Here is a 115343-nt window from a genome sequence, read left to right on the forward strand (position 1 = left end):
CCTCTACTGCGAAGTAAATGAAAACATAAAGGCATATGGCGTGGCAACACACCGGCATACCCCTGAGATAGAAGAACAGCTGGGATATGCCGCAGGAGAAAAAGTCCTTGTGAATTTTACCCCCCATCTGGTCCCAATGAACAGAGGAATCCTCGCAACAGAATATGCAAAACTAAAAAAAGAAGTCACCTACGAAGAAGTAAAGGCCATATACGATAAATACTATGCCTACGAAAAATTTATCCGGGTACTCGACAAAGATATCTGCCCCGAGACAAAATGGGTCGAAGGCAGCAATTACGTAGACATAAACTTCAAAATAGACGAAAGAACCGGACGCATCATCATGATGGGGGCTATCGACAACCTCGTAAAAGGCGCGGCAGGTCAGGCAGTGCAGAACATGAACCTAATGTTTGGCTTTAAAGAAACAGAAGGGCTGGAACTAGTACCAATGTTCCCTTAATTGGGGACGTAATCTTTTTAAGGTTTACTACGTCCCCAATTGAGTTAAGTGGTGTACCTAAATGAATGAAGTGGTGTACCGGAATGAAAATTGTGGTGTACCCGATTGGAATTGAGAGGATAAATATGATTCGTGTAATGACAATAGAAGACTATGACGGTGTATATGCCCTGTGGATGACAATCAAGGGTTTTGGCATTCGCAGTATTGATGATTCCAGAGAGGGAGTGAGACGCTTTCTTAAGAGAAATCCGGCAACGAGTGTGGTTGCGGAGGAGGACGGGAAGATTGTCGGCAGCATTTTATGCGGACATGATGGCAGAAGGGGTTGTATGTATCATGTGTGTGTGGATCGGGAATATCGAAGACGCGGTATTGGCAAAGGCATGGTTGTCATGGCTATGGAGGCATTAAAAAAGGAAGAAATCAGCAAGGTTTCTCTGATTGCATTTACAAAAAATGATGTGGGAAATGCATTCTGGAATACGATAGGATGGACAGAGCGGCTGGATTTGAATTATTATGATTTTGTTTTGAATACGGAAAATATTACAGCTTTTAATCAAAGCGAATAATTTTTGAAAGTTTTTATTTTAACTATTGAATACGTACGAATTGAATGGGTAAAGAAAGGAATGGAAAGTATGAAAATTATTAAAGGCGGAGTAACCGCAGCAAAAGGATTTGAGGCAGCATCGGTGGCAGCAGGGATTAAGTATAAAGACCGTACGGATATGGCACTTATATATAGTAAGAAACCGTGCAAGACAGCAGGAACATTTACGACAAATGTTGTAAAAGCAGCACCTGTTAAGTGGGACAAAAATGTAGTGGAAAACGGTATTAAATCACAGGCAATCGTTGTAAATTCGGGTATTGCCAATGCCTGTACAGGCGAAGAGGGTTATGGCTATTGCGAAGAAACTGCAAAAGCCGCAGCAAAAGAACTTGGCATAGAGGCAGAAGGTGTCCTGATCGGCTCAACAGGTGTGATCGGCATGCAGCTTCCAATTGATAAATTAAAAAATGGTATAGCAAAACTTGCTGTTAACAAAAATAAAGATATTGAAAGCGGAACGCAGGCTGCGAAAGCGATTATGACTACAGATACAGCAGAAAAAGAAATTGCTGTAACAATTGAAGTGGGCGGTAAAACAGTAACAATCGGCGGGATGGCAAAGGGCTCTGGGATGATTCATCCAAATATGTGTACGATGCTTTCCTTTATTACTACCGATGCGGTTATTTCAAAGAAAGCACTGCAGAGTGCATTAAGTGAAGACGTCAGTGAGACTTATAATATGATTTCTGTAGATGGTGATACATCCACAAATGATACAGTTCTGCTGCTCGCAAATGGGCTTGCTAAGAACGAAAAAATCAAATACGGAACAAAAGATTATGAAAAATTTGCGGAAGCCCTTCACATAGTAAACGAATATCTTGCAAAAAAAATAGCAGGTGACGGTGAAGGTGCGACAGCATTGTTTGAAGTGAAAGTAGTGGGTTCATCAGACAAGACTCAGGCAAAAACTCTCGCGAAATCAATTGTTTGTTCCAATCTCACGAAAACCGCGATCGCAGGACATGATGCAAACTGGGGGCGAATCTTGTGTGCAATGGGATATTCTGGTGCACAGTTCGAACCAGAAAAAGTAGACTTGTTCTTTGAAAGCAAAGCAGGGAAAATACAGATCATAGAAAATGGTACTGCAATTGATTACAGCGAAGAAAAAGCAACAGAAATACTCTCTCAGTCCGAAGTAACAGCAATTGCCGATATCAAAGAAGGTGCAGAAACAGCAACTGCATGGGGATGCGACTTAACCCACGGATACATCGACATCAATGCAGATTACCGTAGTTAAGTCATTTTGGTACACCACTTTTGACGTTTTGGTACACCACAAAAGTTAATTTGGGACGTAGTAAACATGAGAAATATTACGTCCGCAAGGAGGGTTTTATGAACGAGAATATGCAGCAATACCTCGACAAGGCGCAGGTTTTGATTGAAGCGCTTCCGTACATCCAGCGTTTTAATCGTAAGATTATCGTTGTGAAATATGGCGGAAGTGCTATGGTTGATGAGGACTTGAAAAAGCAGGTTATTGAAGATGTGACTTTGCTGAAGCTGGTTGGCTTTAAGCCTATTATTGTGCATGGCGGCGGCAAGGAGATCAGCAAATGGGTAGGCAAGGTAGGCATGGAGCCGCAGTTTATTAACGGGCTGCGTGTGACGGATGCAGATACGATGGAAGTCGCAGAGATGGTGCTGGGCAAGGTAAATAAGAGTCTGGTGCAGCACGTGGAGGAGCTGGGTGTCCGTGCCATTGGTATCAGTGGCAAGGACGGCGGGCTTCTCAGGGTGGATAAGAAGCTTTCAGGCGGAGAGGACATTGGTTTTGTCGGTGAGGTAAAGAAAGTCAATGCAGACATTTTATATGATCTTCTGGAAAAGGATTTCCTCCCGATCGTATGCCCTGTAGGAATGGATGATGAATTTAATACATACAATATCAATGCAGATGACGCGGCTTGTGCGATCGCGCGTGCCGTGAAAGCGGAGAAGCTTGCTTTTCTGACGGATATTGAGGGTGTTTATAAGGACCCGGAGGATCCGAAGACGTTAATCTCTGAACTAAGGGTTGATGAAGCCCAGAAACTGATGGCTGACGGATACATTGGAGGCGGCATGCTGCCGAAACTGCAGAATTGTATAGATGCCATAGAGAACGGGGTTTCCAGGGTACATATACTGGATGGGCGGATTCCGCACTGCCTGCTTCTGGAAATCTTCACAAACAGAGGGATCGGCACTGCAATTTTAAATGGAGAAGAAAGCAGGTATTATCATGGTGAATAAAAAGATTCAGGCCTCAGAAGAGAATCTGATCCATGTGTACAATCGTTTTCCGGTTGCACTGGAGCGCGGAGACGGCATGTATGTATATGATACAGACGGCAGGGAATATCTGGACTTTGCCGCCGGGTTTGCAGTGACCGGGCTCGGATATAATCACAAAGAGCTGAATGATACCCTGAAGGAACAGATTGACAAGATCTACCATATCTCCAATCTTTACTATCATGAGAACTGCGGAGAGGCGGCCAAAGAGCTGAACCGGATTTCAGGAATGGACAGAGTGTTCTTTACGAACAGTGGAAGTGAGGCAAATGAAGGCGCGCTGAAGGCGGCGAGAAGATACGCATATACAAAGCAGACGGGAAGATATGAGTTTATCGCGATGGAAAATTCATTTCACGGAAGGAGCTTCGGCGCCGTGTCGGTTACAGGACACGACTCATACCGGGAACCATTCGAGCCGGTTGTGCCGGGCGTACGTTTTGCAAAGTTTAATGATCTGGACAGTGTAAAGGAACTTATAAATGATAAGACGTGTGCCATTATTCTGGAGGCTCTTCAGGGGGAAGGCGGCATCAATCTGGCTTCTTGGGAATTTATGAACGGCATCCGGGAACTGTGTGATGAAAACGGTATTTTAATGATCTGCGATGAGATTCAGTGCGGGATGGGACGTACCGGTGATTATTTCACCTATCAGGGATTCGGCGTAAAACCGGATATTGTTACGATGGCAAAGGCGATCGGGAACGGCATCCCGGTAGGAGCTTTTGCAATGACAAACGAAGTTGCAGAATATTCTTTAAGACCGGGAGACCACGGGGCGACCTACGGAGGAAATCCTCTGGCCTGCACAGCCGTGAAAAAGGTCATTGAAATCTTCGAGAGGGACCACATTGTAGAGCATGTAAGGCAGGTGGCGCCATATCTGGAGAAGCGGCTGGATGAGCTTGTTGATGAACTGGACTGTGTTGTCAGAAGAAAAGGAAAAGGACTGATGCAGGGGCTGGAATTCAATATACCTGTTGCTGAAATCAATCAAAAAACAATCGCGGAGGGACTGCTTGTGATACAGGCGCAGGGCAATGTAATCCGTTTCCTCCCTCCGTTAATCATGGAAGAAAAACATGTTGATGAGATGATTGAACGCCTAAAACGCGCTCTTACAAGATAAATACTTCAAGATAAAAATACTTATAAAAACCATTCATTGGGACATACTACTTATGACACGCAGAATAAAAACTGCAGGAGGTATGAGAAAATGATTGGTTTTTTTATTGCCCTGCTCTCAGGAGCATTGATGAGTGTGCAGGGTGTATTTAACACACAGGTGACAAAAACAACCGGCATGTGGGTCGGCAACGCATGGGTGCAGCTGTCTGCATTTGCGGTCTGTCTGGTGGCCTGGTTTATCACAGGGCGGGACAGCATAACGGCAATTGCAAAAGTAGAGCCGAAATATATGCTTCTGGGCGGGGTGATCGGCGCGGGGATCACTTGGACAGTCATCAAAAGTATGTCTGCACTCGGACCGGCGAAGGCCGCGCTTCTGATCGTGATCGCACAGTTAATTGTGGCATATGTCATTGAACTGCTCGGTATTTTCGGAGTGGATAAGGCACCTCTGGACTGGAGAAAAATCGGGGGACTTGCACTGGCACTGATCGGAATCGCCATATTCCAGTGGGAATGACGGGGCAGGCTGTAATAAAGATGTAACAAAAACGTAAAAATATGTATTGTAATTTAATCTATAATTCGTTACAATATTAATGTCCGGCATTGGGGGATTTCTAAACGTCTGGTTCAGACGGGAGGATAAGATGAAGGGCAAGAGATTAAAACGAATCTGTACATTTCTGTGTATATTCACTGCCGCAGCAGTCCTGACGGCGGGGTGTGCGAAGGAAAAGGCAGATGATCTGACGGAGCTTGAGTTAGAACAGACCGGGCAGGCAGAGACGAAGGGAAAAGAAACAGAAGGGGCTGTGAACGGCGGTACAGAGGAACAGAAGGATGAAGACACAGTTTTTGTTTATGTCTGCGGCGCGGTGAACACTCCGGGAGTATATGAATTATCCGGCAAAGCCAGGGTGTATGAGGCGATTGCACGGGCAGGCGGCACAAGAGCTGACGCCGCATCTGAATCACTAAATCAGGCAAGGGCAGTAACGGATGGGGAGCGCATTTATATACCAACGCTGGAAGAACTGGAAAAAGGGATTGTAGACGGCGAAGTGCCGGAAGTAACGGAATCGGATCAGAAAGATGAGGGAAAGATAAATATTAATACGGCTGGAAAAGAGGACTTAAAGACTCTGCCCGGTATAGGTGATGCCAAGGCAGACAGCATCATTTCTTACCGGGAAATGAACGGAGGGTTTCAGGCCATTGAGGACCTGATGAATGTTGAGGGAATCAAAGACGGCGTGTTTAATAAAATAAAAGACAAAATTACAGTTACAGGCTAGAATGTGTTTGAGTATTCAGTGTATAATCAGGAAACAGCAGTACATATGATTGATCAAACACGCTCAATGTAAGAGTTAAGGGAAAGAGGAGTATGGGCAAGAAGAAAATCTTAGTAGTAGATGACGAAAAATTAATTGTAAAAGGGATTCGTTTCAGCCTTGAGCAGGACGGCATGGAAGTAGATTGTGCCTATGACGGCGAAGAGGCGCTAGAGTATGCGAAGAACTGTGAGTACGATCTGGTACTTCTTGACGTAATGCTTCCAAAGCTGGACGGATTTCAGGTCTGCCAGCAGATCAGGGAATTTTCAGATATGCCGGTTGTAATGCTGACGGCAAAAAGTGAGGATATGGATAAGATTCTGGGACTGGAATACGGTGCAGACGACTATATTACAAAGCCATTCAACATTCTGGAGGTAAAAGCCCGCATCAAGGCAATCATGAGAAGAACTGCAAAGAGAGAAGAACCGGCCAACAGTACAGTAATCGTGAAGGGCACCATGAGGATCGACTGCGAAAGCCGCAGGGTATTTATCGGGGAGCGGGAGATCAATCTGACAGCGAAAGAATTCGATGTACTGGAGCTGCTGGCAATGAATCCGAATAAAGTATACAGCAGGGAGAACCTGCTGAATCTGATCTGGGGCTATGATTATCCCGGAGATGCAAGAACAGTGGATGTACACATCAGGAGGCTGCGTGAGAAGATCGAGCTGAATCCGAGCGAGCCGAAATATGTACATACAAAGTGGGGAGTTGGTTATTATTTCCAGGGGTAGTTTTCATTTCAGGTTTAACAGTAAATTCTTAAAAAGTCTGCGGTTCTGTATCATCGTGCTGCTGCTCGTAGTATCCATAGTACCGTGTTTCGCCGCGTACAACGGGATCATTAAATCCTATGAATCGAGAGCCGTATCATTAAGGACCGCAGAGATACAGAATCAATGTACAATTCTAAGCAATCAGCTGAACAGCTATAATTATCTGGCGGATACGTCTTCCGAAGTTATCAATGCAAGTTTAACGCAGTTAACGAATATTTATAATGGGCGTGTGATGATCGTAGATAATGATCTGCAGGTCGTAAAAGACACGTATTCGCTGGATGAAGGGAAGACGATCGTGTCTGAGGACGTCATCCGCTGTATGAAAGGGCACAGTACCAATTTTTACGACAAGGAAAACCGGTACATAGCAGTGACCTCCCCTGTCATGGAGGGAGACTCAGAGCGGATATCGGGAGTCATACTTGCCAGCGTATCGACAGATACGATCGAGGACAGTCTGGAAATTCTCCGGACGAAGGGCAGCGCCATTATCGGGATTGTAATTATACTGATGCTGGGCATCAGTCTCTTTATTGCAGGACGGATTGTCAGACCCCTGCGCAGAATTACAGAATCCATTGCAGATGTGTCAGAAGGGTATGACGATGAAGTACTGCATGTTAATACATTTACGGAGACGAAACAGCTTTCAGAGGCATTTAATAAGATGCTGGGACGTCTGAAGCAGCTGGACCAGTCCAGAGAAGAGTTTGTATCCAACGTCTCACACGAGTTGAAGACACCGCTGACATCCATGAAAGTACTTGCAGATTCCCTGCTTGCACAGGAAGATGTACCAATCGAGCTTTATCAGGAATTCATGGGGGATATTGCAAAAGAAATCGACAGGGAAAATGATATCATAACGGACCTTTTATCTCTTGTTAAGATGGACAAGACTGCAAAGGACCTTCATATCAAATCAGTAAATATCAATGAATTGCTGGAACTGATTCTGAAGAGGCTGAAGCCGATCGCAGAGACGAAGAATGTGGAAGTGGTGCTGGAAAGTTTCCGGCCGGTAACGGCTGAGATTGACGAGGTGAAGCTGACGCTCGCCTTCTCTAATCTTGTAGAGAATGCAATCAAGTACAACCATGAGGGCGGATGGGTCCACGTCTCGCTGAACGCAGACCATAAGTATTTTTATGTAAAAGTAGCAGATTCCGGAATCGGGATACCGGAAGAGGACCAGGTTCATATTTTCGAACGTTTTTACCGGGTGGACAAGTCTCATTCAAGGGAAATGGGCGGGACTGGCCTGGGACTGGCCATTGCAAGAAACGCGGTTATCATACACAGGGGTTCTGTCAAAATCTACAGCAATGAGGGAGAGGGGACGACATTTACTGTACGGATACCTCTGACCTATGTAGCTTAAGGAGGGCGCGAAAGATGGGAAAAAGAAAAAGCGGCGCCTATATGGTGATCTGTATATTGTTTCTTAGTATGTTCATATCTGCATGTTCAAAAAAAACTGAAGTGAAAGCCGGTGATCCGTACATTTACTGTCTCAATTCAGACAGGACAGGGCTTGTCAAGGCAGCCTATGAGAATACGGAGAAAGATCCGCTTAAGGCGGCACGGGCCATGCTGAAGGAATTGAAGAGGCCGACAGAAGATATAGAAATTACAACCCCCATCCCGAAAGATGTCAAGGTACAGGAAAGCGAACTGGAGGGTCAGGTCCTGTATCTGGACTTTAACGGGAAATATCTGGAAATGCCGCCGCTGGAGGAAAAACTGGTGCGTGCGGCGATTGTGCAGTCGATCGTGAGGATAGACGGGATCAGTGCCCTTTGGTTTACAATTGACGGAGAAGACCTGCATAACGGGGATGGGACACTTGCCGGTTTCTTAAATGAAGATGATTTTGTCCAGAATACGGATTCTTCCCTGAGCTCTTACCAGACAGGGACACTGACTTTGTATTTTGCAAACGAGGCAGGGGACAGGCTGGTCGAACAGGAGCTGGATGTAAGATACAGCAGCAATATGTCCAAAGAAAAGCTGATCGTTGAGAAGTTGATGAAGGGGCCTAAGAAAAACACTGGAAAGCCTACATTGAATCCAAATGTGAGTGTGTTAGGAGTGACAATTAAGGATGGGATCTGTTATGTGAATTTCGACGATGAATTCCTGACAGGCGGTGTAGACGTAAAACCGGAACTTACCATTTATTCGATTGTCAATTCCATTGTGGAGGGGACAACGGCAAGTAAAGTACAGATAACGATTAATGGAGAGAAAAATGTATCCTACATGGATACCGTAGATTTAACCCAGCCGCTCCAGCGGGATATGGAGTGGGTGGAGAAAACGGAGGAAGAATGATAAAACGGCCGCTTTGCGCTGCGGCTGTCCTCTTTCTTTGTATTCAGGCAGTTATCACCGGCGGGCTTTTTCATGCACCAGATCAGAAGCCCGCCGCTTTTGAAAAAAATCTGGAATACAAAAGCGGGGTTGTCCTTACGGGCACCGTCTGCCGGAGAGAGGAAAAGCCGGATTATACAATATTATATCTAAAGGACAATCGTGTCCTTATGAAAAAACGAATCTTTCAGGAATCTAAAATTCTTGTTTATATCGAAACAACAAATCATATTTCAATCGGAAACAAAATCAAAGTAACGGGTCAGGCAGAAGCTTTTGAGGCCGCCAGAAATCCCGGGAATTTTAATCAGAAGTTTTATTACCAGAAACAGGGAATCCATGCATTTGTATGGGCAGACACCGTGGAAGTACAAAATCAGCAAATTTTTTTACTGAGAGAAAAGCTGGCAGTATTAAGGGCGGAATGGAAGAAAAAGCTGACAGAACATCTGGGAGACTATTACGGAAACAGTATGAGTGCAATTCTTCTGGGTGACAAAAGTGAACTGGACAGCGAATTAAAGGACTTGTATCAAAAAAGTGGAATCGGGCATATTTTGGCCATATCGGGACTTCATATGTCATTCCTTGGAATCGGGTTATATAAAATACTAAGGAAAATCGGACTTAACTTCGCGGTATCAGGCGGAATCGGAATTTGTTTTCTATTGGCATACACACTCATGATTGGATGCGGGGTTTCCAGTATCAGGGCGTTGGTCATGTTTATCGTCAGAATGGGGGCGGACATTACGGGGAGGGATTACGATATGCCTACCAGCCTTGCACTCGCAGCCGCGGTAATCGTTATATGGCAGCCCCTTTACCTTAAGGATGCGGGGTTTTTGCTATCCTTTGGTGCATTACTCGGGATCACGTCCGTGAATCCATGTCTTGAATCTTGTTTTCTTCAAAAAACAAAACAGAATGCTCTTACGAAAAGTATCTGCGCAAGCCTGTCTATTAACTTAGTACTGCTTCCGGTCATGCTCTATTTTTATTTTGAATTTCCCCTATACTCCATTCTGTTAAATCTCCTTGTGATACCGCTGATGTCCCTTGTGCTTGGTGCAGGGGCAGCCGGCTCACTCATTTTAACTGTTCTTCCACAGGCAGGAGGGGGAATTCTTACGCTCTGTAAATGGATACTCATGCTGTACGAAAAAGCATGCCGGACAAGTCTGTCTCTGCCCATGAGCCGGATTGTGACGGGAAAGCCGGGAAAGGGCGGCATGGCCATCTATTACCTCATTCTGCTGATGTTTTGCATAGCTGTGTATCTTATAAGAAACCGCGGCAGAAAGCACGGGATAAAGCGAAAGGGCAGAAGCAAAGCCGTGATTGGATGCATTACTATATTTGGTCTGTGTCTGGTATTATATGTGAATTGTACGATGAACTACGGCAGAAAGGGGGAACTACGTGTTACGATGGTTGACGTGGGACAGGGGGATGGCCTGTACATGAAGGGGCCGGACGGGAGGAACTATTTTATAGACGGGGGCAGCAGTGATGTATCCTCGGTCGGGAAATACCGGATAGAGCCGTTCCTGAAATCGCAGGGGGTGCAGTCTTTGGACTATGTCTTTATCTCCCACGGGGATGCAGACCACATGAATGGAATCGGGGAAATGTTAGAACATCAGAATTTGGGAATCTCCATCCGCTGCCTCGTCCTGCCGCCCGCCGACGTGCAGGATGAGACACTCATGAAACTGGCGCAGAAGGCAGAACAGAACGGTACCCGTGTCGTTGTCATGGAAAGTGGAGAAACACTTGGGGAATCGGGGCTTAAGCTGGTCTGTAAGGGACCGCTGAAGGATTATCAGGGGGAACCGGGAAATGCCGCGTCCATGATACTGGAGGTTTCCTATGGTGCGTTCCATATGCTGTTTACTGGAGATGTGGAAGGCGAAGGGGAAAAACTACTCGAACAAAGCGGCACGCTGGAACAGTATACTGTACTGAAGGTGGCACACCACGGTTCAAAGAATTCTACTTCAGAAGAATTTCTAAGCCTCACAGCCCCCAAAATTGCATGGATATCGTCCGGGCTGCATAACCGTTACAGGCATCCCCATGAAGAAACGATAAAGAAACTTCAGGGGATAGGCGGCCGGATATACGGGACACAGGAACAGGGTGCCGTGACACTGGTAACAGATGGGGACAGACTGGAAATTACGACTTATCTGAAACAGACAAAGTGACCTTGTATCCGAGTCCCCGCACCGTAACAATCTGAAATTCCTTCCAGCTGTCGAATTTATTCCGGAGGCGGCTGATATGTGTCTTGATTGTATTTTCATCACTGTCAGTCTCGTAGCCCCAGATATCCTCCAGCAGCTGGTTTTTCGTAAATATCACATCAGGATAAGAAAGGAGTTTGAACAGGAGGTCAAACTCCTTTTTTGGCAGTTCTATGGAATCGGCAGTGTCAGAGCGCGACACTGTGTAATTCGAGGAATCCACAGTCACGGCCCCGATTAGGATTCTCTTGTCCGCATGAATCTTTGCACGCCGAAGAAGCGCCTCGATACGCCAGAGCAGTTCTTCATGGTTCACAGGCTTTGTCATATAATCGTCCGTGCCGGTGGAAAAGCCCAGCCGTTTGTCTTCGAAGGCATCTTTGGCCGTGAGCATGATTACCGGGACATCCTGGTGATAACTGCGCAGTGTCCGTACAAGCTCATAGCCGTCCATGTTAGGCATCATTATATCTGCCACAATAAGATCCACATGCTGTTTATAAAAAAGATCCAGAGCCTCCTCCCCGTCGCAGGCAGTGAGGACGGTATAATAGGGCTTAAGCCGGGCAGCAGTGAGAAGCCGTGTATTTTTATCATCTTCAACAATTAAAACAGTAGCCATAGTAAGCTCCTTTCCGTTAAAGCCATGTTTATCGTGACACACCAGTGGGGAGGATTACAGTAAATGTACTCCCTTCCCCCGGCGTACTGGCAACCTGAATCTCCCCGCCGCACAATTCCACAATCCGGTGCGCGATGGAGAGTCCCAGACCCAGCCCCTTCGTGGCGTGCGAAGCATCGGCCTGATAATATTTATTAAAAATACGGGATGTCTCCTCTTTTGTCATGCCTTTCCCATTATCTGCGACAGAGACATATATCTTTCCGCCGGATTCCTTCAAGTTGACTGCAATCCTGCCGTGTCCGGGTGTGAATTTGATGGCATTGCTGATCAGGTTCAGCCAGATATGTGACATGAGGGCGGGATTTCCCAGATAAGAGACAGGGTTTAAATCGGTATCTATCTCGATTAATTTTGCGCCCCAGTCTTTGGAAAGCAGGATTAAGTTCTGCCGGATCTGCTCATCAAGGGCATACCATTCCTGATCGATGATATTCTGCTGGCTGTCCAGCCGGGACATCATCAGCGTTTCCTCGGCAAGTTTTGAAAGACGTGAAGATTCTTCAGCGATGATGGTCAGATACTGTCTGCGCTCCTCTTCTGTAACCTCTGTCTCCAGAAGCAGATTGGCGAATCCATTGATCGAGGTAATCGGGGTCTTGAATTCATGCGAAAAATCATTGATAAAATCATTGCGCAGTGTATGGACACTTTTCAATTCGGCCGTCATTTTGTTGAAGTTCTCAGCCACATCCGGCATAGGCGCCGCTTTTTTTACATCAAGTGTAACATCATAATTTCCCCCTGCAACCTGATTGATCGCATTTGCAAGAGTGTTAACCTTGCGGTTCAGATGGCGTGAAAGGAAAAACGTGTACAGTTCCATAAGGAGGGCCATAGGGATAATCATGCCAAGCCCAACCACGGGACGATAGTCAGGGTTGTTGTAGTTCACAAAATATTCGACCAGCTCGTATGCCATAACAGACAGAAAGGCGGGGGCGATAGCGATAATTGCAAAATAATTAGGCAGTTTACTGGCATCATCCAGCCTTTTATTTCTTTTCAAATTCTTTACCTCCTGTGTTTGGCATTGTCTTAACGTGTATTATAACGAATCGGAAGACAGGGTGCAACTGCTATTTTATATGGAAAGAATACGCAGAGTCATCACCTCGTAAATGCATTAACACCGGATGCAACAAGTCCGCCGTCGCAGATAATGTCCAGTCCTGTCAGGTAACTGTTTCTTTCATCCACGATGGAAGAGAAAAGAAAGGCAATCTCTTCCGGTTTTCCAAAGCGCTTGATTGCGGCATGATTTGTGAACTTGTCGGCCTCTTCCTGCTCCAGCTTTCCCATCGGGGTTTCAAAGTTACCGGGAGAAACACATACGACACGGATTCCTTTTTCCCCATATTTTAAGGCACATTGTTTTGAATACCAGATAACAAAATGTTTCGAGATACCATAGGCAACGCCAGCCCTTGCAGCCGCAGGAAAGATACGGATACGCCTCATCATTTTGTGAAGGAAGACTGACGGGTCCTCCATGCTGTATTTGTATAGCTTACGGGGCATGATAAAAGAAGGCGTTAAGTATGCTGACATAGAAGAGACATCAAGAATACAGGAGCCTTCCCCCATTATTTTATAAAATGCAGTATTCATATGGATAGTTCCGACAGCATTGGTGCTAAGGATCGCCTCCACATCACCCATATGCGGGCTCATGCCTGCAGCGTGAATCAATGCCTGAACCCGTCCGGCTTCTTTTGCATGCTGTGCCAGACGTTCCACGGAGTTACGGTCAGCCACGTCGCAGGGAAATGCTTCACAGGCAATGCCTTCTTCTCTTAATACTTTTACAGCAGATTCTAATTTCTGCACGGTCCTTCCACAGATAATAATATAGTGGGTAGAGGCCATAATCCGGGCGGTTTCCAGACCCATCCCGCTTCCTCCCCCAGTGATAACACATATGTTTTTCATGATAATCCTCCTGTTTTGTTGTATTGTGGGTTCTACTTTAATGGCGCAAGGTAAACTGAATGTAAACAGAAAATATTTCTTCCGGTTTACGTTCAGTTTACATTCTCTTATTATGATGGCATCGTTGAAAGAACGGCAGGCGGGAAAGACTTTTTCCGTTATGCTGTTTCCTTAAGAATAGTAAAAAATCAAAATAAAAGGAGAACAATGAAATGAAAAACAGAATGTATTTAGTAACCGGGGCAGCAGGATTATTAGGAAGCAATATTACTAAACAGCTGATCGAAGCAGGTGAAGAGGTAAGAGCACTGGTACTGGAAGGCGACCCTGCGGTGAAACACGTGCCGAATCAGGCGGAGGTCATGTTTGGTGATATCACGGATAATGTATCATTGGAAAGATTTTTTACGACTGAAAACAGGGAAGTCATTGTCATCCATTGTGCCAGTATCGTGACGGTAGTGGATGAATACAGTAAGAAAGTATATGATGTGAATGTAAATGGGACAAGGAACGTCATAGAGATGTGCAGAAAACACCAGGTAAAAAAGCTGGTCTATATCAGTTCGACAAGTGCAATCCCGGAACTGCCGGGGAACCAGACCATCCGGGAGACAGACCATTTCTCACCAGAAGGAATCATCGGATTTTACGGACAGACAAAGGCAGAAGCGACGCAGATTGTTCTGGATGCTGTCAGACAATATCAGTTGGACGCGTCCATTGTATTTCCAACCGGAATCTGCGGGCCGAATGATTTTGCAAACGGTCCGGTGAGTTCCTTTATTAAAGACTATGTGGATGGAAAAATGCCTGCGGGTATTGAAGGATATTTTAATGCCGTAGATGTGCGTGACCTTGCAAGGGGCTGTATTTCCTGCGCAGAAAATGGTTGCATGGGAGAAGGATATATCATGGGGAACCAGCTCGTGACGATGCGGGAGATGTTTGACCTGCTTTCCGACATCAGCGGGTGTAAAAATGTGAAATTGATTCTGCCAATCGGTATCGGCAGGATGATGGGAAAATTGTGCGACCTGATGGGAAAAATCACCGGGAAACCGGGGCGCATGACTTCATTCGCTGTGTATAATCTCGCCAGAAACAATAACTTCTCCTATGAAAAAGCGGCAAAGGAGCTGGGGTACAGGGTACGCCCTTTTGCGGACACCATCCGGGATGAGATGGTGTGGATGAGGGATGAAAAAATGATTTCGTGGGAGGGGGAGTTGATACGGGCATAATTTGAACAGCCTGTTAAAGAGGGTTAATTTTTCAGGTTCTGGTTCCGATAGTCAATAGGAGACATTCCCACGACTTTATGGAAGGTGTCTGTAAAATAACTCCGGGAGCAGAAGTTTAACTGCTCGCTGATTTCCTGTATATTCATATGAGTGGCAGAAAGCAGTGTTTTCGCCAGACTGATTTTTTTCCTGCGAATGTATTCATTTATACTGAAGCCAGTTTCCTTCTTAAATTTTCTGCTTAGGTAGTAATCCGTGTATCCGACGCTTTCTGCCAGATTTTGTATAGAGATTTTTTCGGAGGCATGCATCTCGATATATTCACAGCAGCTCCTTACCTGTGGGGAAATATATGAAATCTCTTTTAACTTGTGAACGCGGTGTATAAAATCCTCATACATTTGATGATTGATGGCGGCAGTATCTGCAAGACTCTGCGCTGCTTCTACATTCTGGGTATATATATTCTGGAGGGTATATGCAGACTGGGCAGACATTCCGCCGTCAATGGCCGCGCGGGCACAGAGTGCTATAAAAACAATGGAAGAATCAATTGCCTTGCGCAGCGGATCGCCAATATCAATTTTCACACCGGAACTGACAGTTGAAGCATTGGATAGTGCGGCCTGGTAGTTCAGGTTTCCTTCCCGGATGTTGTTCAGCAATGCCTGTTCACTCATCCAGGGAAGGTTTTTTTTACCCTCCGAAGTATCCTGTGAAATATGAGGCTCTGCGGTAGGCTTTGCATCTGACTGGTAAGAAAAGTCACTGACTGTTATGGTTTCTTTGGTAACTGTATAATGCAGCATTATTGTATATTGAACCAGAGTGGTCCAAGGAACTGTCGGAAAGCGTTTTACCAATTGAATAAAACGGTTTTTCCAAAAAAGTGGGATGTCAAATTGGTTTACGCGTTTTTGAATATGATTGGGAGACAGTGCATCAGTAAAAACAGGACCAAGGACATGGCAGGCTTTTACTATATTTTCTGTTTTCTCGAATACAGCGATCCACAAATTTCCAAGTGCAGAGCTTAAAATAAGGGGCATAGAATGCTCCCTCCCATATTTCACCATCTGTTCCTTGATTCCTCCGGCAGAGAAGATAATATCTAAAATCCGTTCATCTTCACAGTTGCTTTCAAGGAGATGCCCGTCTGCTGCATACTTCCAGTGGGAAAGGGATGTCATGCAGCCGACCAGTTCGTAAAAAAAGCTTAGTTCTTGATTCATAAGAAACCTCCTGATTTGATCTTTATTATATCATAGAAGACTGTAAATTTGTTTATCTGTTTATAATTTTGTTATTTAATAACAATGAACTAAAAAACTGTTATAAAAGCAAAATTTTGAATTTATGTATCTGTACAATTAAGTATAATAAGAATCAGAGAAAAAGTCGACAAATCTCGGAGTATATATACGATAACGTAATCTAAAGGAGAAGAAAGATGGATAAGAATAAAAAAGCATCTAACCCGAACAAATTGCCTGTTGGCAAATTCTTTTTGTGGAAGAGCAGAGATGTATCTCTTGCGGCAGTGACTGTCATTGTTTCCGGTTATCTGATGATGTTCTGCACAGATACACTTGGGATGTCCGCGGGTGTTGTGGGAACATTGCTGATGGTGTCAAAACTGTTTGACGGGGTGACGGATTTGTTTGCCGGCTATATTGTTGATAACACGAATACAAAGTGGGGAAAGGGACGGCCTTATGAAATCTGTATTATATTAGAATGGATTTGTACAATTCTTTTGTTCTTTGCAGGTGAAAAATGGGCGATGCCTTTGAAATGCGTATGGGTATTTATTATGTATACTTTCGTATATTCTATTTTCAACACGATGTTAAACGGGAACCAGACCCCTTATATGGTACGTGCATTTAGCGGGAACCGCGCAGTCATTACAAAAGTGTCTTCCTTTGGAGGAATTGTCAGTATGGGAGGTTCCATCGTTGTTTCCCTGCTGTTTCCACGTATGATGGCAAAGCTTGTAACCAGTACAAATGGAGGAAGCGCCGGCTGGAGAGAATTGATTTTGATATTCGCAATTCCTTTGGCAGCAATCGGAATACTCCGGTTTTTGTTTGTTAAGGAAGATCCTTCCATCGATGCGGGACAGACTGCACAGAAAATTAATATGAAAGAAATCATTACCATGCTGAAAACAAATAAATACGCATGGAGCTTTGCGGGAATTACAGGACTTTATAATCTGGTAGTGGGACTCGGTGCAGGTACATATTACTTTCAATATATTGTGGGGGATATCTCAGCATTTGGAATTGTAAGTATACTCGGAATGGTACTTTTGCCGGTTATGTTCATTTTCCCGGCCTTGATTAAGAAAATGGGAGTTGCAAGGCTTTTTATTACAGGTGCGGCATTGGCCGTTGCGGGATATCTGATGGTATTTTTTGCAAAAGATAACCTGCCGCTAGTTTTTGCAGGTGCAATTCTCAGTACAGTTGTTTCACTGCCAATTTCTTATCTTGGTGCACTTTGCATTATGGATTTGTCCACATTTAATGAATATAACGGCCTGCACCGTATGGAAGGGACGACCGGAATTGTATCAGGATTTGCCTCTAAGGCATTGGGCGGTGTGGGAACTGGTTTAACCGGTATTCTGTTAGGGGCATCCGGGTTTATTTCCACGACCGGTTCAGAAACAGCAGTTCAGCCAGGGAGCGCCATGCTGATGATACGAAGCCTGTACAGTTTGATACCGATGGCCTGCATGATTTTGATTATTATTTGTGCATTACATTTTAACAGACTGGAAAAGAAAATGCCGGTAATTGAGGCTGAAGTGAAGACGCGCAAAGAAACTGCAGCTCAATAATGAGGGGAGAAAGGAATTAGAAAAGAAAATGATTGTAAAAGCAGGTATTGATAAAAACCCATCCGGACTGGAACTCAGCAATAGGGCGCTTGCACGCAGGGCAGCTTGTGAAAGCTTTGTTTTGCTGGAAAATGACGGGATTCTGCCATTAAAAGAAGAAAAGATTGCATTGTATGGTTCAGGGGCGCGCATGACTGTCAAGGGCGGAACCGGATCCGGTGCAGTGCGGGAACGCTATAGTGTAAGTATTGCTCAGGGACTTGAGAATGCAGGGATTAAAATCGCAACCAATCAATGGCTGGACAGATTTGACAAATATTATCAGGATACATATGAGGCATATTGCCAGAATGTTGAAAAAAGGGTAGAAGGAGTCAGGGAATTCTTTAAAATTCTGCAACTGGCAGGGCAGTTTGAGCATCCAGCGGGGATTCCTGTTACAGATGAAGATATCAGGCAGTCCCGAACGGATACTGCAATTTATGTTCTTGCACGTCAGGCGGGGGAGGGCAGTGACCGAGAAGACAGGAAAGGGGACTACCGTCTTGAAGATATAGAGTTTGAGAATCTTAAAAAAGTTTCCAATGGCTATAAGAATCTGATCGTGGTTGTCAACGCAGGCGGTGTTTTAGACTTATCTTTTTTGGAAACATTACATGTCAGTGCCCTTGTATATTTCGTACAGGGTGGAGAAGAGGGCGGGAATGCCTTGGCAGATGTTCTGACAGGAAAAGAGAATTTTTCAGGGAAGCTGGCAACAAGCTGGGCCTATGAATTTTCAGATATTCCTTCGAACACAACATACTCCTATCTGGGAAAGGATAAATATAATCAGGAATATAACGAAGGCATCTATGTAGGCTACCGATATTTTGACAGTTTTAGGGTGAAACCAAGATATGCTTTCGGCTATGGACTCTCTTATACTGATTTTGAGATGGAAATGGACCGTATCGTGCAGAAGAAAGACAGGCTGGAAGTTGATATACTTGTAAAAAATACGGGCGGATGTTCCGGAAAGGAAGTTGTGCAGCTTTACGCCAGTGTCCCATTTGGAAAGGATGGTGCAGAATATCAGCGGCTGACTGCATTTGCCAAGACTTCGCTTCTTGAACCGGGAAAAACAGAAATGATACATATGACGGCAGATATTCGCGGACTCACAAGATATGATGAACATAATGCTGCATATGTACTTCTGGCAGGAACCTATATCCTTCGTTTGGGGAATGCCTCAAACAATACAAAGGCTGCCGCGGTTTTGAGAGTAGAAGATGATATTGTAACTGAGCAGTGTGCTCACATATGCCCGGTACAGCATACTGTAGAGGAGATTGCGCCTCCGCTCAGAAAGAAAGAGGATTTGCCGCAGGATCTCGAGGGAATTGATCTGGATGTATCCTGTCTGAAGACGATTGTCCATGAATATGTGACGCCGAAATATGAAGGCACAGCCTGTGAACTGGCAGATCAGATGAGTATTAGACAGCTGGCAGAGTTAGTATGTGGCGGCGGAACATCTGCAAGGAACCTGGTTGTATCTGCGATGGGGGCAAGCGGTACGACAACTGCTGAATTATATGAGGAGTTTGGAATTCCGAATATTATATTGGCGGATGGACCGGCAGGACTCAATCTGACCAGCCAGATCGTAGAAATGCCGGATGGGACGTTTAAATCAGCGAATGTACCGGAAATTCGCGAGGCGTACAAGCGTTATTTGTTCGGTTTCAGTAAGATTGCACTTATGGGCCAGATGGCGAAACCCGAAGAGGGGACACTGCATTACCAGTATGCTACAGCATGGCCCTGCAGCCAGCTTCTGGCACAGTCCTTTAACACCTCGTTATTAGAAGAAATTGGGGATGCCGTGGGGAAAGAAATGGAAACTTATGGTGTGACTGTGTGGCTTGCCCCGGGAATGAATATTCATAGGAATCCACTCTGCGGACGTACTTTTGAGTATTATTCGGAGGATCCGTTCGTATCCGGGAAAATGGCGGCTGCCCTTGTGCGTGGTGTGCAGTCACACCCGGGAAAAGGAATGAGTATTAAACATTTTGTGGCGAACAACTGTGAATTAGAGCGTAATGCCTCATCTTCGAATATGAATGAACGTGCACTGAGAGAACTGTATCTGAAGGGGTTTGAGATTGCTGTAAAAGAATCAGAACCGATGACGGTTATGGCATCCTATAACATGATAAACGGGGTGTATGTGGTGAATAACTATGACCTTCTGGTAAAGGTACTGCGGAATGAATGGGGATTTCAAGGTCTGGTTATGAGTGACTGGGATTCCATGAAATGTGAGAAAGATGACTGCATGAATGCAGCCACGGGAGATGTTCTTAAGGCTTTTAAGGCGCAGTGTGATTTGATTATGCCGGGCAGGCCGGACCAGATTGAGGCTCTGGTCAAAGGAGCAGAGGAGGGCCTCGTGTCCACAGATGATATGAAGCGCAGTGCCGCCCGCGTCATAGCAATGATACAGCAGAATACAGTCTGCAAAATCAGGAAGAAACAGTCCCATACTGAACAGACTGCGATATACCCTGGAAAAGTGTGGCTGGATACGAAGGGAGAACGGATTCAGGCGCATGGCGGTGCAATGTTCTATGAAGATGGTATGTATTATTGGTATGGTGAAAATAAGGAAAAGACGGATGGTAAAAATGGCATCTGGACGTGGGGAATCCGGGCCTATTCTTCGAAAGACCTGTATAACTGGGAAGACAAAGGGGTGATTATTCCGCCGGATACCCAGAATTCTGAGTCCAGCCTTTACCCGGAGAAACATGTGGACCGCCCCCATATCTTAAAATGTAAGCACACGGGGAAATATGTCTGCTGGATAAAACTGTCCGGGCCAGATGCATGTTTTACCCTGCTGACCGCGGACCATTTTCTTGGTCCTTACCACATGGAAAAGAATACCTTTTACCCTCTGGGACAGAAAGTCGGAGATTTTGATCTGGTGGAGGATGAAGACAGCCAAAAGGCATATTTGTTTATGGACAGTAATCATGCAGGGATTGTATGCATGGAACTTGCGGCAGATTATCTGGATGTGACGAGGGAAGTATCCAGACAGTATGAAGGACTTCATGCGCCGTTCTGCCGTGAAGGGATAGCTGTTTTTGAAAGACAGGGGAAAAAATATATGCTGACCAGCGGGATGAGCGGATATATTCCAAACCAGAGTGATTCTGCAGTTTCAGACAGTTGGACGGAAAGTTTTGTAAGCATAGGTGACCCGCATGTGGATGATGAAAGCAAGGCATCTTTTAACAGCCAGATTTCCAAAGTATTTCAGGTTTACGGAAAAAAGGATCTATATATTGCAATGGCAGACCGATGGGTTCCTGGATATAAAATAGATGCAAAACGTGCAGATATTATCACGCGTGCGATTGCGGCTCATTTTGAACCGGATGTATACAGACTTGAAGAAGGGGAAAAGGCTGAACTAATGAACAGTCCGATGCTGGGAACGGCCAATACATCCGCTGCGGATTATGTCTGGCTGCCGCTTCGTTTCGAAGGGGAGAAGGTGTTCATAGAATGGAAAGATGAATGGAAAGTAGAGGATTATGAGTCATGAGGCATATCATGAATTTGAATGATGCACTGTAGCAAATAAAAAAATAAAAGGAAGGTGACGTGCCGGTATTTTGATATACCGGCATTAGGTGTATTATGGAAATTTTATCTTGCAGAATCAACCATATGCAGCAGCCGCTGGGGTTTGCAATGGAGCACGTGACTGCCTCATGGATAGCAGACAGCGATATATCTAAACATCAGGAAGCAGCCAGAATCAAAGTTGCACTGGACAGGCAGATGTCCTGTATCATATATGACTCAGGGAAAAAACGTGAACTGGAAAGTACAGGTGTCGAACTACCCCTGAAGTTGGAGCCCAGAAGGCGGTATTATTGGAATGTACAGGTATGGGGGGATGCCGGAGATGAAGCGGTTTCAGATGTAAACTGGTTCGAGACCGGAAAAAGAAAAGAAGCATGGCAGGGGGAGTGGATTACCACACCGTGGGAGGACAAGGGACAGCACCCCTGTTTCCGAAAAGTGTTTCAGGTTCCTAAAGACTTCGGTGAAAAAATAGAAAGGGAAGATGCATTCGGTGCAAGACTGTATGTGGCAGGTGCCGGTCTGTTTCATTTGGAGATCAATGGGAGAAAGGTGGGGGAGGAATACTTATCCCCGGGCTGTAACGCTTTGGATGGATGGGTTCAGATTTATACTTATGATATAGGAAATTACCTGCGTCCGGGGAAAAATGTAATAGGGGTTATGCTGGGAAATGGCTGGACGAAAGGGCGTTTTGGGACATTCCGGGAAATAAACAGACCATATGTGCCAGAGTTTTTGCTGCGCGCAGAATTGCGGTTTGAAGTTCGGGATGGTAATGAAACCGTGATCGCTACAGGTGCTGACTGGAAATGTGTTCCTTCCCCCGTTTTGGAGGACGGAATTTATGATGGAGAGGTTTACGATGCAGGAAGGGAAATCTCAGGATGGTCGTTACCAGAAATTGATGACAGTGACTGGGAAATAGCTGTGACAGCCATACCAGATAATCTGGGGCCGCTGGAGGACCGGCTGTCACTTCCTGTGGTAATCAAAGAGAAGAGAAATCCGGTACAGGTTATTCATACCCCGGCAGGTGAGCAGGTTCTGGATATGGGACAGAACATGACAGGGTGGATCAGATTTCAGGTACAGGAACCCAAAGGGGCGAGAATTCGTTTGAGCTATGGAGAAGTACTTCAGGATGGAAATTTTTATAATGGAAACCTGAGGTCCGCCAAAGCGGAATATATGTATATATCTGACGGAAAAAAACGGGTGGCAGAACCACATTTTACATTTTACGGATTCCGTTACGTGCGGGTGGAAGGTCTCAGCCATCCTGTGAATCTGGATGATTATGTGGGCTGCGTCGTATATTCTGATATGGAAGAAACGGGTACTGTAGTAACAACAGATTCACGGCTGAACCGCCTATATGAAAATGCAAAGTGGAGCCAGAAAGGAAACTTTCTCGATGTTCCGACGGACTGTCCGCAGCGTGATGAGCGGATGGGATGGAGCGGCGATGCTCAGGTATTTTGTAAAACGGCGTCGTACAATATGGAAACTTATGCGTTTTATAAGAAGTATCTGCACGACTTGTGGAAAGAACAAAAGATGTGCGGTGGTATGGTCGGAAATGTCATCCCTTCCTTCCTGCCCGGCAAGAGTGAAATACCCTCTCCTGTACAGGGAGGCTCGGCCGCATGGGGGGATGCAGCGGTTATCATACCGTGGACACTTTACCGGCACTATGGTGATAAGGAGATTTTGAAATGTCAGTATCCAAGCATGAAGGCCTGGGTTGACTGGGTGAAGGAGCAGGATGAGGCGGACGGTGGCAAAAGGCTGTGGAGCACCGGTTTTCAGTTCGGAGACTGGCTGGCACTGGACGGGCCTGCAAAAGGCGGGACACAGGGTGGTACGGATACAGTGCTGATTGCTTCTGCATACTATAAATATTCGGCAGAACTACTGGGAAAATCAGCGGAAATTCTGGGTTATAAAACTGATGCAGAATATTACAGTTTACTGTCAAAGGAAGTTCGGGAGGCAATTCAAGATGAGTTCTATACAAAAAATGGCCGTAGTGCCGTGCCGACCCAGACTGCCCATGTGCTTGCACTTGCTTTTGACCTAGTGTCAGATTCAGTAAAGGCAAAAACAGCGGAAGGACTAATGTCTCTCTTAAAAGAAACCCGGATGCATTTAAAAACCGGATTTGTCGGAACCCCTCTTTTGTGTAAAGTTTTATCGGAAAATGGATACTCAGAAGCCGCATATCAACTTCTCTTTCAGGAAGATTACCCGGGATGGCTGTATGAAGTTAAGATGGGGGCGACAACGATATGGGAACGCTGGAATTCTGTGATGCCTGATGGAACGATATCCGGCACAGGTATGAATTCTCTGAATCATTATGCCTATGGTTCTGTGATACAGTGGATGTATGAAAATATGTGTGGTATTGAGCTTTTAGAACCGGGATATAAGCGTTTTCAGATTGCGCCTGAGACTTATGGAAAATTGTCCGGTGTCAAAGCCAGATACCGTTCACCAAAAGGATGGATTGAAATCGAATGGAAGGTGGAAGGTAACAGAGAAATGAAAGTAAGGGTAAGAGTTCCGTTTGACACAGTAGCTATTGTGAAACTTCCGCTTTCGGAAGAGGAGAAGGAACTGAGCGCAGGAGAATATGAATTTGCATACCAGTTGGAAAATGACTACTATATAGGCTATTCTTTCGCCGATATACTGGAGGAACTGTTAAGGAATCCTGAAACTGAAAAGATAGTACGGCCGCTGGCTATGCTGCTACAGAAGATTCCGGCAGATATGGCGCCTCCGTCAGGGCTGAGTATTCAGGAAACACTGGAGAGTTTAAGTCCTACAGTGAAAAAAATGCTGTGTGCCCAGATAGATACAGTGGAGATGGAACGAAAACTGAAAGCGGTCAGGATGGAGCATTCATAACAAGCATGTAATAAAGAACCTTGAAAAGGCTATAAGGACAAATTTTATTACAGGTGATGAAATATTTTGCAAAATAGAGAACTTTCCTATATAATAGATACGTTATGAAGAGTTTAAATGAAGATTTAAAAACGGGACAATTTAAGCAGGTATATCTTCTCTACGGGGAAGAGAATTATCTGAAGAAGCAGTACAAAGACCGGTTTACAAAGGCGATGCTTCCGGACGGGGATACGATGAATTACGCTTATTATGAAGGGAAGGGCGTAGATGTCCGGGAGGTCATTGATCTGGCGGAGACTCTGCCCTTTTTTGCCGAGCGCCGTTTGATTGTATTCGAGAACACTGGTTTCTTTAAGAATGCGGGGGCGGACCTGGCAGATTATATCAAGGAGATGCCGGATACAACGTATTTCATTTTTATCGAAAATGAAGTGGACAAGCGGAGTAAGCTTTTTAAGGCTGTGAAGGCGAAAGGGCATATTGTGGAACTGCCGTTTCAGGATGAGGTGACGCTGAAAAAGTGGATACTCGGCCAGGTACGCAAGGAAAACAAGCAGATATCCGAATCTACAGTCACGTACCTTCTGAATAAGATCGGCACGGATATGGAGAACATACAGAAGGAACTGGAGAAACTGTTCTGTTATACACTGGAGAAAGACAGTATTGCGGCGGAGGATGTGGATGCAGTATGTGTCACACAGATATCCAACCACATCTTTGACATGGTCAATGCAGTTGCGGAGAAGAGGCAGGAACATGCGCTGGAGCTGTACTATGAACTTCTGGCCCTGAAGGAGCCGCCGATGCGGATTCTTTATCTGATGACAAGGCAGTACCGGATTCTCCATCAGGTCAGGGACCTTCTGAAAAAGGGGTACGGAAGGAAAGAAATTGCTTCCAAAGCAGGACTGCACCCGTTTGCCGCCGGAAAGTACATGGATCAGGCGAAGCACTTTGGCTCCAGTGAACTAAGGGCGATCATGGAGGACAGTGCGGACATCGAGGAACGGGTGAAGACAGGAAGACTGACGGATGTCATGGCGGTTGAATTATTCATTGTAAAGTATTCATCCGTATCTAAGTAATAGGATTGGAGGAAATGTAAAAGTGTCAGGAATAGATCAAAGTAAAATACGGAATTTTTGTATTATTGCCCATATAGACCACGGAAAATCAACTCTCGCAGACAGGATCATCGAGAAGACCGGGCTTTTGACGAGCAGGGAGATGCAGTCACAGGTGCTGGATAATATGGATCTGGAGAGAGAACGCGGAATTACAATCAAGGCACAGGCCGTAAGGACCGTGTATAAGGCAAAGGACGGGGAGGAGTATATCTTCAACCTGATTGACACCCCCGGGCATGTGGATTTTAACTATGAGGTGTCCCGAAGCCTTGCCGCATGTGACGGCGCGATCCTTGTTGTGGACGCGGCACAGGGAGTGGAGGCGCAGACATTAGCGAATGTATACCTTGCGCTCGACCATGATCTGGACGTGATGCCGGTTATCAATAAAATCGACCTGCCGAGCGCGGATGCGGACAGGGTAAAGGAAGAGATCGAGGATGTGATCGGCATTGAGGCCGATGATGCCCCCTTAATTTCTGCAAAAACGGGATTGAATGTGGATGACGTGCTGGAACAGATTGTAGAAAAGATTCCCGCCCCGGGAGGGGACCCTTCTGCACCTCTGCAGGCGCTGATTTTTGATTCTCTGTATGATTCCTATAAAGGTGTCATTGTCTTTTGCAGAATCAAGGAGGGGAGCGTTAAGAAGGGCACACCGCTTCTCATGATGGCGACAGGGGCTACGGCGGATGTCGTGGAAGTCGGATATTTCGGCGCCGGCCAGTTTATCCCATGCGAGGAGCTGAGTGCCGGAATGGTTGGTTATATTACGGCCAGCCTGAAAAACGTGAAAGATACCCGTGTGGGTGATACAGTGACAAACGCACAGCGCCCGTGTGCGGAACCGCTGCCCGGATATAAGAAGGTAAATCCGATGGTATACTGCGGCATGTACCCTGCTGACGGGGCAAAATATCCGGACCTGCGTGATGCTCTGGAAAAACTCCAGCTCAATGATGCGGCGCTTCAGTTCGAAGCAGAGACATCTGTGGCACTCGGATTCGGTTTCCGCTGCGGATTCTTAGGACTGCTCCACCTCGAGATCATTCAGGAGCGTTTGGAGCGGGAGTACAATCTGGACCTTGTCACGACGGCGCCGAGTGTTATCTATAAGGTGCACAAGACAAACGGGGATATCATTGAACTGACGAACCCGACGAATCTTCCGGACCCGGCAGAGATCGAGTTTATGGAGGAGCCGATCGTGAAGGCGGAGATCATGGTGACATCCGAATTTATCGGGGCTATCATGGACCTGTGCCAGGAGCGCCGCGGGGAGTATCAGGGTATGGAATATATCGAGGAGAACCGTGCCGTACTGAATTACCACCTGCCGCTCAACGAGATCATTTACGATTTCTTCGATGCACTGAAATCAAGGTCACGGGGATATGCATCCTTTGATTATGAGATGCTTGGATATGTACAGTCAGAACTTGTGAAGCTGGATATCCTTATTAATAAAGAAGAAGTGGATGCACTTTCCTTCATCGTACACAGCGGTACCGCATATGAGCGGGGAAGGAAGATGTGTGAGAAACTGAAAGAGGAGATCCCGCGCCAGCTATTTGAGATTCCGATTCAGGCAGCCGTCGGCAGTAAGATCATTGCACGCGAAACGGTGAAAGCAATGCGTAAGGATGTACTTGCGAAGTGCTACGGCGGTGATATTTCGCGTAAGAAAAAGCTTCTGGAAAAGCAGAAGGAAGGAAAGAAGCGTATGCGTCAGGTAGGTAACGTGGAGATTCCGCAGAAAGCCTTCATGAGCGTACTGAAGCTGGACGATAAATAATGATGGAAAAAGAACTGGAGCTTTATCTTCATATTCCGTTCTGTGTACAGAAATGTGCATACTGCGATTTCCTTTCCGCACCGTCGGATGAAGCGCAGCGCATAAGGTACATGGATGCACTGGTAAAGGAAATCGGCGGATATAGAAAAAAATATCATGATGATTACCGGATAACGACGATCTTCATCGGCGGGGGGACCCCTTCCTTACTGGAGGAAAACCAGATCGCGGACCTCTTTCATGCCCTGCAGCAGACATTTCAGATTGAGCAGGATGCAGAGATTACAATCGAGGCGAATCCGGGAACTGTAACGGAAGAAAAGCTTGCGGCCTGGAAGTCTGTGGGGATTAACCGTCTCAGTATCGGACTCCAGTCCGTAAATGATGCGGAGTTGAAACTGCTGGGAAGAATCCACACATATGAGGAATTTCTGGAGACATACAGGACCGCAAGGGCTCAGGGATTCGAGAATATTAATATCGACCTGATCTCGGCGGTTCCGGGACAGACAGTGGGAAGCTGGAGCCATACACTGACCAGCATCGCCGGGCTGGGGCCGGAGCATATATCCGCTTACAGCCTGATTATAGAAGAAGGCACCCCTTTCTATGATTATTACGGCGAATGCCGTAAAGACGGTTCCGGGACGGCCCGGGATTGTGCATCCGCGGATATGCCGGGCCTCCCGGATGAGGATACAGAAAGAAAGATATATGAAATGACAGCAGATCTGTTAGCCGGATATGGATACAAGAGATATGAAATCTCTAATTATGCAAAAGAAGGTTTTGCATGCCGCCATAATCTGGGGTACTGGGAAAGAAAGCAGTATCTCGGAATCGGTCTGGGGGCTTCCTCCCTGATCGGGCATCAGAGGTATCACAATACAGCGGATCTGGAAACATATATATATAAGGTACAGAAAAAAGAAGAGATAAGAGAAGATATAGAGGAGTTATCTCTTTCAGATGAGATTGAAGAACATATGTTTCTCGGCCTGCGTAAGACGGAAGGTATTTCCGTACAGGGGTTTATGGAAACGTTCGGAAAAAGTATATTCGACATATATGGGAAAGAACTGGAAAAACTGAAAAGCGAGGGATTACTGGAAGTTACAGCCGATGCAGTAAGGCTGACAGAACGGGGGATTGACGTTAGCAACACTGTCTTTGTAGAATTTCTTGATCCAGTCACAGATTAGAGAGTGTTCTGCCGGCAGAAGTGCCGGCCGGATGCTCTTTTGCTTATCATTTTATATAAAATATAAAAAGTATGAAAAATATATAAAGAGTGTTGACAAAAAGAAATCAGGGTGCTATCTTAATATACGTAAGGTGTTAGCACTCAAAACTAAAGAGTGCTAATAAGCAGAGAAAACAGTACTCTGCGGTGGAAAGGAGGGCCTATGGCAGGAATCACAGAACTGAGTGAGAGAAAGATGGTTATTTTAAAAGCGATCATTCAGAACTATCTGGAGACAGGAGAGCCGGTTGGTTCAAGAACTCTTTCCAAATACACGGACTTGAATTTAAGTTCAGCTACGATCCGTAATGAGATGGCAGACCTGGAGGATCTGGGATATATTTTCCAGCCCCACACGTCCGCAGGACGTATTCCTTCTGATAAAGGATACCGCTTTTATGTGGATATGCTGATGGAAGAGAAGGAGCAGGAGATTCTGGAGCTTCGCAATGTGATGCTAGAGAAGACGGATAAGGTAGATAAAGTTCTGAAGCAGGCGGCGAAGGTTCTGGCGGCGAATACGAACTATGCAACGATGGTATCCGCACCGGTTAACAGCCGGAATAAGCTGAAGTTCATCCAGCTTTCACAGGTGGATGAGGAACAGATTGTAGCTGTGATCGTGATGAACGGGAATGTCATCAAGAATAAGATCATCGAAGTCGGTGAAACCTTAAGTAATGAACATTTGTTTAAGCTGAATATGCTGCTGAACACGACATTGAATGGAATGTCTATAGAAGAGATCAACCTGGGGCTGATCGCAAAGCTGAAAGAGCAGGCAGGTATTCACAGCCAGGTCATCAGCGATGTTCTGGATGCGGTAGCGGAAGTCATACATGTGGACGAAGATATGGAGATCTACACGAGCGGGGCTACCAACATTTTTAAGTATCCGGAACTGAGTGATAAAGAGAGTGCACAGGAGATTATCAGTGCATTTGAAGAAAAGCAGCAGCTGGCGGAACTTGTTACAGAGACCCTTGCCAGTGAAGACAGTCATGGAATTCAGGTATACATCGGAGATGAAGCACCGGTGAAGACCATGAAGGACTGCAGTGTTGTGACAGCGACCTACGAATTGGGCGAGGGCATGAAGGGTACGATCGGTATCATCGGTCCAAAACGTATGGATTATGAACATGTCATGAAGACGCTGAAGACTCTGCAGAACGAGTTGGATGCAATTTATTACAAAGATCCAAAAGAATAGGAAGGTGAATAGCTGGTGGAAGAAAATATGAGCAAAGAAGATATGATAAAAGAAGCGGTGGAAGAGGCGAAAGCAAAGGCCGCGAAAGAGGCTGAGGAACAGGCAGCCCGGACGGACGAACAGTCTGAGGCCGAAGAACAGACAGAAGAGGCCGAAGAAATGGAAGACGCTTCAGAGGATGACGAAGCAGATGCATCAGAGGACGCAGAAGAACCTGCGGCTGAGGAAGAAGCAGCGGATGATGATAAAGAAAAATCCGGCAAAGAAAAGAAACTGTTTGGCAGAAAGAATAAGAAAGATAAAAAAGACGAGAAGATTGAAGAGCTGACTGACCGGCTCACTCGTCAGATGGCTGAGTTTGATAACTTCCGCAAACGTACAGAAAAGGAGAAATCCCAGATGTATGAGATAGGTGCGAAAGATATCATAGAAAAGATTCTTCCGGTCGTTGATAATTTTGAACGCGGCCTGGCAGCTGTGCCAGAGGAAGACAAGGCCAATCCTTTTGCGGAAGGAATGGAGAAGATTTATAAACAGCTGATGACTACACTGGAAGAGATTGGTGTAAAGCCGATCGAGGCGGTCGGAAATGAGTTCAACCCGGATTACCACAACGCTGTGATGCATGTTGAGGATGAAGAATTCGGAGAGAACACGGTGGCCGAAGAATTCCAGAAGGGCTACACATACCGTGAAAGTGTAGTGAGACATAGTATGGTAAAAGTTGCAAATTAATTTAATGAATAATTCAGGAGGATTTGATTATGGGCAAAATAATTGGTATTGACTTAGGTACAACAAACAGCTGTGTAGCTGTTATGGAAGGTGGACAGCCAACCGTTATCGCTAATACAGAAGGAGCAAGGACAACACCGTCAGTAGTAGCATTTACAAAGACGGGAGAACGTCTGGTAGGTGAGCCTGCAAAACGTCAGGCAGTTACAAATGCAGACAAGACAATCTCTTCTATTAAAAGAGAGATGGGTACAGATTATAAAGTAACGATTGATGACAAGAAGTATTCTCCGCAGGAGATTTCCGCTATGATCCTTCAGAAATTAAAAGCAGATGCAGAAGGATATCTGGGAGAGAAAGTAACAGAGGCAGTAATCACTGTTCCTGCATATTTCAACGATGCACAGCGTCAGGCTACAAAAGATGCAGGTAAGATTGCAGGTCTGGATGTAAAACGAATCATCAACGAGCCTACAGCAGCAGCTCTGGCATATGGTCTGGACAACGAAAAAGAGCAGAAGATCATGGTATATGACCTCGGAGGCGGTACATTCGACGTATCTATTATCGAGATCGGTGACGGAGTCATCGAAGTATTATCCACAGCCGGAAACAACAGACTTGGTGGAGATGACTTTGACCAGAAGATTACAGACTACATGCTTGCAGATTTCAAGGCAAAAGAGGGTGTTGACCTGTCAGGTGACAAGATGGCTCTCCAGAGACTGAAAGAAGCAGCTGAGAAAGCAAAGAAAGAGCTTTCATCCGCAACAACAACAAACATCAACCTTCCGTTCATCACAGCAACAGCTGAGGGACCGAAGCATTTCGATATGAACCTGACAAGAGCAAAATTTGATGAGTTAACTCATGATCTTGTTGAGAAGACAGCAGAACCTGTAAGACGTGCGCTTTCTGATGCAGGAATCGCAGCATCCGAACTCGGCCAGGTATTGTTGGTAGGTGGATCCACACGTATTCCTGCAGTTCAGGAAGAAGTAAAACGCCTGACAGGAAAAGAACCTAGTAAATCCCTTAACCCGGACGAATGTGTTGCACTCGGTGCTTCCGTTCAGGGCGGTAAGTTAGCAGGAGATGCTGGCGCAGGCGATATCCTTCTTCTGGACGTTACTCCACTGTCACTGTCTATTGAGACAATGGGCGGAGTTGCTACAAGACTGATTGAGAGAAATACAACAATCCCGACAAAGAAGAGCCAGATCTTCTCTACAGCAGCAGACAACCAGACAGCTGTAGACATCAATGTTGTACAGGGTGAGAGACAGTTTGCAAGGGACAACAAATCACTCGGCCAGTTCAGACTGGATGGAATTCCTCCGGCTCCACGCGGAATCCCGCAGATCGAAGTTACATTCGATATTGATGCAAACGGTATTGTTAATGTTTCTGCAAAAGACCTTGGAACAGGCAAAGAGCAGCACATCACGATTACAGCAGGTTCCAACATGTCTGACAGCGATATCGACAAGGCTGTAAAAGAAGCGGCTGAATTCGAAGCTCAGGATAAGAAGCGTAAAGAAGCAATTGATACAAGAAACGAAGCAGATGCTATGGTATTCCAGACAGAGAAGGCAATCAAAGAGGTTGGTGACAAGCTGGATGCAACAGATAAAGCTGCAGTGGAGGCAGACTGCCAGGCATTGAAAGATATCCTTGCAAAATCCAGTCCGGAAGATGCTACAGAGGCTCAGGTTGCAGAGATTAAGGCAGCGAAAGAGAAACTGATGGAAAGCGCCCAGAAGCTGTTCACAAAGATGTATGAGCAGGCTGGTGCGGCAGGAGCAGGCCCACAGCCGGGACCGGCACCGGAAGCAGGTCCGGCACCGGAAGGTTTCACAGGAGATGACGTAGTAGACGGAGATTACAAAGAAGTCTAAATGTCCGCTGGAATAGGCCTGTAACAGACAGGTTTATTCTTGAAAAAGGGTTCTACGAAGCTGCAAGAAGCGGCTTCGTAGAATTTCTTTGTACAAAATCATAATCAGACAGATGAAAGGGTAGAGTGTTATGGCAGAGTCAAAAAGAGATTATTACGAGGTGCTTGGCATAGGCAGGGATGCTGATGATGCAGCAATCAAAAAAGCATACCGTGTTTTAGCAAAAAAGTACCATCCGGACATGAATCCGGGAGATGCCGAAGCCGAGAAGAAGTTCAAAGAGGCATCTGAAGCGTATGCAGTGCTCAGCGACCCTGAAAAACGCCGCCAGTATGACCAGTTTGGACACGCAGCATTTGAAGGCGGGGCCGGCGGAGCTGGAGGCTTCGGTGGTTTTGACTTCAGCGGTGCTGATTTCAGCGATATATTTGGAGATATCTTCGGGGATTTATTCGGCGGAGGCGGAAGAAGAGGCGGCCGTGGAAATAATGGCCCGATGAAGGGTGCGAATATACGCAAAAGTATAAGAATCACATTTGAGGAAGCAGTTTTCGGATGTGAAAAAGAATTAGAGGTCATTTTAAAAGACCCATGTACAGCATGTAACGGAACAGGCGCAAAGCCGGGCACATCCCCGGAGACCTGTCCGAAGTGCGGAGGTAAGGGACAGGTAGTTTATACATCACAGTCCTTCTTCGGAACTGTACAGAATGTTCAGACTTGTCCGAACTGCGGTGGTTCAGGAAAAGTGATTAAAGAGAAATGTTCTTCCTGTTCAGGTACCGGATATACATCCAGCAAGAAAAGAATCCAGGTTTCCATTCCGGCAGGCATCGACAACGGACAGAGTGTCAGAATCCGTGAAAAAGGCGAGCCGGGAACAAACGGCGGCCCGAGGGGCGACCTGCTCGTGGAAGTAAACGTATCGAGACACCCGATCTTCCAGAGACAGGATATGCATATCTTCTCAACCGTGCCGATCAGCTTTGCACAGGCGGCACTGGGCGGGGATGTAAAGATCCCGACTGTGGACGGAGATGTGATCTATACCGTAAAGGCAGGAACAAAAACAGATACAAAAGTGCGCCTGAAAGGAAAAGGTGTGCCTTCCCTGAGAAACGCTCAGGTACGTGGAGACCATTATGTAACACTGGTCATCCAGACACCGGAGAAGTTAAGCCCGGAAGCAAAAGAGGCGCTGCGTGAATTCGACAGGCTGTCAGGAAATTCACTGAATCTTGACACAGGCGAGAGCAGCGGGAAATCCGGAAAAGGGAAGAAAAAAGGGTTTATGGATAAAATGAAAGAAGCATTCGATGAGTAGGAAGTGAAACTTCGATTGGCTGAATGGGGACGCTGGGACGGGGGAAAGTATGCAGCCTATTCACGGCTAGGTCGTTTCAGAATCCAGTCCACTCAACGAAGAAGTTCTAATAGAAAAAGAGATGCTCAGAAGGGCACAGCAGGCATGCAGCGGAAAAATAGATATTTTTCCGCCTTAGGCCGGCTTGAAAATTGATTTTGGAGAATCAATTTTCATCCCTTCTGAGCATCTCTTTTTCAATAAGAACTTCTATTCGCTCGTTAAAAGGATTCTGAAACGACCTAGCCGTGAGCAGGCTGCATACTTTCCCCCGCCCCAGCTGTTTAGCTCAATCGGAAGTTGCACACCAGTTACTGGAGAATATTTTACCCCCTCTTCTTTTACTGTACCGTAAAGATGATGACGGAGCGGCCGCCGAGCAGTACGGTGTTTTTTATTTCGGGCATGTTTTCGTCCGGAAAGGTTAAGTGGGCAGAGTCGCCGGTGTTTACTGCGATGTGCCAGGATTTTCCGGCCGGGAGGCTGGGGAGTGTGAGTTCGAGTGTCCTCCAGTAAGGATTGACGGCAAGGTAAACGATGTCTTCTGTTTGTTTTTCCGGATCATATCCGGCATACATGATGCAGATGGTCCGTGACTCTGGTGTGTAGTCGGGGAGCCACGGGGTCAGGCCGTGAATGCTGGTGCATGGGAACCCGCCCGGGGCCGGCTTAAGGTCTTTGCGGATTACGGTGTGTTTTTGACGGAAGGCAATCATGTACCGGAAGAAATCAAAGAGGTCCCGGTTTGTTTCTAACAGGGTCCAGTCCAGCCAGGAGATTTCGTTGTCCTGACAGTAAGGATTGTTATTGCCGAAGCGTGTATCCCCGAATTCATCGCCAGAGAGGAACATGGGGGTTCCACGGCTTGTCATGAGGACGGCACAGGCGTTCATCATCATACGCTTTCTTAGTTTCAGGACCTCGGGGTTGTCGGTTTCTCCTTCTACACCACAGTTCCAGCTGTTGTTGTCATTGGAGCCGTCCGTGTTGTTCCAGCCATTGGCTTCATTATGTTTTTCATTATAAGAATACAAATCATTGAGAGTAAAACCGTCGTGGCATGTCAGGAAATTGACGGAGGCGCTTAACCCCCTTGATGCCGGATCATACAGGTCAGGGGAACCTAAGATACGCTGGGCTGCGGTTTCGGCTAGGCCGGCGTCACCTTTTAAGAACCTTCTCATGTCGTCCCGGTATTTTCCGTTCCATTCTGCCCAGCGGCGCCAGGAGGGGAAAGAACCGACCTGATAGAGGCCCCCCGCATCCCATGCTTCCGCAATCAGTTTTACCGTGCCGAGGATCGGGTCAAACGCCAGACTTCTTAAAAGCGGCGGCTGGTTCATCGGGGAACCGTCCTCGTTTCTTCCGAGTATGGAGGCGAGGTCAAAACGAAACCCGTCCACGCGGTAATCGGTAACCCAGTAGCGCAGGCAGTCCAGAATGAGCTGCTGGACAACCGGGTGGTTGCAGTTCAGTGTGTTGCCGCAGCCACTGAAATTGTAATAATATCCGTCGGGGGTGAGCATATAGTAAATATTATTGTCAAATCCTTTGAAGCAAAAACTGGGGCCGTATTCATTTCCCTCGGCAGTGTGATTGAATACAACGTCCAGTATGACGTCAATGCCGTTGTCATGGAGGGCCTTGATCAGCTGCTTTAACTCACGGCCTTCCTGATTGTACTCAATAGAAGAGGCATAACTGGTATTGGGGGCAAAGAAACAGACGGAGTTATACCCCCAGTAGTCCAGAAGCTGGTTGTTGTCGATCAGACGGGCATCTCTCATTTCATCGAATTCGAAGACGGGCATCAGTTCGACCGCATTGATCCCCAGATCCTTCAGATACGGAATCTTATCGCGTAGTCCCTGAAAGGTTCCCGGACAGCAGACATCGGAGGAGGAATCCCGTGTAAAACCACGCACATGGGCTTCATAGATGACGAGGTCCTCCATCGGAATCTGAGGCTGTTTTTCCAGCCCCCAGTCAAAATTATTTCTCACGACGCGGGCACGGTAGCCATGCTCACAGCAGTTCGTGACACCCCAGCGGCTCTGCCCTGTGACGGCCCTTGCATAAGGGTCAAGAAGAATCTTTGTCTTGTCAAAACGCAGTCCTTTTTTTTCGTCATATGGGCCGTCCAGACGGAAGGCGTACTCAAATTCTTCGATATCCAGACCAAACACGATCATAGAATAAACGAATCCGATCCTGTAGTTATCAGGAAACCTGAGGGCCGCAAAAGGTTCCTCTGCCATGCGGTGGAAGAGGAGCAGTTCGCAGGAAGAAGCGCCGTGGGACTGGATAGTGAAACTGACTCCGCCGGGGATGATAGTGGCCCCGAAGGAGTGGAAGAAGCCGGGGCGGACCTGAAAGCCGTCTATCGTATCCAGAGGCTTGAGCTGGTCATTAGGGACGAGGGTGATATCGGATGTATGTACAGCCATAATAGATTCTCTCCTTTTCGTTTGAGCGGTGTTGACGGGTTATGCTTTGTGCTGGTAATAGAATACGGCAACCTGGGTTCTGTCACGCAGTTCCAGTTTATCAAGTATGGAACTCAAATAGTTTCTGACTGTTCCTTCACTTAAATACAGGCGGGAAGCGATTTCTTTGTTACTCAGTCCTTCTGCGATCAGCTCAATGATCTCCAGTTCCCTGTCATGGATGTCAAAATCTTCGTAGTGAAAGGATGGCGTCTGCTGGAGCAGGGATGGGATTTTGGAGACAATTTCATTGCCGAATACCGTCTGGCCTGAGAAAACAGCGCGGATTGCAGGGACGATATTCTGATAATCCTGTTTCAGAAGGTAGCCCTTTGCTCCCAGTTTTAATGACTTGATAATATATTCGTCATCAGAAAAGGTGGTAAGCAGGAGAATACGCGCATCCGGGAATTCTTTCAGTATCTCTGCCGAGGCATCCAGCCCGCTCATTTCTTTCATACGGATATCCATAAGCAGGACATCCGGCCTGTGCTCCCGGTACAGGGACACGGCGTCTGTCCCGTCATGCCCGCATGCAGGGACATGAAAATCCTTTTCTGCTTCCAGAATCGTCTTTAAGGCGCCTGCAACAAGGCAGTCATCATCTATTATTAATATATTCATTATGAAATCTCCTTTGGTATAGTAATAAATATTTTAAACCCTTTGTCATTTCTAATCTGTATATTGCCTTTCAGGGTATGAATCCGTTCTTTCATATTGATCAGGCCGATCCCCTCATCCGAAATGGGTCCGGCTGTCCCGTTATCTTCTATACAGAGCTGGTAGAGGGCCGGATGCTCCCGCATGGTTACATGGACCTGCGTGGCACTGCTGTGCTTCATGACATTGGAGAGGGCTTCTTTTGTTATGCTGATAAAACTAAACTTAATCTCTCTTGGAATATCTCTGCCCATATCAAATTCAAAGCTGACGGGACAAAACGTAAAATCATTTATGAGACTTTGCGTGGCCTCTTCTAAGTTTATGGCCTCATCATGGAGGTCATGCACACTGCTGCGGATACTGTCCATTGCAGAATTCAAAGTAGAATCCAGTGTATTTAGAGGCTCTGACAGTCCCGGGGACGTATTCACTGCCTTCATAGCACCGACCATCAGAATGGAGCGGGAGAGCAGATGACCGACATTGTCGTGGATTTCCCGGGCAATCCGGTTGCGCTCCTTCAAGGTTGCCGTGTAAATCTCATAATCCTGTTTTTCCAGCAGTGTATGGTTTTTCTCCGTCAGGAGCAGGTTTAATTCACGGCTGTCATCACGAGTATGTTTGTATAAGTCTTCCAGCTGATTGTAACCTGTAGTCTGCCGCTCCAACAGAAAAGCAAGGAGGATGCCGAATGCACCGAGAAGGAATAGGAAATAATCCGTTGTATGAATGAGGAAAGTCCATACATAAAACACCGCCCCTGCGATAAGAGGTATATAGCACCTGCGGCGGAAAAGAACATAGGCCACGGCCGGGAAAAAATAGAGAAAGGCAGGGCAGAACCATGTTATCAAAAGAAATACAAGGGAAATGGGGATGATGTATAAATTTAAATCCATAAAACAGTCCATGCAGCATATGATCAGGGCTGCTAATAAAGCCAGGACATAGTAAAAGTCCGGGCGGGTGTGAAATAGTGTAAAAAAGCAGTAAAGCAGGATTAGCACGGAATCTTTCATGTATTTCATCGCAGGCTCCCTTTTAGGTGATTTAAAGTTTCAGAAAAAAATAATCTACATCTATTTTACCATAAATACTAAACTCGTGAAATACCTCGTTAAGTATTTAGGTGTATGTCTTACTAAGCGTGAAAAAACCACGCTAAGTGCGAGCAATATACCATAAATACTAAACTCGTGAAATACCTCGTTGAGTATTTAGGTGTTTCCATATATTTTATGACATTTGTCATGTATATGCAGTGACGGATGACACTACCATATCTCACCCAAAACCATTATAGTATAGACATAGAATGAAAGGAAGGTATACGGTAATGTCTTAAACAGGCATGTATGAAGGAGGAAATGTTATGATAAAGATAGAAAATCTCGTAAAACGATATGGAAATCTGGTGGCGCTGGATCATTTGAATCTGGAAATAGAGGAAGGGGAAATTTTCGGGCTGCTTGGTCCGAACGGTTCGGGAAAAACGACGGCGATCAGCTGTATGCTGGCACTGCTGAAATATGACAAAGGAAAAGTCACGATTTTTGGTGAAGAGATGAAGCCTGACAGCTACAAGATCAAGCAGCAGATCGGAATCGTTCTTCAGAATGTGGCGGTTTTCGATGAGCTGACAGTCTATGAAAACATTGATTATTTTTGTGGGCTGTATGTGAAGGAGAAGGCGAAACGGAAAAAACTTGTAGAGGAAGCCGTCCAGTTTGTGGGACTGGAAGAATATATAAAGATGCGTCCGAAAAAGCTTTCAGGAGGCCTTTTAAGACGGCTGAACATTGCATGCGGAATCGCACACAGGCCGAGGCTGATTATTATGGATGAGCCGACAGTCGCGGTGGACCCGCAGAGCAGGAACCGGATTCTGGAAGGGATTAAGGAACTGAACAGGCAGGGCTCGACGATCATATACACATCCCATTATATGGAAGAGGTGGAACAAATTTGCACAAGGATTGCGATCATGGACCACGGCAGGAGCATAGCATCGGGAACTAAGGAAGAGCTCAAGAGTATGATCAAAACAGGTGAGACTGTAACAATAGAAGCCGTTGCAATAGAAGAGGCACAGATCAGGGAAATCAGACAGCTGCCTCATGTGTTTGATGTCCGGTACGATGAACAGGTATTGACTGTGAGATGTACGGGCGCAAAACATAACCTGATCCGCATTCTGAATTATCTGCAGGAAAACGCAGTCTCTTTCGGGAGAGTTTTTTCAGAACTGCCGACTTTAAACGATGTTTTTCTGGAAATCACAGGAACAGAACTGAGAGATTAGGAGGGAAGATATGCTGCATTTAATGAAATATGATGTGAAAGTAAAACTGCATAATTTTAATATGCTTTTCTGGCCGCTGGTTTTTCCTCTTGTTCTGGCAACGTTTTTTTACTTTGCCTTTGGGCGCATGGAAGAAGCAGATTTTGAAACAGTGCCAGCGGTTATTGTGGAAGAGGCAGACAGCGCAGAGGCGGATGCATTTACAGAGTTTCTGAAGAGCATCGAGGCGGACGATACAAAACTGATTACAGTAAAGAAAATGGATGAAAAAGAAGCACAAAAAGCATTGGAAGAAAAGAAAGCAGCCGGTATTTTTTACGCCGGTGAAGAGCCGTCACTTACTGTCAGGGGAGTCGGTCTGGAGGAGAGTATTCTTCAGTCCCTGCTGGAAAGCTATGAGAATGGAAGGCAGACAATGGAAAATATTGCGGCAAGTCATCCAGAAGGCATCCAGAACGCTGTAAAACAGATGGAGAATTACGAGGAATTAGTTTCTCAGGTATCTCTGGGCGGCAGGACGACAAATGGCAATGCACAGTTTTTCTATGCATTGATAGCGATGGCATGTATGTATGGCTGTTTTATCGGTTTTGGATCTGCACTGACCCTGCAGGCAAACCTGACCGCTCTGGCGGCAAGAAGATGTGTAACACCGACCCATAAGCTGAAACTGATTCTCTCAGAGATGCTGACTTCTTTTGGGATTCACTTCATTAATGTAATAATACTACTATTGTACCTGAAGTTTGTACTGAAACTGGAATTTGACGGGCAGATGCCGCAGATGCTGCTTGTGTCTTTTGTCGGCTGCATGATCGGGGTATCAATGGGAATCTTTATCAGCAGTTCCAGTAAACGGGGAGAAGGAATCAAGATTGCCATATTGCTGGGGATTTCTATGGTATGCAGTTTCCTGGCAGGGCTGATGAATTCAGGGATGAAGGATGTAGTAGAAAGAAACTGCCCGATCATAAACCGGATCAACCCGGCCGCACTGATATCAGATGCCTTTTACTGCATTAATGTCTATGATGATCCACTTCGGTTCAGACGCAGCCTGATGACACTGGTCATAATGTCTGCGGTACTGACAATTGGCTCATTCTTAGTGATCAGGAGGGAACGTTATGACAATATTTAAAGGATATATGAAAATCACAAAACAAAATGCAGCCATCATCATTCTCTATCTGGTGGTTTTCTTCGGAATCACTCTAATGATACAAAGTTCTGTCAAATCAACCATGAATGACAGCTATACAGCACATAGCGTAAAGCTAGCATTTGTGGATGAAGATGGCGGAGAAATGGCAAAAGGGCTTATGCAGTATCTTGAAAAGTACCATCAGGTAACATTGACAGAGAACAATAAAGAAGAATTACAGGAAAACATGTTCTATTCGAACATCGAATATATTGTAAAGATTCCTGCCGGATTCGAGGAAAAATGTCTGGACGGCGATGAAAAACTGTCTGTGACCAAAATTCCGGGTTCATACACAAGCTTCTATGTAGACCAGCAGATCAACAGCTTTCTGAATAACATGAAAACATACAACGCAGCAGGGTATACAGTTGGAGAGGCAGTCAAAGCAGTCAATGCGGTAAAGGAACCATCAGTAACAATGCTGGACAGTAACGGAAACGCAGGAGAGGCACCGGTATACAGTTACTATTTTCAATACATCCCTTATCTCCTGTTGAGCATACTCTGTTATGTCCTTGGAAACATCCTGTCCGCTTTTCATAAGCCAGACATCCAGAAAAGAATGCAGGCAAGTGCGGTTTCCGCACGCAGACAAAATATGGAGGCACTATTGGCGGCATCTGTATTCGGCCTGGTATTGTGGGGAATCAGCATGGCCGGGAATCTAATCCTGTATGGAAAAGAATTCCTGCAAAGCAAAAACGTTCCATACTACATCATAAACTCCCTAATCATGCTGGTGGTGGCATTATCACTCGCATACATGGTCGGAATGATTACAAATAACACGAATGCACTGAACGGAATCGTTAATATACTCTCCCTTGGGATGGGCTTCCTCTGCGGCGTCTTCGTCCCACTGGAATTACTGGGGAAAGGCGTAAAAACAGTCGCACAGTTCCTGCCAGTCTATTGGTACGTAAAAAGCAACGACCTGCTGGCCGAATACGGAAGCATCACCGGAAACGTCAGGACAGAAATACTGCAGGCATTCGGAATACAACTCGTATTCGCAGCGGCAATCTTATGCATCGCAATGGTAATATCAAAAAGAAAGAGATTAGGGACGTAATATAGTTCAGGTTTACTACGTCCCAAATTAAGGTTTGTGGTGTACCAATTTGAAGTTTGCCCTGTACCTTTTTGGAATTTTATGCTAATATTTTTATACTAAGATGTTCTTTGCGTCAGCGGAGGGCATCTTTTCTAAGGTTAGGCCGGTGTGTGGATAGATGTTTTCCAGACAGGTGAAAAATATAAAGTATAAGAGAGGGCGGCGAAGAAGATGAGTGTGGAGAAAGGCAGGATACATATAGAGAATCAGCTGGGGATTGACTGGGGTAAGTTTTATAAAAGTGTGTTTGCCCTTGTGATTCCGATGGCGCTGCAGAATCTGATAAATGTGGGGGTTACTGCGGCGGATGTTATTATGCTGGGCAAGGTGGGGGAAAAGGCCCTTTCAGGGGCGTCTCTGGCCGGGCAGGTGCAGTACATCATGGTTCTTTTTCTGTTTGGCCTGACGTCCGGGGCAACGGTGCTGACGGCACAGTACTGGGGGAAGGGCGATAAGAAGACGATTGAGAAGATACTGGCTCTTGGAATGAAGGCGGCGGTGGTGGTTACTGCGGTGTTTATGATTGCGGCCCTTGTGATTCCGGGGATGCTGATGAAGATATTTACGAATGATCCGGAGGTGACAGCACAGGGGATACAATACCTGAGGATTGTAGCATTTTCATATGTGATAATGGGGATTACCCAGGTTTACCTTTATGTGATGCGCAGTGTGGAGCGGGTGGTTGTGGCAACTGTCGTCTACCTCATTTCGCTTATCGTGAATGTGGTCCTGAATGCCATTTTTATTTTTGGCCTTCTGGGCTGTCCGGCGATGGGAATTCAGGGTGCGGCGCTTGGAACGCTGATTGCAAGGATTACGGAGCTGGTACTCGTATTTGGATATGCCAGGTTCTTTAATAAGGACATAAAATTCCGGATAAACTATTTTTTAAGGACAGATAAAATACTTGTGCAGGATTTCCTGCGTTATGCACTGCCTGTTGTTATGAATGAGGTGATGTGGGGGCTTGGCACGGCTGCGAACACGGCTATTTTAGGACATATGGGAAGCGCGGCCGTGGCTGCAAATTCTGTCGCGCAGGTGGCCAGACAGCTGGCAACTGTTGTGGCATTTGGCCTGTCGAGCGCCACCGCGATTTATTTAGGTAAAACAATAGGGGAGAAAAAATTTGAACATGCAAAGGCATATGCCAACAGGTTTCTTTGGCTGAGCGTCATTATGGGGGCTTTAGGCGGGGTGCTGATTCTGGCGGCATCACCGGTCGCAGCGGCGGCGCTGTCACTGTCTGTGGAGGCTAAGGGCTATCTGAAATTCATGTTCTTTATTATGTCTTATTTCGTAGTTGCCCAATCATTCAACACAACGATGGTAGTAGGAACATTCCGTTCAGGCGGGGACACGAGGTTCGGCCTGATTATGGATGTTTCTACCATGTGGGGAGGCTCTATCCTGTTTGGATGGCTGGCCGCATTTGTGTTTAAATGCAGCGTCCCGGTTGTATACATGATATTGATGTGCGACGAGTTGATTAAAGTACCGATCACATGGATACGCTACAAAAGCTTCAAGTGGCTGAAAGACGTCACCCGGGATGAATTGTAGAAACGAAGGACGGATGGGAAAGTTTACTTTAAAGCATCTCTATGTTATGATAAATATTGTATCAAATTAAAAAGAGGTGAGCGTTTGTGAAGCTTTGCATTGCATTAGCTGGAATGGTTGAAATAAGTGGTTAACAATTAAGAGGAGGACTTAAAATGACTATTCCAGAGGAACAAATATATCCCAGAACGGGAGATAATCAGACAGTTTATTTAAAGAACGTAATCAGCGATCCAAACATAATGGTCGGCGATTATACGATGTATAATGATTTTGTCAATGACCCGGTATTGTTTGAAAAAAGTAATGTGCTGTATCATTATCCGGTCAACCATGACCACCTTGTGATCGGCAGGTTCTGTTCTATTGCCTGCGGAGCAAAGTTCCTGTTTAACAGTGCAAATCACAGGATGTCATCCCTGTCTACGTATCCGTTTCCACTTTTCTTCGAGGAGTGGGGGCTTGACATGAAAAATGTTGCAGATTCCTGGGACAACAAGGGTGATATCGTCATAGGAAATGATGTGTGGATCGGCTATGAGGCAGTTATTCTGGCCGGGGTTACCATCGGTGATGGCGCAGTCATAGGCAGTCGTGCGCTTGTGACAAAAGACGTTGCACCATATACCATCGTCGGCGGAATACCGGCAAAGCCTATCAGAAAACGGTTTTCAGAAGGTACCATTAAGACCCTTCTGGAGCTGAAATGGTGGGACTGGCCGAAAGAGCGCATTGCACAAAACATTACAGCGATACAGTCCGGCGCCATAGAAAAACTGGTATAGGGGTATGCAATCATTCCGGGGGTTTTAAGTAAATTGCATTTATGGTATAATGCTCGCACTTAGCGTGGTTTTATCACGCTTAGTAAGACATATACCTAAATACTTAACGAGGTATTTCACGAGTTTAGTATTTATGGTATAATACAAAAAGCGGGCCTTGCCGTTACAGGCAGGCTTGCTTTTTGAAGCAGTACGATACTATTATAGAAAGAGAAGGTAGAGCAATATGGCAGATGAACACAGCAATGGCTGCAGCGAAGAGTCCTGTGCAGGCTGCGCACATGCAGGATCATGTGAGAGCAAAAAGGAGGATTTCAGAGTTCCGGCAAATAAATATTCACAGATTAAAAAGGTAATCGGCGTTATCAGTGGAAAGGGAGGCGTAGGCAAATCACTCGTGACCGCATCTCTGGCCAGAATGATGCGTGAGAAAGGATACACCGTCGGCATTCTGGATGCAGACATTACAGGACCGTCCATTCCAAAGATGTATGGTGTGCATGAGACGGCGAAGGGCAGTGATGAGGGGATGTTCCCTTGTATCGCAAAGGATGAGACCAGAATCATGTCCGTCAACCTTCTGCTGGAGGATGAGGATACCCCGGTTATCTGGAGGGGGCCTGTTATTGCAGGAGTTGTAACACAGTTCTGGACGGACGTTATGTGGGGAGACATTGATTATCTGTTCGTGGACATGCCTCCGGGAACCGGAGATGTGCCGTTAACCGTATTCCAGTCACTGCCGGTAGACGGGGTTGTCATTGTAACATCTCCTCAGGACCTTGTACAGATGATCGTGAAGAAAGCATACAACATGGCAAAACAGATGAATATCCCTGTGCTTGGCGTGGTGGAAAACTACAGTTATGTAAAATGTCCTGACTGCGGGAAAGAGATCAAAGTATTCGGCGAGAGCCACATAGACGAGATTGCGGCGGAACTGAACATGCCTGTACTCGGTAAGATGCCGATCGATATGAAGATTGCAGAAGCGGTTGATGCAGAAAAATTCTATGAGGCCGAGAATCCATATCTGCAGGATATTAAACTATAAAAATGGCAGGATAGCCGAACAAAGCATATAATGAAACCCTTCAGTCCGGGCAGGAAAAATATATCCTGCTCCAGTCTGAAGGGTTTGTTCATTTCATAGCTTTTTCCGGAAACTTTCAAAAAGGAAATCCTAAAGCTTAATGTTCTTAAAGAGGTCACCAAGGTTTGTTCCGATGTTCTCGCTCTTAGGAATCTCTACTTTTTCAACAACTTCTTCTGCAGATTCCTCGAGTGCTTTCATACTCAGGCTGATCTTGCCGTCCTTAATCCCGATCACTTTTACCTTTACAGTGTCGCCGGTTTTCAGAACTTCACCCGGAGTCTTGATGCGCTTCTGGGAGATCTGGGAGATATGCACGAGGCCGGACAGTCCGTTCTCGAGTTTAATAAATGCCCCATAATTCTGCAGAGTCTCAACAGTTCCTTCCATAACAGTACCGATCTTAATGCTTGCGATCTGGTCTTCACGTGCTTTTTTCTCTTTTTCCCTTAAAATCTCGCGGGCGGATAAAACGAGACGGTTATTTGCCTGATCAACATCAATGACGCGTACTTCGATGTCCTTCAATAAATAGGTTTCCAAATCCTCAATATATGAAAGAGAAAGCTTGGATGCAGGGATGAATCCGCGTAAGCCCTCGACCATTGCGATAGCGCCGCCATTTACGATCCCTTCTACTTTAACAGGCAGGACTGTCTTGTTCTCCATGTAGTCAAGAACTCTGTTCCAGGGATTTGCATCATCAAAATGTCCCTCGTAATCAGCCATTGTCTCAACAGGTTCTTCATTTGTCTGTACTTCTTCTGTTCTCAATTCTTCGCTCATCATTGCACCTCAACTTATCTTTAAAATTCGTGTAAATCACACTTGCACCGCGACCCATTACTGAAAACCCGTGTGTCTGTGTGAAAAATAGTACAGACTTAGTATAGCATATGTTTTACCAAAAAAACAACCAATCTTGAAAATTGGGTTGACGAATTCCTGAAAAAATGGCAAGCTACTATTAATGAATTAAAAAACCAAAGACCCTGCGGCGGGCTGCAGGGCATTAAATTTGCAGTGCGGCAGGTCTCAGGCAGGAGTTTTCTCCCGCGGTGACAAAAAAGGGATGGGATACCTGATCCCGTCCTGCCGCCTGCGGGAATAGAGGGTGAAATAATATGGATAATGGAGTAAATAAGCGAAAAGTATATGTAGTAGGCCACAAGAACCCGGATACGGATTCGATCTGTTCTGCGATTGCCTATGCAAGGCTTAAGACGAGGCTGACAGGGGAGGAGTATACCCCGCGCAGGGCAGGGCAGCTCAATGAAGAGACACAGTATGTTCTGGAGCGGTTTGGCATAAAAGTTCCCGGACTTCTTTCTGACCTGCGTGTCCAGGTGAAGGACGTAGAGTTAAGGAAGGTAGAAGGGCTCAATGGCAGCGTGTCCATTAAGACGGCATGGGCCAGAATGAAGGAACTCAACATCAAGACACTGCCGGTCACAAGAGGCGGCAAGCTCGAGGGTCTGATCACCATTGGTGACATTGCTACATCTTATATGGATGTGTATGACAGTACGATCCTTTCCACAGCCCGTACACAATACCGCAATATCGCAACGACGATCGGCGGCCGGGTAGTAATCGGAAATGACCACAGTTTTCTTCTGAAAGGAAAAGTGGGGATTGCGGCGTCCAGCCGTGACCTGATGTCTGATTTCATTGAGGAGGATGACCTCGTAATCCTTGGAAACAGAAGAGAAGCACAGCAGTGTGCGATCGACCTGAATGTAGGCGCAATGGTCGTTTGTCATGGTGCGGAGATACCGGCTGACATCATAGAACAAGCGAGACAAAAAGAAATCGTGATTATCAGCACGCCCCACGATACATTTACGGTGGCAAGACAGATCAACCAGAGTATCCCTGTCAGACATTTTATGACAAAGGAAGGGCTCATTACGTTTAAATTGCGTGATTACGTCGATGATGTAAAGGATGTCATGGCACATAAGCGTTTCCGTGATTTCCCGATCGTAGATAATAAAGGCAATTTCCTCGGCTTCATTTCCAGGAGGCGGCTGCTTAACAGCAGAAAGAAACAGGTCATTCTTGTAGATCATAATGAGAAGAATCAGGCTGTAGACGGGATTGAGGAGGCCGATGTGCTGGAAATCATAGACCATCACAGGCTGAGCAGCATAGAGACAATGGGACCTGTATTTTTCAGAAACCAGCCCGTTGGATGTACGGCAACCATCATCTACCAGATGTATCAGGAAGAGTGCATTGAGGTGGAAAAGGAAATTGCGGCGCTTCTTTGTTCCGCGATCATTTCCGATACACTGATGTTCCGTTCACCAACCTGTACGCCGCTGGATGAGGCATCTGCCAGAAAACTGGCGCAGATAGCAGATATCAACATAGAAGAGCTGGCACTGGAAATGTTTAATGCCGGAAGCAACCTGAAGGGAAAGAGTGCAGAAGAAATCATTTTCCTGGACTTCAAGCAGTTTACAGTCAACGAAACCGTCATCGGGGTAGGTCAGGTCAACTCCATGAGCGGGGACGAACTCAAAGAAATCAAGGCAACGGTCCTGCCTCATTTGGAGAAGGCAAGAAAATCACACCGTCTGGATATGATTTTCTTCATGCTGACGAACATCGTTACAGAATCCTCGGAACTGATTTGCTGTGGTCTGGATGCACGTTCCAAGGTGATCGCTGCCTACGACCTGCGTGAAGATACGGACGATTTGCTCTTAAAGGGTGTAGTATCCAGAAAGAAACAGCTCGTGCCGACACTCGTAGGTGCCCTCCAGCAATAAGCGTGCCGCAAAGGGGTCAGACCCTTTTGCACTCAATATTCAGAATATTCTGAATTTAAGGGAAAGGAAGATAGTAAGAAGATGAGCAAACAAGTATGGAAACCCGGGAATATGCTGTACCCGCTCCCTGCTGTCATGGTAAGCACCGCGGATCGATCAGGAAAAACGAATATTCTGACGGTTGCGTGGACAGGAACGATATGCACAAATCCGCCGATGGTCTATATTTCCGTCAGGCCGGAGCGTTATTCCTACCAGATGATAAAGGAGTCAGGGGAATTTGTAATAAATCTGACAACAGAAAGCCTGATCAGGGCAACAGATTACTGTGGGGTCCGCTCAGGAAGAGACGTTGACAAATGGAAAGAAACTGGTTTGACGCCGTTAAAGGCGGAAACGCTGTCTTATGCACCGGCTATAGAAGAGAGTCCTGTCAGTATCGAATGCAGGGTGGCTGAGGTCAAAGAACTGGGGAGCCACCATATGTTCCTTGCCGAAGTGACGGCAGTTCAGGTGGATGAATCCTATATGAACGAGAAGAATAAGTTTGAACTCAACAAAACAGGCCTGCTTGCTTATTCCCACGGGGAATACCTTGGACTCGGGAAAAAGCTGGGCACATTCGGATACAGTGTACGCAAGAAAAAAAGAAAGAAAAAATAGAGAGAAACAAAAACGGGTGTGGGGTCAAATGATCAGAGTAACTGACAATTTGGCCGCACACCCGTCTGGCTTATTGAAACTTTCTTACAGGGCAGCAATAAATCTGCCGAATGCGTTCATTCCTTCTTCTGTGCATTTATAAACACCTGCATCTTCGAGCACCTGGCAGAAGACTTTCCCGACCTCCTGTTTCAGAATCCCGTCGATATTATCCGGGTTCAGGTCCGGATAATCAGGAAGGAACCCTTCTACCCAGTCGGCATGCTTTTGAAGCGTCTCATTGCTCCTGATATCTTTCTTTTCCAGAATATATTCTGTCAGCAGTTCCAGCTCATCTTTCAGACGTGACGGCAGGACTGCGAGTCCCATGACTTCAATCAGGCCGATATTTTCTTTCTTGATATGGTGCAGTTCTGCGTGCGGGTGATAGACGCCGAGAGGATGTTCTCCGGTCGTGATATTATTGCGCAGTGTCAGGTCAAGTTCATACAGGTCACCGTGCATTCTGGCGATCGGCGTGATCGTGTTGTGAGGCTGTCCGTCTGTCTCTGCATAAATGAATGCATCTTCATCGGTATATCCCCTCCATGTCTTTAGGATATGGTCTGCCAGCTCGATAATCCGGTTCTCATCACTGCCCTGGAGGCGGATGACGGAGAGCGGCCATTTTACAATCCCTGCAGCCACATCTTCAAAGCCTTCGACCACAAAGTTCCTGACAACAGGGGCCTTGGCCATAGCGAACGTATAGTGGCCGCCCTGAAAGTGATCATGGCTTAAGATAGAGCCTCCTACGATCGGCAGGTCCGCATTAGAGCCGAGGAAGTAGTGGGGGAACAACTTTACAAAATCAAATAGTTTACGGAAGGTATTCTTCTCAATCTTCATGGGCACATGCTCACCGTTGAGTACGATACAGTGCTCATTATAATAAACATAAGGAGAGTATTGGAACCCCCAGCTGCTGTCATTGACCGTGATCGGGATAATCCTGTGGTTTTCACGCGCCGGGTGGTTTGTACGGCCGGCATAGCCTTCGTTCTCCATGCAGAGCAGACACTTCGGATAAGAAGATGCCTTCGCATTTCTTGCGGCTGCGATGGCCTTGGGGTCCTTCTCCGGTTTGGAAAGATTGATTGTAATGTCCAGTGTGCCGTAATCCGTGTCAACGGTCCACTTCATATCCTTACAGACACGGTAGCGGCGTATATAATCGCTGTCCTGGCTTAACTTGTAATAATATTCGGTAGCGGCCTTTGGTGACTCCTTGTACCTTTTCCAGAATTCAGACTGCACCTGGGAGGGACGCGGCATGAGACAGTTCATCAGCTTCGTATCAAACAAATCCCTGTATACGATGCTGTCCTCAATGATTCCGCGGCTGCATGCCTCATCCAGCAGTTCTTTCAAAACATCCTCCAGAACAATCAGGGAGAGATCACAATCTGTGTCTTGATATTCATCCTCATGGAACAGATCGAGCAGCAGGTTGGTCGTATAAATACGTTCACATTCCGGTGTAAGCCCTGTCTGGATTCCATACTGTACCAGCTTCTTGATTGCTTCATTCAACATAACGTTATGCCTCCTGTTTTCTGAATCCGTGCGGATGGGTGCTGTGCCATTTCCAAGCAGAAGCGATGATCTCTTCCAGATCGGCATGATGCGGATTCCAGCCGAGGACCTCTCTTGCCTTATCACTGGATGCAATCAGCCTTGCAGGGTCTCCTGCACGCCTTGGTGCTATCTTTGCATTAATTTCAAGGCCGGTTACTTTTTTGGCAGTCTCAATTACTTCTTTGACGGTGAAGCCGATCCCGTTTCCGAGATTGAAGATATTGCTGTCACCGCCGTCCAGAAGATATTTCAGGGCAAGGATATGAGCCTGTGCAAGGTCCGTTACATGAATGTAATCACGGATGCATGTGCCATCTTTCGTGTCATAATCATCCCCGAAAATACTGATGTATTCACGCTGGTTCAGCGGAACCTGGAGGATCAGTGGAATCAGGTGCGTCTCAGGACTGTGTGCTTCACCGATGCTGCCGCTTTCATGGGCACCACAGGCGTTGAAGTAGCGCAGAGCGACATATTTCAGGCCGTGTGCGGCATCAGTCCATTTCATCATCTTTTCCATCGCAAGCTTTGTTTCCCCGTATGTATTGGTTGGACAGGTCCTGTCATCCTCCATGATCGGGATATTCTCAGGCTCCCCGTAGGTCGCGGCGGTGGAAGAGAAGACGATTTTCTTTACATCATGGGCAATCATAGATTCCAGAAGGACTTTCGTGCCGCAGACATTGTTGTCGTAATATTTCAGCGGGTCGACCATACTCTCACCTACAAGGGAGTTTGCGGCAAAATGAATGACAGCATGGATTTCTTCGCTTTCGAAAATGTTATCCACGAAACCACGGCTGCGGATATCCCCTTTGTAAAAACGGGCTTTCGGATGAACCGCCTCTATATGCCCTGTCTCCAGATTATCCGCGATGACAACATCGGCTCCTTTGTCAATAAGTTCATAAACTGTGTGTGAGCCGATGTATCCGGCTCCTCCTAATACTAAAATAGACATTTGAACTCCACCTTTCTGAATCTTTTATTCCCGGTTTCTTAATTTAACTTACATGCCCCGCCGCCGATATCAACGGTATAGAATTCTGCCTCGTGGCCGACTTTCTCCTTATAGCTGCTGCCGACGGTACTGATGAAGGCATCCACGGCGTCATTTTTTACAATGCTGACCGTACAGCCGCCGAAGCCGCCTCCTGTGATTCTGGAGCCGATCACGCCGGGAACTTCCCATGCCAGGTCAACTAAGACATCAATCTCATCACAGGAAACCTCGTAATCATCCCTTAAGGAAATATGGGACTGGTTCATCAGTTCGCCGAACCGTTCAATATTGCCGGCTTTCAGTGCCGCTACAGCCTCGATCGTGCGCTGGTTCTCGGCAACCGCATGCTTTGCACGTCTTACCTGAACCGGATTCGGGATGACTTCTTTAAACTTCTCAAACGTATCCATATCCAGATCACCGAGTGCGTTGATGTCCAGTTCTTTTTGAAGTGCGGCAAGAGCCTCAGAACACTCCTGACGTCTTTCGTTGTATTTTGAATCAACGAGGCTGTGCTTTACCTTGCTGTTCGTAATAATGATCTTGGCGTCTTTAAGGACGACAGGGGCATATTCATAATGCAGTGTCGCGGTATCAAGGAAAATGGCATGGTCTTTTTTGCCCATTGCAACGGCAAACTGGTCCATAATCCCGCAGTTACAGCCATTGAAGTTGTTCTCAGAATACTGTCCAATTAAAGCTAAGTCAATCATGCTGAACTTGTCAATGCCAAACAGGTCACTTATGATCACTCCTGTCAGAACCTCCAGAGAGGCAGAAGAGGAGAGGCCGGATCCATTTGGGATATTGCCCCAGATTACCATGTCAAAACCACTGTCCAGCTTCACACCCTTTTCGGCAAAAGCCCAGACAACACCTAACGGGTAGTTCGCCCAGCCATAGGCTTCTTTGTTCGTCAGGTCGTCCAGAGAGGCTTCCACGACACCGAAGCTGTTCAGGTTCATGGAATAAAAGTGCATTGCCCTGTCGGAACGTTTCCTTGCCATCCCGTATGTACCAAGAGTCAGGGCACATGGGAAAACATGCCCTCCGTTGTAATCGGTATGTTCACCGATCAGGTTCACGCGTCCCGGTGAAAAATAAAATCCCGCGCCGTCAGCGCTTCCAAACAGTTCTTCAAATTTTGCAGATAATTTTTCTTTCATTTTAAATCCTCACTTCCATATGGTGTCAGAGTCGTTCTTTCCTATGTTTTTATTATAACGGAACAGAGGGAGGATGTATATAAAAAATCCGTGCAAAGATATGTAATTATGTTGCACGAGGAGAAAGCAGCCGATATAATAATGAAAGAGATGTAAGGAAGAAGGGAGAGCAGAATATGGAAGGAACTTATAAATACTCATACAAGGTTGGAGAGAGCCTGCTGACCTCACTGTCTGTTTATAATGTGGGACATCAGAAATGTGGGCCCGGCTACCAGTGGGGGCCCGGTATCCGGAACCATTACTGCATCCACCATATCATTTCCGGGACGGGGTATTATAGTGTACATGGAGACACCTATAAGCTGTCGGCGGGGGATACTTTTATTCTTTATCCGGATACGGAAGTGAAATATTATGCAGATACGGAAAAACCGTGGGAGTATGCATGGGTAGGATTCATGGGGACCGACGCGTCGTCCATCATACGATCCACAGACTTTACGAGGGAAAAACCATATATTGAGAATGGGAAAACACCGAAAAGAGTCCTGAAGAATCATCTGGATAAGATATACGAAGTAAAGGGAAACAGTCATGAGGCTTCCGTGGCAATGACCGGGGCACTCTATACACTGCTGGCTGTATTCATGCACTATGCAGGCCATAGGGAGCCGTCCAGCGATATCCAGCTTGCTTACGTCGAGAAGGCAAAAAACTATATATCCACGAGCTACTCTTATCCGATCACGGTGGAAGATGTTGCGGCCTATGCGGGCATCAGCCGGAGCCATCTGTACCGTTCGTTTCAGGCATATGAACAGCAGTCCCCGAAGGAATACCTGAGCAATTTCCGCATAAAACAGGCCTGCCGCCTTTTAAAGGAAACAAGCCTGTCTATCGCGTCAATTGCTTATTCGGTTGGGTTCGAGAACAACCTATATTTTTCGAAGGCATTTAAGAAAGTGATGCATGTCAGCCCGTCAGAATACAGACAGAACTGAGAGGAAGGGATAAAGCTATGGCTCCTCCACCTTTTTGATAAAGCCCTTTTCCAGAAAATGTATTCCGGCACAATAGACCACAACATATACTGCCAGTAAAACGGCAAGCAGAATCAGGTACCTGGCAGTTTCCGCCCCGGTAAACAGTCTCTTCACAGGCATTCCGATGAAGAAGATGGCGGAGACGGCCACACCAGCCAGAAAGGCGAACCGGGAGTGCACAGACATATCGCTGCGCAGGAGATGGACCCGTTCTCTGCGGTTCATTCCAACGGCCTCGAGAAGCTGGTTCCTGCGCCTGAGTTCCCCGATCTCCAAACTGTACTTCAGATAGAAGACGAACAGGCTGCTAATCAGCAGGATAAGTGCCGTGACAGAGAATGCAATTGCCTTAAAGAAGTGCCCGCCTTCGGCAAAAGACTGTGAAGCCTGTTTTCCGTAGCATGGCAGGATGGTCGGGTCCACATAAGTGTCCGCTGCATGCTTCTCTGTGAAAACCTTCAGATGCTCTGAAACATTCTGATATTCCCCGTCAGCCGTTTTCAGCGTTATAAGCTGTGTCGGGGAAGGTTCTTCTTCAATCCTGTCCAGTACGGACTGGCGCAGTTCTTCAAAATACGAATCAGAGAAGACTACGATATTTTCCTGGTCCCCCTCATGGAACATTCCTGTCAGAATTGTCTTTTCCTGACTTTTAATCCGGTATGGGGGATACAGCTCATCGCGGTTGTTCAGGGTATAATTGCAGATCACCCCCGCCCTTAAGTGCGGATCATATCCAAGGTCCTCCATCGGAGAATAGTACCAGTCCAGAAGACGGGCACGCTGTGAGGTATCCTGCTGGAACACGACATGAATCTCCCGGCCGTTCAGGTTCAGACTGTTTTTTTCATCCGGCCGTATAATCTTTTTCAACGTCCGGTATGTACTTTCCGAAATTCCAATATGCTGTCCGAGTGGGAAAAACATACCGTTATTTGTGGAACCCTTCAGTGTATTAAATGAAAACGGTTCTGCAAGCAGCGTGTCAATCCGGACCATCGGATAAGTCTCCATCTGTACATCATAGTCTGCACTCAGATCTTGAAAGAATTCCTCATCCCCTTCATGTGCCATACATACAAAATCATATGGATAGAGATTCTTCTCCGCAGAGGCAGTCAGAACCGAACTTAACCGCGGCAGGTAGACGGAGAGTGCAAATATATGGATCATAAACAGAAGAAAGAGGTACTTTGCATTTGTACGAAACCGGTATTTCCAGGGCAGTGTCAGGAAGATATGGTTCAGGCGGCGGTCCCTTTTCTTAATAAACCAGCGGTACAGCCTGCTGCCCCCACAGTAGATCAGGAGCAGGAAACCAAACAGCATGACTGCCAGCCTCGAAAGACCTTCCATCCAGTATCCATACAGATAGCCGCTGATTCCTGTTATGATACAGTAAATTCCGTAAATGAGTCCGACAAGCAGAAGTCGTTTTGGCAGCTTTTCCTTTTTGGTTTCGCTGACTGCCGAGGACGTAATATCCGTATATTCAAATAAATGATAATTGATCAGGGTTGCGAGTCCTGCCATAAGTAAAAATGCAATGGCGGTAATGAGAATGAGCAGCCCATAGTCAGTAGGAACGGATGTATGTACCCCGATAGCGCGCAGAAAAAGAATTTTTGTGAGCGGAAGAAACAGGTTCCCGGCAAGCAGTCCCGCAGCCAGTGAAGCAAGGATACATACGATATATTCAAGCGCAATGACCAGCCCCAGAGTCTTTCTGCGGATCCCCAGGCTTATAAAAATCCCGTAGTTTTTCATGCGTGTCTTTATATAGTTCGAAATAATCAGAACGAACAGCAGGACTGACAGGACAACAACGATCACGGCGGCCTCAATAAAAATGGAGGTAATCTGGGCGCCTGAAGCCGAAGGCACATCCTGTCCCGGACTAAGCGTATGGTAAGCAGCCAGTGCCCCGAACATGACGTAAATAAGCGCAACAGAGGCCGAAGCAGCCAGAATAAATAAAAGATAGCTCTTCAGGTTGCTGCGGAAATTCGCAAAGATCACCTCAAAAAAATCTTTGGAGTACCGTCCAGGAAAACGCATCCGGCGGAGTTTGTCCAGACGGGCAGCCTCCTCTTTACGCTTCAGTTCCCGCGCTTTACGGTTCATCGCGTCGTGTTCCATAATCAGCCTTGCGCCGATATAATCCGCGACCATAAGGATCATAGAAACAGCTACGGCGGGCCGTACGGTATAAACGCCCAGAAATACGGTCAGAAGGTATACGAAACCGGTCCAGTAGCTGATGCTGCTGAGTACATTCGCATTTTTCCCAGCCAGGAAAAGAACGGACCGCAGGAGTAAAATCGCTGTAAGCAGGAGGGGCAGGAAAAGAAACAGGTAGGCAGGAACAATACTGACACCCGTTGCGGCCACCACCGCGGGATCCTCCAGAGCATTAGAAAAAGCCGAAATCCCGCCATAGCGCCGGACCTCAGCGTAAAATTCCAGAATCGTATAAGAGACCCCCTGAAAAGAGAGCCATTTAGCAAAAAAAATCAGGCAGGAAATCACAATTCCCACCACGGCGCAAAACCGGTTTGCAATACGCTTCATAAAAGCCTCCGTTCCCGGACGGCCCGCGGTGCACATCCCTTCCCGGCGGGCCTCCTGTCAATTCTTAAGAAACACTCGTTTCCACTCCCAGCGGTTTCACCTTCTGGCGTATGATGCGCTTAAACAGCAGAGATGACAGTACCACAGAAACAATCTCCGCGATTGGAATCGCCCACCATACCATGTGAAGCCCAAACAGCTCAGCAAAAAGATAAGCTACCGGAAGGATCACAAATAACTGTCTTGCAACAGACACGATCAGGCTGTATACCCCGTTCCCGAGTGCCTGAAAAGCAGAACCTACGATAATACAGTAGCCTGCAAATATAAAACTCAGGCTGATGATGCGCAGCGCCGGCACCCCGATCTCCAGCATATGTTCAGAAGCATCGAACAGTCTCAGCAGCTGTGCCGGGAAGATCTGGAATATGGCAAGCCCAAGTATCATAATGCCGACAGCAATCATAACACTCAGATTAATGGTCTTCATGATTCTTTTCTTATCACGTGCACCGTAATTGTAGGCGACAATCGGAATCATACCATTGTTGAGGCCGAACACCGGCATAAAAATAAAGCTCTGCAGTTTAAAATACACACCGAACACGGCTGCGGCGGTAGATGAGAAGATCAGAAGGATCTTATTCATTCCAAATACCATGACAGATCCGATGGACTGCATAATAATAGAAGGCACGCCGACTTTATAAATGTTGGCGATAATCGTCCGGTCAGGGCGGAATCCTTTCATATTAATATTCAGTTCTGGATTTTTCCGGCAGTTAAAGTATAAAGACATACATACGGCTACAAGCTGGCCGATAACGGTTGCAAGTGCTGCCCCTGCGACTTCCATTCTCGGCAGGCCAAACAGGCCGAAGATCAGGATCGGGTCAAGGACAATGTTGATGACGGCCCCGGTTCCCTGTGTGATCATATTATAAATTGTTCTTCCGGTGGACTGCATCAGACGTTCAAAGGTAATCTGCATGAAGATGCCGACGGATACAATCGTGATGATCAGCATGTATTGTGTACCATAACGGATGATGACGGGATCATTTGTCTGGACGGTAAAGAAAAGATGCGAACCAAACAGACCAATCAGTGCCATCACAATATAGCTGGCCATGCCGAGAAAAATCCCGTTTCTGGCAACGTTATTCGCCTCCTCGAACTTCTTCTCCCCGAGATGTCTGGAAAGGAGCGCATTGATGCCGACACCGGTGCCCGCGGAAATGGCAATCATCAGGTTCTGTACGGGAAAGGCAAGCGAAACTGCAGTCAGGGCGGCTTCATTAATCTTTGCGACAAAGACACTGTCCACGACATTATAAAGCGCCTGTACGAGCATCGAAATGACCATAGGCAGAGACATTGTAATTAAAAGTTTCGGAACGGGCATAACGCCCATTTTGTTTTCTTGTTGTAATGGTTTTTCCATATTTTTATAATTCCTCCTCATTTGTGGCACAATGCTTATTATAACATCAATAAAATATAGTTACAATGCATATATTTAAAGGAAGCGTTAAAAAAGGGTCGTGACGGTTTGCGTTTTAAAAGGATGATGCAGGGCATGGGCCTGGTCTATGTTCTGCTTCTGATGGGAGTGGTCTATCCGTCTTTCTTCAGGGAAAATACGGTGGAAAATGAGAAGCGGGAAGTGTCGAGTCCCAATGCGATTGCATATGTGGCAGAGTCAATGACGGAGAAACCAAGAATTGCAATTACTTTCGACGACGGGCCGAATGCCACCTACACCCCGAAACTGCTGGATGGCCTGAAAGAACGAGGCGTGAAGGCTACATTTTTCCTGATCGGGCAAAATATAGAAAAAAATGGAAACAGAGAAATTGTGAAACGGATGTATGAGGAAGGCCACCTGATTGGAAATCATACATACCATCATGTGGAGATTACGAAGGTGAGTAATGAGGAGGCTTATCAGGAAATTGTTATGACGAATGAACTAATCAGCAGCATTACAGGGGAAGAGGTACAGTTCATGAGGCCCCCGTTCGGACTGTGGCAGAAAGAGCTTGAACAGAAGATCCATGTACTCCCCGTGATGTGGAGTATCGACCCTCTCGACTGGGCCACAGAAAATGTAGACGAAATTGTAAATAAGGTAGTGACGGAAGCGGAAGAAAATGATATTATTCTGTTGCATGACTGTTATGACAGCTCTGTAAAAGCGGCTCTGAAAATCATTGACCGGCTGACCGCTGAAGGATATGAGTTTGTAACAGTCGATGAATTGATGATGGATTAAATGACAGGACATAAAACAGGAGAAAAAGATGAATACACTAAATGAATATTCAAGAACAGAATTACTGATAGGTGCAGAAGGGATAAACCGGCTTAAGAATGCGTCAGTGATGGTATTCGGTGTCGGCGGCGTAGGTTCGCACTGTATCGAGGCACTTGCCAGAAGCGGGGTGGGAAATCTGGTACTGGTAGATAATGATACGGTATCACTCACAAATATTAACCGCCAGTCCATTGCGTATCACAGCACGATAGGAAAGTACAAGACGAAAGTAATGGAAGAACGTATCCATGATATCAATCCGGCAATCCGGGTGAAGACATATGAAACATTCGTACTCCCGGATAATCTCCAGTCTCTGTTCGAAGAGAAGCCGGATTATATCATAGATGCAATAGACACGGTTACTGCCAAACTTGCGCTTGCCAAGCTGGCCCGGGAATTGGATATCCCTCTCATCAGCAGCATGGGAACAGGAAACAAGCTTCATCCGGAACTGTTTGAAATAGAGGATATATCAAAGACAAGCGTATGCCCCTTATGCAAGGTCATGCGCAGGGAATTGAAAAACAGGGGGATATACCACTTAAAAGTGCTGTATTCAAAAGAAAAACCGATTGACACATCAAATAGGGATACAGGAGAGGAAAAGGGTGCGAGGCGCAGTCTCCCGGGAAGTATTTCATTCGTCCCTCCCGTAGCAGGCCTCCTGATTGCCGGGGAAGTCATCAGAGAGATCGTTTTCCAATAAATGAAGTGCAAATTGGACAGACTTATAGTATACTATAGGCAATATGCGGTTGTTAGGATTAAAAAACATAGTGGGAATAGGAGAAATTAATAATGAACTCAAAGAAAAATTCGGTCCGTGAGTTTTTAATCATTACATTCGGAATGATGCTCGTGGCGGCGGCAGTCTATTTTTTCATGGTTCCGAGTAATATCGTGGTAGGAAGTATTTCCGGTCTGGCCCTTGTCCTGTCACAGCTTATCGGAATCCAGCTCTCTGTTATTACATTTATATTGAACGCAGTACTCTTAGTAGTGGGATTTATTTTTATCGGGAAAGAATTTGGTGCAAAGACAATTTATACATCCATGCTTCTTCCAGTTTTTCTATGGCTTTATGAGCGGATATTCCCAGTAACTAAGTCGGTGACAGGGAATCCGGTATTCGACCTTGTAACTTACATCCTGATCGTAGCGTTGGGACAGGCAATGCTGTTTCATGTCAATGCTTCTTCCGGCGGAATTGATATTGTGGCAAAAATCATCAGCAAGTTTACCCATATGGAGATCGGAAAAGCAGTGACCGCGGCGGGGATGGTAACGGCGATGACCTCTATTTTTGTCTACGACTTTTCAACACTGGTTGTCAGCATCCTTGGGACATATGCGAATGGCATCGCGGTAGATTACTTCATAGACGGATTTAACAAGAGGAAGAGGGTCTGCATTCTTTCTGACAACTATCAGGAGATTCAGGATTATATTATGAAGGAATTAAACAGGGGAGTGACACTATATGAGGCACAGGGTGCCTATGACAAAAAGAAGCGGACAGAACTGGTGACAATCCTGACCCAGCAGGAATATAAGCTGCTCCTGAACTACCTGCACACGACCCAGACCAATATATTCGTAACAGTGTCCACAGTGAATGAAGTAGTGGGACAATGGAATAAAAAACAATAAGAAGAAATGGCAGACTGTTAAAAGGCGTAAATCCGGATATTGGGTTGCGCCTTTTTGTAATACATGTTAGTGGAGTGATAGGCTGGGGATTGATCTAATCCATATCTTTTTAAAATAAATTAATTAGGTACCTTGACAAATAAGAGAGCGAGTGATATTATTTATACAAGGTACCTAACTAATTGCAGATTTCAACCGATTTTTAAGAAAGAGAGGAAATTATTTATGAATAATCAAGAAGTTAATAACCAAAAACAGAATCAGGAATTTTGTAACCAGTGTAACCGGCAGTGCCCAAAGGACGATCTTTTGTGCGGAAGGGGCAGGGCTTATTTCGGCATCGGAGACAACGGGGACGAAAGAGGCTCAGAGTCAGGAGACAGCCGGTCCGGGGATCACAGAGATTTTAACGGGGACCCTGAAAGAAAGCGTGGATACAGAGCTGCCCGTGAAAGACTGCGCAAAGAGCGCATGGCGGAGCTCCACAGGGACAGCGAAGGCAGGCATCACGGTCATGGAGGATGGCACGGACAGTCCGAAGAGGAGATGCCGCTTTCCCAGCTGTTAAGCAGCTGCGGTCATATTGCGGGGCACGCCGACAGACGTTTCAGGGGACAGGGACGCATCCTGCACATCCTCTCCCAACAACAGGAAATGAGCCAGAAAGAACTTCAGGAAGCCATGCAGGTCGAGGCAGGTTCGCTGAGCGAAATCATGGGTAAAATGGAAGCGAAGGGTATACTTGAGCGAAAGAAAGACGACAATGACCGCAGAAGAATGCTTGTCCAGCTTACAGAGGCCGGACGGAAAGCTGCATTGGAATCTATGAAGGATACAAATACCGGGGAGGATATGTTTCAGGTACTGAGTGAGGAAGAACAGCAGCAGTTAAAGGAAATACTCGTGAAATTACTGAAGCAGTGGAAAGAAGACTTTGCAAAAGAAGGGCACGGCAGACAAAATGGGCACAGGCATGGAGGAGATCATCAGCATTCCCGGTCCGGGAAGGAATAAGGGCAGTGCTGCCAGAGATGAAAGCTTATAAAAATAGCTGCATAAAGGCATATGAAAACAATAGAAGTCTGGTTTTCATATGCCTTTTATAAAATTCCCTGAGATTATTTACAGTAATAATCGTAGATAAAGAAATTCATTTTTGCAGTCTGCCCGTTTATCATAAAGGTATGTTCTTTCTCGCAGCGCCGCGTCATTCCCTGGTGTTCATAAAATCCATAATTGCAGCTTGTATCGGTAAACAAGTAAAAGGCATCCAGTTTCTGCTCCTTCATATAATCAAGGGCAGATTGAAACAGTACCTTCCCGATCCCTTTTCCACGGCAGGAGGAATCAACTGCAAATAATGCAATCTCCGCAGGATAAGTTCTGCCGCAGTCCTGTAAAAGCTGCTGATCTATTCCATTTACATTCCCGAAGATTTTCGATACGTTTCTACCTTCTTTGGAAAGAAACAGGGAAATTACTGCGGTTAACTGTCTGATTTTCCGGCTAAACGGACATCTATGTATTGCCCTGTTTTTGGCTAAAATGATGCCGACAGGTACTCCATTATCAAGGGCAGCACGGGAAAAGGTGTAGTTCGTCAGGCAGCTGCTTAAATACACCCGTGCTAATTTGGATGCGGTCTTTGAGCTGCATAATTCATCATAATGCCATGTCTCTCTGATTATGTTTTCCAATGCCTTAAAATCCTGATTCTGAAATTCTCTTAATGTAATCTGCATACTAATTTCTCCTTGTCTGTAATCTTTACAGCATTTATAATAAAGTATACAGTTACTGTAAAGTCAATAATGGAATGAAAAGAGGTTAAAAATGAAAAGAAATCTGGCAAAACTGACTACGGCACAATTTGCCAAACTGCACAAGGTAAATAAACGGACACTGCATTACTATGATATGATCGGTCTTTTTTCACCAGATATGAAAGGAGATAACGGCTATAGATACTATGACATTTCACAAAGTATAGATTTTGAATATATCCGGATGCTGAAAGATTTGAACATGAGCATTGAAGAAATACAAACTTATCTGCAGCATCCTGATTCAGAGAGCTTTATTAAAATGGCTGAAATAAAAGAAAAAGAAATCGAAACACAAATACAGAACTTAAAGAAGGTAAAACAGGTATTACATACGAAAAGGGGGCAGGCAGTTTTTTGCAGGACATTAGATGAACAAGAAATCAGAATTACAGAATGCGATGCTGAAGAATATTTTATCCTTCCTTATGATTTCTTAAATGATGATTTAACAGATTTATTTTCATATGTAAAAGAATCCTGGAGCATCGAGCAGATCCGAATGGGAATTGGGGGATTTATATCCGCAGACAAAATCATGAGAGGGGAATTTGATATGTATGACGGTATTTATTCCCCTGCGGCAAAGGGCCCGTCGTCCGCGAAAAAGCTAGTAAGGCCGAAAGGAAAATATTTATGCGGTTATCAAAAAGGAACATGGGACAAATTACCTCAGATTTATCATAAGATGATTTCATTTGCAAAAGATCATGATTTTAAGCTGGCTGGGTATGCTTATGAATCAGGTCTCAATGAATTTATGATTGATAGTGAAAATGAGTATATTACACAGATCATGATAAGAATTGAGTAAGCACTTTTTCAATTGTATTGCAGCGGAAAGAAAGAGGTATTGAATTTTCCGCCCTTTTGGAATAATATAAGTATCAGGCTCTATTTTTAAAGTAGACTATATGAAAAGCAATGTATAATTCTATGGAAAGGAAGTTGTCATCATGGATTTATTTGACTATATGAGAGAAACAAAGCAGGAGAAGGAGTCGCCTCTTGCGTCAAGGATGCGTCCAACGACTCTGGATGAGGTGGTGGGACAGCAGCACATTATCGGAAAGGACAAGCTGCTGTACCGGGCAATTAAGGCTGACAAGCTTGGCTCCCTGATTTTTTACGGCCCGCCGGGGACGGGTAAGACGACACTGGCGAAGGTGATTGCCAATACGACGAGTTCTGAATTCAAGCAGATCAATGCGACGATTGCAGGGAAGAAGGACATGGAGGAAGTGGTGAAAGGAGCGAAGGAGCTTCTGGGGATGTACCAGAAGAAGACGATTCTGTTTGTCGATGAGATTCACCGTTTCAATAAGGGACAGCAGGATTACCTTCTGCCTTACGTGGAGGACGGCACGATCACGCTGATTGGCGCCACCACGGAGAATCCTTATTTTGAAGTGAACGGGGCCCTGATATCACGTTCCAGTGTGTTTGAACTGCGGTCACTGAGCAAAGACGAGGTGAAGACTCTGATAAAACGGGCAGTCTATGATGAGAAGAAGGGGATGGGGAGCTTTTCGGCTGAGATCGATGACGATGCGCTGGATTTTCTCGCTGATGTTTCCGGCGGGGATGCGAGAAATGCTTTGAATGCTGTTGAGCTCGGAATCCTCACGACGGAGCGAAGTGCGGATGGGAAAATACATATTACGCTGGATGTGGCTTCCGAGTGTATCCAGAAGAGGGTAGTGCGGTATGATAAGACAGGAGATAACCATTACGATACCATTTCTGCGTTCATTAAGAGTATGCGCGGGTCAGACCCGGATGCGGCCGTTTATTATCTGGCGAAGATGCTCTATGCGGGCGAAGATATTAAGTTCATTGCCAGAAGGATCATGATCTGTGCCTCCGAGGATGTGGGCAATGCCGATCCGATGGCATTGACGGTTGCAGTGTCCGCGGCTCAGGCGGCGGAGCGGATCGGTATGCCGGAATCCCAGATCATTCTGTCCCAGGCAGTCACTTATGTGGCATCCGCTCCGAAGAGCAACTCAGCCACGAATGCTATTTTTTCCGCAATGGAGAGTGTAAAGAACCAGAAGACGACTGTCCCGTCACATCTTCAGGACGCGCATTATAAGGGATCACAGAAGCTGGGGCATGGCATCGGCTATAAATATGCCCATGATTATCCGAACCACTATGTTGACCAGCAGTATCTCCCGGATGAAATAAAAGACGCCAGATTCTACGAACCGGGCGTCATGGGTTATGAAAAAACAATCAAAGAACATTTAGAGAAGCTTAGACAGGAGTAATGCATAGATATCCTGGCATTGTCCGGTCCAGTTATTTGCGATGGTTTCGGCCTCGACCTCTGTAGGAACGGTAAGTTTCAGGTCGATGAGGCTGAAACCATTTTCTACGATCTGGCACTGCACATCGTATTCATGCCTTGTATTCAGATAGTAATCAGACTTTATGGCAACTTCTTCTTTCAGGTCATACTGCTTTTCCTTAAGAAATTCATCAATATCTTTCTGGATTGCAGGGGAGATTTTGTTTTTGAAAAACTGAATGGTTTCTTCCCCGTTCTCGGTCAGGTGATATAATGTCCTGTTGTGGGTCGTCTCAACCCTGAGTAATCCTGACTCCATCATTTCTGACAAGGTCTCCTGAAGCTTAAAGTACGTTGTGTAGCCTTTGTCCAATATAAATTCTGAGATTTGTGAGGTCGTCAGCGGAAAGTCTACTTTCTCGAGCATGTACAATACAATTAGTTTATAGAGTGTGAATGATTCAGCCATAATACTCCTTTCCCTGCCAGATATCCTGCTCCTTTAAATAGCGGTGCAGTGTATTCAGCACAGTTCTTTTATTGCTTGTCCACAGAGGGGCGGTCAGAAGGCTGCCCGGTCCGTCGCCTGTCAGTCGGTGGATCGTGATCTGCGGATTCAGGTGTGAGATACAGGTCCCCAGGAAACGGATATATTCGTCCATATCCGGAACCGGGAAGGGATGCGCCTCATATATTTCTGCAAGGTCTGTATCTTTTAAAATATGCAGAAGCTGGAGCTTTATTCCCTGAATATCCATATGATTCAGATAATCAAGTGTTTCCATCATCATTTCTTTCGTCTCTCCGGGAAGGAAGAGGATTGTATGGACTATGACGGTAATTCCAAGTGCCCTCAGATCCTTCACTGCTTTTTCAAAAACAGGCAGTTCATATCCCCTGCGGATGAACTTAGCGGTATCTGCGTGTATTGTCTGCAGGCCAAGCTCGATCCAGACAGGCTTTATCCGGTTTAACCGTCCCAATAGTTCCAATACGTCATCACCGAGACAGTCGGGCCTTGTTGCAATGGAAAGAATCTTTACATCGTCGTCCTGAACAGCTTCTGTAAAGATTTGTTCCAGACGGCTTAACGGAGCATAGGTATTAGTAAATGCCTGAAAATAAGCAATATAAGAGTGGACCGGCCTTTTTCCGTTCAGTTCCTGCTTGCCGCGTGCAATCTGTTCCGAGATGGACAGCGTTTTAGGACCGGCAAAATCACCGGAACCACTGGCACTACAGAAGATGCAGCCGCCCGTTCCGACGGTCCCGTCACGGTTCGGGCATGTCATGCCCCCGTTCAGTGTAATCTTATAAACTTTTTCGTGGTAAATCTGCTTTAAATCATAATCCAGAGAGTGGTAGCGCTTTTCCCCCCAGCGGTTCATCTATATCAATTCCTTTACTGCTTTGCTTACTGCATCAGCCACACGCGGATCGAATGCTTCCGGAAGAATATTATTTTCATTCAATTCTTCGTCAGGTACAAGACCTGCAATCGCCTTTGCGGTCGCCAGCTTCATTTCTTCTGTGATCTGTGCTGCACGTCCTTCCAGAGCCCCTTTGAAGATCCCCGGGAATGCAACGACATTATTGACCTGGTTCGGGAAATCAGAACGCCCTGTTCCGACTACTTTTGCTCCCGCTTCTTTCGCAAGGTCAGGCATGATCTCCGGAACAGGATTCGCCATAGCAAAGAGGATGGCATCCTGGTTCATGGAAGCGACCATCTCTTTTGTGACGATGTTAGGAGCCGAGACACCTACAAAAATATCAGCACCTTTCAGGGCATCTGCCAGTGTGCCTGTATTTCCTTCAAGGTTTGTGACTTCAGTCATCTTTTTCTGCATCCAGTTCAGATTAGGGGAAGCCTTGCTGATGATGCCATTGATGTCACACATTGTAACATTCTGAAAACCGTATGTGAGAAGCAGCTTCGTGATGGCCACCCCTGCAGAACCCGCGCCGTTAACCACGACTTTACAGCTTTCTTTTGCCTTTCCCGTCACTTTCAGGGCATTGATTACACCAGCCAGTACAACAATGGCCGTACCATGCTGGTCATCGTGGAAAACAGGAATATCCAGAAGTTCCTTCAGGCGCTCCTCAATCTCGAAACAGCGCGGTGCCGAAATATCTTCCAGATTGATCCCGCCGAAGGCAGGGGCTATATTTACAATTGTTTTAATGATCTCTTCTGTATCCTGGGTGTCCAGACAGATCGGCACGGCATTGACACCGCCAAATTCTTTGAACAGGACGGCCTTCCCTTCCATAACGGGCATCGCCGCACGTGCACCGATGTTACCGAGCCCAAGGACCGCGCTCCCGTCAGATACGACCGCGATCGTATTCGCTTTGATTGTATATTTATACGCCGCATCCGGATCTTTAGCAATGACCTTACACGGTTCTGCAACACCCGGGGTATAAGCGATAGCAAGGTCTTCCCTTGAATTCACATGGGCTTTTGCTGTGGTCTCGATTTTTCCGTTCCATTGTTCATGCATCTGCAATGCTTTTTCACTGTTTGTCATTTTGTTACCTCGCTGTTTTATAATGTTCTTCTTATTGTTATATCTGTTCATTATCATATCACTCTTGGAAATGCAACGCAAGCAGGAAACAAAATGGTTTGTGATAGTTTTGCAAAAAAAACTTTCCTTTTTGCGAAAGATGATGTATAATAGGTACAGATTTAATACATCTATGGAGACAGGTATGGCATACATCCCTGAATTCGGACAAGTCACTTCAGACTAAGGTTCCCGCGACATTTTTTATAAAATGAATACATGAACTTAATAACATTAATTTTAAAGAAAGGAATAGTTGAATTTATGACGAGAGAAAAGTATGAATCTCTGCCTCTTGCTACACTTAAGGAGCTTGCAAAGGCCAGAAAAATGAAAGGCGTTTCCACGATGAAAAAAAGTGATCTGATAGAGGCTATGCTTTCACAGGACAAGAAAGAAGAAATGGAGGAGGCAAAGGCAGAAGCGAAGGAAGAAATTAAAGAAGAATTAAAAGATAAGAAGGAGACTACTGATATCGAGCAGCTGGACAGCGGGGAAACAGCGAATGGTATTCTGGAGGTACTGCCTGACGGATATGGGTTTATCCGCTGTGAGAATTATCTGCCGGGGGAGAAGGACGTATATGTTTCACCTTCCCAGATCCGCAGATTTAATTTGAAAACAGGAGATATTATTACGGGAAACAAAAGAATCAAGACACAGTCTGAAAAGTTCAGTGCTCTTTTGTATGTTTCAACAATTAACGGACTGAGGCCGGCAGAAGCGATGAAGCGCACCAATTTCGAAGACCTGACTCCGATTTTCCCGAACCAGCGCCTGCGTCTGGAGACACCGGGATGCTCTACTGCAATGAGAATCGTAGACCTGCTTTCACCAATCGGAAAGGGACAGCGTGGTATGATTGTGTCTCCTCCGAAGGCAGGTAAGACAACCTTGTTAAAAGAGGCGGCACTATCTGTACAGAAGAGAGAGCCGAACATGCATCTTCTGATCCTCCTGATCGATGAGCGTCCGGAGGAAGTTACCGATATTAAAGAAGCAATCGGGGGACCGAATGTAGAGGTTATTTATTCTACGTTTGATGAACTTCCGGAGCATCACAAAAGAGTGTCTGAGATGGTGATCGAGCGTGCAAAACGCCTTGTTGAGCACGGCAAGGATGTCATGATCCTTCTGGACAGTATCACGAGGCTTGCACGTGCATACAACCTGACCGTTCCACCGTCAGGAAGAACACTTTCCGGCGGTCTCGACCCGGCGGCGCTGCATATGCCGAAGCGTTTCTTTGGTGCGGCGAGAAATATGAGAGAGGGCGGAAGCCTGACCATTCTTGCAACCGCACTTGTTGAGACGGGAAGTAAGATGGATGATGTCGTATACGAGGAGTTCAAAGGTACCGGCAACATGGAACTTGTTCTGGACAGGAAACTGCAGGAGAAGAGAGTATTCCCTGCAATTGATATTCCGAAGTCAGGAACAAGAAGAGAAGACCTTCTGCTGACAAGAGAAGAGCAGGATGCTGTTTACATTATCCGCAGGGCAATGAATGGTATGAAAGCAGATGAGGCTGTGGACAATCTTCTCAATATGTTCGCCCAGACAAAGAACAACGCAGATCTTGTACAGACGGTAATTAAGAAGAAATTTATATAAATCTGATGTACCTTAATATACATTCAGTACTTTTAAAAGCAGAAGGAAAAGGACGAGCAGGATACTCGGTTTTACAATCTTTGCCCCGTTCTTCATAACCATCCCGGCTCCCAGATAACCGCCGGCCATGTTGCATAAAGCGGCGGCGATTCCGACAGGGATCAGAACCTGCCCGTTTATAAGGAATATGACTAAGGATGTAATATTTGTCGTTAAATTAATGACCTTTGCCTGCCCGTTGGATGTCTTAATGCTCAGCTTTGCAAATACGGTGAATGCGATGATCAGAAAGGTTCCGGTTCCCGGACCGTAAAAGCCGTCGTACATACCGATGATCAGGGCGGCGATCGTGGCGGTGAGGTAGGTTCTTTTATCGAGGGTAACCGTATCACTTCCCTTGTCATGGAACAGTTTTTTGTTCAGTACAAGGAATGCAGATACAGGCAGAATCCCGACCAGAACATACAGCATGATTTTTTCCGGCACGATCATGGAGATATGGGCGCCGATGGAAGAACCGATGATCGCGGCAATGACAGACGGGACAGCGAGCTTAAAATTTACCAGTCCGTTTTTGATAAAGCGGTAAGTTGCAAGTGCGGTTCCGCAAGTGGAAGACATCTTGTTCGTGGCAACTGCCGTGTGAGGGGGCAGCCCTGCAATCAGATAGGCAGGAAGTGAGATAAGTCCGCCGCCTCCGCCGATGGCATCTACCATTCCGGCAAGGAACAGAAAGGGACAGACAATAAAAAATGTGGATGCTGTAATTTCCATTAGAAGTACTCCTTTGTAATTAAACTTAGTAAGAGCAGTATAACATGACAAAATAACATTACACAACTACTGTATTACTTCTATTTTATGTTGCCCGGCAGGTCTGGTTCAAAAAAATAAGCCGTTTCACAGATTATTCAGAGAAATCACTTGCAAAACAAAAAATCTTATGATACAATAACAAAGCTGTTTAGAGATTATAATAACTATATTTTGAAATAGAGAGGTGAAAATCATGAGAGAAGGAATCCATCCAGAGTACCATCAGGCAACAGTAACTTGCAACTGTGGGAACACATTCGTAACAGGTTCTACAAACAAAGATATCCACGTAGAAATCTGCTCCAAATGCCATCCATTCTACACAGGCCAGCAGAAAGCTAACCAGGCTCGCGGACGTGTAGACAAGTTCAATAAGAAATATGGTATGAAATAGGAATGATTTATTGCAGGCTGAGGTGAAAATCTCAGCCTGTTGTTAAATTATAGCATTGTAGAAGATCATCAAAAGGTCAGCAACTTCAAAGAGAAGGAACTGACCCTTTTTACGGTCCTACAGACAGGAGGATAGATGAAGTCATCTAATATAGGCGGTCAGGCGGTGCTGGAAGGCATCATGATGAAGAACCGGGATAAGTATGCTGTAGCAGTCAGGAAGCCTGACAAAGAGATTGAAGTAAGTGTAGACGAATATAAGAGTGTCATTCCCTGGAAATCGGTGACAAAGGTTCCTTTTATCAGGGGGATTTTCAATTTTATTGATTCGATGGTGCTGGGGATGAAGACACTGATGTTTTCTGCCAGCTTTTTTGAAGATGAAGAGGGGACTCCGGAAGTTCTTACGGAAGAGGCCTTAGCAAAGCGGGAGAAAAGGGATAAGATGATCATGAACCTGACCGTTGCCTTTTCTGTCGTTCTGGCGGTGGGGATTTTTATGGTACTCCCTTACTTCCTCAGCAACATTCTGAGAAAACATATAGAATCAAGGGCGGTAATTACGATTCTGGAAGGTGTGATCCGTGTGGGAATATTCTTGGCATACATTCTGCTTGTGTCGAGAATGGAGGATATCCAGAGAACCTTTATGTATCACGGGGCGGAACACAAGTGTATTAACTGCATCGAACACGGACTGACTCTGAATGTAGAGAATGTCCGGGCAAGTTCCAAGCAGCATAAACGCTGTGGGACAAGTTTCTTGTTCTTTGTCATGATTGTAAGTATCATATTCTGTTTCTTTATTACCGCGGAATCCCAGATTATGAGGGTGCTTCTGCGTATCGCCCTTTTCCCGCTGATTGCAGGGGTATCTTATGAGATTATCAAGCTGGCGGGAAACAGTGATAATGTGATCGTCAACCTGCTGAGCAGGCCGGGACTCTGGGTACAGAATCTGACGACAAAAGAACCTGACGACAGCATGATTGAAGTGGCAATCTGTGCGGTGGAAGCAGTGTTCGACTGGAAGGCATATGAGGCCGAGAACTTCGGTAGAGAGTTATGACGATGCAGGAAGCATATCAGCAGGGGGAAAAACTGCTGGTGCAGGCACAAATACCGGATGCCCGTCTGGATGCATGGTATCTGCTGGAACATGTGACCGGGGTGAGCCGGGCCATGTATTATGCCATGCCGGACAAGGAACTTTCGGAAGAACAGGCGGATCAGTATTCAAATTTTATCAGCAGGAGGGCGGCACATATCCCGTTGCAGCACCTGACGGGGGAACAGGAATTCATGGGGCTTACCTTCCGGGTAAACGAGCATGTTTTAATCCCGAGACAGGATACAGAACTTGTAGTGGAAGAAGCACTGAAAATCATGGAAAGCCGTTCTGAGGCAGAATATCCGGCAGGTAAAGCGGACGACAGTAAGAAACAGGATTTCAGGGTGCTGGATATGTGCACGGGTTCCGGATGCATTCTTCTTAGCGTGCTGTATCATGCCGGAAAGGATAAAAAGTGCGGGAATCTAAAGATGGCCGGAACCGGCGCGGATATTTCGGAAGAGGCACTGGAAACTGCACGGATAAATGAAGAATTACTTAATATAGAAGCAGAGTTCATACACAGCGATTTATTCGATGAGGTAGAAGGAAGGTTTGAGCTGATTGTATCGAACCCGCCTTATATCCGTACAGATGAGATCAGTAAGCTTCAGGATGAAGTCCAGGGCCATGACCCGTGGATTGCATTGGATGGAAAAGAGGACGGCCTTTACTTTTACAGGAAGATTATCTCAGGGGCGGGTGGTTACCTGAGTGATGGAGGACACCTTGTATTTGAAATCGGTTTTGACCAGGCTGATGCGGTCAGTACCCTGATGAGGGATGCCGGATTCAGAGATATCATGGTAAAAAAGGACCTTGCAGGTCTTGACCGTGCAGTGATTGGCGTGTATGATAGGTAAAGTAGTGTTAAGTGAGAAAGGATAGAGAAAAATGTTTGACAGATTAGAAGATTTGCTGATCCGTTACGAGGAAGTGATGGGGGAATTACAGGAGCCGGACGTGGCGAATGACCCGGAACGTTTTCGCAGACTGATGAAGGAACAGAGTGATCTGGGTCCGATCGTGGAAGCATATAGAGAATACAAGCAGTGTAAACAAAACATAGAGGACAGCCTCATCATGCTGGACGAGGAGTCCGATGACGAGATGCGTGAGATGGCGAAGGAAGAATTAAATGAGTCAAAAGCACGTGTAGAAGAATTGGAACAGGAACTGAAGATCCTGCTTCTTCCAAAAGACCCGAACGATGACAAGAACGTTATGGTGGAGATCCGTGCGGGCGCCGGCGGAGACGAGGCGGCTTTATTCGCGGCAGAGATTTACCGTATGTATGTCCATTATGCGGAAGGACGCCGCTGGAAGATAGAGATGATCTCTCTGAACGAGAATGGGATCGGCGGATTCAAGGAATGTGTATTTATGATCACAGGACAGGGAGCGTATTCCCGTTTAAAATATGAGAGCGGTGTACACCGTGTACAGCGTGTGCCGGAAACGGAAAGCGGTGGAAGAATCCATACATCAACGATCACGGTTGCGATTATGCCTGAGGCGGAGGATGTCGATGTTGTGATTGAGGACAAAGATATCCGTATTGATGTTATGCGTGCATCCGGAAACGGCGGACAGTGCGTCAATACGACAGACTCTGCCGTACGTCTGACGCATTATCCGACCGGAATTGTTATCTACAGCCAGACAGAGAAGTCACAGCTCCAGAACAAGGAAAAAGCGTTCAGACTGCTCCGTTCCAAGCTGTATGACCTGGAGATGGAGAAGCAGCAGGCATCAGAGGCGGAGGCAAGAAGAAGCCAGATTGGTACCGGCGACAGATCTGAAAAGATCAGGACTTACAACTTCCCGCAGGGAAGGGTCACTGACCATAGAATTAAGCTGACACTCCATAAGCTGGATACAGTATTAAACGGAGATCTGGATGAGATTATTGACAGCCTGATTGCGGCAGACCAGAGTGCAAAACTTGCAAATATGAATAATGAGTAATGAATAGAAAAAAGAAGCATACAGGGATAACGATTGATTCTGTAGAATCAGCCGCCACCCTGTGTGCTTTTTTGCATAAAACCCGGAAACAATAGCACAGATGTGCATCTATTCTGCGGGTTAAAAGTATGTTCTTACTTTTGTGGTCACATGAAGAACGTCCGCACCATCCAACGCCAGTTAAAGAGGAAAAATTCACCGGCCATGCTGAGTACGAGATAGACTGCAGCCTCTTTGCCGGAGAGTGAAATTTCTCTTTTCCCGCCTTTAGGGTGGAACATACATACGAAGATAATCCAGATGACATACCCGGCGACGGCTCCGAGCGTATTCATGATAAGATCATCTATATCTGTTACACGGTTGTTGAACAGCTGGCAGAATTCGATACCGAAGGAATACCCTGCTCCTGCCAGAAGTACTTTGAGCGGGGAGCGGAATTCTTTCCAGATGAACGGAAGCAGGAATCCAAGCGGCATGAACATGATGATATTCAGGGACTGGGAAAAGCCCGTTATATCAGTGAACGGAATCAGGTTGATTTTGTCAACGGAGATGATGCCGTCATATTTCCCAATATCCCAGATAGTGCCGATGCCGGTTGCCTCCAGAACCATATACAGGTACAGTAAGAAAATCAGAACCCAGATAAAATGGGGCCCGCTCAGGCAGACGCCGGGTTTTCTTTTTTGCAGGAATATATAAAAAATACACGGCAGCATCATACATAAAAGCGGGTAAAGTGTTGAAATCAGAATTGTCATAGTATCTCCTCCCTCTGTTTCATCTTTTATTGGTTATCCTTATTTTTACAGGTCCATTTTAAAATTCACGTATTATTTTATTAAGAATTATTTAATTTGGGGAGGAGTTTATGAAGTATAGAAAAATCAAGGGCGATAACTGTTAACCCTTGATTTTACGATGTTTCTTATATATTTTACAGTAGATCAGGACTGGCTTTACTACATCTGAATATTTCTTCCTGAACAATTAGATTTTGTCAAGCACGTTCTGTCACTTATCCGATTCTTTTTCCAATGCATCTGTCCTGCGAATAAGTATTTCGTGTACGCGTTCAACCTCATCAAATATGATTTCGTCCATAGCTTTTAATTCTGCTGTATCTTTCATCTGTTGATGTTTCAGATCTTTCATTCCTTTTTCAAGATCTCCAACTTTTTCAAGTAATAAATCTAATTTTTCGCTGTCTGTCATATGAATACCTCCAATGTTATCAACTTGCCAGTCTTTAAATTTGTTATTGCCTTTTTAGGGAGTAAATTCCCGTGCCGGATTTGGGTTTGATTAAACCTATTCTTTTTGAGGATGTCAAACATATCTATTTTATATTTAATCACAGTATCCCTTTCCTTATATGATATCATGCTACAAAGTATTGTCAATAAAAAGACTCTAATTACAGGATAAAAGCTATTGGTAAATTAGACCAATTGCGCCATTTTGATAACGAGGTCATCATAAATGCAGACGCTGATATCTTCATCAAAAGTATATAGGTTGGATTCTTTCTCTTTCTCGAAATCATATACCATTACCGTATGCTTCTGAGGATCTACAATCCAGTATTCACGTACCCCGGCAGTGCGGTACTTAAACAGCTTTACACCATAATCCATCTGCGGATTGGAAGGGGAGGTTATTTCAATCACCCAGTCCGGAGCGCCGCTGCATCCACTGTCTGTGAGCTTGCTTTTGTCACATATAACGGAGATGTCAGGCTCCACGTAATTTTTATCGTCTTTATTGAGAAAGACTGCAAATGGGACGGGATATACCTCACAGCAGCCTTCCCTGCGTTTGATATAGTCGCGAATTTGATAATTTAATTCAGAAACAAGTTTCTGATGCTGTCTGTTGGGCGGTGACATCATATATAGTTTGCCATCAATTAACTCTGCCCGCTGCCCGTCTGGCAGGGAGTAGATATCATCAATAGTATAAGCCCGCTGCTGTGCCAGTGCCATAATACATACCTCATTATTCGATAAAGTATTGCCTTTTTTCGTCTTCTTTAAAGAAAGGATAACGTGACAAGTTAAAAAAGTCAATAAAAAGAAAGAGAGGTTTACAAACGTCCTTCAACTGGAGTAATATGGTATTCATAAATTGTGAACAGTCAGAGAGGGAATGAAGATGAAAGAGAAACTAAAAAAATTATTTGCTTATTATAAGCCCTATATGGGGTTATTTTACAGTGACATGTTTTTCGCTGTCCTGGGGGCGGCTGTGACGCTTGTGATACCCCTGCTTGTCAGGTATATTACGAATGAAGTTATATATTTTGATGCGGATGAGGCAAAACATGCGATTTTTGTACTCGGCGCAGTGATGATCGGCCTCGTCCTGCTGGAAGTCTTCTGTAACTTCTATATCGCCTATTTCGGACATATTATGGGTGCGAAGATGGAAGCCAATATGCGGAGCGATATTTTCGGACATTATCAAAAGCTGACATTTGCTTTCTACGACAATCAGAAGGTGGGGCACCTGCTGTCCAGAATTACAAGTGATCTGTTTGATATTAGCGAACTTCTGCATCACGGACCGGAAGATCTCGTTATTTCTATCATTAAAATTGTCGGTTCATTTATCATTTTACTGACCGTAAACGTAAAACTGGCCCTGATCGCATTCGCATTTATCCCGGTTATGGCCGTATATGCTTTCTATTATAACGGTAAGATGAAGAAGGCGTTCAAACGTAATCGTGAGAAAATTGCAGATATTAACAGCCAGATCGAAGACAGCCTTTCCGGAATCCGGGTTGTAAAATCTTTCGCGAATGAAAATGTAGAGATGAAAAAGTTCAAAGTAGGGAATGATAACTTTGTAGCGGCAAAAAAGACGAGTTATAAATATATGGGGATCTATAACTCCGGCCTTGGTGCAATGAGCACCCTGATTACGGTAATCGTACTGCTCTCGGGAGTCGGGATGATGCTCACGGAGAGCATCGCCGTGACCGATTTGATCACGTTTCTTCTCTATATCAATAACTTCACTGAACCTGTGAAGAAACTGGTAACATTTACAGAGCAGTTCCAGAACGGGTATTCAGGATTTGAAAGATTTCTGGAAGTACTTTCTATTGCACCGGATATCGCAGACGAGCCGGACGCAGTGTCACTCGATGAGGTGAAAGGGGAGATCGAGTTCAAAGGAGTTTCATTTTATTATGAAAATGAAGCGGATAGGGTTCTCGATAACCTGAACCTGAAAGTGGCAGCAGGGGACTATATTGCGCTGGTCGGCCCCTCTGGTGTTGGAAAGACGACGCTCTGCAGCCTGATACCAAGGTTCTATGAGGTGAAGGAAGGTGGAATCTATCTGGATGGGACGGATATCAGGCATATCAAACTGGAGGAACTGAGGAATCATATCGGAATTGTACAGCAGGATGTGTATCTGTTTGCGGGAAGTATTATGGATAATATCCGCTATGGCAGGCCGGATGCGACAGATGAAGAGGTAGTCCGGGCCGCTAAGAATGCCAATGCACATGAATTTATCATAAGTTTCCCGGAGGGGTATGATACAGATATCGGACAGCGTGGCGTGAAGCTTTCGGGCGGACAGAAACAGCGGCTGTCGATCGCGCGCGTATTCCTGAAGAACCCGGAAGTATTGATTTTTGACGAGGCAACTTCTGCACTGGATAACGAGAGTGAGAAGGTGGTCCAGCAGTCAATGGAAAATCTGGCGGAAAACAGGACTACGTTCGTAATTGCCCACAGGCTTTCAACAATCCGCAATGCACAGCGGATCCTCGTGATGACGGAAACCGGGATTGCGGAAGAAGGAACACATGAAGAACTGATTGAAAAGAAAGGGATCTATGCGGGTCTGTATCAGATGATGCCGGGAGCGTCAGCGTAAAATAGCACTTTTTACGGGAGAATAATTACTTCAGACCGGCAGGGATATTGTCAGATAAAGAGAAAATGTGTTATACTATCAAAGTATGTAATTTTTATCTTGAAAAAAGATAAGATAATAATCGATATGCAGAGACGTATCTGATTCAGAAAAACTAACATTCAGAAAGAGAAGGACAGGAATGGAAGATATAATATTTAAGAGGCCGGAGCTGGAAGATAAGGAGATCATAGATTCTTATTTTGCAAAAGCGCCAAGCAGGAGCTGCGAGAGAACATTTGATAATGTATATCTCTGGTCCCGGCATTACCATGTGAAGTACGCAGTTGTAGAGGATGCATTGATTTTTCAGGATGACGAGGCTGGACTCGCTTTTGCTTATCCGGCAGGGGAGCCTGAGTGTGTTAAGAATGCGCTAGAATTCCTTGATAAATATAGCCAGGAGAAGGGATATCCGTTAAAACTATATAATGTGACCGAAGAGAACTTCGCACAGCTGGAATCCTGGTATCCCGGTGAATATCAGGTCGAATACGTGCGGGATGTGGCTGACTATGTCTACGAATCTGAGAAGCTGGCGACGCTGGCAGGCAAGAAGCTGCATAGTAAGAGGAACCATATCAATAAGTTTAAGTCAATCTACCCAAACTGGAGCTATGAAAAGCTGACAGATGAAAATCAGGAAGAATGTTTCCAGATGGCATTGAAATGGAGAAATCAGAACGGATGTAATGATGATCCCGATAAAAATGCAGAGATGTGCGTGACGCTTAATTCCATCAGATTATATAAGGAATTAGGGCAGACGGGGGGCATTATCAGGATAGACGGAAAAATTGCCGCATTTGCAATCGGTGAACCGATCTGTGACGATACCTTTGTCGTACACATTGAGAAGGCATTTCCTGAGATCGACGGCGCTTATACGATGATTAACCAGCAGTTTGTGCTGCATGAGTGTATGGACTACAAGTATGTGAACCGGGAAGACGATGCCGGGTCAGAAGGCCTGAGAAAGGCAAAGCTGTCTTATAAACCGGCGTTTATGGTGGAAAAAGGCATTGTAACAAGGAAACAGTAAAAGCAAAATAAATTAAGAAACGGAGAGAAAGCAATGATTTCAAAAAAAATGGAAAATATGGTCGCAAACAGTTCAGCAATCCGTGCAATGTTCGAAGAAGGCAACCGCCTGGCAGGGATTTATGGTGCAGAGAATGTATACGATTTTAGTCTCGGCAATCCGAACGTACCGGCACCTGAGGCTGTGAAGACTGCAATCAGAGAACTTCTGGATGAAGAGAACCCGGTTGTACTACACGGATATACAAACAGCAATGCAGGGTATGAGGATGTGAGGCAGGCTGTTGCAGATTCGGTAAACGAAAAATTTGGAACGAATTTTGGTTCCAAAAATATTACGATGACAGTCGGTGCGGCAGGCGGGCTGAATGTGATTCTGAAATCACTGCTGAATCCCGGGGACGAAGTGATCGCTTTTGCACCATATTTCGGCGAATACAGAAGCTACACAAACAATTATGACGGAGTGCTTGTGGAGATTTCCCCAAATACCGGGACATTCCAGCCAAAGCTGGAGGAGTTCGAAGAAAAGATCACAGCGAAAACAAAGGCAGTTATTGTGAATACACCGAACAATCCGACAGGTGTTGTCTATTCTGAGGAAACAATCAAAAGGATGGCAGCCATTATGGAAGCAAAGCAGAAGGAGTTTGGCACAGAAATCTATCTGATCTCTGATGAGCCTTACAGAGAACTGGCTTATGACGGCGTGGAGGTTCCGTATCTGACGAAATATTATGCGAATACGATAGTTGGCTATTCTTACAGCAAGTCACTTTCCCTCCCGGGAGAACGGATCGGATACCTTGTTATCCCGGATGAGGCCGCTGACAGTGAGAAGCTTATCAGCGCAGCAAATGTAGCAACCAGGATTCTTGGTTTTGTAAATGCCCCGACCCTTCAGCAGAAGGTCGTAAAGAAGTGTCTGGGAGAGAAGACTGATATTTCTTATTATAACAGAAACCGTGAGACACTTTACAATGGCCTGAAAGACCTTGGATTTGAATGCATCAAACCGGAAGGCGCTTTTTACTTATTCGTAAAATCACCGGTAGCTGACGAAAAGGAATTCTGTGCGGCAGCGAAAAAATACAATATTCTGATTGTACCGGGAAGCTCCTTTGCGTGCCCTGGATATGTGCGGCTTGCATACTGTGTATCTTACGAAACGATTGTAAACTCTCTGCCGAAGTTTGCAGAACTGGCAGCGGAGTATAAATAGGAGTCGGAAAATGGAATTAAACCCAAAGATTTTAGAAAATATCCGCAAAGTCGAGCCATATGTTCCCGGAGAACAGCCGCAGAACAGAGTCATCAAATTAAATACCAATGAAAACCCGTATCCACCGGCGCCCGGAGTCGTTGAAGCAGTAAGGAATATGGATGTGGACCGCTTTAGGCTGTATCCCGACCCGACTGCCTCTTCTCTCGTGAATGCACTCTCTGAGTACTATGGAGTAGGAGAAGACCAGGTGTTTGTCGGAGTAGGTTCTGACGACGTACTGTCTATGTGCTTCCTGACCTTCTTTAACTCAGATAAACCGGTCCTGTTTCCGGATATTACATACTCTTTCTACAAGGTCTGGGCGGAATTATACAGGATTCCTTATGTATGCCCTGAAGTAGATGAGGGATTTCGCATCAGGAGAGAGGATTATTACAGGGAGAACGGGGGGATCATTTTCCCGAACCCGAATGCACCTACAGCGATTTATGAGGAACTAGATTTTGTGGAGGATATCGTCAGCCGCAATCAGGATGTCATTGTCATTGTAGATGAGGCATATATTGATTTTGCGGGCAGGTCTGCACTGGAGCTTCTGGACAAATACAGGAACCTTCTGGTCGTACAGACATTTTCCAAGGCAAGGTCTATGGCCGGGATGCGCATCGGCTATGCGATTGGTGCGCCGGAATTGATCAAATACCTGAATGATGTGAAATATTCATTCAATTCTTACACCATGAACCAGCCGTCGCTTGTCTATGGTGTGGAAGCCGTGAAGGATAAGGCATATTTTGAAGAGACAGTGGGCAGAATTATTGAGACAAGGGAGTGGGCCAAGAAAGAACTCAAAGAACTGGGATTTGTATTCCCGGATGCAAAAGCGAACTTTATCTTTGCGACCCATCCCGAATATGATGCGAAAGAGCTGTTTGAAGCCCTGAAGAAAGAAAATATCTATGTCAGATACTGGGGCAGCAGGAGGATAGAACAATACCTGCGTATCACGATAGGCACAAGAGAAGAAATGGAAGAGCTTTTCAGCTTTTTGAAAAGATATAAATAGGAGAGTATAATATATGAAAGAAGCTTTAATTGATTGGTTTGTAGTGAATCTGGGGGGGAAAGTAAGCAAAGAATTTATTGTATTCCTCATTTCTATGGTTCCGATTCTGGAACTTCGCGGAGGCTTGCTGGCAGCCGGACCGGCTATATTGGATGTTGCAAAATGGCAGGCAATACCGATATGTATCATAGGAAACCTGATTCCGATTCCATTCATACTGCTGTTAATTACGAAGATTTTTGACTGGATGAAAGGCACGAAGAAGCTGCGGCCTATGGTAGAAAAACTGGAAGCAAAAGCTATGAGCAAAAGTGGCAGAATTGAGAAGTATGAATTCTGGGGACTCGTGCTCTTCGTGGGAATCCCGCTCCCGGGCACCGGGGCATGGACAGGTTCGCTGATAGCGGCACTTCTGGGAATCCGTTTCCGGAAAGCTTTCCCGGCTATTGTACTTGGCGTGCTGATAGCGGCATTTATCATGACGATACTGTCCTATACGGTAATCGGTGGAATTCTGGGCTAGATGGTATTTTGACTGGTATTGCGAAAGGCATTGTACATCACACCCGATGTACAGTGCCTTTTTATGCTTCATCATTTACAAAAATGGACACCAGATGTTCCAGAGAATCACAACAGAATTTCCTGAGATCCGGAGAGAGCCGGGAGTAACTTGTTAAAAGCCTTTTTTCTGATTCCGTAGGTATATACTGCAAGGGATCCCCGCTGAATTCCGAACCGGTCAGCAGGTAATCCACAGAAACGTGGAAGAAACCGGCGATCTGCAATAAGCGCTCATAATCGGGCTGCTTCCCCTTGGTTTCATATCCTGCTATCGTGGAACGTGTTACACCAAGCTCTTTGGCCAGAGCTTCCTGTGTGATAGCTTTTTCTTCTCTTAATTTTTTTAACATGGCTGCGAACCTCATATGGCACCTCCCTGATTTTGGAATATTTTACCAGTTAGTTATAATTAATTGACGTTTTGTGTTGAAAATCAACAAAATAAACATTTATGTGTCAGATCGCCACATATTGAATATTGTTTACAGGTTTTTCAGGGACGGTAACACACATTGCTGTGTAAGTGATACCCGTTGACATGGCTCCTGAAAATTCGTATAATGAAATAGAGGAAATAGAAGGGAAGATAATGCATGATTGCAAAGAATAACGAAGAGAAGAGAAATCAAATCTGGAGGGCTATAATGGCGGTTTCTACAGTGCTGATTATCATTATTGCAGCTTTTTTTGTAGTGAAGCTGTTTACAGCGAATCCACTCGAAGGTAAATGGAGCCATCAGGACAGCAGTCTTGTGCTGACTGTGAAGAGCGGCGGAACAGCCGTTGCCGCGTGGCCGGGTGAATTCGAAGGAGCGGGCGTGGCAGTCAATATGGAGTACAGCATTGATAAAGAAACCAAGACCTTCACCTTACGTGTAACAGATGAAGCCATACAGAAAGCAGCAGATGCTTCAGACGGCGCTGTGACGGCAGAGGGCCTGAGTTCAGCAGTGAATACACTGGAGGCCACCTATGATTATAATATTGAGAATAAGGAACTGACCCTGACGGACAGGGAATATGGGAATCCGATGGTATTTGATAAGGAATAGCAGATAAACAGGGAATGTATTCCCTGTTTATTATGTTATTAGTTTCCATGAGAAAAGGAGCAGGCGTATGGAGGAATTAAGAAAGAAGACAAAAGAAGTCAGAATTGGTGATGTCATAATCGGAGGCATACATCCAGTCGCGATTCAGTCCATGACGAATACGAAGACAGAGGACGCGGCTTCAACAGTGGCACAGATCTTAAAACTGGAGGCAGCCGGATGTGAGATTATCCGTTGTGCAGTTCCTACGATGGAGGCCGCAGAGGCGTTAAAGGAGATCAAAAAGCAGATCCACATCCCTCTGGTCGCAGATATACATTTTGATTACAGGCTGGCTATTGCAGCCATTGAAAACGGTGCGGACAAGATCCGTATTAATCCGGGGAATATCGGGAGTGAAGAGCGCTTACGGGCAGTGGTTGATAAGGCAAAAGAACGTAATATCCCGATCCGTGTCGGCGTTAACAGCGGTTCTCTGGAAAAACCGCTGCTTGAAAAGTATGGCGGTGTTACGGCAGAAGGGATTGTAGAAAGTGCCCTGGATAAGGTCAGAATGATTGAGGATATGGGGTATGACAATCTGGTTGTGAGCATCAAGTCTTCCGATGTCATGATGTGTGTCAAGGCACATGAACTGATTGCAAAAGAATGTCCGTATCCTCTGCATGTCGGTATTACAGAGGCGGGAACCGTATATTCGGGAAATGTAAAGTCTTCGGCAGGACTGGGAATTATACTGTATGAAGGCATCGGCAATACGATCCGTGTATCCCTTACCGGGGATCCTCTGGAGGAGGTCAAGACAGCGAAGCTGATTCTGAAGACTCTGGGGCTGAGAAAGGGCGGCATTGAAGTCGTATCCTGTCCGACCTGCGGCAGAACAAAGATTGATCTGATCGGGCTTGCCAATCAGGTAGAAACGATGGTTGCAGATATCCCGCTGGATATCAAAGTTGCGGTTATGGGCTGTGTCGTGAACGGGCCCGGAGAAGCAAAGGAAGCAGATATTGGGATTGCCGGCGGTCAGGGAGAAGGTCTCCTGATTAAAAAGGGTGAGATCGTCAAAAAAGTGAAGGAAGAAGAACTTTTGGAAACATTACGACAGGAGTTGTTAAATTGGAAAAGATAGGAAATGCAAAGAGTTTCTTTGTAGTGTTCCCTACACTGAAGGTGGAAGAGGACATCCAGCTGCTGTTTGAAGATGTGGAGGTAGAGAAGATTACGACGAATTCGAAGCGTGATTTTCTTCGCGTCCACATTTTCAGCCGCCATCTGATCCAGAAGAAACACATCTGGCAGATGGAGCAGAAGATCAAGGAACAGCTCTTTGGAGATACTAAAATCAAAATTGGAATTGCAGAGAAGTATTCCTTGTCAGAACAGTATACGGTGAAAACGCTGATGATAGAGTACAGGGACAGTATTGTACAGGAATTAAAGCAGCAGAGTGTACTCGCTTCGAATATGTTTGAGCAGGCAAAGATGAGTTTTGAAGGCCGGGAGATCATGTATCTGGAAATGCTGGATACGATCGTCTCAGAAGGCAGGAAGGACTATATCGTTGACCTGCTCCACGATATTTATGACAACCGGTTCCATATAAAAGCAGATATCCGGGTTACATACTGCAAGGCAGAAAAGGGAGATGACACCCGTAAGTATGACGAACAGCGGATCCAGCAGGAGATCAATGCTATCTTTGAACGGCGTGCGAAGCAAAAAGGCGAGGAGCCTGCAGATGACGGGAAATCCAAAGAGAAGCAGGAGAAGAAGCAGGACAGCTCCAATGAGAAGAAGGGGGATTTCAAGAAGGATTTCAAGAAGAAAGACTTCTACAGGCCGCTGAAGCAGGGGGATGACCCGAGCCTGATTTACGGTAAGAATTTTGATGACGAGCCGATTACCCTGGATCAGGTAGTGACAGAGATGGGTGAGATCACGATCCACGGCAAGATTATCAACTTTGATACCCGTGAGATCAGAAATGAAAAGACGATTCTCATGTTTGCAGTCACAGATTTTACCGATACGATTATGGTCAAGATGTTTACGAGGAATGACCAGCTGCCGGATCTGCTCGGAGATCTGAAGAAGGGGGTTTTTGTCAAGATCAAGGGAGTCACCACGATCGATAAGTTTGACGGGGAGCTGACAATCGGTTCTGTGACAGGGATCAAGAAGAGCGGTGACTTTACTGTTTCCAGACAGGACTTAAGCCCGCAGAAAAGAGTGGAACTGCACTGCCATACAAAGATGAGCGACATGGACGGCGTTTCTGAGGTTAAGGATATTGTAAAAAGGGCGCATGACTGGGGGCACCCGGCCATTGCGATTACCGACCACGGAATTGTACAGTCTTTCCCAGATGCGAATCATTTTATCGAGACACTGCCCAAAGATGATCCATTTAAAGTGATCTACGGCGTGGAAGGGTATGTTGTGGATGACCTGACGGAGATTGCCGTGGGAGCGGGAGACGAAAGACTGGATGACACGTATATCGTGTTTGATATTGAGACGACCGGGTTTAGCGCCATCAAAGACAAGATTATCGAGATCGGTGCAGTGAAAGTGACCGGCGGTGAGATCGTGGACCGTTTCAGCACATTTGTCAATCCAAAGAGACCGATCCCTTTTGAAATCACACAGCTGACAAGTATTACAGATGAGATGGTCATTGGCAGCCCGGATATTGAAACAATCCTGCCGGAATTTCTCGCGTTTGCAAAAGGCGGCGTGCTCGTTGCCCACAATGCCGGATTTGATGTCGGTTTTATCGAACAAAACTGCCGGTATCAGGATATCGAGTTTGATTTTACATATGTGGATACAGTGGCTCTGGCGCGTGTGCTTTTGCCGACACTGTCCAAGTATAAACTGAATGTGGTAGCGAAGGCTCTGGGAATATCACTGGAGAACCACCACAGGGCCGTGGATGATGCAGCGGCAACGGCGGAGATTTTCGTGAAATTCGTGGAGATGCTTAAGGAACAGAATATCACCACCTTAAAGGAAATGAACCAGTTCGGAGACATGAATCCAAATGCGATCCGCAAGATGCCGACCTATCATATCATCATACTGATTGAAAATGATATCGGACGTTATAATCTATATAAACTGATATCAGATTCGCATCTTGTTTATTATGCGAGACGCCCCAGAATTCCGAAGAGTGTCTTAAACCAGCACAGAGAAGGCCTGATTATCGGGAGTGCCTGTGAGGCGGGAGAGCTGTATCAGGCGATTTTGAATAAAAAGTCTTCCGAGTCGATTGCAAGGCTGGCTGATTTCTATGATTACTATGAAATCCAGCCCCTTGGAAACAACCAGTTCATGGTGGAGAGCGAGAAATATCCGGACATTGAAACTATCGTGGACCTACAGGAGATCAACAGGGAGATCGTAGAACTGGGTGAGAAATTTAAAAAGCCGGTAGTAGGAACCTGTGACGTACATTTCCTGGACCCGGCGGATGAAGTGTACCGCCGTATCATCATGGCGGGCAAAGGCTTCAGCGATGCAGATAACCAGGCACCGCTCTACCTGAGAACGACGGAAGAAATGCTGAGTGAGTTTGAATATCTGGGGTCGGCCAAGGCAAGAGAAATCGTCATCGACAACCCGAATAAGATCTGCGATATGATTGAAAAGATATCTCCGGTCAATCCGAGCAAATGCCCTCCTGTCATTCCGAACTCAGAACAGGACCTGAGGGATATCTGCTATAACAAGGCACATGAGATTTACGGGGAGGACCTGCCGGTACAGGTATCGTCCCGTTTGGAGAAAGAGCTGAACTCCATCATATCCAATGGATATTCCGTTATGTATATCATTGCGCAGAAATTGGTATGGAAGTCTAATGCCGACGGATATCTGGTAGGTTCCCGTGGATCAGTAGGGTCTTCATTCGTAGCAACAATGTCAGGAATCACGGAAGTAAATCCGCTGAGTCCGCACTATTACTGTTCTAACTGCCATTACAGCGATTTTGAATCAGAAGAAGTAAGGGCCTATGCGGGAGGCTGCGGCTTCGACATGCCGGATAAAAACTGTCCGAACTGCGGGGAAAAGCTGCATAAGGATGGTTTTGATATTCCTTTCGAAACATTCCTTGGATTCAAGGGAGATAAGGAGCCTGATATTGACCTGAATTTCTCGGGAGACTATCAGTCGAAGGCTCATAAGTATACAGAGGTTATCTTTGGGGAGGGGCATACCTTCAAGGCAGGAACGATCGGAACACTGGCCGATAAGACAGCCTATGGTTATGTCAAGAACTACTACGAAGAGCGCGAGATGAGGAAACGCCGGTGCGAGATTGAGAGGATTTCAGTCGGGTGCACTGGAATCCGGCGAAGTACGGGACAGCATCCCGGCGGTATCGTCGTACTGCCTCATGGTCATGACATCAATGAGTTTACACCGGTCCAGCACCCGGCCAATGATATGACAACGGACATTATTACGACACACTTTGACTACCATTCTATTGACCATAACCTGCTGAAGCTCGATATTCTCGGCCATGATGATCCGACCATGATTAAGACGCTGGAGGAGTATATTACATCCGATGCAATGGATAATGAATACAATGAGGAACACCCATTTGTTGCAACGAATATTCCACTGGATGATAAGAAGGTGCTTTCTCTGTTCCACGATACGAGTGCGCTCGGGATAAAGCCGGAGGATATTGATGACTGTAAGCTTGGCTGTCTTGGAATACCGGAGTTCGGTACGGACTTCGTAATCCAGATGGTTCAGGATGCAAAACCACAGTCCCTTTCCGACCTGATCCGGATTTCCGGTCTGTCCCACGGGACGAATGTATGGCTCGGCAATGCACAGGAACTTGTAAAGTCCGGAAAGGCGACGATTTCAACCTGTATCTGTACCCGTGATGATATTATGATCTATTTGATCAACCAGGGCGTGGACAGTGCGCTTTCCTTTACAATTATGGAAAGTGTGCGTAAAGGAAAGGGCCTGAAGCCGGAATGGGAAGAGGCAATGGCGGAGAAAAACGTCCATGACTGGTATGCATGGTCCTGTAAGAAGATCAGCTACATGTTCCCGAAGGCACATGCTGCCGCATATGTCATGATGGCATACCGGATTGCCTACTGTAAGATCAACTACCCGCTTGCATATTACGGGGCGTATTTCGGCATCCGCGCAAATGCGTTTTCTTATGAAATCATGTGTCAGGGGAAAGAAAAGCTGAATTATTACATGAAGGATTATAAAAAGAGGATCGATTCCCTAACCAATAAGGAACAGGATGTTCTCAAGGATATGAAGATCGTGCAGGAAATGTATGCAAGAGGGTATGAATTTACTCCTCTGGATATTTACAAGGCGAAGGCAACGAAGTTCCAGATTGTGGATGGCAAGCTGATGCCGCCGCTGTCCAGTATAGAAGGGATGGGAGATAAAGCGGCCGAGGCCGTGGAAGACGCAGCAAAGGACGGACCATACCTGTCACTGGATGACTTCCGGCAGAGGACAAAAGTAAGTAAAACAGTCATCGACCTCATGGCTGACCTCGGATTATTCGGGGACCTGCCGCAGAGCAATCAATTATCGCTGTTTGATTTCGGGTAGATGGGGGCGCTTCGCGTACTGAACACCGCGGCGGCCGTTGGACGGTACATGCTGCTGCGGATACAGGGCGCTTCGCTAAGCAGCCGTAAGAGAAAAACAGGCGGATTATAGGGCACCGAACGCATTTACCGTATAATCCGTCTGTTTTTAATCATTTGTTATGTTGCCGTTTCCGTTTACGGGGATAGTGTCGCCCAGGTAGGTTGGTTTGGGTTTGTAGATGGAGGTTAGGAAGTCTTTGTTGCGGGCGAGGATTTCGCGGAGGTCACGGTAGGTCTGGCCGCCGTAGGTTTTTGTGTCGGCGGGGACTCCCAGGGCCTGGAGGCTGAGTGCTTCGGCTGTGTAGAGCGCCCTGTAAAGGTGGTACTTCTGGGTGACGATTACGATGTTTTGGGCCTGAAAGATGTCACGGGCGCGGTAAAGGCTCTCGTAAGTCGAGAAGCCGGCGTGGTCCATGAAGATGTCTTCCGAGGGAACTCCTTTGTCAATGGCGTAGTCCTTCATGGTCTGTACTTCATCGTAGTCTTCGCGGCTGTGGTCCCCGCTCATTAAAAGCTTGGGGGCCGCTCCTGATTTATAGACTTCAATTGCGGTATCAAGACGGTCTTTGAGCATAGGCGTGGGCGAACCGTCAGCACGGATACCCGCTCCTAGAACTAAAATACAGTCGGCATGAATCGTGGAATCCGTATGTCCCTTCGTAACCAGCCTGTCCTTTGCAGACCTCACAACATAAAAATTAATTCCCAGCATAATAGCCGTACCAACTAAAAAAATTACTACAAGAATCTTCAGTATACTCATACTCCATCTCTTCATTCAAATACCTCCGTACGAAAAGCTTTATATCTTAATTTGGTTTAACAGTGTTTTTGCGTATTCGACCCCGTCCGGGCTTATCGAGTAATGTGTCCACTTTCCCTCTCTGCGGCCTGTTACAATTCCGGAATCGCATAATATCTTCATGTGGTGTGATAGAGTGGACTGGCCTATATTCAATTCCTCCAACAATTTGCAGGCACACTTCTCGCCATTTTGAAGCAGTCCTAAAATAGTAAGCCGGTTTGCGTCACAGAAGGCCTTAAATACCCTTGCCCTTTTTTCGTTTTCTGTCAATGCGAACCCCCCTTTCAAGATAGCAATATAAAAGTTCTCATTTGTCAGTGTTTCCGCTAAGTATGCTTAAAAGGCTTTTGACATCAGGAACCCGTCCGGTGATAACAATCTTCCCGTCTACCATCAATGCCGGAGTTAACATCACACCTAACCTGACGATGTCCATTAACTCTTCTACTTTTTCGATATTAGCTGTTATTCCAAGTTCATTAACTGCCTGCTGAACATTTTGATATAGTCTGTTGCATTTTTCGCATCCTGTTCCGATTACTTTAATTTCCATAATTACGACCTCAATTCTTTAGCTTCATTGGGAGAGAGACAATCTCTTTCCAGGCATTATCGATACTTCTAATTACTTTTGGACCTATTTTAGACAGGAAGACAATCTGTGAGAACTCATGCGGAGAACAAGTCTTATAGTCAATGAGTTTTTCGACGACGTCAACCTGATTCCAGCCGCTGTCTAGTTTAAAAAAGCCCTTGATCCGATAACAGTCGGGCAAAACGCGTTGCAAAAATGTTGTAAAAACCTCTTGATTAATCGTTTCATTACATTCTAAAGAAATGGTTTTTGGTTTGTTTTCTTCTGAATTTAAAGAATCTTCACACGAAGCCCACTGGAGAGAAGTTAAATCTTCTTCTAATAGTGACAAGTCGATCATTCCATTCTTACAGGTGGTTATCCTGCAAATAGAGTTCACTTTACGAACAGCAGTTATTACTTTTTCCAGCTGTGTTGCGTCAACTAAGTCAACCTTGTTAATTACTGCCATATTACAGTGAGCCAGCTGCCGGTCAACTGTTTCAATATCATCCATCTGGCCAAGAAAATTAACACTGTCGATAAGACATACAACTCCTTGAAAGCGATAGACATCACCTGCAAGCAAACGTGTGGCTTCAAGAATTTCTTCGATATTTGAAGGATCGGCAAGTCCCGAACTTTCAACAAACACAGTATCTAAATCAAGCTTCCCCATTTCCGCCAGAGCCTGTACAAAAGAGAGCTTAAGACAGGAGCAAAAAATGGAACCTCTGTTTATTTCGGTCATTTCAATTCCATTGCGATGAATAATCTCACCATCGATTCCCAGCTTCCCAAACTCATTTTGAATAATGCCGATTTTTTCATTAGAGATATTATTTAGTAAGTGCAGCAGAAGTGAAGTTTTTCCGGCCCCCAAAAAACCTGTAAGGACATATAATTTTTTTTGTGTCATAATATGAAACCTCCGTTCAGAAATGTATTTTTGCAGTCGTTCAGGCTTATTTCTTTTCCTTATTATATTTCTTAAATCGAAAAATATCAATATGAAAATCCCGCCTCCTTTAATTACATATGGATTTCTGCCGGTCTCTGTGCTATAATGTCCCCAATGACTTATCCGGCGGCTTATACTGCCGGGAAAATGCTAATTGATTCATGGAGGGAAAGGACTATGTACGATTTCGAGGAAATCAAGAATGAAGATGTTGAAGTTGCAAATGCAATACAGGCAGAGATGGAAAGACAGAATTCACACATCGAGCTGATTGCTTCTGAGAACTGGGTCAGCAAAGCTGTCATGGCAGCTATGGGAAGCCCGATGACGAATAAATATGCAGAGGGTTATCCGGGAAGAAGATACTACGGCGGATGCCAGTGCGTTGACGTGGTTGAGAACCTTGCAAGAGAGAGGGCGGAAAAGCTTTTCGATTGTGAGTATGCAAACGTACAGCCGCACTCCGGGGCCCAGGCGAATCTTGCAGCGATGTTTGCAATGGTGGAGCCGGGAGACAAGATCCTTGGCATGAATCTGGATCACGGCGGACACCTGACCCACGGTTCACCGGTCAACATCTCAGGAAAATACTTTGATTTTGCAGCTTATGGCGTAAATGATGAAGGCGTGATAGATTATGACAAAGTGCTCGAAGTCGCAAAGGAACACAAGCCAAAGCTGATCATCGCAGGAGCGAGCGCCTATGCAAGAACCATTGATTTCAAGAGATTCCGTGAGATCGCGGATGAGGTCGGCGCATATCTGATGGTAGATATGGCACATATCGCCGGGCTGGTGGCAGCAGGCGTACATCCGAGTCCAATCCCTTATGCCCATGTTACGACAACGACTACACACAAGACTTTAAGAGGACCGCGGGGCGGAATGATCCTCTCCAGCAACGAGATGAACGAGAAGTTTAACTTCAATAAGGCAGTATTCCCGGGAACGCAGGGAGGCCCTCTGATGCACGTGATCGCGGCAAAAGCGATCTGTTTCAAAGAAGCACTCCAGCCGGAATTCAAGACATATCAGGAGCAGATCGTGAAAAATGCCCAGGCATTGTGTAAAGGACTTCAGAGCCGCGGAATCAAGATTGTTTCAGGCGGAACAGATAACCATCTGATGCTCGTGGATTTGACAGAGAACAATGTCAGTGGAAAAGAACTGGAAAAACGTCTGGACGAGGCGCATGTAACCTGTAACAAGAACACGATCCCGAATGATCCAAGATCTCCTTTTGTAACAAGTGGCGTCAGACTTGGTACACCCGCTGTAACAACCCGCGGAATGAAAGAAGAAGACATGGATAAGATTGCCGAGATCGTTGCAATGGTAATCGCTGACGAAGCGAATGTTGAAAAAGCAAAATCAATGGTGGCCGAACTTACAGCTAAGTACCCGCTTATTTAACCAAATAGGGGAAATACGCCCGCTGTTATGTTACAGAGATATAAGCGGCAGATTTTAAATGTTCGAAAAATATAATAAAGAAGAAATCAGAAGACGCAGGATGCAATTTATCCTGCGTCTTTTGATTTCTTGGAAAACAAAGCAATAAAAGTGTAAAAACAAGATAAAATCTGTAAAACAGAAATATTAATGGTGAATATAGACAAAAAGAAGACTTTATATTTGTGAAACAGTAATAAAAATCTGTAAAAACAACATAAAATGTTTGACTTACAAAAAATATTGATGTAATATGTACTCATAAAACAAGTGAACAAATCACTTAACATTTCGGCCGAAATGTAAAACCTATAAACCAAAAACCTATGAAAGTATGGAGGCATTAGAATGAAAGCATTAGCAAGATATGGAAAAGAATTTGGCGGTTACAGAATGATTGATGTTCCAGAGCCGGAATGCGGACCGGAAGATATTATTATCGAAGTGAAGGCCGCTGCAATCTGCGGGGCAGACATGAAGCACTATAAAGTTGACAACGGGTCAGATGAGTTCAACTCAGTACGTGGTCATGAATTTGCAGGAGAGATTGTCAAGGTTGGTGAAAAGGTTACTGACTGGAAGGTCGGACAAAGAATCGTATCAGACAACAGCGGGCATGTATGCGGCGTCTGCCCGGCATGTGAACAGGGAGATTTCCTCTGCTGTGAAGAAAAGGTAAACCTTGGTCTGGACAATAACCGCTGGGGCGGCGGATTCACGAAGTACTGCAAGATACCGGGAGAGATCCTGAGAATCCATAAACATGCAATCTGGGAAATCCCGGAGGGGATTAAATACGAAGAAGCTGCTGTCCTTGATCCAATCTGTAATGCCTATAAAGCAATCGCGCAGCAGGCCCATCTGCTTCCGGGACAGGATGTAGTCGTATTTGGAACAGGCCCGCTTGGTTTATTCTCCGTACAGATGGCACGTATCATGGGGGCGGTTAACATCGTAATGGTTGGTCTTCAGGATGATACAAAAGTACGCTTTAAAGTAGCAGAAGAACTAGGGGCAACCCATTGTGTGAACGGGTCAACGGAAGATGTTGTTGCAAGATGCCAGGAGATCTGCGGAAGAGACAATCTCGGACTGGTAATCGAGTGCTCAGGAGCAAACATTGCATTGAAACAGGCACTTGAAATGACAAGGCCTAATGCAGAGATCGTCCGCGTCGGAATGGGATTCAAGCCTCTGGAATTTTCCATCAACGATATTACATCATGGAACAAGAGCATCATCGGACATATGGCTTATGACTCCACATCATGGAGAAATGCAATCCGCCTGCTTCAGAAAGGTGAGATCAAGGTTCAGCCGATGATCACACACCGCATCGGACTTTCCGAATGGGAAAAAGGATTCGATGCAATGGTATCTAAAGAAGCAATCAAGGTAATCATGACATATGATTTTGACTAATGGAGGACACGATGAGAGATAGACTTTTAGTTGCGCCATCGATGGGGTGCTGTGACCTGTTCCGTATGGAGGAGCAGGTAAAGTTCATCGATTCAAGGGCTGACTTTTTACATATGGATATCAAAGACGGGAATTATGTTAAGACATTTGGAATCGGACCGGACTTTATGGCATATTTGAAACCGCATGTGAAGACGCCGATGGATGCACACCTTATGGTAAAGCACCCGCAGGATTATATTGAGGCTTGTGCAGAGGCAGGGGCAGCCTACATTACACCTCACACAGACTGTATCGAAAGCGACGCATTTGTGACAATCAACAAGATCAGGTCCCTGGGGTGCAAAGCCGGAATCGCTTTGAATCCGGCGGCTCCGCTGGAAGCCATCCGTTATTATCTGCCGCTTCTTAGTAAGGTGACAATTATGATCGTGGATGCCGGATATGCGGGCCAGAAGGTGATTGTACAAATGTATGATAAGATCCGCACCCTTGTTAAGTGGCGTGAGGAGATGGGACTGAAGTTCCTGATTGAAGCAGACGGGTCTATGAACTGGGACGTATACCAGTTACTATATGATGCAGGCGCGGACGTTGTTGTGTTAGGGCCTCCGGCATTATGGAACAAGAGTAAAGATATCCGGAAAGCATGGGAGATTATGGAAGCGGAGATCAAAGTAGAGAAGAAGATATAAGACAACAAAAATGAGAAATGGTATCGAAGGAGATATCAGGAGGGTGTGAAAATGGATAAAAAACGAAATGTAAACATTGGCGCAAGGCTTGACCGCCTGCCAAACTCTTCATGGCACATCAAAATGTGGCTTGTTACGGCCTTCGCGCTTTTAGTCTGCTGGTCTAATGGTATCGGCGGTGCGGTGCAGAACATTCTGCTCAATGAGATCCACTGGCTGGAGCCGGGATCTAAACTGCTGGCTATGTGGAGTACCACGTATACCGCAGGGCAGCTGTTCGGAGCTTTGATCGGGGGACCGATCGGCGATAAAATCGGCCGTAAGAAAAGTATTCTTTTATATGAAGTAATACATATCATTGCCATGATCGGCGGTGCGGTTTCACCGAATATCTATGTACTTTATGTATTCAGACTGATACAGGGACTCGGACTCGGGGCACTTTTAGTCGTTCTTTTTGCAGGATTTACAGAGTATGTTCCAGGCAGAAACAGGGGGACATGGTCAAGCCGTACCTCTTTCATCGGCAACTGGGCACATCCAATCTGTAATGGTATCGCACTTCTGGTTGTTTCAACCGGCGTCAGCTACGCCATGAACTGGAGAATCCAGTTTATGATTCCGTCCGTATTGTCCATCATTGCAAGTATTCTGGTAGCAAAGAAGTTCCCGGAATCACCAAGATGGCTGGAAGCACAGGGAAGAGTTGACGAAGCAGATGAGCTTATGACAAAGATCGAAAAAGAAATCGAGGCGGCTACAGGAAAACCACTGCCAGAAGTAACAGAAGAACCAAAACAGGTGAAGCAGCTCCCATATTCAGCATTATTTAAAGGCAAACTTTTGAGAAGAACCATTGTAGGCTCCCTCGTATTAATCGGTATGAATACGATCCAGTATACCTTGATGAACTGGATGCCTTCCATGCTCTCATCATTAGGGTTTGATACATCCCAGTCCCAGTTCATGACAATGTTCGGACTGTTCGGGGCGCCTTTCGGAATCTTTATTGCATCACTGATTATGGATAAAATCCCGCGTAAGGCGATGGGTGTGGTTCTTCTGGCAATCATGGCAGTCTTCGGGATTATCACAGGAAGACAGAGTTCTATGGGAGGACTGATTCTCTGGACATTTCTGCTCAATACAGCGATTTATATGTATGTCTGCTATGCATCTGCAGTCTATGTGCCGGAAATGTGGCCGACATCAGCAAAACTATCCGGTTCCGGATTCAGTAACGCAATGGGACGTGTCAGCAATATCTTTTTCCCATTCCTTGTAACATACGTGGCAAACAGTGCAGGGGCGAACGGAGTATTTATACTGATCTCCGTTGTGGCAATTATTATAGCAGTAAGCATTCTGTTCCTGGGAATTGAAACCAGGGGAGAATCTGTAGAGGATATTGGAAACATCGACTAAACCGGTAAATTCCCGGTGTCTGGTGAAGTCAGGCGCCGGGTTACATAACAGGAGGTTATATCATGAATAATTCAGAAGCGATATTGGTAACACCGAAGCAGTTTGAGATTCAGGAGTGTCCCATTCCACGGCCAAAGGACCATGAAATCCTGATGAAAGTTGAATATGTGGGGATGTGCGGATCAGATATCCACGGATTCGAATTCGGACCATTTATTCCACCCAAAGATCCAAACCAGAAGATCGGGCTGGGCCATGAAGTGGCAGGTGAAGTTGTGGGCGTTGGCGCCGCAGTCACAAGATTCAAGGTCGGTGACAAGGTTTTGATCGAACCAGGCGTGCCGGATGACACCTGTGAATATTGCCGCGGCGGCCGTTATAATATCTGCCCGGGAGTAGACTTTATGGCTACACAGCCTAATTATAAGGGGGCACTGACGCAGTACATGACACATCCCGAAGAATGGACCTACCATATTCCAGAGGGAATGACCACTTTGGAAGGCGCACTGGTAGAACCGGCAGCAGTCGGCATGCATGCGGCCATGTTAGGCGGGGCACAGGTAGGAAAAAGCATTGTCATCCTCGGGGGCGGGACAATCGGGCTTATGGTCCTGCAGGCGTGCTTAAGCCTTGGCGCGACTGATATCACAGTTGTAGATGTGATTGAGAAACGGCTGGATTTAGCAAAAAAACTTGGTGCAAAGAGGGTTATTAACGGAAAAGCTGAGGATACCGTTGCCGTACTGCGATCAAAAGAGCTTTATGGCGATCATGGTGTGGAGCTTGTGTTTGAAGCGGCAGGCTCAGCATTTACAGCACAGCAGGCAGTGCAGCTTGTGGCACGCGGCGGCAAGATCATGATGGTAGGTACACAGTCCGCCCCTGTTCCGATTGATTTCCTCAAGATCAACCGTGAAGTTACCATCCAGACAGCATTCAGGTACTGCAACAACTTCCCACAGACAATCGAAGCGATTGCCACAGGAAAGTTCAATGTGAAAGATATGGTTACAAATATTTATGATTACAAGGATGTACAGAGAGCATTCACAGAAGCTATTGATCCGGTCAAGAAGAATGATATGGTCAAAGGTGTTGTAAAAGTAGCAGATTAATTGATTCTATGAAACCGTGAGAAGGAGAAAACTATGTTATCAGATATCAGATATTGGGAAAATAAAGCGAGAGAAGGCCACTATGCGATTCCGCATTTTAACGTGTGGAATGCAGAAATGCTGATGGGGGTAATCGATGCGGCAGAAGAACTGCGTGCTCCGATCATCATCTCTTTTGGTACAGGATTTACAGGAAACACATCTTTCGAGGACTTCTGCTACATGATGGATTCTATGGCTAAGAATGCAACAGTACCGGTAATCGAGCACTGGGACCACGGCCGCAACATGACTATCCTGCAGAATGCGGTTAACCACTGCATGAATTCCGTTATGCGTGACGCTTCTGCACTTCCATATGAAGAAAACGTTGCGGAGATCAAGAGGTGTGTCGATTATTTCCATGCATATAACATCCCTGTTGAGGCAGAACTTGGCCATGTGGGAAATGAGACCGTATATGAGGAGGCATTGTCAGATTACCAGTATACAGATCCGACAAAAGCAAAGGAATTCGTCGAGAGAACGGGATGCGATTCTCTGGCTGTTGCCATAGGTAATGTCCACGGCGTATACTCTTCAGAGCCGGAACTGGCTTTTGATGTGCTTGAGAAAGTTGCCAGTGAAGTTGATGTGCCGCTTGTACTGCACGGCGCTTCAGGAATCGGAGATGAGGATATCAAGAAGGCAATCTCGCTTGGAATCGCAAAGATCAACATTCACACGGAGCTTTGCCAGGCTGCGATGGAAGCAACGAACGCCCATAAAGATGAGCCGTACTTATCTGTACAGCGTGAGGTAAGAAAAGCGGTCAAAGAGCGTGCAATGTATAAAATCAAACTGTTCGGTGATGATGGAAGGGCTGATGAATAAAGTGGATAAGAAATTGGATGTCATAATCATAGGGGCGGCGATCGTTGATCTGCCGCTGAGACCGGTAAGTAAAGAAGTGTTTGATGTGGTCTCTTATCCGGTGGACGGCATTACGATGACGATCGGCGGAGATGCACTTAATGAATCAACGATTATTACAAGGCTCGGCCACAGGGTCGGCTTAATGAGCTGTATCGGTGTAGATGTACCAGGATGGTTTGTCATCGATCATTGTAAATCCAACAATATAGATACTACATATATCAAACAGGACCCGGAGAAGGTAACTTCTATTAATGTAGGCCTTGTGGCAGCAGACGGAGAACGGACCTTTATTACGAACAGGCAGGGAAGCCTGTGGAAGTTCTGCTATGAGGATTTGGACATGTCTGCACTAAAAGATGCCAGAATACTGTCGTTTGCGAGTATTTTTAATAATCCTTTATTTGACAACAAGGCGCTTGTCTCTGTCTTCTCGAAGGCAAAAGAAGAAGGAATGATCATCTGCGCAGACATGGTTTCCCCGAAACTGGATGAGAAGCTTGAAGATATCAGAGAGGCACTTGGGTATATCGATTATTTCTTCCCGAATTTCGAGGAGGCATGTGAGCTGACAGGCGAGACAGAAGAAGACAGGGTTGCTGATGTGATATATAACTGCGGCGTTAAAAATGTCATCATGAAGATCGGAAAACGAGGATGTTACATCCGAAATGCAGAAGGCTCCATGATCGTGCCCGCATGTAAGGGAGTTACAGCGATTGATACGATCGGTGCAGGTGATAATTTTGCATCAGGCTTTATCACTGCTCTTTTGGAAGGGAAGGAACTGCGTGAATGTGCAGTTTATGCAAACTGTACGGCAGCAGTCTCGGTCCAGTATGTCGGTGCGACAGGCGGTGTAAAGAATAAGCAGATGGTAGATGACATGCTGGCTAAATACCGTGAAGACTATAAACAGCAGATAAACGAATAAGAAGAACGCTTCACAGCAGGAAAGGAAGTAACGGATATGAAAACAATGAAGCTTGGCAGGACAGGTATGGACATTTCAAGAATCGGCCTTGGGACATGGTCGATCGGCGGGGGCTCCGCATGGGGCGGTGATCATGATATGCAGGTTGTCGTTGATACAATCAGGGAAGCACCAAAGCTAGGGGTAAATCTGATCGACACGGCACCGGGTTATAATTTTGGCAATAGTGAAAAGATCCTCGGGAAAGCATTGGAAGGAATGAATCGGGAAGATGTTGTTATCATTACAAAGTGCGGTGTCATATGGGATCAGGAAATGAAAGGGGACCTTTTTAACAAGGTAAACGGCATCCAGCTTTACAAGAATCTGAACAGTGCGTCAGTGAAAAAAGAAATTGAAGAATCACTGGAACGCCTTGGGATAGATTATATCGATGTATATATGACACACTGGCAGGCCATAGAAGGAACAGAGTATTTTGTACCGATCCAGAAGACAATGGATGTATTAAACGACTTAAAAGCACAGGGGAAAATCAAGGCAATCGGAGCAGCTAATGTGGACATACACCATATTGAAGAATATCTGAAGTGGGGCCAGCTGGATATTGTCCAGGCAAAATATTCCATACTGGACCGCGGCATTGAAGATGAAATTATCCCATGCTGCCGCGAAAACGGTGTGACCATTCAGGCATACTCCCCATTGGAGATGGGACTTCTGTCCGGCACGATGCCAAGGGACTACAAACCGGTCGGCGCCCAGATACCGAAAAAATGGTTCCAGCCGGACAATATGCAGGCGGCAATGGATATGATGGAACAGTGGAAACCGCTCTGCGAGAAATATAATTGTACGATTGCGAATCTTTCCCTTGGCTGGATACTCGCACAGGGTGATTTCCTGAATCTGCTGAGTGGTTCCACAACGGTAGACCAGATTGCGGAAAATGTGAAGTCTGCAGAGCTTGAACTTGACCCGAAGGATGTCCAGCTTATGCGTGAGATGGCAGAGGCGCTTGGCTAAGGCCAGACACTCCAGATTTTTTGTACAGATATGATTTGTTGAAAACAGAAGAAAAAACTTTGAACTCAAAAAGAAATCATGTTAGTATAAAAGAAAGAAATAAAACTCTGACATACCAAACCAGCATTAAAATCCGGTATGCAGATTTTGACAAGGAGTGTTAGGATGGCTGCAAAAGACAGGTTAGAACTAATAAAAAACATGATACAAACAGAAAAGAAAGTAGTCGTATCAGAGTTAAGCTCAATTTTTGGCGTGACAGAAGAGACAATCAGGCGTGACCTTGAAAAGCTGGAAAATGAGGGCATTCTAAACCGTACATTTGGCGGTGCGGTACTGAATATTGAAAATCAAAGAGAGGGCATTCATTTTTATCAAAGAGCCGGGATTCACATTGAAGAAAAGAAAAAAATGGCGATTGCATTTGCACCTATGCTTAAGGATAAGGTAACAATTGCCGCGGATGCGAGTACGACCGTTATGGAGGTGGTTAAATTAATCCCTAACAGCAGAGATATTACGCTCCTCACAACATCAACCGCGATCTTCAATGAAATGGCGAATACAGATATACATTTACTTTCCACCGGAGGTGCATTTAACCGGAGTACACTTTCTCTTCAGGGGTCAGTGGCGAAAGAAAACGTGAAAAAGTATCATGTTGACCTGCTTCTGATCAGCTGCAAGGGGATTGACATGGAGTACGGCATTATGGATTCAAAGGAAACCGAGGCCGAAGTGAAGAAGACCATGTCAGGGCAGGCCAGGGAAGTTGCGCTGTTTGTTGATCACTCGAAATTTGATAAAAGGGCATTTGCCCATCTGCTGGACTTTTCCGAGATTAACTATCTGGTAACGGATAGGAAACCGGATGACAGGTGGGTCGAATTCTGTGAAAATAATCAGATTACATTGGTTTATTAGTACATTGCTATATACGATGTGCTGGATCAAAGAATGGAATCCTGTGAATGCAAATCAAAAGATATGCAGACACAGGATTTTTATTTTAGAAAATAACTCTGGTTTACACAATACAGGAGGTTATAGAATGGGAGAGAACCAAAAGAAAAAGCCCATGACCATTATGAAGAAAATGGTTATCGCATTATTCGGGGGACTGGCACTGGGAATTGTTTTCCTGCTGATCCGTGAATCCCTGACGGCCAATGGGCAGGACCATATATGGCAGGTAATAAACAGGATTCTGTTTCAGGATATTACGAAAGAGGACAGTTTCAAATCAATAGGAATTTTTTACATCATAGGGCAGCTGTTTATGCAGGGACTGCAGCTGGCGATTGTGCCGCTTGTATTAGTATCACTCAGCCTTGCATTATGCAGCATGTCAAATCCGGAAAAGCTTGGTAAAATAGCCGGCAAAACTTTGCTGTGCTTTGTTTCTTTCTACGCTGTCGGAGCTTTTTGCGCAGGAAGTTTTGCTTACCTGATAAAGACACTGGGCTGGTTTTCCGTTGAACTGCCGGCAGCGGATACATCGTCGGTAGCAACGATGGATTCATACAATCCTCTTGTAACGGTTGTAAATGCCGTTCCAAGCAATATTTTTTCGGTGTTTACCACGAACACCAGCATTCTGGCAGTTGTGGTAGTGGCAGTGATTATCGGCCTGTGCATGAACCTGTTAAGAGAAAAAGCAGACCCGTTAAAAAAAGTACTGGAAAGCCTGAATGAGATCATCAAAGTTTATATGGAGTTCCTGATCAATAAAATCAGCCCGGTGGCGATCTTCTGTATGATCACGAGGACCTTTGCAACATACGGAGTAGAGTATCTGCAGCCGTCACTGACTTACATACTGGCAACAATATTTATCGGACTGCTGCTCGTATTTACTATATACCCGGTCGGAATCTGGCTGACAACCAGACTAAACCCTTTTATATTCATAAAGAAAGTTCTCAAGGTCGGCCTGTTTGCGGCGGCGACAAACTCGTCCGCAGCGACGCTTCCACTGAACAAAAAAACATGTATCGAAGAACTGGGATGCAGTGAAGAGATAAGCAGCTTCGTACTCCCAACTGGAATGACAATCAACATGAACGGAACCACAGTCATGCATATGATGGCAATCACATTCATAGCCACATCTGCAGGAATCGACATCAGGCCGTCCCATCTGGTACTTGCGGCATTCCTGTCAATCTGCACCGCGATGGGAACACCCGCAATCCCGGTAGCCGGGACAACGATGGTCTTCGCCGTGCTGAACGGGTTAGGCTTCAACTCTGACCTGTGTATGATCGGCTACGCCCTCGTATTAGCCATGAACTACCCGCCGGGAATGGCCGTCATCACCCTGAATGTCGTAGGAGATGCAGCCACAAACGTAATCATCAACGCAAAAGAGAAAGAGTTGGATAGGGAAATTTATAACAAGCAGTAAATAGGCGGGACGCTGATAGGGATGGAAGCCGGCAGGAAGGCCTGCGGCTTCCATCCCTATCAGCTGGTGCATCCAATTTGGCTGGTAAAGATTTCCGGTTAGTCCAAGTAACCAGATTAGGAATGTCACGCTTATGCAAAAGCTTTCAGACTTTAAGCTATTACTCTCTTATTCTACCACTCTGCTCATCAATTCTTCTGTTTTATTAATTTGTTGTTTTGTTGCTATCTTTAATATTTTCATAAAATCGTATAGCATGAAGAAGGACTAAAGATAAATAGTCCTCCTTTTTATTTGCTTCCTTTTCACATCTTTTTAATTCTTCCTCTGTCATATTAGTTTCTCTACACATTGCTTCAACAAAGTCAAAATGTTCAGTTACCCATATAAAAGCTCTTTGTAATTCTATAGGCAGTTCTACCATATTTGTTATTATCTTATTAATCAATTCATCCTTATTGTATTCCATTATTCATGACCTCCTTTATTTTCCAATAAGCGACTCTGGATGTATTTATCCAATTGTAGCATGCAAATTAGAATAAAATCAACATGGATATATTTATCCAGCACTTATTTCTCATTCAGGAGGTATTTATGTCAAATAATTTAAAACAGGATATTCCAATTGGTCAAAACCTTAAAAATTTACGCAGAAAGGCGAATTTGACTCAACGTGATGCTTCTGCACAGTTAGAAATCTTAGGTATTTCTATAACTGAGGACATTCTTGCTAAGATAGAGCAAGGTAAGTATAGTGTACGCATTAGTGTTTTGATAGCACTTAAACAAATTTATGGAATTTCTTCTTTTGATGCATTCTTTGAAGGTTTGCATCTTCCCACGGATCAATCTTAAAATAGCCTTTCGCACGGTTAGAACTTCTTCACCAAGCGCTCTGGATTTCGAAAAGCAGGACACCCCCACAGCCACCCCCTGCCCTTCCACTTCGCGTCCGTTTACCGCTCTGTCACAAATTCATTCTCCAAAAATGAATTTAATGCTTTAACTCGACAAAGTCTTGTGTTATACTGTTTGTTAACGAACGTTTTATGTCGAAGGAGGTTTTAGGGAATGATTTGGGCAAAGGAAGAGACTCTGCCGAGAGCTGAGATCGAGAAAATCCAGCAGGAACGATTGAAGGAAACGGTATCATATATTTATGAACGTGTAGAGCCTTACCGCCGGAAGATGGACGAGGCGGGAGTAAGACCGGAAGATATTCGGACTTTGGATGATTTAAGAAAGATGCCGTTTACATATAAAGCAGATTTCAGGGACCATTACCCGGACGGACTGTTTGCGGTGGATAAGAAGGAAATTGTCAGATATCATGCCAGTTCAGGAACAACAGGAAAGCCTACAGTAGTAGGCTACACGGCCCACGATCTGGATGTATGGCTGAATAATGTGGCAAGGATCGCCTGTATGGGAGGCGCTACATCGGAAGATGTGGCCCAGATATCATTTGGATACGGTACGTTTACAGGTGCGCTGGGACTGCACGGAGGGCTGGAGAAGGTAGGAGCATCTGTCATACCAATGTCATCCGGCAATACGAATAAGCAGATCATGTTCCTGCAGGATATGGGAGTCACACTGTTAGTTGCAACGCCGTCTTATGCACTCCATCTCGGGGAAGTGCTCAGAGACAGGGGGATTGAACCTTCAAAAGATCTGAAGCTGCATATCGGGCTGTTCGGCGGAGAAGGCATGACCGAGCCGATGAGGGATGAGATGCATAAAGTCTGGGGAGACCAGTTTGTTTGTACGCAGAATTACGGCATGAGCGAGCTCTGCGGGCCGGGAGTATCCGGAGAATGTACGGAACTGTGCGGTATGCATGTGAATGAGGACTGGTTCATTCCTGAGATCATTGATCCGGAGACGGAAGAGGTACTTCCTCCGGGAGAAATCGGGGAACTGGTAATCACTTGTCTGGGCAAGGAGGCCCTGCCATTAGTCAGATACCGTACGGGAGATCTGACGAAACTGATGTATGAGCCATGTAAATGCGGCAGGACAACGGTGCGTATGGCGAACCTGTCAGGGCGTGCAGATGATATGCTCGTAATCAGGGGGGTCAATGTATTCCCGGGACAGATCGAGGAAGTCTTATTCAAGATTGATGAAATCGGACCTCATTATGAGATTCTGGTAGAAAGAAAGAACAGGCTGGATGTCATGACGATTACTGTAGAGCTGATTGATGACAGGCTTCTGGACAGTTATGCTATGCTGAGCGAACTGGAGCAGCGAATTAAGTCTGCACTGAAGTCACAGCTTGGACTTGCAACCCATATCAGGCTGGTTGCACCGAACTCTCTCCAGCGTTTTGAAGGCAAGGCAAAGAGAGTGACTGATTTACGAAAGGATGGTTTATAGAATATGTCAGAAAAAGTAATTATGTTGGGAAATGAAGCCATTGCCAGAGGGGCTTATGAAGCGGGTGTAAAGGTTTCTTCTGCTTATCCGGGAACACCGAGTACAGAAATCAGCGAATACCTGGTACAGTACAGGGATGATCTCTATGAGGAATGGGCACCGAACGAGAAAGTGGCTGCCGAAGTTGCAGTCGGTGCCAGCCTTGCTGGTGTACGTTCTATGGCCTGTATGAAGCACGTCGGGCTGAATGTGGCTTCAGATCCACTGTATTCCGTATCTTACATGGGAGTGAATGGAGGTCTTGTTTTTGTTGTTGCAGACGACCCGGGATTATACAGCTCCCAGAACGAGCAGGACACAAGAATGGTGGCAAGAGCCTCACAGGTGCCGGTCATTGAACCGTCAGACAGTGCAGAGGCGAAAGAATTTATGAAGGCAGCTTTTGAATTAAGCGAGCAGTTTGACAGACCGTTTATCGTACGTCTGACAACAAGGCTATCCCATTCACAGGGGATGGTGGAACTTTGCGAAAGAGAAGCAGTTGAAGACAAAGTTTATGAAAAGAATATCCGCAAGAATGTCATGATGCCCGGAAATGCAAAGCTGCGCCATGTAGAGATAGAAAAGCGTAATCTGGAACTGGCAGAGGCGGCTAATACACTGCCAATCAACAGAGTGGAGATGAACGACACAAGAATCGGAGTCATTACAAGCGGTATTCCTTATGAATATGTAAAAGAAGCACTCCCGGAGGCATCTGTGCTGAAACTTGGCATGGTAAATCCGCTTCCGAGAAAGATGATTGAAGAGTTTGCTTCCAAAGTGGATACACTGTATGTTGTAGAGGAACTGGATCCGGTGATTGAGGAGCAGGTAAAATCATGGGGGATCAAGGCTGTCGGAAAAGAAATCTTCACCGTACAGGGCGAGTACAGCGCCAATATGTTAAGAAAGGCTATCCTGAAACAGGATCTGGAGATCAAAGCACCGGCAGAAGCACCGCAGCGCCCGCCGATCTTATGTCCGGGATGTCCTCACCGTAGTGTTTACTACGTCTTAAACAAGCTGAAAATGCATGCGGCAGGTGACATCGGATGCTATACACTGGGGGCAGTGGCGCCATTGAGCGTTGTAGATACGACTATGTGCATGGGGTCCAGTATTTCCACCCTGCACGGTATGGAAAAGGCGAAAGGAAAAGAGTATATTAAAAACTGGGTAGCTGTGATCGGCGATTCTACCTTCTTACATACGGGTGTGAACTCCCTGATGAACATGGTATACAATAATGCAACCGGTACAGTTATGATTCTGGATAACTCGACAACAGGAATGACCGGACATCAGGATCATGCGGCAACAGGGAAAACGCTGCAGGGAGATCCTACCTATGCGATCAATATCCCGGCCCTCTGCCATGCAATGGGCGTGAAGAATGTCGTGGAAATAAATGCTTTTGATATTGCAGAACTGGAAAAGGTGATTAAAGAAGAGGTGGCCAGAGATGAAGTATCCGTGATCATTACCAAGTCCCCATGTGTACTTCTGGATAAATCAAGGAAGCCAATTTATATCGCGCATGAGGATAAGTGTAAGAAGTGCGGCATGTGTATGAAGCCGGGCTGCCCTGCGATGACGAAGAATGCGGACGGAACCATTCATATTGATGATACAATGTGTACAGGATGCGGACTGTGCGAATCATTATGTAAATTTGATGCGATAGAACTGGTAAAGGCGGGTGAATAGTTATGGCAACAAAGAATATCATGATTGTAGGGGTAGGCGGTCAGGGAACCCTGCTTACCAGCAGAATTTTAGGAGGACTGCCTCTTGCGGCAGGCTATGATGTAAAGCTTTCCGAGGTGCACGGCATGGCACAGAGGGGCGGCAGTGTTGTTACGTTCGTAAGATATGGCGAAAAGGTTGCAGAGCCGATTGTAGAGGAAGGGCAGGCAGATGTAATCATTGCATTTGAACGTCTCGAGGCTCTGCGTTACGCGCACTTCCTGAAAAAAGACGGTGTCCTGATTGTGAATGACTGGAGGATTGATCCAATGCCAGTTGTGATTGGAATGGCTGAATATCCGGATCAGATTATGGAGAAACTGGAAGCAGAGTATAAAGTCTATAAGGTAAATGCGACAGAAGAATCCAAAAAACTTGGCAATCCAAAAGTATTTAACCTGATTGTCCTCGGAATTGCGGCACAGCATATGGATTTCACGAAAGAGCAGTGGTATGATGTAATTGAAAAGACTGTACCGCCAAAAACGATTGAAATCAATAAGAAGGCATTCGAGGTAGGGTTCGCATTATAAGGTAAAGGCAGGTGAGAGGATGATTAAGCAGTTATCAGTGTTTGTGGAGAACAGACCGGGAAGCCTGATGCGGGTGACATCGGCATTGACGGAAGCGCATATCAACATTCGTGCAGTAGCCTCTTTCGACACCCCCGAGTTCGGCATACTGCGGCTGGTAGTGGACAAACCGGCAGAAGCGAAGGAGTATCTGACAGGAAAGGGCTTCGTTGTCAGGATACATGAGGTTATTGGTGTGGAGCTGAAGGATGAGAAGGGGAATCTCAACCGGATGTTATCCATCCTTGCTGACGGAGAAATTAACGTCAATTATATTTATTCTTTTGTAATCCGTGAAGAAAAAGCACCGGTCATGGTATTTAATACCGATGACTATGACAAAGCAGCCAAGGTATTGAAGGAAGCCGGTGTGAAGATGGTAGAGGAAGCGGATTTATAGACTGTATAACAGATAAGGAGTTAGTGAAATGGCGGCAGTAAAATTAGAAAACTGGGTCGAGAGGATCAGGGACCCCAAAATCGAATGTATGAGCAGCGACGAGATGGCAGCTCTGCAGAGCAGGCGTCTGGTTGATGTAGTGAACAGAGTATACAATAATGTAGATTTTTATCACAAAAAAATGAAAGATCTTGGCGTGGAGCCGGGTGACATCAAAGGCATTGAGGACATCGGCAAACTTCCGTTTACAACAAAGGAAGATTTAAGAGATAATTATCCGTTCGGGCTTCTTGCCATTCCGAAAAAGGATGTGGTGCGCGTACAGGGGACATCCGGTACAACGGGAAAGCTGACACTTGCGTCCTATTCACAGAAGGATGTGGATGTCTGGGGGGAATGTGTTGCCAGATGCCTGACAATGGCAGGGCTGACGGATGAGGATATCATTCATGTATGCTATGGATACGGGCTGTTTACAGGAGGCATGGGGCTGGATTACGGCGCAAAGGCACTTGGTGCTACGGCAATCCCGATGTCCGCCGGAAATACGAAGCGGCAGATGATGTGTATGGAAGATTTCGGTTCTACAGCATTTGCATGTACACCATCTTATGCACTGCATCTGGCGGAATCTCTTGAAGAGGCGGGCGTCGTTGACCGCCTGAAACTGAAAGCTGGTATCCACGGGGCAGAACCGTGGACGGTTGAGATGCGCAAGAAGATTGAGAGCATTCTGAATATCAACTGCTTTGATATTTATGGTTTGTGTGAGATTTCCGGCCCGGGTGTGGCGCAGGATTGCATCCACCATGCGGGGTTACATATTAACGTGGACTACTTCTATCCAGAAGTCCTGAATCCTTCTACATATGAAGCGTGTGCTGACGGTGAGACAGGAGAACTCGTATTTACGACACTTGCAAAGGAGGCAATGCCTCTGCTCCGTTACCGCACAAAGGATCTGACAAGTATCGACCACAGCACCTGTGCATGCGGCAGGACAACGCCAAGAATATCCAAGTTTACAGGACGTACAGACGATATGAAGGTAATCCGCGGAGTCAATGTATTCCCGACACAGGTTGAGACAGCACTCCTTGGCATGGGCGGTGCGGTAGCACCTCATTATTTGATGATCGTAGACCGTGAGGATAATCTGGATGTACTGACAGTCATGGTAGAGGTAGACGAGAGTATGTTCTCTGATGAGATCAGAAAGCTGGATGCACTGAAGAACAAGATCGGTGCAGTTCTCAAACAGGCACTCGGGGTATCTGCCCGTGTAAAACTGGTAGAGCCTAAGACAATTCAGAGAAGTGAAGGAAAAGCAGTACGTGTCATCGACAACCGTAATCTGCAGTAAAGGAGGTAAGCACGATGGGTATCACAATTCAACAATTATCAGTATTTCTCGAGAACCGGGAAGGAAGGCTGGATGAGGTCCTTGCAGTACTTGCCAGCAATGACGTCAATATCGTGGCTTTGAGTCTGGCAGACACATCAGACTATGGGATGCTGCGTATGATCGTATCTGATCCGAATAAAGGAAGGGCGGTTCTCAAAGAGAACGGTATCACAGCAATGCTGACGGACGTAGTTGCACTGCGTGTTCCACATGCCACAGGCTCCCTGAGCAAAGCAATGCACCAGATCGTGGAAGGCGAAGTGAACATCGAGTATATGTACGCTTTTGCAAATGGTTCCGATGCATCCGCAGTTCTTAAGACCGATGATCCGGCAAGGGTAGTGGATATTTTAAGAGGCAGCGGATTTGATGTATGGGAAGCGTCAGAAGCATATGTTTCTAATGTGAAGATTTAAGTGTTATGTGCGGAGGGGAATTTCTGTAGATCAGGATTCCCTTCCGATTTATGGAGTGTGGATGAAAAACGAATTTCGTTTTCGAAACAAAAAAGATATCCGGAATACATCCGGATATCTTTTGGTTTCTTAATCTCATTTTGCTGTAATTCTTTTAAATATTAAATCTAATACTGAATTTATATATTTAAAGGTACATTAAAAATTCTGATTAAAGTTTGACTACATTAACTGCCTGAGGTCCTTTGCTTCCTTCTGTTACATCAAATTCAACAGCCTGACCCTCTTCTAAAGATTTGAATCCATCCATTGATAATCCTGAGTAGTGTACGAATACATCATTTCCTTCTGAGTCAGAGATGAATCCATAACCTTTTTGGTTGTTAAACCATTTTACTGTACCTGTCATTGTGTTACCCTCCATAAATAAAAAATAAATAGTATAGTGCTGTAACGGCCTTTTATGTGGCTCGATACTGTGTTAGATTAGCATATTTAACAATGAAAGTCAATGTATTTACGTGAGGTTTTGTAAAAATACACAAAAAGTGTCGAAAAATAGAATTTTGACGTAAATAAAAGAAAGATTGTATTTTTCTAGGTTTTTGTTTAAAATAAGGAGGGAAGAACAGTCCGGGAGCCTGGGGAAAGCTGCGGGCATAATATGGCAGTAAAGCATGCTGCACAGATAAAGGAGCATATCATATATGAAAATGTCAACAAAAGGAAGATACGCCCTGGAAATCATCGTAGATCTTGCCATGAATTCCACACCTGAGCGTTTAGAGAGTCTTAAAAATATAGCACAGCGAAGAAACCTGTCCGAAAAATATCTGGAGAGAATTATCAAGGCCCTGAAACAGCGGGGGCTGGTAGAAAGTGTACGGGGGGCGTACGGAGGCTACTGCCTGACAGTCCCCTGTGAAGATATTACTGTGAAAAATGTGCTTACTGCAGTAGAAGGAGAACTTACCCCGGTCCACTGTCTGACGAAAGAAAGTGACTGTGGAGTTTCCTGTGATCTCTGTCCGACAAGAAATACGTGGGGAAGTATGTGGAAAACAATTACAAATACAGTAGAAAATATAACCATAGCAGATATTTTAAAAAGAGTAGACGAGATTAATGACGAATCCTGATGTGCGTCTGATAATAGATGCACGGTATGTACTTTAAACTCATTAAACAGGTTCCAGACGGCCTGCATCATGCAGTTACAGAGACTGCATGGTGCAGGCTGTCTGCATTTCGCTACAGATCTCCGGAAAAAAATCCCAGAAAATTTGTTAAACTATATTGACATGGTAGGAAAAAAGGTGTATAACATAAAACATATAATACTTATCGAAATAGTAGGAAATGAAAATGGAGGTGTTATATGAAAGTATCTACAAAAGGAAGATACGGGCTCAGGGCCCTTGTAGACATGGCGGCGAACTCTCAGGAGAGGCCTATTTCCCTGATACAGACCGCGAAAAGACAGAACATTTCGCTGAATTATCTGGAACAGGTTTTTGGAATTTTAAGAAAGGCCGGGATTGTTGCAAGTGTAAAGGGTGCAGGAGGAGGCTATAAGCTTGCACGCAGCGCAGGAAGTATTACAGTAAAAGAAATACTGGAAGCACTGGAAGGAGAGTTTTCGATCATTGACAAGAATGGCGAAGAAGATCAGGATGCAGTGCAAAGAGCGATTCAGGAACTGGTCTGGGATGAGATAGACAGGCAGGTGAATGAACTTCTGGGACAGCGTACTCTGGAGCAGCTTGTTACGGAGTACAAAGAAAATCTGGATTACAGTTCTAACATGTATTACATCTGAATTGTAAGGGAAGACATCAAAGGCAGAAAGTGAGGACAAAAAAATGACAGAGGACAGAAAATTAAAATTCGAGACACTTCAGTTACATGTTGGGCAGGAGCAGCCGGATCCGGCGACCGATTCAAGGGCGGTTCCTATTTACCAGACAACATCTTATGTATTCCGTGACTGTCAGCATGCAGCTGAGCGCTTCGGCCTTGCAGACCCGGGGAATATTTATGGCAGGCTGACGAACAGCACGCAGGAAGTCTTTGAAAAGAGGATAGCTGCTTTGGAGGGCGGTACGGCAGCACTGGGAGTTGCTTCCGGTGCGGCGGCCATAACATATACCTTCCAGAATCTTGCTAAACAGGGTGACCACATCGTAGCGTCCAAGTACATTTACGGCGGCAGCTACAATCTGCTGGCACACACACTGCCGGATCAGGGGGTGACAACAACGTTTGTAGATCCGGACGAGGCAGGGGCTTTTGAGAAAGCAATTCAGGAAAATACAAAGGCGATCTTTATCGAGTCAATTGGCAATCCGAATGCAAACCTGATTAATATAGAAGAAGCGGCAGAAATCGCGCACAGAAATGGAATCGTACTCGTGGTTGACAGTACGTTTGCCACACCATACCTGCTCAGGCCGTTTGAATACGGCGCAGACATTGTTGTTCATTCTGCAACCAAGTTTATCGGAGGTCACGGGACGGCACTGGGTGGTGTGATTATAGAAAGTGGGAAGTTCGACTGGGAGGCTTCCGGGAAATATCCGCAGCTGACCGAACCAGATCCCAATTATCACGGTGTAAGGTTTTGTGAGGCAGCCGGTAATACAGCGTTCGTAACAAGGATCCGTGCAGTGCTTCTTAGAGATACGGGGGCAACGATCGCTCCACTTCATGCATTTTTATTCCTTCAGGGGCTGGAGACATTATCACTGCGTGTCGAGAGACATGTCGAAAATACATTGAAAGTAGTGGAATTCCTGCAGAACCATCCGAAGGTGGCAAAGGTGAACCATCCTTCCCTTCCGGACAGCCCTTACCATGAACTGTACCAGAAATATTTCCCAAAGGGCGGGGCTTCTATATTTACTTTTGAAATAAATGGTTCCGAGGAAGACACAAAAAGATTTATAGACCATCTGGAAATTTTTTCACTGCTGGCCAACGTGGCGGATGTAAAATCACTGGTTATCCACCCGGCAAGCACAACACACTCTCAGATGACAAAAGAGGAACTGGAAAATTCGGGAATTACTCCAACATCAGTGAGAGTTTCCATAGGAACAGAACATATAGACGACATTTTATATGATCTGGAACAGGCATTGGCATATATATAGATAAAAGAAGATCAGGAGGTAAGATATGGGAAAGATTTATAAAAGCATTACAGAATTAGTCGGGAAGACACCGGTTTTAGAAGTGTCTAATATTGAAAAGGAGCTGGGACTGAAGGCCCGTGTGCTTGTGAAACTTGAATATTTTAATCCAGCGGGAAGCGTGAAAGACCGCGTTGCACTGAAGATGATCGAAGACGCAGAAGCAAAGGGGCTGATAAGCCCCGGCGCCACGATCATTGAGCCGACAAGCGGCAATACAGGGATTGGTCTGGCTTCAGCGGCCGCCGCAAAAGGATATAAGGCAATTTTTGTTATGCCTGAGACCATGAGTATAGAGCGAAGAAAGCTGCTGCTCGGTTATGGGGCCGAGATTGTGCTGACAGACGGGAAAAAGGGAATGAACGGTGCAATTGAAAAAGCATCAGAATTGGAAAAAGAGCTGGATCAGGCAATTGTTCTGGGACAGTTTGTAAATAATGCGAATCCGCAGGCCCATATTGAGACGACAGGTCCTGAGATATGGGAAGATACAGACGGTAAGGTCGATATTTTCGTGGCGGGAGTCGGAACGGGCGGTACCATTACAGGAACAGGAACTTACTTAAAGGAGAAAAATGCAGATATCCAGATTATTGCAGTCGAGCCGTCAGGATCCCCGGTCCTGTCTGGAGGAAAACCGGGACCGCATGGCCTGCAGGGGATCGGGGCCGGATTTATCCCGAAAGTACTGGATACAGAGATCTATGACCGTATCATACAGGTGAGGGACGAGGAAGCATATGATGCCGAAAAACTACTCGCTCACAGAGAGGGTGTTCTGGTTGGTATCAGCTCAGGAGCCGCGCTGCATGCAGCGGTTGAAACCGCCAAACTGCCGGAAAATGAAGGAAAAACAATTGTAGTACTACTTCCGGATACAGGCGAGAGATACCTGTCCACACCTTTATTTGCATAATGGGCCATGAAGAAACAGGTTACTGTGCACGCCCGCAGGGGGGGTGCACAGTAACCTGTTTCTTTATAAGTACAAACGAAAAGCTTTTAAGCAATTGAAAAACTTGCGAATATGTTATATACTTAACTAAGTTAAAATAAAAAACAGGAGGAGAAGTTATATTATGAAGGAATTTAAATATGTTATCACAGATCCAGAGGGAATCCATGCAAGACCGGCAGGTCTTCTCGTTAAGCAGGCTGCAGGCTACAAATCAGACATCAAAATCGGAAAAGGTGAAAAGATGGCTGATGCAAAGAGAATCTTCGGCGTTATGGGATTAGGCGTTAAGACAGGTGAAGAGATTGTTATGACAGCAGAGGGTGAAGATGAAGATACAGCAATCACAGAATTAGAAGAATTTTTCAAGGCTAACTTATAAATTCATTAATTTAAGGATGGTATTATGATTACATTAACAGGCAAAAGTGTATTCGGTGGATTATCCATCGGAAAGCTCTCTTTTTATAAGAGAAACCAAAAAGTAATTAAACGTTCACATGTAGATGATGTAGAGGCAGAATGTACTCGTTTTCAGGAGGCAAAGGCCACGGCAGTCAGCCAGCTTCAGGAACTTTACAACAAAGCAATAGAAGATGTCGGCGAAGCGAATGCCATGATCTTTGAGATTCACCAGATGATGCTGGAGGATCTTGACTATATTGAATCCATTGAGAATATTATCCGTACACAGGAAGTAAATGCAGAGTTTGCAGTCGCTACGACGGCGGACAACTTTGCACAGATGTTCGCGTCAATGGATGATGCCTACATGCAGGGGCGTGCGGCCGATGTAAAGGATGTTTCCGAACGCGTGCTGGATATCCTGTGCGGTGTCGGTGAGGGCGTGAAGCAGACAGATGAGCTTTCTATTATTGCAGCCGATGATCTGGCACCGAGTGAGACCGTACAGCTGGATAAGAGCAAGGTTCTGGGATTTGCCACCATTTATGGATCATCAAATTCCCACACTGCAATTCTGGCAAGGACAATGAATATCCCGGCCGTAATTGGTCTGGGAGAATCACTGAGTCCGCAGTACGATGGACAGATGGCAGTGATCGATGGTTTTACAGGTACTTTATATATTGATCCTGACGAAGAGACTCTGGCAGTGATGCAGGAGAAGCGCGAAAAGGACCTGGCACAGAAAGCACTTCTGGAACAGCTCAAGGGAAAAGAAAATGTAACAAAGAGCGGACAGAAGATTAATGTATATGCCAATATCGGAAATGTGTCCGATGTGGGTGCGGTCCTGAAGAATGATGCAGGCGGCATCGGCCTGTTCAGAAGTGAGTTTTTATATCTGGAGAATGATACATTCCCGACAGAAGAACAGCAGTTTTCTGTTTATAAGCAGGTTGCTGAAAACATGGCCGGGAAAAAAGTCATCATCCGTACACTGGATATCGGTGCGGACAAGCAGGTGGATTATTTTGACTTGGATAAGGAAGAAAACCCTGCCCTTGGATACCGTGCAATCCGTATCTGCCTGACAAGGACCGAGATTTTCAAGACACAGCTGCGTGCTTTATACCGTGCGGCAATGTTTGGCAATATTTCCATTATGTTTCCGATGATTATTTCAATCAAAGAGATTCATAAGATAAAGGAAATCATAGCAGAGGTCAAAGAGGAACTGAAGGCAGAAGGCATCCCTTACAAAGAGGATGTGGAACTTGGTGTCATGATCGAGACGCCGGCATCTGTAATGATAAGCCGTGAACTCGCAAAAGAAGTAGATTATTTCAGCGTGGGAACAAATGACCTGACCCAGTATACACTTGCAATTGACCGCCAGAATTCAAAACTGGACGAGTTCTATGACCCGCACCATCCGGCTGTGCTTGCCATGATTAAGATGGCGGCTGACAATGCACATGCGGAAGGAAAGTGGATCGGGATCTGCGGTGAACTTGGTGCTGACCTGGAATTGACAGAAGAATTCCTGAAGATGGGACTGGATGAACTTTCTGTATCACCATCTATGGTATTGCCGTTAAGGAAACGCATCAGAGAATGCGAGTAAAACAAGATATCAGGAACGAGCTTTAAAAGCGCCGGAATTACGGCCCCCTTGATGAAGCGGTTCTGACAGTATAAGAGACACCCGGAAGGGGAAACTTGATGTAAGTTAATCAGGTGTTCCTTTCCGGGTGTTTTATACTTTATAAAAGAGAGCATACTCCGTTTGCTGTAAAATATAAAAACAGAACAAATGTTCTTGTAAATCAGAAACAGTTATGCTATCATAATAAACAGAACAAACGTTCTACAAAGGGCGTTTCAGGCAGAAGCCAGACAGGATGATATATTGTACGGTTTCAGGTGTGTTTTCATTTACAGGGATAAAGGAGTTGCAGGGGATGGCAGAGGTAATTCAGGAGCAGATATCTTTATATGATAAGCTTCAAATTCTTAGTGATGCGGCAAAGTATGATGTGGCATGTACGTCCAGCGGGGTTGACAGGCAGGGGGACGGCACGGGAATGGGGAATTGTTCCAAGGCAGGGATCTGCCACAGTTTTTCATCGGATGGGAGATGTATTTCTCTCTTAAAGATATTATTTACAAATGAATGTATCTTTGATTGTAAGTACTGTGTAAACCGTTCTTCGAATGATGTTGTGCGTACTTCATTTACGCCGGATGAGATCTGCACACTTACGATGGAGTTTTACAGGAGGAATTATATAGAAGGACTGTTTTTGAGTTCGGGTGTTCTGAAAAGTCCCAATTATACAATGGAGCTGATCTATGCGGCGCTGTATAAGCTGCGTCATGAATGTAATTTCCAAGGGTATATCCATGTCAAGGCGATTCCGGGGGCAGATCAGGAGCTTGTTAAGAGAGTGGGATTTCTGGCGGACAGAATGAGTGTGAATCTGGAACTCCCCACGGCGGAAAGCCTTAAGCTTCTGGCACCCCATAAGACGAGAAAGAATATACTTGCACCCATGAGGCTTGTCCAGCAGAAGATGCAGGATAACCGGCAGGAGATCGTACTATACAGGAATGCACCCCGATTCGTACCGGCGGGGCAGAGTACACAGATGATTATTGGGGCAACCCCGGAGTCAGATTACCAGATTCTGAATGTGGCAGAGGCCCTGTACAAAAAGTTCGAACTAAAAAGGGTATTTTATTCTGCTTTTGTTGCGGTAAATGAGGACTCGGCCCTTCCGGCAAAGACAGGGGAAGGACCTCCGCTGCTTCGGGAACACAGGCTCTATCAGGCAGACTGGCTGCTTCGGTATTACCGGTTTGAGGCAAAGGAACTTCTGGACGAAAATAATCCTAATTTTAATATTTTCCTTGATCCGAAGTGCGACTGGGCCCTGAAGCATCTGGAGTATTTTCCCGTTGAGGTGAACAAGGCTGATTATAATACCCTCCTGCGTGTGCCCGGGATCGGGTACAAA

The 115343-nt window shown here is 45.7% G+C and carries 102 protein-coding genes (2 of these 102 cut by a window edge); 74 read left to right on the forward strand and 28 right to left on the reverse strand.

Going from position 1 to position 115343, the window contains the following annotated elements:
• The 11 genes from argC to ABIN22_RS08975 form a co-directional block, all read left to right on the forward strand.
• Positions 1 to 466: the 3' end of an N-acetyl-gamma-glutamyl-phosphate reductase gene (argC, locus tag ABIN22_RS08925; protein WP_346908033.1), read on the forward strand. The gene continues 575 nt to the left of window position 1, outside the view; only the last 466 of its 1041 coding nucleotides appear in the window; its start codon lies off the left edge, out of view; the stop codon is at positions 464 to 466.
• Positions 467 to 591: 125 nt separating this feature from the next.
• Positions 592 to 1041, forward strand: coding sequence for a GNAT family N-acetyltransferase (locus tag ABIN22_RS08930; RefSeq protein WP_109733209.1), 450 nt, complete (start codon positions 592 to 594; stop codon positions 1039 to 1041).
• A gap of 69 nt (positions 1042 to 1110) precedes the next feature.
• Positions 1111 to 2334, forward strand: coding sequence for a bifunctional glutamate N-acetyltransferase/amino-acid acetyltransferase ArgJ (argJ, locus tag ABIN22_RS08935; protein WP_346908035.1), 1224 nt, complete (start codon positions 1111 to 1113; stop codon positions 2332 to 2334).
• A 98-nt stretch (positions 2335 to 2432) separates the two neighbouring features.
• On the forward strand, positions 2433 to 3332 hold the full coding sequence (gene argB, locus ABIN22_RS08940; RefSeq protein WP_118621666.1) for an acetylglutamate kinase: 900 nt from the start codon (positions 2433 to 2435) through the stop codon (positions 3330 to 3332).
• Positions 3322 to 4506, forward strand: coding sequence for an aspartate aminotransferase family protein (locus tag ABIN22_RS08945; protein ID WP_182440777.1), 1185 nt, complete (start codon positions 3322 to 3324; stop codon positions 4504 to 4506). The genes argB and ABIN22_RS08945 overlap by 11 nt, the downstream gene beginning before the upstream one ends.
• A gap of 90 nt (positions 4507 to 4596) precedes the next feature.
• Positions 4597 to 5028 (forward strand): DMT family transporter, encoded by a 432-nt coding sequence (locus tag ABIN22_RS08950; protein ID WP_109733097.1) that lies wholly within the window; start codon positions 4597 to 4599, stop codon positions 5026 to 5028.
• 130 nt (positions 5029 to 5158) lie between these two features.
• Positions 5159 to 5806, forward strand: a complete 648-nt coding sequence (locus ABIN22_RS08955) for a helix-hairpin-helix domain-containing protein (protein ID WP_346908038.1) — start codon at positions 5159 to 5161, stop codon at positions 5804 to 5806.
• 92 nt (positions 5807 to 5898) lie between these two features.
• Positions 5899 to 6588 carry a response regulator transcription factor gene (locus tag ABIN22_RS08960; RefSeq protein WP_109733099.1) on the forward strand — a complete coding sequence of 230 codons (690 nt, stop codon included), beginning with the start codon at positions 5899 to 5901 and terminating at the stop codon, positions 6586 to 6588.
• Positions 6545 to 8017 carry a sensor histidine kinase gene (locus ABIN22_RS08965; protein ID WP_118621664.1) on the forward strand — a complete coding sequence of 491 codons (1473 nt, stop codon included), beginning with the start codon at positions 6545 to 6547 and terminating at the stop codon, positions 8015 to 8017. The genes ABIN22_RS08960 and ABIN22_RS08965 overlap by 44 nt, the downstream gene beginning before the upstream one ends.
• Positions 8018 to 8031: 14 nt before the next feature.
• Positions 8032 to 8970 carry a GerMN domain-containing protein gene (locus tag ABIN22_RS08970; RefSeq protein ID WP_346908041.1) on the forward strand — a complete coding sequence of 313 codons (939 nt, stop codon included), beginning with the start codon at positions 8032 to 8034 and terminating at the stop codon, positions 8968 to 8970.
• A complete protein-coding gene (locus ABIN22_RS08975) occupies positions 8967 to 11219 on the forward strand; it encodes a DNA internalization-related competence protein ComEC/Rec2 (RefSeq protein WP_346908043.1) in 2253 nt (750 codons plus the stop codon). The genes ABIN22_RS08970 and ABIN22_RS08975 overlap by 4 nt, the downstream gene beginning before the upstream one ends.
• Here ABIN22_RS08975 and ABIN22_RS08980 read toward each other — a convergent pair.
• The 3 genes from ABIN22_RS08980 to ABIN22_RS08990 form a co-directional block, all read right to left on the reverse strand.
• Positions 11191 to 11880: a response regulator transcription factor gene (locus tag ABIN22_RS08980; protein ID WP_346908045.1), complete on the reverse strand. Its 690-nt coding sequence runs from the start codon at positions 11878 to 11880 to the stop codon at positions 11191 to 11193. The genes ABIN22_RS08975 and ABIN22_RS08980 overlap by 29 nt on opposite strands.
• A 28-nt stretch (positions 11881 to 11908) precedes the next feature.
• A complete protein-coding gene (locus ABIN22_RS08985) occupies positions 11909 to 12949 on the reverse strand; it encodes a HAMP domain-containing sensor histidine kinase (RefSeq protein ID WP_346908047.1) in 1041 nt (346 codons plus the stop codon).
• Between the two features lie 101 nt (positions 12950 to 13050).
• A complete protein-coding gene (locus ABIN22_RS08990) occupies positions 13051 to 13872 on the reverse strand; it encodes an SDR family NAD(P)-dependent oxidoreductase (protein ID WP_346908049.1) in 822 nt (273 codons plus the stop codon).
• 212 nt (positions 13873 to 14084) lie between these two features.
• Here ABIN22_RS08990 and ABIN22_RS08995 point away from each other — a divergent pair, with 212 nt between their 5' ends.
• Positions 14085 to 15116, forward strand: a complete 1032-nt coding sequence (locus ABIN22_RS08995) for an NAD-dependent epimerase/dehydratase family protein (RefSeq protein WP_346908051.1) — start codon at positions 14085 to 14087, stop codon at positions 15114 to 15116.
• A gap of 23 nt (positions 15117 to 15139) precedes the next feature.
• Here the strand turns inward: ABIN22_RS08995 and ABIN22_RS09000 are convergent, their stop codons facing one another.
• A complete protein-coding gene (locus ABIN22_RS09000; protein ID WP_346908053.1) occupies positions 15140 to 16348 on the reverse strand; it encodes a helix-turn-helix domain-containing protein in 1209 nt (402 codons plus the stop codon).
• A 218-nt stretch (positions 16349 to 16566) separates the two neighbouring features.
• On the opposite strand from ABIN22_RS09000, the gene ABIN22_RS09005 reads away from it, so the two are divergent.
• From ABIN22_RS09005 to dnaJ, 10 genes are all read left to right on the forward strand, one after another.
• A complete protein-coding gene (locus tag ABIN22_RS09005) occupies positions 16567 to 17964 on the forward strand; it encodes an MFS transporter (RefSeq protein ID WP_346908055.1) in 1398 nt (465 codons plus the stop codon).
• Positions 17965 to 17992: 28 nt separating this feature from the next.
• A complete protein-coding gene (locus ABIN22_RS09010) occupies positions 17993 to 21568 on the forward strand; it encodes a glycoside hydrolase family 3 C-terminal domain-containing protein (RefSeq protein ID WP_346908057.1) in 3576 nt (1191 codons plus the stop codon).
• A gap of 95 nt (positions 21569 to 21663) precedes the next feature.
• Positions 21664 to 24528, forward strand: coding sequence for an alpha-L-rhamnosidase (locus ABIN22_RS09015; protein ID WP_346908059.1), 2865 nt, complete (start codon positions 21664 to 21666; stop codon positions 24526 to 24528).
• 104 nt (positions 24529 to 24632) lie between these two features.
• Complete coding sequence (holA, locus tag ABIN22_RS09020) at positions 24633 to 25619, forward strand: DNA polymerase III subunit delta (protein ID WP_346908061.1); 987 nt, start codon at positions 24633 to 24635, stop codon at positions 25617 to 25619.
• Positions 25620 to 25641: 22 nt separating this feature from the next.
• Positions 25642 to 27456 carry a translation elongation factor 4 gene (gene lepA, locus ABIN22_RS09025; protein ID WP_118622583.1) on the forward strand — a complete coding sequence of 605 codons (1815 nt, stop codon included), beginning with the start codon at positions 25642 to 25644 and terminating at the stop codon, positions 27454 to 27456.
• 2 nt (positions 27457 to 27458) lie between these two features.
• Entirely contained in the window at positions 27459 to 28658 is a 1200-nt protein-coding gene (gene hemW / locus ABIN22_RS09030) for a radical SAM family heme chaperone HemW (protein WP_346908175.1), read from the forward strand.
• 204 nt (positions 28659 to 28862) lie between these two features.
• The gene (gene hrcA, locus ABIN22_RS09035) at positions 28863 to 29912 is read left to right on the forward strand and encodes a heat-inducible transcriptional repressor HrcA (RefSeq protein WP_109733108.1); all 1050 of its coding nucleotides are present in this window, start codon (positions 28863 to 28865) and stop codon (positions 29910 to 29912) included.
• Between the two features lie 27 nt (positions 29913 to 29939).
• Positions 29940 to 30647: a nucleotide exchange factor GrpE gene (gene grpE, locus ABIN22_RS09040; protein WP_109733212.1), complete on the forward strand. Its 708-nt coding sequence runs from the start codon at positions 29940 to 29942 to the stop codon at positions 30645 to 30647.
• A 29-nt stretch (positions 30648 to 30676) separates the two neighbouring features.
• Complete coding sequence (dnaK, locus tag ABIN22_RS09045) at positions 30677 to 32545, forward strand: molecular chaperone DnaK (protein WP_109733109.1); 1869 nt, start codon at positions 30677 to 30679, stop codon at positions 32543 to 32545.
• Between the two features lie 130 nt (positions 32546 to 32675).
• Positions 32676 to 33869: a molecular chaperone DnaJ gene (gene dnaJ, locus ABIN22_RS09050; protein WP_109733110.1), complete on the forward strand. Its 1194-nt coding sequence runs from the start codon at positions 32676 to 32678 to the stop codon at positions 33867 to 33869.
• Positions 33870 to 34249: 380 nt separating this feature from the next.
• On the opposite strand, the gene glgX is transcribed toward dnaJ, so the two are convergent.
• Genes glgX through ABIN22_RS09065 form a run of 3 tightly spaced genes read right to left on the reverse strand, consistent with a single transcriptional unit; the run spans position 34250 to position 37959 of the window.
• Positions 34250 to 36355 (reverse strand): glycogen debranching protein GlgX, encoded by a 2106-nt coding sequence (glgX, locus tag ABIN22_RS09055; RefSeq protein ID WP_346908065.1) that lies wholly within the window; start codon positions 36353 to 36355, stop codon positions 34250 to 34252.
• A 39-nt stretch (positions 36356 to 36394) separates the two neighbouring features.
• Positions 36395 to 37018: a response regulator gene (locus ABIN22_RS09060; RefSeq protein ID WP_118622579.1), complete on the reverse strand. Its 624-nt coding sequence runs from the start codon at positions 37016 to 37018 to the stop codon at positions 36395 to 36397.
• On the reverse strand, positions 37018 to 37959 hold the full coding sequence (locus ABIN22_RS09065) for a sensor histidine kinase (protein ID WP_346908067.1): 942 nt from the start codon (positions 37957 to 37959) through the stop codon (positions 37018 to 37020). The genes ABIN22_RS09060 and ABIN22_RS09065 overlap by 1 nt, the downstream gene beginning before the upstream one ends.
• 473 nt (positions 37960 to 38432) lie before the next feature.
• Here ABIN22_RS09065 and ABIN22_RS09070 point away from each other — a divergent pair, with 473 nt between their 5' ends.
• The 6 genes from ABIN22_RS09070 (at position 38433) to ABIN22_RS09095 (ending at position 45088) form a co-directional block, all read left to right on the forward strand.
• Positions 38433 to 39362, forward strand: coding sequence for an ABC transporter ATP-binding protein (locus tag ABIN22_RS09070; RefSeq protein ID WP_109733114.1), 930 nt, complete (start codon positions 38433 to 38435; stop codon positions 39360 to 39362).
• A 10-nt stretch (positions 39363 to 39372) separates the two neighbouring features.
• Positions 39373 to 40503 carry an ABC transporter permease gene (locus ABIN22_RS09075; RefSeq protein ID WP_346908069.1) on the forward strand — a complete coding sequence of 377 codons (1131 nt, stop codon included), beginning with the start codon at positions 39373 to 39375 and terminating at the stop codon, positions 40501 to 40503.
• Positions 40490 to 41641 carry an ABC transporter permease gene (locus ABIN22_RS09080; protein ID WP_346908071.1) on the forward strand — a complete coding sequence of 384 codons (1152 nt, stop codon included), beginning with the start codon at positions 40490 to 40492 and terminating at the stop codon, positions 41639 to 41641. Before ABIN22_RS09075 ends, ABIN22_RS09080 begins: the two co-directional genes overlap by 14 nt.
• A gap of 213 nt (positions 41642 to 41854) precedes the next feature.
• Positions 41855 to 43249, forward strand: coding sequence for an MATE family efflux transporter (locus ABIN22_RS09085; RefSeq protein WP_118620278.1), 1395 nt, complete (start codon positions 41855 to 41857; stop codon positions 43247 to 43249).
• 155 nt (positions 43250 to 43404) lie between these two features.
• Complete coding sequence (locus ABIN22_RS09090) at positions 43405 to 44034, forward strand: CatB-related O-acetyltransferase (RefSeq protein ID WP_118620279.1); 630 nt, start codon at positions 43405 to 43407, stop codon at positions 44032 to 44034.
• Between the two features lie 226 nt (positions 44035 to 44260).
• Positions 44261 to 45088: a P-loop NTPase gene (locus ABIN22_RS09095; protein WP_346908074.1), complete on the forward strand. Its 828-nt coding sequence runs from the start codon at positions 44261 to 44263 to the stop codon at positions 45086 to 45088.
• Between the two features lie 129 nt (positions 45089 to 45217).
• Here the strand turns inward: ABIN22_RS09095 and ABIN22_RS09100 are convergent, their stop codons facing one another.
• The gene (locus ABIN22_RS09100) at positions 45218 to 45913 is read right to left on the reverse strand and encodes a S1 RNA-binding domain-containing protein (RefSeq protein ID WP_346908177.1); all 696 of its coding nucleotides are present in this window, start codon (positions 45911 to 45913) and stop codon (positions 45218 to 45220) included.
• Between the two features lie 338 nt (positions 45914 to 46251).
• Between ABIN22_RS09100 and ABIN22_RS09105 the strand changes: the two genes are divergently transcribed.
• A complete protein-coding gene (locus tag ABIN22_RS09105; protein ID WP_109733121.1) occupies positions 46252 to 47904 on the forward strand; it encodes a putative manganese-dependent inorganic diphosphatase in 1653 nt (550 codons plus the stop codon).
• Between the two features lie 81 nt (positions 47905 to 47985).
• Positions 47986 to 48567 (forward strand): flavin reductase family protein, encoded by a 582-nt coding sequence (locus tag ABIN22_RS09110; protein ID WP_118620282.1) that lies wholly within the window; start codon positions 47986 to 47988, stop codon positions 48565 to 48567.
• A gap of 84 nt (positions 48568 to 48651) precedes the next feature.
• Here ABIN22_RS09110 and galT read toward each other — a convergent pair whose 3' ends face one another.
• From galT to ABIN22_RS09125, 3 genes are read right to left on the reverse strand one after another with little or no spacing between them, the layout of a single operon-like run.
• Positions 48652 to 50142 carry a UDP-glucose--hexose-1-phosphate uridylyltransferase gene (gene galT, locus ABIN22_RS09115; RefSeq protein WP_346908077.1) on the reverse strand — a complete coding sequence of 497 codons (1491 nt, stop codon included), beginning with the start codon at positions 50140 to 50142 and terminating at the stop codon, positions 48652 to 48654.
• Positions 50143 to 50146: 4 nt separating this feature from the next.
• Entirely contained in the window at positions 50147 to 51145 is a 999-nt protein-coding gene (gene galE / locus ABIN22_RS09120) for a UDP-glucose 4-epimerase GalE (RefSeq protein WP_346908079.1), read from the reverse strand.
• Positions 51146 to 51183: 38 nt separating this feature from the next.
• Positions 51184 to 52353, reverse strand: a complete 1170-nt coding sequence (locus ABIN22_RS09125) for a galactokinase (RefSeq protein WP_346908081.1) — start codon at positions 52351 to 52353, stop codon at positions 51184 to 51186.
• Positions 52354 to 52529: 176 nt separating this feature from the next.
• Between ABIN22_RS09125 and ABIN22_RS09130 the strand changes: the two genes are divergently transcribed.
• On the forward strand, positions 52530 to 53357 hold the full coding sequence (locus ABIN22_RS09130) for an AraC family transcriptional regulator (RefSeq protein WP_109733126.1): 828 nt from the start codon (positions 52530 to 52532) through the stop codon (positions 53355 to 53357).
• Between the two features lie 15 nt (positions 53358 to 53372).
• Here the strand turns inward: ABIN22_RS09130 and ABIN22_RS09135 are convergent, their stop codons facing one another.
• Together ABIN22_RS09135 and ABIN22_RS09140 are read right to left on the reverse strand one after the other, a co-directional pair.
• Positions 53373 to 55970 (reverse strand): FtsX-like permease family protein, encoded by a 2598-nt coding sequence (locus ABIN22_RS09135; protein ID WP_346908083.1) that lies wholly within the window; start codon positions 55968 to 55970, stop codon positions 53373 to 53375.
• A gap of 64 nt (positions 55971 to 56034) precedes the next feature.
• On the reverse strand, positions 56035 to 57414 hold the full coding sequence (locus tag ABIN22_RS09140) for an MATE family efflux transporter (RefSeq protein ID WP_346908085.1): 1380 nt from the start codon (positions 57412 to 57414) through the stop codon (positions 56035 to 56037).
• Positions 57415 to 57549: 135 nt separating this feature from the next.
• On the opposite strand from ABIN22_RS09140, the gene ABIN22_RS09145 reads away from it, so the two are divergent.
• From ABIN22_RS09145 to ABIN22_RS09160, 4 genes are all read left to right on the forward strand, one after another.
• The gene (locus tag ABIN22_RS09145) at positions 57550 to 58245 is read left to right on the forward strand and encodes a polysaccharide deacetylase family protein (protein WP_242996216.1); all 696 of its coding nucleotides are present in this window, start codon (positions 57550 to 57552) and stop codon (positions 58243 to 58245) included.
• 28 nt (positions 58246 to 58273) lie between these two features.
• Complete coding sequence (locus ABIN22_RS09150; protein ID WP_346908087.1) at positions 58274 to 58996, forward strand: tRNA threonylcarbamoyladenosine dehydratase; 723 nt, start codon at positions 58274 to 58276, stop codon at positions 58994 to 58996.
• Between the two features lie 92 nt (positions 58997 to 59088).
• Positions 59089 to 59940, forward strand: a complete 852-nt coding sequence (locus ABIN22_RS09155; RefSeq protein ID WP_109733130.1) for a YitT family protein — start codon at positions 59089 to 59091, stop codon at positions 59938 to 59940.
• A gap of 225 nt (positions 59941 to 60165) precedes the next feature.
• Complete coding sequence (locus ABIN22_RS09160; RefSeq protein WP_346908090.1) at positions 60166 to 60954, forward strand: MarR family winged helix-turn-helix transcriptional regulator; 789 nt, start codon at positions 60166 to 60168, stop codon at positions 60952 to 60954.
• 104 nt (positions 60955 to 61058) lie between these two features.
• Here ABIN22_RS09160 and ABIN22_RS09165 read toward each other — a convergent pair whose 3' ends face one another.
• Positions 61059 to 61682 carry a GNAT family N-acetyltransferase gene (locus tag ABIN22_RS09165; RefSeq protein ID WP_346908092.1) on the reverse strand — a complete coding sequence of 208 codons (624 nt, stop codon included), beginning with the start codon at positions 61680 to 61682 and terminating at the stop codon, positions 61059 to 61061.
• Between the two features lie 91 nt (positions 61683 to 61773).
• On the opposite strand from ABIN22_RS09165, the gene ABIN22_RS09170 reads away from it, so the two are divergent.
• Both ABIN22_RS09170 and ABIN22_RS09175 read left to right on the forward strand, forming a co-directional pair.
• Positions 61774 to 62577: a MerR family transcriptional regulator gene (locus ABIN22_RS09170; protein ID WP_346908094.1), complete on the forward strand. Its 804-nt coding sequence runs from the start codon at positions 61774 to 61776 to the stop codon at positions 62575 to 62577.
• A 142-nt stretch (positions 62578 to 62719) separates the two neighbouring features.
• A complete protein-coding gene (locus ABIN22_RS09175) occupies positions 62720 to 64036 on the forward strand; it encodes a replication-associated recombination protein A (protein ID WP_346908096.1) in 1317 nt (438 codons plus the stop codon).
• Here the strand turns inward: ABIN22_RS09175 and ABIN22_RS09180 are convergent.
• Genes ABIN22_RS09180 through ABIN22_RS09190 form a run of 3 tightly spaced genes read right to left on the reverse strand, consistent with a single transcriptional unit; the run spans position 64013 to position 66593 of the window.
• On the reverse strand, positions 64013 to 64525 hold the full coding sequence (locus ABIN22_RS09180) for a DUF4364 family protein (RefSeq protein WP_109733138.1): 513 nt from the start codon (positions 64523 to 64525) through the stop codon (positions 64013 to 64015). The genes ABIN22_RS09175 and ABIN22_RS09180 overlap by 24 nt on opposite strands.
• Positions 64518 to 65444, reverse strand: a complete 927-nt coding sequence (mnmL, locus tag ABIN22_RS09185) for a tRNA modification radical SAM protein MnmL/YtqA (protein ID WP_346908099.1) — start codon at positions 65442 to 65444, stop codon at positions 64518 to 64520. The genes ABIN22_RS09180 and mnmL overlap by 8 nt, the downstream gene beginning before the upstream one ends.
• The gene (locus ABIN22_RS09190; RefSeq protein WP_346908101.1) at positions 65445 to 66593 is read right to left on the reverse strand and encodes an NAD(P)-dependent malic enzyme; all 1149 of its coding nucleotides are present in this window, start codon (positions 66591 to 66593) and stop codon (positions 65445 to 65447) included. It lies immediately after the preceding gene.
• 303 nt (positions 66594 to 66896) lie between these two features.
• On the opposite strand from ABIN22_RS09190, the gene rho reads away from it, so the two are divergent.
• The gene (gene rho / locus ABIN22_RS09195; protein ID WP_109733140.1) at positions 66897 to 68246 is read left to right on the forward strand and encodes a transcription termination factor Rho; all 1350 of its coding nucleotides are present in this window, start codon (positions 66897 to 66899) and stop codon (positions 68244 to 68246) included.
• Between the two features lie 12 nt (positions 68247 to 68258).
• On the opposite strand, the gene ABIN22_RS09200 is transcribed toward rho, so the two are convergent.
• Positions 68259 to 69020: a sulfite exporter TauE/SafE family protein gene (locus tag ABIN22_RS09200; protein WP_109733141.1), complete on the reverse strand. Its 762-nt coding sequence runs from the start codon at positions 69018 to 69020 to the stop codon at positions 68259 to 68261.
• A 235-nt stretch (positions 69021 to 69255) separates the two neighbouring features.
• Between ABIN22_RS09200 and rpmE the strand changes: the two genes are divergently transcribed.
• From rpmE to prfA, 4 genes are all read left to right on the forward strand, one after another.
• Positions 69256 to 69456 carry a 50S ribosomal protein L31 gene (rpmE, locus tag ABIN22_RS09205; protein WP_109733142.1) on the forward strand — a complete coding sequence of 67 codons (201 nt, stop codon included), beginning with the start codon at positions 69256 to 69258 and terminating at the stop codon, positions 69454 to 69456.
• Positions 69457 to 69591: 135 nt separating this feature from the next.
• Complete coding sequence (locus ABIN22_RS09210; RefSeq protein ID WP_346908104.1) at positions 69592 to 70524, forward strand: DUF1385 domain-containing protein; 933 nt, start codon at positions 69592 to 69594, stop codon at positions 70522 to 70524.
• Positions 70521 to 71429: a peptide chain release factor N(5)-glutamine methyltransferase gene (gene prmC / locus ABIN22_RS09215; protein ID WP_346908106.1), complete on the forward strand. Its 909-nt coding sequence runs from the start codon at positions 70521 to 70523 to the stop codon at positions 71427 to 71429. Before ABIN22_RS09210 ends, prmC begins: the two co-directional genes overlap by 4 nt.
• Before the next feature lie 31 nt (positions 71430 to 71460).
• Positions 71461 to 72534, forward strand: coding sequence for a peptide chain release factor 1 (gene prfA, locus ABIN22_RS09220; RefSeq protein WP_109733145.1), 1074 nt, complete (start codon positions 71461 to 71463; stop codon positions 72532 to 72534).
• Between the two features lie 146 nt (positions 72535 to 72680).
• Here the strand turns inward: prfA and ABIN22_RS09225 are convergent, their stop codons facing one another.
• The 3 genes from ABIN22_RS09225 to ABIN22_RS09235 all read right to left on the reverse strand — a co-directional run bounded on the left by ABIN22_RS09225 (position 72681) and on the right by ABIN22_RS09235 (position 74522).
• A complete protein-coding gene (locus tag ABIN22_RS09225) occupies positions 72681 to 73298 on the reverse strand; it encodes a VanZ family protein (RefSeq protein WP_346908108.1) in 618 nt (205 codons plus the stop codon).
• Positions 73299 to 73551: 253 nt separating this feature from the next.
• Complete coding sequence (locus ABIN22_RS09230) at positions 73552 to 73752, reverse strand: hypothetical protein (protein WP_346908110.1); 201 nt, start codon at positions 73750 to 73752, stop codon at positions 73552 to 73554.
• 227 nt (positions 73753 to 73979) lie between these two features.
• Positions 73980 to 74522, reverse strand: coding sequence for a Uma2 family endonuclease (locus tag ABIN22_RS09235; RefSeq protein WP_346908112.1), 543 nt, complete (start codon positions 74520 to 74522; stop codon positions 73980 to 73982).
• A gap of 169 nt (positions 74523 to 74691) precedes the next feature.
• On the opposite strand from ABIN22_RS09235, the gene ABIN22_RS09240 reads away from it, so the two are divergent.
• The 5 genes from ABIN22_RS09240 (at position 74692) to ABIN22_RS09260 (ending at position 80328) form a co-directional block, all read left to right on the forward strand.
• A complete protein-coding gene (locus ABIN22_RS09240; RefSeq protein WP_109733148.1) occupies positions 74692 to 76434 on the forward strand; it encodes an ABC transporter ATP-binding protein in 1743 nt (580 codons plus the stop codon).
• A gap of 181 nt (positions 76435 to 76615) precedes the next feature.
• On the forward strand, positions 76616 to 77515 hold the full coding sequence (locus ABIN22_RS09245) for a DUF2156 domain-containing protein (RefSeq protein ID WP_118620301.1): 900 nt from the start codon (positions 76616 to 76618) through the stop codon (positions 77513 to 77515).
• A 33-nt stretch (positions 77516 to 77548) separates the two neighbouring features.
• Positions 77549 to 78736, forward strand: a complete 1188-nt coding sequence (locus ABIN22_RS09250) for a pyridoxal phosphate-dependent aminotransferase (RefSeq protein ID WP_109733150.1) — start codon at positions 77549 to 77551, stop codon at positions 78734 to 78736.
• Between the two features lie 10 nt (positions 78737 to 78746).
• Positions 78747 to 79805, forward strand: a complete 1059-nt coding sequence (hisC, locus tag ABIN22_RS09255; RefSeq protein WP_346908115.1) for a histidinol-phosphate transaminase — start codon at positions 78747 to 78749, stop codon at positions 79803 to 79805.
• Between the two features lie 13 nt (positions 79806 to 79818).
• On the forward strand, positions 79819 to 80328 hold the full coding sequence (locus ABIN22_RS09260; protein WP_109733152.1) for a COG2426 family protein: 510 nt from the start codon (positions 79819 to 79821) through the stop codon (positions 80326 to 80328).
• A gap of 61 nt (positions 80329 to 80389) precedes the next feature.
• On the opposite strand, the gene ABIN22_RS09265 is transcribed toward ABIN22_RS09260, so the two are convergent.
• Entirely contained in the window at positions 80390 to 80719 is a 330-nt protein-coding gene (locus ABIN22_RS09265) for a helix-turn-helix domain-containing protein (protein ID WP_242996217.1), read from the reverse strand.
• A gap of 243 nt (positions 80720 to 80962) precedes the next feature.
• Between ABIN22_RS09265 and ABIN22_RS09270 the strand changes: the two genes are divergently transcribed.
• The 3 genes from ABIN22_RS09270 (at position 80963) to ABIN22_RS09280 (ending at position 87034) form a co-directional block, all read left to right on the forward strand.
• Positions 80963 to 81421, forward strand: coding sequence for a hypothetical protein (locus ABIN22_RS09270; RefSeq protein WP_109733154.1), 459 nt, complete (start codon positions 80963 to 80965; stop codon positions 81419 to 81421).
• 67 nt (positions 81422 to 81488) lie between these two features.
• Positions 81489 to 82550 carry a flavodoxin-dependent (E)-4-hydroxy-3-methylbut-2-enyl-diphosphate synthase gene (gene ispG / locus ABIN22_RS09275; RefSeq protein ID WP_109733155.1) on the forward strand — a complete coding sequence of 354 codons (1062 nt, stop codon included), beginning with the start codon at positions 81489 to 81491 and terminating at the stop codon, positions 82548 to 82550.
• Positions 82538 to 87034, forward strand: a complete 4497-nt coding sequence (locus ABIN22_RS09280; protein WP_346908118.1) for a PolC-type DNA polymerase III — start codon at positions 82538 to 82540, stop codon at positions 87032 to 87034. The genes ispG and ABIN22_RS09280 overlap by 13 nt, the downstream gene beginning before the upstream one ends.
• A gap of 147 nt (positions 87035 to 87181) precedes the next feature.
• Here the strand turns inward: ABIN22_RS09280 and ABIN22_RS09285 are convergent, their stop codons facing one another.
• Genes ABIN22_RS09285 through ABIN22_RS09300 form a run of 4 tightly spaced genes read right to left on the reverse strand, consistent with a single transcriptional unit; the run spans position 87182 to position 89373 of the window.
• The gene (locus ABIN22_RS09285; RefSeq protein WP_109733157.1) at positions 87182 to 87853 is read right to left on the reverse strand and encodes a SanA/YdcF family protein; all 672 of its coding nucleotides are present in this window, start codon (positions 87851 to 87853) and stop codon (positions 87182 to 87184) included.
• Positions 87854 to 87877: 24 nt separating this feature from the next.
• Positions 87878 to 88150: an ArsR/SmtB family transcription factor gene (locus tag ABIN22_RS09290; protein WP_109733158.1), complete on the reverse strand. Its 273-nt coding sequence runs from the start codon at positions 88148 to 88150 to the stop codon at positions 87878 to 87880.
• Positions 88151 to 88187: 37 nt separating this feature from the next.
• Entirely contained in the window at positions 88188 to 88433 is a 246-nt protein-coding gene (locus ABIN22_RS09295) for a thioredoxin family protein (RefSeq protein WP_109733159.1), read from the reverse strand.
• Between the two features lie 10 nt (positions 88434 to 88443).
• A complete protein-coding gene (locus ABIN22_RS09300) occupies positions 88444 to 89373 on the reverse strand; it encodes a CobW family GTP-binding protein (RefSeq protein WP_346908121.1) in 930 nt (309 codons plus the stop codon).
• 219 nt (positions 89374 to 89592) lie between these two features.
• Between ABIN22_RS09300 and glyA the strand changes: the two genes are divergently transcribed.
• The 10 genes from glyA (at position 89593) to ABIN22_RS09350 (ending at position 100809) form a co-directional block, all read left to right on the forward strand.
• Positions 89593 to 90828, forward strand: coding sequence for a serine hydroxymethyltransferase (gene glyA / locus ABIN22_RS09305; RefSeq protein WP_109733161.1), 1236 nt, complete (start codon positions 89593 to 89595; stop codon positions 90826 to 90828).
• Positions 90829 to 91215: 387 nt separating this feature from the next.
• A complete protein-coding gene (locus ABIN22_RS09310) occupies positions 91216 to 92289 on the forward strand; it encodes a zinc-binding dehydrogenase (protein WP_109733162.1) in 1074 nt (357 codons plus the stop codon).
• A gap of 11 nt (positions 92290 to 92300) precedes the next feature.
• A complete protein-coding gene (locus ABIN22_RS09315) occupies positions 92301 to 92984 on the forward strand; it encodes a beta/alpha barrel domain-containing protein (RefSeq protein ID WP_346908124.1) in 684 nt (227 codons plus the stop codon).
• A 51-nt stretch (positions 92985 to 93035) separates the two neighbouring features.
• The gene (locus tag ABIN22_RS09320; RefSeq protein ID WP_109733164.1) at positions 93036 to 94409 is read left to right on the forward strand and encodes an MFS transporter; all 1374 of its coding nucleotides are present in this window, start codon (positions 93036 to 93038) and stop codon (positions 94407 to 94409) included.
• Positions 94410 to 94471: 62 nt separating this feature from the next.
• The gene (locus ABIN22_RS09325) at positions 94472 to 95527 is read left to right on the forward strand and encodes an NAD(P)-dependent alcohol dehydrogenase (protein WP_346908126.1); all 1056 of its coding nucleotides are present in this window, start codon (positions 94472 to 94474) and stop codon (positions 95525 to 95527) included.
• A 33-nt stretch (positions 95528 to 95560) separates the two neighbouring features.
• Entirely contained in the window at positions 95561 to 96400 is an 840-nt protein-coding gene (locus ABIN22_RS09330; protein WP_118620307.1) for a class II fructose-bisphosphate aldolase, read from the forward strand.
• Positions 96393 to 97376, forward strand: a complete 984-nt coding sequence (locus ABIN22_RS09335; RefSeq protein WP_109733167.1) for a carbohydrate kinase family protein — start codon at positions 96393 to 96395, stop codon at positions 97374 to 97376. The genes ABIN22_RS09330 and ABIN22_RS09335 overlap by 8 nt, the downstream gene beginning before the upstream one ends.
• 36 nt (positions 97377 to 97412) lie before the next feature.
• The gene (ydjG, locus tag ABIN22_RS09340; protein WP_346908129.1) at positions 97413 to 98402 is read left to right on the forward strand and encodes an NADH-dependent methylglyoxal reductase; all 990 of its coding nucleotides are present in this window, start codon (positions 97413 to 97415) and stop codon (positions 98400 to 98402) included.
• A 165-nt stretch (positions 98403 to 98567) separates the two neighbouring features.
• Positions 98568 to 99326: a DeoR/GlpR family DNA-binding transcription regulator gene (locus tag ABIN22_RS09345; RefSeq protein WP_109733168.1), complete on the forward strand. Its 759-nt coding sequence runs from the start codon at positions 98568 to 98570 to the stop codon at positions 99324 to 99326.
• Between the two features lie 127 nt (positions 99327 to 99453).
• Complete coding sequence (locus ABIN22_RS09350; RefSeq protein ID WP_242996218.1) at positions 99454 to 100809, forward strand: dicarboxylate/amino acid:cation symporter; 1356 nt, start codon at positions 99454 to 99456, stop codon at positions 100807 to 100809.
• Between the two features lie 205 nt (positions 100810 to 101014).
• On the opposite strand, the gene ABIN22_RS09355 is transcribed toward ABIN22_RS09350, so the two are convergent.
• The gene (locus tag ABIN22_RS09355; protein WP_346908131.1) at positions 101015 to 101278 is read right to left on the reverse strand and encodes a hypothetical protein; all 264 of its coding nucleotides are present in this window, start codon (positions 101276 to 101278) and stop codon (positions 101015 to 101017) included.
• 128 nt (positions 101279 to 101406) lie between these two features.
• Here ABIN22_RS09355 and ABIN22_RS09360 point away from each other — a divergent pair, with 128 nt between their 5' ends.
• The 7 genes from ABIN22_RS09360 to ABIN22_RS09390 all read left to right on the forward strand — a co-directional run bounded on the left by ABIN22_RS09360 (position 101407) and on the right by ABIN22_RS09390 (position 107775).
• Positions 101407 to 101667 carry a helix-turn-helix domain-containing protein gene (locus ABIN22_RS09360; protein ID WP_346908133.1) on the forward strand — a complete coding sequence of 87 codons (261 nt, stop codon included), beginning with the start codon at positions 101407 to 101409 and terminating at the stop codon, positions 101665 to 101667.
• Between the two features lie 216 nt (positions 101668 to 101883).
• Complete coding sequence (locus tag ABIN22_RS09365; RefSeq protein WP_346908135.1) at positions 101884 to 103194, forward strand: phenylacetate--CoA ligase family protein; 1311 nt, start codon at positions 101884 to 101886, stop codon at positions 103192 to 103194.
• A gap of 3 nt (positions 103195 to 103197) precedes the next feature.
• Positions 103198 to 104943: an indolepyruvate ferredoxin oxidoreductase subunit alpha gene (iorA, locus tag ABIN22_RS09370; protein ID WP_109733170.1), complete on the forward strand. Its 1746-nt coding sequence runs from the start codon at positions 103198 to 103200 to the stop codon at positions 104941 to 104943.
• 2 nt (positions 104944 to 104945) lie between these two features.
• Positions 104946 to 105515, forward strand: a complete 570-nt coding sequence (locus ABIN22_RS09375) for an indolepyruvate oxidoreductase subunit beta (protein ID WP_109733171.1) — start codon at positions 104946 to 104948, stop codon at positions 105513 to 105515.
• A 19-nt stretch (positions 105516 to 105534) separates the two neighbouring features.
• Positions 105535 to 105954: an ACT domain-containing protein gene (locus ABIN22_RS09380; RefSeq protein WP_118620310.1), complete on the forward strand. Its 420-nt coding sequence runs from the start codon at positions 105535 to 105537 to the stop codon at positions 105952 to 105954.
• 28 nt (positions 105955 to 105982) lie between these two features.
• Positions 105983 to 107317, forward strand: coding sequence for a phenylacetate--CoA ligase family protein (locus ABIN22_RS09385; protein WP_109733173.1), 1335 nt, complete (start codon positions 105983 to 105985; stop codon positions 107315 to 107317).
• Positions 107318 to 107331: 14 nt separating this feature from the next.
• Positions 107332 to 107775, forward strand: coding sequence for an ACT domain-containing protein (locus tag ABIN22_RS09390; protein WP_109733174.1), 444 nt, complete (start codon positions 107332 to 107334; stop codon positions 107773 to 107775).
• 211 nt (positions 107776 to 107986) lie between these two features.
• Here ABIN22_RS09390 and ABIN22_RS09395 read toward each other — a convergent pair whose 3' ends face one another.
• Positions 107987 to 108184 (reverse strand): cold-shock protein, encoded by a 198-nt coding sequence (locus tag ABIN22_RS09395; protein ID WP_109733175.1) that lies wholly within the window; start codon positions 108182 to 108184, stop codon positions 107987 to 107989.
• A 298-nt stretch (positions 108185 to 108482) separates the two neighbouring features.
• On the opposite strand from ABIN22_RS09395, the gene ABIN22_RS09400 reads away from it, so the two are divergent.
• The 7 genes from ABIN22_RS09400 to ABIN22_RS09430 form a co-directional block, all read left to right on the forward strand.
• Entirely contained in the window at positions 108483 to 108914 is a 432-nt protein-coding gene (locus ABIN22_RS09400) for an RrF2 family transcriptional regulator (protein ID WP_118620311.1), read from the forward strand.
• A 239-nt stretch (positions 108915 to 109153) separates the two neighbouring features.
• On the forward strand, positions 109154 to 109594 hold the full coding sequence (locus tag ABIN22_RS09405) for an RrF2 family transcriptional regulator (protein ID WP_109733177.1): 441 nt from the start codon (positions 109154 to 109156) through the stop codon (positions 109592 to 109594).
• 43 nt (positions 109595 to 109637) lie between these two features.
• Positions 109638 to 110927: an O-acetylhomoserine aminocarboxypropyltransferase/cysteine synthase family protein gene (locus ABIN22_RS09410; protein ID WP_346908139.1), complete on the forward strand. Its 1290-nt coding sequence runs from the start codon at positions 109638 to 109640 to the stop codon at positions 110925 to 110927.
• A 25-nt stretch (positions 110928 to 110952) separates the two neighbouring features.
• Positions 110953 to 111882: a cysteine synthase A gene (cysK, locus tag ABIN22_RS09415; RefSeq protein WP_346908141.1), complete on the forward strand. Its 930-nt coding sequence runs from the start codon at positions 110953 to 110955 to the stop codon at positions 111880 to 111882.
• 163 nt (positions 111883 to 112045) lie between these two features.
• A complete protein-coding gene (locus ABIN22_RS09420) occupies positions 112046 to 112303 on the forward strand; it encodes an HPr family phosphocarrier protein (protein WP_346908143.1) in 258 nt (85 codons plus the stop codon).
• A 24-nt stretch (positions 112304 to 112327) separates the two neighbouring features.
• Entirely contained in the window at positions 112328 to 113950 is a 1623-nt protein-coding gene (gene ptsP / locus ABIN22_RS09425; RefSeq protein ID WP_346908145.1) for a phosphoenolpyruvate--protein phosphotransferase, read from the forward strand.
• Positions 113951 to 114287: 337 nt separating this feature from the next.
• Positions 114288 to 115343, forward strand: the 5' portion of a protein-coding gene (locus ABIN22_RS09430; protein WP_109733182.1) for a putative DNA modification/repair radical SAM protein. 276 nt of this gene lie beyond the right edge of the window; the window shows 1056 of its 1332 coding nt (coding positions 1-1056); its start codon is at positions 114288 to 114290; its stop codon lies beyond the right edge, outside the window.

This window comes from Faecalicatena orotica, assembly GCF_905197545.1.
GTDB lineage: Bacteria > Bacillota > Clostridia > Lachnospirales > Lachnospiraceae > Faecalicatena_A > Faecalicatena_A orotica.

Excerpts from the sequence above, each read along its gene's own strand:
- ABIN22_RS09075 (WP_346908069.1), top strand. The coding sequence starts at position 39,373 with ATGCTGCATTTAATGAAATATGATGTGAAAGTAAAACTGCATAATTTT.
- ABIN22_RS09420 (WP_346908143.1), top strand. The coding sequence starts at position 112,046 with ATGAAGGAATTTAAATATGTTATCACAGATCCAGAGGGAATCCATGCA.
- ABIN22_RS09155 (WP_109733130.1), top strand. The coding sequence starts at position 59,089 with ATGAACTCAAAGAAAAATTCGGTCCGTGAGTTTTTAATCATTACATTC.
- ABIN22_RS09110 (WP_118620282.1), top strand. The coding sequence starts at position 47,986 with ATGAGCAAACAAGTATGGAAACCCGGGAATATGCTGTACCCGCTCCCT.
- ABIN22_RS09230 (WP_346908110.1), bottom strand. The coding sequence starts at position 73,752 with ATGACAGACAGCGAAAAATTAGATTTATTACTTGAAAAAGTTGGAGAT.
- ptsP (WP_346908145.1), top strand. The coding sequence starts at position 112,328 with ATGATTACATTAACAGGCAAAAGTGTATTCGGTGGATTATCCATCGGA.
- ABIN22_RS09225 (WP_346908108.1), bottom strand. The coding sequence starts at position 73,298 with ATGACAATTCTGATTTCAACACTTTACCCGCTTTTATGTATGATGCTG.
- ABIN22_RS09360 (WP_346908133.1), top strand. The coding sequence starts at position 101,407 with ATGTCAAATAATTTAAAACAGGATATTCCAATTGGTCAAAACCTTAAA.
- ABIN22_RS09375 (WP_109733171.1), top strand. The coding sequence starts at position 104,946 with ATGGCAACAAAGAATATCATGATTGTAGGGGTAGGCGGTCAGGGAACC.
- ABIN22_RS09350 (WP_242996218.1), top strand. The coding sequence starts at position 99,454 with ATGGGAGAGAACCAAAAGAAAAAGCCCATGACCATTATGAAGAAAATG.
- ABIN22_RS09000 (WP_346908053.1), bottom strand. The coding sequence starts at position 16,348 with ATGAATCAAGAACTAAGCTTTTTTTACGAACTGGTCGGCTGCATGACA.
- ABIN22_RS09165 (WP_346908092.1), bottom strand. The coding sequence starts at position 61,682 with ATGCAGATTACATTAAGAGAATTTCAGAATCAGGATTTTAAGGCATTG.
- ABIN22_RS09160 (WP_346908090.1), top strand. The coding sequence starts at position 60,166 with ATGAATAATCAAGAAGTTAATAACCAAAAACAGAATCAGGAATTTTGT.
- galE (WP_346908079.1), bottom strand. The coding sequence starts at position 51,145 with ATGTCTATTTTAGTATTAGGAGGAGCCGGATACATCGGCTCACACACA.
- ABIN22_RS09180 (WP_109733138.1), bottom strand. The coding sequence starts at position 64,525 with ATGGCTGAATCATTCACACTCTATAAACTAATTGTATTGTACATGCTC.
- ABIN22_RS09365 (WP_346908135.1), top strand. The coding sequence starts at position 101,884 with ATGATTTGGGCAAAGGAAGAGACTCTGCCGAGAGCTGAGATCGAGAAA.
- ABIN22_RS09190 (WP_346908101.1), bottom strand. The coding sequence starts at position 66,593 with ATGACAAACAGTGAAAAAGCATTGCAGATGCATGAACAATGGAACGGA.
- ABIN22_RS09125 (WP_346908081.1), bottom strand. The coding sequence starts at position 52,353 with ATGAAAGAAAAATTATCTGCAAAATTTGAAGAACTGTTTGGAAGCGCT.
- iorA (WP_109733170.1), top strand. The coding sequence starts at position 103,198 with ATGTCAGAAAAAGTAATTATGTTGGGAAATGAAGCCATTGCCAGAGGG.
- prfA (WP_109733145.1), top strand. The coding sequence starts at position 71,461 with ATGTTTGACAGATTAGAAGATTTGCTGATCCGTTACGAGGAAGTGATG.
- ABIN22_RS09330 (WP_118620307.1), top strand. The coding sequence starts at position 95,561 with ATGTTATCAGATATCAGATATTGGGAAAATAAAGCGAGAGAAGGCCAC.
- ABIN22_RS09085 (WP_118620278.1), top strand. The coding sequence starts at position 41,855 with ATGAGTGTGGAGAAAGGCAGGATACATATAGAGAATCAGCTGGGGATT.
- ABIN22_RS09260 (WP_109733152.1), top strand. The coding sequence starts at position 79,819 with ATGAAAGAAGCTTTAATTGATTGGTTTGTAGTGAATCTGGGGGGGAAA.
- ABIN22_RS09335 (WP_109733167.1), top strand. The coding sequence starts at position 96,393 with ATGAATAAAGTGGATAAGAAATTGGATGTCATAATCATAGGGGCGGCG.
- galT (WP_346908077.1), bottom strand. The coding sequence starts at position 50,142 with ATGTTGAATGAAGCAATCAAGAAGCTGGTACAGTATGGAATCCAGACA.
- ABIN22_RS08930 (WP_109733209.1), top strand. The coding sequence starts at position 592 with ATGATTCGTGTAATGACAATAGAAGACTATGACGGTGTATATGCCCTG.
- ABIN22_RS09400 (WP_118620311.1), top strand. The coding sequence starts at position 108,483 with ATGAAAATGTCAACAAAAGGAAGATACGCCCTGGAAATCATCGTAGAT.
- ABIN22_RS09080 (WP_346908071.1), top strand. The coding sequence starts at position 40,490 with ATGACAATATTTAAAGGATATATGAAAATCACAAAACAAAATGCAGCC.
- argB (WP_118621666.1), top strand. The coding sequence starts at position 2,433 with ATGAACGAGAATATGCAGCAATACCTCGACAAGGCGCAGGTTTTGATT.
- ABIN22_RS09395 (WP_109733175.1), bottom strand. The coding sequence starts at position 108,184 with ATGACAGGTACAGTAAAATGGTTTAACAACCAAAAAGGTTATGGATTC.
- ABIN22_RS09170 (WP_346908094.1), top strand. The coding sequence starts at position 61,774 with ATGAAAAGAAATCTGGCAAAACTGACTACGGCACAATTTGCCAAACTG.
- ABIN22_RS09355 (WP_346908131.1), bottom strand. The coding sequence starts at position 101,278 with ATGGAATACAATAAGGATGAATTGATTAATAAGATAATAACAAATATG.
- ABIN22_RS09175 (WP_346908096.1), top strand. The coding sequence starts at position 62,720 with ATGGATTTATTTGACTATATGAGAGAAACAAAGCAGGAGAAGGAGTCG.
- rho (WP_109733140.1), top strand. The coding sequence starts at position 66,897 with ATGACGAGAGAAAAGTATGAATCTCTGCCTCTTGCTACACTTAAGGAG.
- ABIN22_RS09105 (WP_109733121.1), top strand. The coding sequence starts at position 46,252 with ATGGATAATGGAGTAAATAAGCGAAAAGTATATGTAGTAGGCCACAAG.
- ABIN22_RS08965 (WP_118621664.1), top strand. The coding sequence starts at position 6,545 with ATGTACATACAAAGTGGGGAGTTGGTTATTATTTCCAGGGGTAGTTTT.
- ABIN22_RS09090 (WP_118620279.1), top strand. The coding sequence starts at position 43,405 with ATGACTATTCCAGAGGAACAAATATATCCCAGAACGGGAGATAATCAG.
- ABIN22_RS09240 (WP_109733148.1), top strand. The coding sequence starts at position 74,692 with ATGAAAGAGAAACTAAAAAAATTATTTGCTTATTATAAGCCCTATATG.
- ABIN22_RS09250 (WP_109733150.1), top strand. The coding sequence starts at position 77,549 with ATGATTTCAAAAAAAATGGAAAATATGGTCGCAAACAGTTCAGCAATC.
- argJ (WP_346908035.1), top strand. The coding sequence starts at position 1,111 with ATGAAAATTATTAAAGGCGGAGTAACCGCAGCAAAAGGATTTGAGGCA.
- ABIN22_RS09315 (WP_346908124.1), top strand. The coding sequence starts at position 92,301 with ATGAGAGATAGACTTTTAGTTGCGCCATCGATGGGGTGCTGTGACCTG.
- ABIN22_RS09380 (WP_118620310.1), top strand. The coding sequence starts at position 105,535 with ATGATTAAGCAGTTATCAGTGTTTGTGGAGAACAGACCGGGAAGCCTG.
- ABIN22_RS08970 (WP_346908041.1), top strand. The coding sequence starts at position 8,032 with ATGGGAAAAAGAAAAAGCGGCGCCTATATGGTGATCTGTATATTGTTT.
- ABIN22_RS09015 (WP_346908059.1), top strand. The coding sequence starts at position 21,664 with ATGGAAATTTTATCTTGCAGAATCAACCATATGCAGCAGCCGCTGGGG.
- ABIN22_RS08995 (WP_346908051.1), top strand. The coding sequence starts at position 14,085 with ATGAAAAACAGAATGTATTTAGTAACCGGGGCAGCAGGATTATTAGGA.
- ABIN22_RS09005 (WP_346908055.1), top strand. The coding sequence starts at position 16,567 with ATGGATAAGAATAAAAAAGCATCTAACCCGAACAAATTGCCTGTTGGC.
- cysK (WP_346908141.1), top strand. The coding sequence starts at position 110,953 with ATGGGAAAGATTTATAAAAGCATTACAGAATTAGTCGGGAAGACACCG.
- ABIN22_RS08980 (WP_346908045.1), bottom strand. The coding sequence starts at position 11,880 with ATGGCTACTGTTTTAATTGTTGAAGATGATAAAAATACACGGCTTCTC.
- ABIN22_RS08975 (WP_346908043.1), top strand. The coding sequence starts at position 8,967 with ATGATAAAACGGCCGCTTTGCGCTGCGGCTGTCCTCTTTCTTTGTATT.
- ABIN22_RS08950 (WP_109733097.1), top strand. The coding sequence starts at position 4,597 with ATGATTGGTTTTTTTATTGCCCTGCTCTCAGGAGCATTGATGAGTGTG.
- ydjG (WP_346908129.1), top strand. The coding sequence starts at position 97,413 with ATGAAAACAATGAAGCTTGGCAGGACAGGTATGGACATTTCAAGAATC.
- ABIN22_RS09270 (WP_109733154.1), top strand. The coding sequence starts at position 80,963 with ATGATTGCAAAGAATAACGAAGAGAAGAGAAATCAAATCTGGAGGGCT.
- prmC (WP_346908106.1), top strand. The coding sequence starts at position 70,521 with ATGACGATGCAGGAAGCATATCAGCAGGGGGAAAAACTGCTGGTGCAG.
- ABIN22_RS08990 (WP_346908049.1), bottom strand. The coding sequence starts at position 13,872 with ATGAAAAACATATGTGTTATCACTGGGGGAGGAAGCGGGATGGGTCTG.
- ABIN22_RS09390 (WP_109733174.1), top strand. The coding sequence starts at position 107,332 with ATGGGTATCACAATTCAACAATTATCAGTATTTCTCGAGAACCGGGAA.
- ABIN22_RS09210 (WP_346908104.1), top strand. The coding sequence starts at position 69,592 with ATGAAGTCATCTAATATAGGCGGTCAGGCGGTGCTGGAAGGCATCATG.
- glgX (WP_346908065.1), bottom strand. The coding sequence starts at position 36,355 with ATGGCTGTACATACATCCGATATCACCCTCGTCCCTAATGACCAGCTC.
- rpmE (WP_109733142.1), top strand. The coding sequence starts at position 69,256 with ATGAGAGAAGGAATCCATCCAGAGTACCATCAGGCAACAGTAACTTGC.
- ABIN22_RS08955 (WP_346908038.1), top strand. The coding sequence starts at position 5,159 with ATGAAGGGCAAGAGATTAAAACGAATCTGTACATTTCTGTGTATATTC.
- ispG (WP_109733155.1), top strand. The coding sequence starts at position 81,489 with ATGGAGGAATTAAGAAAGAAGACAAAAGAAGTCAGAATTGGTGATGTC.
- ABIN22_RS08945 (WP_182440777.1), top strand. The coding sequence starts at position 3,322 with ATGGTGAATAAAAAGATTCAGGCCTCAGAAGAGAATCTGATCCATGTG.
- ABIN22_RS09010 (WP_346908057.1), top strand. The coding sequence starts at position 17,993 with ATGATTGTAAAAGCAGGTATTGATAAAAACCCATCCGGACTGGAACTC.
- ABIN22_RS09200 (WP_109733141.1), bottom strand. The coding sequence starts at position 69,020 with ATGGAAATTACAGCATCCACATTTTTTATTGTCTGTCCCTTTCTGTTC.
- ABIN22_RS09150 (WP_346908087.1), top strand. The coding sequence starts at position 58,274 with ATGAATACACTAAATGAATATTCAAGAACAGAATTACTGATAGGTGCA.
- ABIN22_RS09405 (WP_109733177.1), top strand. The coding sequence starts at position 109,154 with ATGAAAGTATCTACAAAAGGAAGATACGGGCTCAGGGCCCTTGTAGAC.
- ABIN22_RS09235 (WP_346908112.1), bottom strand. The coding sequence starts at position 74,522 with ATGGCACTGGCACAGCAGCGGGCTTATACTATTGATGATATCTACTCC.
- ABIN22_RS09345 (WP_109733168.1), top strand. The coding sequence starts at position 98,568 with ATGGCTGCAAAAGACAGGTTAGAACTAATAAAAAACATGATACAAACA.
- ABIN22_RS09065 (WP_346908067.1), bottom strand. The coding sequence starts at position 37,959 with ATGGATTTAAATTTATACATCATCCCCATTTCCCTTGTATTTCTTTTG.
- grpE (WP_109733212.1), top strand. The coding sequence starts at position 29,940 with ATGAGCAAAGAAGATATGATAAAAGAAGCGGTGGAAGAGGCGAAAGCA.
- ABIN22_RS09300 (WP_346908121.1), bottom strand. The coding sequence starts at position 89,373 with ATGACACAAAAAAAATTATATGTCCTTACAGGTTTTTTGGGGGCCGGA.
- ABIN22_RS09320 (WP_109733164.1), top strand. The coding sequence starts at position 93,036 with ATGGATAAAAAACGAAATGTAAACATTGGCGCAAGGCTTGACCGCCTG.
- glyA (WP_109733161.1), top strand. The coding sequence starts at position 89,593 with ATGTACGATTTCGAGGAAATCAAGAATGAAGATGTTGAAGTTGCAAAT.
- ABIN22_RS09385 (WP_109733173.1), top strand. The coding sequence starts at position 105,983 with ATGGCGGCAGTAAAATTAGAAAACTGGGTCGAGAGGATCAGGGACCCC.
- ABIN22_RS09325 (WP_346908126.1), top strand. The coding sequence starts at position 94,472 with ATGAATAATTCAGAAGCGATATTGGTAACACCGAAGCAGTTTGAGATT.
- ABIN22_RS09265 (WP_242996217.1), bottom strand. The coding sequence starts at position 80,719 with ATGTTAAAAAAATTAAGAGAAGAAAAAGCTATCACACAGGAAGCTCTG.
- ABIN22_RS09130 (WP_109733126.1), top strand. The coding sequence starts at position 52,530 with ATGGAAGGAACTTATAAATACTCATACAAGGTTGGAGAGAGCCTGCTG.
- ABIN22_RS09245 (WP_118620301.1), top strand. The coding sequence starts at position 76,616 with ATGGAAGATATAATATTTAAGAGGCCGGAGCTGGAAGATAAGGAGATC.
- ABIN22_RS09145 (WP_242996216.1), top strand. The coding sequence starts at position 57,550 with ATGGGCCTGGTCTATGTTCTGCTTCTGATGGGAGTGGTCTATCCGTCT.
- hisC (WP_346908115.1), top strand. The coding sequence starts at position 78,747 with ATGGAATTAAACCCAAAGATTTTAGAAAATATCCGCAAAGTCGAGCCA.
- dnaK (WP_109733109.1), top strand. The coding sequence starts at position 30,677 with ATGGGCAAAATAATTGGTATTGACTTAGGTACAACAAACAGCTGTGTA.
- hemW (WP_346908175.1), top strand. The coding sequence starts at position 27,459 with ATGGAAAAAGAACTGGAGCTTTATCTTCATATTCCGTTCTGTGTACAG.
- ABIN22_RS09295 (WP_109733159.1), bottom strand. The coding sequence starts at position 88,433 with ATGGAAATTAAAGTAATCGGAACAGGATGCGAAAAATGCAACAGACTA.
- ABIN22_RS09285 (WP_109733157.1), bottom strand. The coding sequence starts at position 87,853 with ATGAAGAGATGGAGTATGAGTATACTGAAGATTCTTGTAGTAATTTTT.
- ABIN22_RS09135 (WP_346908083.1), bottom strand. The coding sequence starts at position 55,970 with ATGAAGCGTATTGCAAACCGGTTTTGCGCCGTGGTGGGAATTGTGATT.
- ABIN22_RS09060 (WP_118622579.1), bottom strand. The coding sequence starts at position 37,018 with ATGAATATATTAATAATAGATGATGACTGCCTTGTTGCAGGCGCCTTA.
- ABIN22_RS09095 (WP_346908074.1), top strand. The coding sequence starts at position 44,261 with ATGGCAGATGAACACAGCAATGGCTGCAGCGAAGAGTCCTGTGCAGGC.
- ABIN22_RS09140 (WP_346908085.1), bottom strand. The coding sequence starts at position 57,414 with ATGGAAAAACCATTACAACAAGAAAACAAAATGGGCGTTATGCCCGTT.
- hrcA (WP_109733108.1), top strand. The coding sequence starts at position 28,863 with ATGGCAGGAATCACAGAACTGAGTGAGAGAAAGATGGTTATTTTAAAA.
- holA (WP_346908061.1), top strand. The coding sequence starts at position 24,633 with ATGAAGAGTTTAAATGAAGATTTAAAAACGGGACAATTTAAGCAGGTA.
- ABIN22_RS09410 (WP_346908139.1), top strand. The coding sequence starts at position 109,638 with ATGACAGAGGACAGAAAATTAAAATTCGAGACACTTCAGTTACATGTT.
- ABIN22_RS08960 (WP_109733099.1), top strand. The coding sequence starts at position 5,899 with ATGGGCAAGAAGAAAATCTTAGTAGTAGATGACGAAAAATTAATTGTA.
- ABIN22_RS09070 (WP_109733114.1), top strand. The coding sequence starts at position 38,433 with ATGATAAAGATAGAAAATCTCGTAAAACGATATGGAAATCTGGTGGCG.
- mnmL (WP_346908099.1), bottom strand. The coding sequence starts at position 65,444 with ATGAACCGCTGGGGGGAAAAGCGCTACCACTCTCTGGATTATGATTTA.
- dnaJ (WP_109733110.1), top strand. The coding sequence starts at position 32,676 with ATGGCAGAGTCAAAAAGAGATTATTACGAGGTGCTTGGCATAGGCAGG.
- ABIN22_RS09100 (WP_346908177.1), bottom strand. The coding sequence starts at position 45,913 with ATGAGCGAAGAATTGAGAACAGAAGAAGTACAGACAAATGAAGAACCT.
- ABIN22_RS09310 (WP_109733162.1), top strand. The coding sequence starts at position 91,216 with ATGAAAGCATTAGCAAGATATGGAAAAGAATTTGGCGGTTACAGAATG.